Raw genomic sequence first — 111544 nt, forward strand, 5'->3', positions numbered from 1 at the left:
CCTGTACCTTCTGGCTGACGGTATGGGCGGCTATGATGGCGGCCAAATTGCCAGCAGCCTGGCAGTACAGAGTGCCGGCCGTTTCCTTGGCAGCGTACCTGCTTTTTCAGAGCAGCTGCTGAAGGAATCCTTTTATGCTGCCAACAGGGCTATCCTCAATGAAAAAAAGGATAATCCCGAGCTTCGGTCCATGGGTACGACCATGGTAGCTGCAGCAGAAGTGGGGGATAAGCTGGTTTGGGCCCATGTAGGAGACAGCCGGCTCTACCGATTTCAGCAGGGAAAGCTGGAACAGATTACCGTAGACCATTCTTTCGTTATGGAACTGGTGAACGAAGGGAAGCTGTCCCGGGCGGAAATGAGGGTTCATCCTAGAAAAAATGAGATTACCCGTGCCGTGGGCATTGAAGATGAGCTGAAAGTGGATACCGGTTCCTTTGCATTGGAAAATGGAACCTTCATCCTTCTCTGTACTGACGGCGTTTCGGGCATGGTAGAAGACAGGGATTTGGAAAGTCTGATTGCGTCCAGCCCCAGAAAGACAAAAGAAGACCTGAAAGAACTGGGCCGCCTGATCATGGAAAAAGTCTATGAAGCAGGGGCCAGAGACAATGCCTCCTTTATATTGATTCAATTTTGGAACTGAGTGGAGTAAAATATGACTGGTAAAATTCTTGATGAACGTTATGAACTGATTGAAAAAATCGGTTCAGGCGGTATGGCTGATGTGTACAAAGCCAAAGATATCCTTCTTGACAGGATTGTGGCAGTCAAAATTCTGCACAGCAGCTTTGCAGAAGACAATGATTTTATCGTGCGGTTCCGCCATGAAGCCCAGTCTGCAGGGAAGCTGTCCCATCCAAATATTGTGGGTATTTACGATGTAGGCTGCGACGGTGACGTCCATTACATCGTCATGGAATACGTGGAAGGGGAAACGCTGAAGCAGTATATCCAGAACCACCCCAATATCCCCATTGATACGGCTGTCCGCATTGCTATTGAAATCGGCTATGCCCTGGAAGAAGCTCATGCCAACGGCATTATCCACTGTGATATCAAACCGCATAACGTACTTCTCACAAGGACAGGCAAAGTGAAGGTGACGGACTTCGGTATTGCCCGCGCCATTAACTCTTCTACTGTTCTTGACAAACAGTCCATCCTGGGCTCGGTCCATTACCTTTCGCCAGAACAGGCAGCAGGAGATAAAATAACTGCCAAGACCGATATCTATTCCCTGGGTATCGTTCTTTATGAAATGCTGACACACCACCTTCCTTTTGAAGGAGAAACGGCTGTGAGCATTGCTCTCCAGCACATGCAGGGCGACATTCCGCGGCCCACTAAATACAATCCTGCCATTTCTCCCATGCTGGAGGAATGTCTTCTAACGGCACTCCAGAAAGATCCGGATAAAAGATACGATACGGTATCCGATTTTATTTCTGAACTGAAAATCGCCCAGGGATTTACGACTACCATATACAAGCCCGCCTCTCATGACTTTACAGCCATGACAAGGCCTATCCCCAAGAAAGAAGTACGGACTCACAAAGTACAGAGAGAAACAAAACTGACCAGATTCATTACAAATCTGCCGCAGAAGTACATCTGGATCGGCATGGCTGTCCTTTTCATCATCTGTTTTGCCTGGGCCTTTTTCAGCTTTGGCAATTTCTGGAGCTCTGAAAATATCACCGTTCCCAACGTGGTAGGTAAGCCGGTGGAAGTGGCTGAAACTACGCTGAAGAAACTGGATCTGAAAGTATCGGTGGATGAAATAGCCAGTGACGACGTACCGGCAGGACAGGTTATTTCTCAGACCCCTGCCGCCGGAACTAACGTAAAAGCCCGGCGTATTATCCACCTCACTGTCAGCAAAGGCGGATCTGCCATGCTGATTCCTGACCTTAAGGGACTGACCTTGGAACAGGCCAAGGAAAGGCTGGATAAAATGGGACTCACTCTGGGAGCTGTGGAAAACGGGAATGATCCCGATAAACCATCGGATGTCATCATTTCCCAGAGCCCTGAATCCGGCGCTAAAGCCACCAAGGGAACCAGAGTGAATATTGTCATTAATATGAAACAAAAGGTCCATGTACCCAATGTAGTGGGCATGACACTGGCTGATGCCAGAAATACACTGCTTTCCATGAAGCTTTCCGTTGGTACCATCAATGCTTCTGACGGTACCTCTACCGATGACAGCAACGCCATCATTATTTCCCAGGACCCGGCAGGCGGTGAATCCACCTCTTCCAATGTGGTCAATCTGACTGTTGGAAAGAAGAAATCCCAGACTAAGACCGGCACTGTGAATATCTCCATTCCTAAAGGCGGCAATGCACGGCAGGTAGAAATCTATGTCACTGATGACAGTGGGAAGCATACTGCCTATAGCGGCAAAGCGGCTCCAGGAAGCACAGTGAGCAAGGATGTTTCCGGCAGCGGAAACGTACATGTACAGGTAGTCATTGACGGCTCTGTAGTTCAGGATCGGGAGCTTTGATGATGAAGGGACTGATTCTGAAAAATCAGAATGGCTATTTTACCATATACGGCAGTGAAGGAGCCCTGTCTCTCTGCCGCTCCCGGGGCAGGCTGAAACGGCGTACCGATATCCTGGTAGGGGACTATGTGGACTTTGAAACGGGAAATAGCGGGGAGACGGTCATTACTCATGTGTATCCACGGAAAACCGTGCTCTACCGTCCTCCTTCCGCTAATATAGACCAGCTTGTACTTGTATCAGCCGTCCGTACCCCGGACTTGAATCTCTTCCTTATGGACAAGATGGTGGTGATGGCTGAAGAGGCCGGCGTTGAACCACTGATTGTGATTAATAAAGCTGATCTAGACGAAGCAGGGGCTGAAAAGGCTGTTACCTACTACAGAAAAGCCGGATATTCCGCCTTTTCCCTTTCTCTTCTTCACGATGAGGGGCTTGAAGAACTCACCAGTGCCCTCAAAGGACCAATCATAGCTTTTTCCGGACCCTCCGGAGTGGGGAAATCGACTCTTCTGAACAGGATACTTGGAAAATCCCATTTCCTTTCCGGTGAAGTGAGCCGCCATACAGGCAGGGGAAAGAATACTACCCGCCATGCGGAACTGATTCAATGGAAAGACCGGCGATTCCTTATGGATACACCGGGCTATACCTATCTTGATATTGACCGGATCGAAGGGAATCATCTTTCCTATTTATTCCGTGATTTCCGACCTTTCCTGGGGAAATGCCGATTCAATGACTGTATCCACAGCAAAGAACCGGACTGCGCTGTAAGGCAGGCGGTGGACGAAGGACTGATTCAGCAGCGGCGATATCAGTCATATCTTGAAATACTGGATGAAATAAGGAATCCAAGGAGGTAAATTATGAAAATTGCTCCCTCTATACTGGCTTCAGATTTTTCCCGTCTGGCAGATGAGCTCAAGGATATTGAAAAAGGCGGCGCTGACTACGTCCATCTGGATGTTATGGATGGCCGCTTTGTACCTAATCTTACTTTTGGCGTACCAGTCATTCAATCCTTAAGGCCCTGTACAAAACTTCCTTTTGATGTTCACCTTATGACTTATCATCCCGAAGCCTATCTGGAAGGCCTTGAGGCAGCAGGAGCTCACATGGTATCCTTCCATGTAGAAGCAGTGCCGCACCTGGACCGCATGATTCATAACATTAAAGACAGGGGAATCAAGGCCGGTATTGCTCTGAATCCGGGCACACCCCTCGCTTCCATAGAACAGGTCCTGTCTCTTCTTGATTTTGTCCTCATCATGTCCGTGAATCCCGGTTTTGGCGGGCAGAAATTCATTCCCTATACCCTTGATAAAATTGCCGCCCTTTCCGCCATGATTAAAGAAAAAGGACTTTCCCTTTCCATCGAAGTGGATGGCGGCGTGAACAGGGATAATGCACCGCTTCTCAAAAAAGCGGGCGCTCAAATTCTGGTCGCCGGTTCTTCGGTCTTTGGAAAAGAAGACAGGGCGCAGGCCATCAGGGATTTGAAAGTATAATAACCGAAAAGCGGCAGGACTTGCCGCTTTTTTAGTGGTAAGGAATACGGGAAGATTCCAAAAGGGAAATGAAATCTTGCCTTCTGTCTATAGTGACAGGCAGGAGGAAAAAGAGCGGTAAAATCCGCCATCCTTTAAAGATTGTCAAGCACTGGCCTCTTTTTAGTGTTACAATAATAGAGTAATTATTTATATTTTAACAGGAGTCATACCTATGAGTGAAATGAATCGGATTGACCATTACTTGAGCACCGACGGCATTCGTATCACTGTAGCCGATGTTACGGATGCAGCCCGCAGGGCCCAGGAAATTCATCATCTTCCTTCTCTTTCTGCGGTCATTTTGGGAAAGGTCTTAAATGCAGCCGCCATCCTGGCCATGGATTTTAAAAATCATGAAGGAGTCTCCCTGAAATGGGTGACTAATTCGCCTTTAGGGACTATCCATGCCGATGCCTACGAAGGAAGGTATGTGCGGGGATTTATCGAAAATCCCGATGACGGCACCATTCCCTACACCTCCGCTGAGGAAGCGAAATGGGTGAGCCGCAGGGGAAAACTCTTCGTTACCCGTTATTCCCTTTTGAAAATGCCCTATGTATCGGCAGTGAACCTCTCTGACGGAGATACGGCTTCCTGTGTATCTGACTATATCAATTCTTCTGACCAGACCCTGTCTCACGTAGAAATCGAAGCCCTGACAGACAAAGAGGGGAAGATCATCCGCATGGCCGGCTTTATCGCCCAGCTCATGCCGGAAGGAGATAAAAAACTTTTTGGAGAGCTCTTTGCGAAAGACCGAAAGTGGGATCTTTTTGATGAGAGTGGAAAAGAAGCGTCTCTATCCACCCTTCTCCATAAAGAAAATTATGTCCTTCTGGGAAGCGCTCCTGTTTCCTTCCGCTGCACCTGCGGAGAGGATCGGATCAAGCATTCTCTGCAGGGCCTGCCCCTGGTTGAACAGCAGGGCCTTCTGGACGATGACCATATAGAAATCGAATGCCACTATTGTGGAAAAAAATATGAAATTTCCAGAGAAACTCTTGTGAAATGGTTTAATGAAAAGGGAGGAAATGTACAATGAGCAAACTGGCTTTTATTGGCGGTACCGGCGTATATGATCCCGGCATCCTGACCGATCTTCATTCAGAAATCATCGATACACCCTATGGAAAGGCAAGCTATGAATCCGGCAGATTCGGAGATAAGGAAATCATCTTCCTGGCCCGTCATGGCGTGCATCACACGATTCCGCCTCATAAAATCAATTACAGAGCCAATATTTACGCCCTGAAAATGCTGGATGTAAAGGCCGTAGTTTCCACCACCGCCGTGGGTTCTCTGAATCCCGACTATAAGGCAGGGGAACTGGTTTTAGTCGATCAGTTCATCGACATGACAAAATCCAGGGAAGGGACTTTCTATGACGGAGAGCATTATGGCGTGGCCCATCTGGATATGACCCATCCTTACTGCGAAACTCTTCGCCAGGCCATCATCAGGGCGGCAGAAGAAGAGCATATTACTCTTCATCCCCATGGAACCTATATCTGCACCGAAGGCCCCCGTTTTGAAACACCGGCTGAAATCAAGGCTTACCGTCAATGGGGAGCTGATGTGGTGGGCATGACAAATCTGCCGGAATGTGTCCTGGCCAGAGAGGCGGAAATCTGCTATTCTACCATTTCCATGGTAACAAATTTTGCCGCCGGTATTTCTGATACCCCCCTTTCCCACAGGGAAGTGGTGGACTGCATGAACCATAACCTGGAAAGCTTCAAGAAAATCATTACCATCCTTTCCAGAACCTATGACCCTGATACGGAATGCAGCTGTCACCATGCAGCAAAAGATTTTGGAGGATTCCATCTTTTATGAGTGAAGCACTTTGGTCCCTGAAATGGGAAAAGGGAGAACTGGTACTGCTTGATCAGACAAAACTGCCAGGAAATATTTCCTATATCCACTGCAGAGAAAGCAGGGAAGTGGGAGAGGCCATTTCCCGCCTGTCTGTCCGCGGTGCTCCGGCCATCGGGGTGGCGGCGGCCTACGGCATGGTACTGGCCTTTAAGGAAATCAAAAAAGAAGGGCTTTCCGGCCCTTCTTTAAAGGATGCATTCCACAGGGCGGCCAGGGAGCTTGCTGCTGCTCGTCCTACGGCAGTGAACCTGTCCTGGGCTGTCAGGGAAATGGTTCATACCTTTGATACTCTTCCGGAAGAGGAAGCCCTGGCAGGGCTTATAGAAAGGGCAGAGGCCATTGAAAGAGAAGACAAGGCCCTCTGCAGCGCCATGGCAGACCATGGGGCAGACCTCTTTAAAGGGAGGAAAAATCTCCGCATCCTGACCCACTGCAATACAGGTGCCCTGGCCACCGCCGGCATAGGTACTGCCTTTGGTGTTATTTACCGCCTGTATGAAAGAGGGCAGATTGAAAGAGTGTATGCCGATGAAACAAGGCCCCTTCTCCAGGGAGCCCGGTTGACCGGTACGGAACTTATGGAAAATGGAATTCCTGCCACTCTGATTACTGACAGCATGGCCGGATGGGTCATGAAGGAAAAGAAAATTGATGCGGTCATCGTAGGCGCCGACCGCATTGCAGCCAATGGCGACGCAGCGAATAAAGTAGGTACCTACGGCCTTTCCGTACTCTGCGCTTACCATCATATTCCTTTTTATATTACCGCTCCTTTCTCCACCTTTGATTTCTCTATTTCCAGCGGAGACGAAATCTCCATAGAAGAGAGAAATCCGGAAGAAGTGCGGCAGATAAGGGGCATATATACGGCACCGAAAGATATGCCTGTCTTTAATCCTGCCTTTGATGTGGCGCCTCATACATTGATTACCGGCATCATCACAGAAAAAGGAGTCCTGACTCCACCCTATGATGTAACCATAAAGAACTATGAAAGGAGTTTACAATTATGAGTGATTCTATGATTCGTGATATTTCACTGTCTGACAATGGGGAACAGCGTATCCGCTGGGTAGCCAAATTCATGCCTGCCCTGAATGCACTTCGGGAAGAATTTATCAAAGATCAGACCTTTAAAGGCAAAACCATCGTCATGTCCATCCATCTGGAAGCAAAAACAGCTTACCTGGCCCTTACGCTGAATGCTGCCGGTGCCAATGTCATCTGTACAGGAAGCAATCCGCTGTCCACCCAGGATCCCATTGCAGCAGCTCTGGTGAAAAACGGAATTACTGTGTATGCATGGCATGGCTGCACCGATGATGAATATACCATGTTCCTGAACAAAGCCCTGGACCATATGCCTGATATCATTATTGATGACGGCGGAGACCTGGTACACCTTCTCCATACCACCAGAGCAGATGCCAGGAAGAACCTGATCGGCGGCTCCGAAGAAACAACCACCGGTGTATACCGCTTGAAGATTCTGGAAAAGAATCATGAACTGAAATTCCCAATGATTGCAGTTAATGATTCCTATTGCAAATACCTCTTTGATAACCGCTACGGTACTGGCCAGTCTGCATGGGACGGCATTATCCGCAGCACAAATCTTACCGTCACCGGTAAAACCGTAGTCATTGCAGGCTACGGCTGGTGCGGCAAGGGTGTTTCCATGCGCGCCAAAGGCCTGGGTGCCCATGTGATCGTTACCGAAGTGGATCCCATCAAAGCCATTGAAGCCGTTATGGACGGCTTTGAAGTGATGCCTATGGACGAAGCAGCCAAACTGGGGGACTACTTCCTCACCGTCACCGGTGATATCGACATCATCACAGAACGCCATTTCATGGAAATGAAAGACGGCGCCATCTGTGCCAATGCCGGCCACTTTGACTGCGAAGTCAGCAGAAAAGATCTGGAAAGAATCTGCACAAGGAAATTTGAAGCCCGCAAAAATATTGAAGGCTACGTCCTGCCAAACGGCAAGACCGTGTTCCTCATGGCCGAAGGCCGTCTGGTTAACCTGGCTGCCGGTGACGGACATCCGGCAGAAATCATGGACCTCTCCTTCGCTATGCAGACCCTGGCTGCCCGGTATCTCCTTCAGCACGGCAGCGAAATGGAAGCGAAGGTATACACACTGCCCCATGAACTGGATACCAAAGTAGCTTCCATCAAACTGGCTTCCATGGGCTACAAGATCGATACCCTCACTGAAGCCCAGAGAAAATACCTGGGACTTGACTGAAGGAGGCTGTCATGAAAATTCTCATTAAAAATATCGGCCTTATGCAGGACGGAAAAGTCACCGAACACAAGAATATAGCTGTAGAAGACAAATATATCAAAGAATTCCCGGAGAACCCAAAAGAAGAAGAGTACGATGAAATCATCGAAGGCCATGACATGCTGGCCATGCCGGGACTTGTGAATACCCATACCCATGTGGCCATGACCCTTTTCAGAAGCTATGCTGATGATATGGCCCTCATGGACTGGCTGCAGAATAAAATCTGGCCGGCAGAAGACCACCTGGATGACGACATCGTCTACTGGGGCAGTACACTGGCCTTTGCTGAAATGATCCGCGGCGGTACCACATCCTTCTGCGATATGTACATGTTCATGGACGCCTGTGCCAGGGCTGCTGATAAAGCGGGCATCCGTGGCAATCTGGCCAGAGGCCTTGCCGGTATCGGTCCCAATGGACAGAAAGGTATCGATGAAAACGTAGAACTCTACAAGAACTGGAACGGGGCAGGGGACGGCCGCTTCAAAGTCATGATGGGACCTCATGCTCCCTACACCTGTCCGCCTGACTATATCAGAAAAGTACGGGACGTGGCAGAAAAATACGATATGCCCATTCACATCCACCTTTCTGAGACAAAGGGGGAAGTGGAAAACTGCGAAAAGGAATACCACATGACCCCCATTGCCCTCATGGACTCCCTGGGCCTCTTTGAAAGGCCTACACTGGCTGCTCACTGTGTCCATGTAACGGATGACGACATTCGCATCATGAAAGAAAAGCATGTATGTGCAGCCCATAATCCCGCGTCCAATCTGAAACTGGCCAGCGGCATTGCTCCTGTTCCCAAAATGAGAAAAGCAGGTATTACTGTAGGTATCGGCACCGACGGCGCCTCCTCCAACAACAAGCTTGATATGTTTGCAGAAATGCGTCTCACCGCCCTTATCCACAAGGCGGCCAACTATGATCCCTTCGCCATTACCGCCAAAGAAGCAGTAGACATGGCCACCAAGGATGGCGCCAAATGCCTTGGTTATGACAATCTTGGTGAATTAAAGGAAGGCTTCCTGGCTGATATCATCCTGGTAGACAGAACCGGATTCCACTGGAAACCAAGATTTGACAGCGTCTCCCTGGCCGTTTACGCCGGTAACTCCATGGATGTGGATACCGTCATCATCAACGGCAGGCCGGTGATGGAACATAAAGAACTCCTCACCATAGATACGGAAAAAATGGATGCAGAAGTCAAAAGAGTTACCGAAAAACTCTATGCCTTCACAAAGAAATAAAAATATCCGGTATGAATAAAAAGCTGCGAATGTCGATGTACTAGAAATCGATATTCGCAGCTTTTTTGCATGAAAACAGCAGGCAAAGCAGCACAAAAACACGGATGGACATCCGTGCCGGTCAGTATTGCGGGCCTCTCAGAATCAGGCGTCAACGCTGGACTGCAGGAAGGAGATTTCCTGCAGCAGCCCTGAACTTGTCGTCCGGGAATGCGGGCTCATGCTGGATGAGATGATATCCGTGCTTTTGCTTGATTGTCATGGTTTTAACGTATTCTGCAGAATCCGTTCTGCCCTCAAGGCGCCCTGGGAGCAGGAGAGGGGAAAGCGGGAAATCTGTATACAGAGATTCATTGATTCCTCTCTGCCAAAGCTGCATTCCGGCCGGAATATTCGCGATATACAAGGCAGATAAGGAAATAGAATCCTTCCATGGAGAGCTTCCTGATTTCCCTCTCCATACATTTATATTGCATAAGCACCCTCTTTTAACAACCTCCCTTTTAAAAACATATCAATCATTGATGAGAAAGCCCCGTGCTCACCAATAGGTGGTAAGTAATAAACATAATTATGAAATTATCATTAGAATTTTGTCCATCATGTTCACATAAAGGACATTTCTCCTATTTATATAGTAGAAGGATGTAAAAGACCTGCAGCATGGAAAAAAGTTATCCATAAATCCCCGAGATGGCCATAGGAGATGTAAGTATGGAAAGCAGACGTCCATGGGTTAACCTCTTTTCATCCCTCCCTGATCAGGTAAAAAAACATCACAGGAAAATCCGAAAATCTCACCTTTTGCAGAAATGACGGGAGACTCATGTATGGCGCGCGCCGTCATACCATGTACAGCAGCGGCCGTAGACCATGCAGACACCGAACTCATTGGGCAAACAAAGACACCGGATTTCCTTGTGGTGTTTTTAATTGGGCTGTTCATCAGGAAATATGAAAAGATACCAGCCATTTCTCTTTATACGCTTATCTTTGGACTCAATAGCGAAACAGGGAGAAGGTAAGAATAAAGTCTTGATAAAAACAGGTAAGATGTAATAATATTGAGTAAAGGGAAAAATAGGAATAATAAGAAAGATTGATGGATAAATAGGTTCCGATAATTTAATGTTATCGGAACCTATTTATTTTCGTGGAACAGAACGGAATATCGTGTATTGAAAATCACGATAATATCTAATATTATTAGGAACTCTAGTAATTTTGGAGAACGAGAAAGATTATCAAGGAATCGCAAATCTTGCCTACAATGCCTACATAATTGCCTACCAAAGTCAATTTTTGACTTCGGTAATCGTGGGGATCCGCATTTCTTCGCCACTGCCATTTATTATTTGATTTGCTATCCACTATAAATCAAAAAAAGACGGCCGCCGGAAAGCACGGTAGCCGTCTTTAAATTACCATTCACAGAGTGTATACATGACGGAACCCCCTTTGACGTGGCTTCCGTCGAAATGCAAAGTGCCCTCCCATCGGCCTGCCTGATACCCGGCGGATATGTAAGGTCTATCGCCAATGTAAGTAACACCTGTCTTTATTTTATGGGCTTTCCGAAGGCTGATTTTATAGATATCCACCTTCTGCTTATCTTCATTCGGGACTATCGCCGTTCGGTCCGCCTTTGCAATCGCCGCCGATGGAAGGGACTTATCATTAGCCTTTATGGCGGTGGCCGCCCGCTCTGCGGCCTCCTTCACTGTCGGGGCCTGCACATAATAGGTAACCGCCGGCGGCATATCAGAAGAACGCTGAATTTCACGGGTTATGACCCGGCTTTCAATGGGAGTAACTTTTAACTGTTCTTCTATCTTTTTAGGGTCCTTTGCATCCTCTTGTGTTATCGTTACAGGCCTTTCCCTGCGTTCCTCTCTGTCCCAATGGATAGCAATAGTAATGGACGCAATAATAGCCACTGCAAGGACTGCAAAGGCCACGGCCTTCACAGTGTCCGCCTTCCAACTCTCATTCATCTTCATTCGCCCATTGATTTTGATAATAGAGGGCCTTCCCCCTAATATAATCACCGCCAGAACCCCATTCACGGCTGTCGGGAAGTTCCCACAAGTCCCATCTCTCACAGGTGGTATTAGGGCCGTAGCCGTCAAGTTCAGCCGCTTCGGCATGGGTCATCATATGGTCACTGTCGATGGGAAGGCCGGTGGCGTTAGAAATCGTAGCCAGCACCTGTGCAAGACATTCAACCTGCTCGCTTGTAGGCGGCTCACTCCCAAAGTCCACTGTTCCATCAGCGAATAACTGTGCATCCGGCTCGCAGCATAATGTAACGGCGATGGAACCTGTATTCCTGTGCCACGTAGCGGAAGGCGTTTCGTCCAACGGCTTTGTAAGGTGCAAGGATCCATCACTGTCAATGTTCAAGTGGTAGTCACTAAAATGCTGGCCGTAATGCCCTGCCGTCACATGCATGTAGACATTGGAATAATCCCCGCCTTTAAGCATTTCACTAAGCTCATCCAAAGAAATTTCTCTATCCATTATCTTTATGCTCCTCTCCATAACCGCCCGGACGGCTATTATATTTACTGTTAATCAATTTGTTCGCCACCTGTATGGCACCACCACCGCCGCCCGTAATACTTGCAAACGTGTCATAGTTCTGCCAGTATTGGTGCTCCATGACAAGGTAGACTGACACCGCCAGGAAGGCAATCCACCCCACAATGGCAAGCGCCCTTGTAAGGGATAATTCGTTGTTTTCATACATCAGCATTTTAATGTATTTCATTTATGATCACCTACGCTTTCGGGAGCTTTCGAAGGTCTTGAATCATTGAGGTCCCTTGGCCGTTTCCACCCAGTGCGTGATAGGTACTGTAGATTTCCTCGGCGCTGGCTTCGTCGGCGTAGGAAATCTTGTGCTCAGACTGCCCCTTCTCATGAATCCGGCGAAGTTCAATCTTGAGAAGGGCCCGTATCCCGCACTCCGTGCTTTCCCGCTTTTTCTTGCTGCCACGTTCTTTGTTTAAAAGGTAGCCGATAAAGAAGGAAAGCACGGCATAAGAGCCTTGGGAAAATAGTGACACCGCAATAGAGTAATAGTCCATTTTTCATCTCCTATGGATGGTGAATCTTGTAGCAATCATGGCCCGGCAAGGGCTGGAGAAATCATACTTCCAGCCTAGATAAATACACCATTTCAAATACTTGTTGATAGGGTCATCGTTCTTGTAACGGAAGGCATTGGAACAGGTAGAATAGTGTTCGCTTTTCCGGCGGATAGTTTTCGGGTCTGTATCCACTCCGAAAAGATAGAAAGCAAACCCGTATCCGCAGTTGCGGTAAAGCCAGAAGACACGGTTAAGGTAGTGCTTTAGCCAAAGACGTTTTGGAAACGGCTTTTTCGCTAAGACAATCTTCTTTGACCGCCCGTGTCCTATGGTCATAACGGCAGTGTCATAATAATCATCAAAGTCATAAGACAGCCACTTTTGGCAGTCATAAAGAACGTACTGGCGGTTGTCTAATGCGCTATCCCACGTCTGCCAGAGCTTTAGGAAGGCTGGTAGCTCCCCTTCATCGTCGGAAAATAACACAATGAATGGATTAGTGAGATAACAGAGTGCCATACAGATAAGCTGGCAAAAAGCAAGGATTACATATTTTAGATAAATCAAAGGAAACACCTTCTTTCTATGAGAACCAATGGAAAAACATCAATGAATGGTATTTACCCATTGAGGAAATGCCTTCCCACACGCACAAATACAAGCTTTTCAGTGACAATCTAGGCACTACGCTAGAAGACTCCAAAGGGGGCAAGTTTATGGCGGGCAGGGCTGGTGCAAATGCGCATACTGCATTCTTGTGCGGTCCAGGATTAAGCAATGAAAATCATTTGTATCCAACGGGCGGAGATGCGGCGCATATGAACATGCAACCATATAAGGTTGTTTATATCTTTCATAGGACCGCATAACCTCCATTGAGGAATTGGCTCCTCACATGCATCAAGAGAGAATGACAACATCTGATGGGAATCCTAATCCGATTGTTAACTTAGAAACCAGTGGGAATTTAAGTGGAGCAACTGTTCCTCAGCGTTTTGGATATACAAACAAGGCTACTGATACGGTAAATACAGTTAGTGTTGGCGGCGACAAACCACATAACAACATGCAACCTTATCAAACTGTTTACATCTTTAAACGGTCCTCCTAAAAATATAAACGACTTTGTAAGGCTCCATGTTGTTGTGCGGCACATTGCCGCCTTGTGGGTAGACTGTATCTTGAGTAATATGTCCAGTGTATGTTGTTCCACTAGTGTTCAACGCATGATCATAGTTAAAAACGTATTTCTGGGAATTGGCAGTGTCTACAGCCCAGCCAACATATCCACCTACATAAAAGGAGTGCACATGATTTGCTAATTCCTCAATGGATACTATTTCAGCCTATGGAATATGTACACAGTCACATATGGCGGCATGTTATTATGGGGCACATCATTGCCGAAATTCATTGATATGATATCAGTATTTTGTGCTGCGGAAGGACCGGATTGAATAGAGCCGCCCCATTCGCCCCCTCCGTGCTGCTTATACGTGAAAACACCGTTCGGACTCTTATTAAACCCACCGGCTACAATATTACTATCACCATTGAGTAACCTAAACTGTAAGTCGCCTTTTACAACAGGCAATTCCTCAATGGATAATTTGTGTTTTTCTTCACCGCCGGTAGCTCCTGCATTATAGACTGTCCCACTATCCGCCTTGCCAGCGCCAATGAGCACACGTCCTGCCGCCGTCTGTACCCATGTGGTGTCACTCATGTAAGGAAGATAAGTGGATGGATTGGCCGATTTATCTGAGTAGATGTAACTCCCCACCGGGTACTGGGCATGCATGGTGTCCGAAAGCGTTTTTGTAATTTCCGACTTTATCGTATTATGCAGAGAATTAATGGCGCTTGTGATAGCCTTGTTCATCTCGCTGACCATTGTATCCTGTGAGTCGGTATTTACCTTCCATTTGCAGGAACCATCGGCCACCGTCGTACCGTAGGCAGTCCATTTTGGCTCCGTGGTTCCGCTTGTACCTGCAGTGGTGCAGGTGGCAACGCATCCGGCAGGCAGGTTCGGGCTTCGGATGATGGCGCCGACGGTGTAGGACGTTGACGGCTGCCAAATGCCACTGGCAAGGTTCATGACTACATTGTTTTGATTTTTCATGAAGTCATACATATTGGCAAAGGTAGTTGGCTTGGACGTATCGTCCCATGTGCCGTAGCCGTCCTTGATAAAGTCCTTACATTTTTCAATGGTCATGCTTTTTCACCGTCCTTCTTTTCTTCCTTCTTTTCGGGCAAAGGCTTACTTCTCACGCATTTCGGATTCGTGCAGAGGCCTGTCTTTTCATCCATTTTGCGGTGGCACAAGAAACATCTTTCCATTTAAATCTCTCCCCTCTTGGTCGTATACTCACTGACTAAAGTCTCACGTTCGGCCTTTAGGTCATCAAGATACTCCGTATCTCCAATGGCGTTGGCTTTTGCCATCTCGGTTTCCACGTTGGAAATCTTCTGACTGTACTCACTGTCGAGAGCGGCCAGCTTCTGTTCCCGTACCTCATCTTCCGTCGGGGCAGGTCTTTCCACCAGCTGGCCAGTCTTGTAGATAAGGTCATTCTGCACGGCTTCATTCCACGCCGCCCCATCTTGCTCAATGGCTATGCCGTCGGGATAATTCTTCGCGGCAAGGGCCTTGAGTTCGTCTACGGTCTCCCCGTGGATGCCGCAGACATAGGAGGTCTCTCGCTCCCCTGTGTCTGCGTTGTAGACACTGACGTACTGCAGGGAGGTATCTGTACTGTCCATGTTAGTCTCCTTATACTAAAATAGCCCCCATAGAAGGGAGCTGATATTTATATGAAAAACCCAAATGGGTATGGTTGCATAAAGCATTTAAGCGGTTCACGGAGGAACCCGTGGGCGTTCGTAGTGACGGAAAACGGTAAGCAGAAGGTAAAGGGTTACTTCCCGACTAAGTAGGAAGCCCTTGCGTTTCAGGTCGATTGGAACAAATCGCATGACCGGCACCGCCTTTCTAAAATAACATTTAGTGAGTTGTACCTACGATGGAAACCGAAGCACGTCGAATACTTTCGTGTCACAGAATCAACAGTTAAAGGCTATGAATCAGCGTATAAGCACTGTTCAAGCCTCTATGACAGACCTGTGGAGGACATAAGGTATAAAGACTTACAGGCAGTCATTGACTCCATGCAGGGCCTATCTTATGCGTCGAAAAAGAAGGTAAGGAACCTGCTTTCTTTAACTTTCGCTTATGCACGGAAGATGGAATACACAAGCCGTGACTTTACGGGGCTTATCCACATCGGTAGAAACAGACCTGTGAATCCGCATCACGCCATTAGCAAGCGGAAAATCAATCAGCTTTGGAAACTGGTTTCTACCGTACCGGACGTTGACTTGGTGCTGATTCTCATCTACACCGGCTTGCGGAATGGAGAGCTTAGGAACCTTCTCAAGTCTGACATTAACCGCAGGCAGAAATTCCTGCGGGTCACCAAGTCCAAAACGGCCGCCGGTATCCGCATTGTCCCCATTCATCACCTCATCTGGCCATTGATTGAAAAACGCCTTGCAAGCGAAGGCCCCTATCTCGTGAACGTCCAGGGCAAGCCCTACGACTATAGCCGTTTTGCAAGGACGTTTAGGAGAGTCATGAAACTCGTCCACGGTGAGAAGCACAAGCCGCACGACACTCGCCATACCTGTGCTACCCTGCTTGACGGTGCAGAAGTGAATGAAAATGCACGGAAGATGATTCTCGGCCATGCCCGGCAGGGCGTAACCAACAGTGTGTACACCCATAAGACGCTCCGGCAGCTCCGGAAAGCCATTGAGTCCCTGTGATACTAACCTGTTACTGACTGGCAGAGGACATAGTCTGAGATATGCGGTAAAAGCGGAGAGAGTTGTGATACTGATATGCTACTCAGAAAATTGGAAAAAGTAAGGGCAAATGGCGGATAGGGTTTTACCGATATCCGATAAAATCGTATGTGGCGGGCTTGGCCGGGAATACATTTCTACAGGGTGGAGCTAGCGCAGGCCAGTCAGTCACTTTTCCAGTGGCCTTTTCCAGCGTCTTGTGTTGCACCTTTTCCCCTAGAAACGGCCCATCAGACCAGTGGCCACCGTGGCTTGCCTGGCTCTCCAACACAGGAGCCGGTTGTTGGGCCTCTACTGGCTGTCCAGTGTCCTATGTAGCCATGGGTGTGTAGACAGGGTGGATATGGTAGCGTAGGGCAAGACCAAACAGCTACCTTTACCTATCCTGTTTCCTTCCCATATGCCGTCATAGGGGCCCTTTTAGGAAGAGCCTACTCAGCCCATGAAGTGTCCCCAACAATCACCAACTTGCAAAAATCCTATATGCAATGGACAAGTAAAGGTGCCGGTGGAGCAAGCTATGGCGCCAATACCTTTTTCACAGTAATTGGCTATTAATGTCCGACGGCAAGTCAATCATTTCCTGTAGACAGGGTGGAAATCGCAACAGAGGCAATCAGACATTTCCCATCGCCTTTTCTCAAGTTTTTGGAGTGTACGCCACCCGAAACAACAATGGATGGGAATATTCCGTTATTGTCTCGTCAGTTTCAAATACAGGCTTTTATAGCGAAGCAAGGAACCAAGCTAACGATAATCCTTACGATTATTGGTGGTACTGGATAGCTTTTGGAAGAGGTTAATAGCCTACTGCAATATACAGTTTGTTTGTACCATCGCCATAGATGTATAATCCTGTTTTGTCGTGCATCGAAGAGTGATAATCCCAGTCGCCTGAGTATGCGACCGAGTTAGCGTACAGGCAGGCAGACGGGAAAGAAATCGGATAGGCGGCCCATCCTTGTGAGTAAATATATCCACCCTGTCTATACTCCAAATGCTATCCAAAGAATCGCATAGTTGTTGTTATAGCAGCTAAATCCCGTGTTCCAGTACGAATTAATGTGCAGGTTGTTCTGCGTTTTTAAATCGTTCATGGCGGTAATAAGCGGAGTAAACACCCTTGAAAAGGCAATAGGGAAAGTTACGTTTGTGCTACCATATCCACCCTGTCTACAGGCCAAAGGCAAGGAAGGAAATCCAGTGTGTGTAAGACGCACTGCCGCCATAGTTAAATCCAGTGTTCGACACGTTATAGAGGTAGTATTGGCAATAATTACCATCATTCTGCATGGCAAGACTGGCGCAGTTTGAATTGAACGAGATGGGGAAGCCTACATAGTTCCCATTATTTACACTGGCATGTCCACCCTGTATAATGAGCGGAATGGTACCGCCCAATTTCACCCACCAGCTGTTTGAGTTGGAGACGTTGCCTGCGACAACGCCAGCTTGCGATTTGATATAGTTCATGATGTCAGTGCCGTTGACCAGGAGCTTTCCGTCTGAACTTGACAGACGTAGGGAATAATCAGCATCGTCGGCGCTCTTTTCATGAAAGTCAAGGATGCTGCCTACTTCTGCTACACCATCAGAGCCGATGGCCGGGAAGTGCGTACCATCCCATGCGCTTCCTTTTACGTTTGGCGTGTATGGCAGGTGGTCCAAACCTGTGCCGCCGTGGGCCACGGGAAGGATGCCGGTAATGCCGGGTGTTACTGATTTATCAGCTTCATTGAGGTTTACCCTCTTAGTGCTTGCAAGGTCCACCTGTACGGTCTGGCCCAGCATGGCCGGGGTTACGATTTTATCCTTGTTAGTGCCTGCCGTCACCTCAGCCTGCGTGGCAAAGTCAATGGTCCTTGGGAGCATAATGTAGGCCGCAGTCCCGTCGGAGATAGTAGAGCCTACGGCTCCCCAGACAGGCTCAGCGGCGCCGCTGGTGCCTGCCGTGGTCACTCTTGCAATAGTGTTGGCGGGCATGTTCGGAGACAGTACCACCTGTCCCTTAATGTACGTCGCCCCGGGCTGCCAGAGAGCCATGGACACAAGGGAGTACATTACCGCATAGTGGTTTTTAAGATATTCCTGAAACTGCTGCTCAGTTGTGCCCTTGCTAGCATCGTTTGGATCGGGATAGTCAAGCATCCCGTCCAGTGTCTGTAGTTTTTTAACGTCTGTCATTTAACCCTCCAGTAACTCATTAACAAATCCCTGCCATGTGATGTCCACTGTCCCGGCTACCTGCTTGCCTGTGCTATCCAGCAAGGCAATGACGCAGGGCGTCTTGCTCAAGACTTTAACGGTCACAGCATCATCATCCTGCACGGCGTCGATGTGGACCGCCGTAGTCTCATAAAACGGCGTGGTAATCGGGAGCTCCATCCCCTCGGCGGGCACCGCCAAATCTTCAAAGTGTTCCTGCCGGTCCGGCACATCGACATAGGCATGGAGGCCTTTGATAATCGTCTCTTGATAAGAGTTGTTCTTTGCCTCAACCTTTATCTGGATATCGTCACCGGCCCGAACCTCTACCTTGTCAGACCACTGTTTCCAAAGGTCTGCAGTAGTATCCCATACGTTAGCGTTCTTTTTCTGAGTCGTCCAAAAGCTGGCGTCCGCCTTATTGGCAGGCCAGAAGGAGGAGTTGAGAGCCAGCCGGTAGTAAACGACTGCCGGTCCCTCAATGTCCGTGGTGAGCCAAAACTGGCCGCTTGCCGGGGCCTTAAATTGACAGTTGGCAATGTAGGATTGAAAGGAGCTATCCCACATCTTAGCGTCTTTGGTGCTCCAAAACTTTCGGCCTTTTTCATGCCACATTTTCGTGGAGTTGACGGCGTGGATGTAGCCATCAGATAAGACCGTGCCGTTGTTTTTAACATCGGCAAAGCCCGCCGCTCCAAAGTCTTTATCAAAGAGGACGTTTTCTTGGAGCAAATCCCCCATGTCGAGTAGACAATACGCAAAGTTTTTGGACTCATTGCCATTGGTGTCCACGGCCTTTATCATGACGGCGTGAGTGCCCTGCCGGATGGTCTGCGTTTCGTAAGGCTGGGTTGTAATCAACCCTTCCTGGACAGCTATGCCGGTTTCCCAGTTTAATTCCTTGCCCTGCGTGTACTTGAGGATAAATCCGGCAATGTCGTTCGGGTCGGGATAAGTGTATTTCCACCAGTACCGGCGGATAGATGAGGACATCTTTTCAACATTAAGAACCTCCACATCCGGAGGGAGGATCTGCACGGATTTTGGAATAAACGGATAGGCCTGCACATCGGCGAGCGACTGCTCCATACCTCCGAACACATTAAAGGCGGTAAATTTAAAGTAGACCGTCTTGCCAATGTAAGCATTTTTGAGTCCGGACCGCAGGAATGCCTCATCACACCTTGCAATCTGCGTACCGGTCGGATGGTACTCGGGGTCGCTGCCAAACTGGCCACGGACAAGTCCGAACAGCTTCCAGTGTCCGTTGTCCAGGAGCTCAGCCGTCTGGTAAGAGAGCGCCTCTCCGTCGATGTACATGACAGTGTCCCCGTTTTTAGCACTGGTAGCATCCACAGAAGTAAATTCACCTTGATTGAGCACCATCTCAAGTGAGGTGTCCTCAATCTCAAGTGGCGCAGCCAGAGTGCCGTAGCGTGCCCGGTAGTCAATGGTTCCAAGTTTGCGGTAGTACTCATTAGTGTCGGATACCCATACGGAGCACCCGCCCCAGTTGGGATTCTTGCCCCAGGTCCCTAACCACACCTCATTGTCCGCATCCGTCATAAGGGCAGGTGGCTGGAAAATCATGGGTGGCTCGCAGCTTCCGGGGTCCGGATTGAAATCAATCAGGGGCCTCTCATTTTCGTGGACGTTGTACTCAGCTTCACTGTACACGCCTTTAGCCCGGGAGATGGCGGTGAAGGTCAGCACGCCGTTGGTGGCCTCTGTTACGCTGTCAATCATGGCGGGCTGGTTTTCAATCCCCATAGCGGGGTCATTGAGCATGACAAGGTCGCCAGGCTCTAAACGGCAGAACGCCCAATCCAATTTAAAGGTATATTTAACCCTTTCGTATTTGTTCTTCCGGCACAGTTCTTCGGCGAGCTTTACCGCTCTGGTCTTCGTGTAGAGGTAGTGGGCAGAGACAGTAGACGCCTGCCTTACGCCGTGCTCTTTAATGTCATCGTTGTCCTGATAGTTTACGATTTCCTTTTCATAGCCATTGGACCGGTTCAGAAACTCTACAGATATGCGGTTGTATACTTCTGAAGACTCTTTGCGGGCATAGGAGATGCATACTCCACCATCCTGGGGGATGAAGTCATCCGGCCCCAAGTTGTACCGGATCGTTTTATCCGGAGTCCAGCTTCCGACAGATCTGTCTGCCCTGGGTACGATCTTCAACTTGTCGTTGGACCAGAATATATATGCATTGGTAATCGTCGCAATATCGTTAATGATATCTCTGGCTGCTTTTGCATCCGTATCGTCTGACGGTGTGGAAATCAGCATGTCAGCTTCTTTACAGTATTTTCGATAGTTGTCGATTCCATCAATCTGCAGCGAAGACAGTCCGATCTTCGACAGAATGTACAGGATGTAATCAGCAGGGTTTACGTCTACCCCGTCTCCAGTGTCCAACAGTTTTCCTTTTACTTCGAAGTTGTACTGCGGCATGCTTCCGGCATCGCCCAGGTCAATAACTCCCGCCATGTACGCCAGGCCGCTGTACGCTAAAGCCTTATTCGGATGTTTCCCGGATACATACGCCCATGGCTTCTGGTCAGAAGTTCCGGAGAACAGCGTGAGCCCCAATTCCTCATTCGGATACTGGTATATATTTTTATCTTTCCAGATCTTACCGATGCCGGATACCGGGCCTTCACAGAGGGCCAAAATTACAGCAACCGTATAGGTATAAGTAATCTGGGTAGTCTTGCTATGCCCGCCTTTCCCTGACTTCTGCGACGTTTTGTGCTCGTGTGAAGTGAAATCATCCCAGTAAATCACATTCGGCGATACACGAGTCGTTCCAAGGACTTCCGGAACGGTAGAGCCATACTGCGCTGTAGATACTTCAAAGTCAGAGATCTTATTCTCACGGATAGTAGTGTTATGAGATTTTAAAAGGCCCATATCTACCTCCTAAAACGATAGACGCCATGGAGCCGTGAACGGCCTTTTGCATCCAGGAACATGACGTCATTAATATCAGTCATGACCACACCCTGTTCTACCAGGGCATGGATGACGTGGCCATCTCCTACATATACGGCGCCATGAGAAACGCAGCGGCCATATTTGTACAGCAAAAAATCCCCCGGCTTGATGTCAGACAAGGGGACTCTATCACAATACTTTTCAACGACATTCAAAAACCACTCGGACGAGTGATGCAGGTGCCACTCATTAGAGTAGGGAGCCACTTTAATGGCCCCTTTTTCCACGTAGCCGGCATTTTCAAGGCATGCAATAAGGAGCATGCCGCAGTCAACACCTTTACCTTTCACCTTAGCCTGATTGACATGCGGAGTACCCAGCCAGGTGTAGGCCTCAGCAACAATAGGATTCATCATAACAGCACTTCCTTTAGCGGCACATAAGGCGCAATGACCGAGGCAGAGTCTTCTTCCGTACTTGATGAAACCTTTCCGCCGGAAGTAGAGAACGTACCCTGCGGGTAGAACTTGCGCCGCGGAAATTCCTGCGAAAATCCTTGCACCTGGGATTTAACGTCGAGAGTCATAACAAGACCGCCGCAGGCAGTCACCTCTGTGGTTCCACTAAACAGATCAATTACTCCGATGAGGGTACCATCCGTATCAAAAAATGCACGAGCAAGCGCCATGGTGGCACGGTCGAACGAGCCGTCATGAGCAGCCAGGAAGATAGGTTTATCACCCAGCTTATCATCTTTTGTCGCATATATAGAGATGGTCATGGAATCTACAGACAGTACATTATTTATGACGGTCTGGTCCCGGTGCAGAAGCAGCGCATTATGACTGTAGGTATTATTGTTATAGGTCACATCGTGGTCAGCATCGGTATAGTAATATTTCGTACCATCGTAAAGCGTCAGCGTGTACAGGTCACACGACAGCATCTCTTTTTTCGTGTTCAGGTATGTCGACAGTGTATCTGTTACAGTCTTCATCTGACCACCTTCAATCCGAAACTTGCCGTGAACAGGTTCTCGAATACCTGGGTAATATTAAGCGTCGTATCATTAAACACGACTCGCCACCAGTACTCATAGTCTGCCGTTACCTTGGCCGTGGATGCCGGTGCTGTCGTGAAAACGATAGCACCATTGTCCAATTTATACGTAGACTCACCCTGGGCCACACCATCCACATAGACAGTCAGCTTATCTGCGTAATACACAGGTTCCTGTTGCCCGTGCATCCATGCCACCAGCTGGTAAGAACCATCTGTGTTTTTCGGAAGGGTTACCCCTGTGCATTTATAATGCTCGGCATCTTTGTAGAAGAACGGGAGGAGGGTACCACGTACACGAGAGAAGAAGGCCAGCAACTTGTCGCTCTCTTCACTGGTGAGCTTGGGAAATTCAAGGGTAAATACCCAAGCGGGAAGCGTCTGATTAGTAAGTGCGCGGCGCTTACCGCTTGCCGAGGTCTGTTCATTGACCGCCCAGCTTTGGCCTACCTCTGAATTCCACGATACTTTCCACTGGTCAAGAGGAAACAGTATATAATCAGACAATCACCACACCCCGCTATCCGTCGTAAAATCACGCTTGCCGTTAAACACCATCTGCTTAATGGCGTTCATACCGCCACGCTTGAGGAACGTCATGAAGGAACTTGCATCCATAGCGCTTACATTCAACGTTACACTGTTGCCGGCTGAAGTTGCTGCCAGCTTGCCAACAACACCACCATCGGCAAATTTCGGAAGCGCCCCGGCGTTCATGGCATCGAGCGCAGGAATACCGATGCGGTCTACAGCATCAGCCTTAAGCACATATTCACCGCGGGAAAGCCGGGTAAGAACAGAATCAGATGTCCTTGTGCCAGGGCCAAAGACCTCACCGCCTCCGACCGCCAGGCCATTTGCATGAGATTCGATAAGACCGCCTAGGGCTTTGCCTACCGATCCACCATCCTTCAGACCAATACCATGCAGCGCAGCAAGGATTTCAGCCTGGATGACTGCTTCGATGAGCGTCTGGAGCACCTGTTTAAACACATCGCCGAGGTTCTGCCCTTCAACAATCGCCTTGGAAATTCCACTGGCAAAGTCATCAACAGCCTGGTTCATGGCATCATGAATGGAGTCCTGCCTGGTCTGAATATTTTCGAGTTGCTGTTTCTGTTCAGCATAGAGCTTATTCACCGCCGCTACATCCACAGCAATCTGGGCATTCGTTTTCCCGGTCTGGACGCCTTTGATCCGGATGTCCTCTACTACCTTGCGGCGCTGCTGTTCCAGTGCATACAGTTTCTGCTGGATGCGGGTTTCATTATTAAGCTGGGCCAGACGATCGATTTCCTTATACTGGATGTCGGCAGTCTTGCCTTCATAACCACTCTGCAGATCCGAAAGGGTTGCTGCGTTCTGCTGCTTGGCCAGGGCCTGTTTCTGCCGGATAATATCAGCTTCATTGTCTTTACCGTCAAGGATGGCCTCTTTCAGCTTATCAGCAAGCTGCAGCTCCTCTTCCCGGTACCGCAAAGTTTCCTTCAGAACGCTTTGATTGTAATCAATCTGGGCGGCTTTCATTTCAGCGTTGTATTTTTCAGTATCGGTGCCGAACTGTTTCTGCAGGGAAATCAACGTTTTCTGGGCCGTAGCCTGCAGGTCAGCCTTGATGGTGGTCAGCTTATCTTCAATAGAAAGACGTTCCTCGGCCAGCTTATTCGCCTTACGAAGGGCCTTGAGCTCTTCCTCATGCTGCTTCTTGGCGAGTTCTTCGGCAGATGGACCGGAGTGCCCACCTCCGCCACCACCGCCACCGGAGTGGCCACCTCCACCACCACCTCCTCCGCCACCAGTAGGAGCAGCCCAGGACATATCTACAGATTCATCTGCGCCCTGGTAAGCATCCATACTGTGCCCCGTGGCCATAGTGACATCAAGCGAGCTGTCTTCCATACCGCCGCTGGCAGCATATGCCTTGGCGTTGCTGTTAATTTTTGCGGCGATCGCCGCCAGTCCACGAAGGACCATACCAATCGCCGAGACGATATCCATGAGGAAATCATAGACGGGCCCAAGTGCGTTCCGCATTTCAGCACATGCGGAGTCAAAAGCGTTCCCGGCGGCACGAATAGCCGCCGCAACCACGTTAATGACGGTATCAATGGCTCGAATCAATACAGCAATAGCGTTGAGCACAAATGTGGCTACGCTGCCGAGGGCCTGAAATGCACCTGCCAGCGGCCCTTTAATAGCCGCCGTGAGGTCATTAAACAGGTCCATCAATGCGTTAAGCAAGTCAGACTGATTGAAGGCATCGGCGAAGTATTGCCCAATAGCCGACAGCACGGAGGACGCAGATGTTTCCATCCGGTTGAAGTTATCCGTGAAATTATCCGTTGCCGTTTCAGTTGCACCATCGAACTGGCCCATATAATCAGTGAGCGCCTGGATGGCATCAGCACTGTTTACGGATCCATCCTGGATGCCCTGGGCGACCTCATCTGCCGTCATCCCCATGGACTCAAAGGCTTTATTTACGTCAAGGCCCGCAGCCTGCAATTCCATAATCTGCCGTGCTGTAACCTTTCCGGTCATGGTGATGCGAGCCATCGTGCTTACGATCTGCTGGGCGAATTCTTCCCCTTTGCCCAGACCATAAGCGGCATCGGATACCGATTTAACCGTCTTCGCGGCCTGCGTTGCCGTCTGGCCCATCTTTACGAGCTGGGTCATCATCTGCGTCACGGCAGTGCGGCTAAACTGGGTCTGCTGGGTTACGATTTTAATTTGCGCAGCGAGTTGTTTTGCCGTATTCACGCTGCCAGTGAAGGCAGTCAGCCGGGTCAGCGTCTGCTGGGCACCGGCTCCCATTTTAGCCAGACCGGTAACCACACCAGCAATGGCCACACCAATACCGGCAATACCTGCGGCGGCTTTGGGCGCACTTGAAACGATTCCAGTAAACAGTCCGGATATGCCGCCGCCATTAGCCGTGGCCATATTCTTGAGGCTCGTCTGAATGTTCTGGAGCTTAGAGCCGAAGGACGTAAGACTCCCCAGGGCAGATCCTGCGGCAGGGGAAATCTTAGACAGCGCATTTTTCAGATTTTCAATAGCGGCAGAGTTATCATTTGCCGCCTTCGCACCATTAGTCAGGTCACGGATTTCCTTGTTTTTTTCTGTAGATGCAGCCCGCAGAACGTCCCTGTACTGGTTCATAGCCGTGTTCAGGGAATTGTACTGGGCCTTCTGCTCCGACGTCATGTTGGCGACGCCGCCGCACGCCTTTTCAAAGTCTTTGACTGCTGCCTGGGCTTCTTTATATTTCGTGTTGGTCTCGGCAATCGTCGTATTAAGCTGCTTCAGCTCATCCGATTTAACGACTGTCTCAAGGGTAATCTTTGCATCAGCCAACTATGTCCACCATCCTCACTTAAACAATCCACCTGTCTTTACGTATTTAACCAGTTCTTCAGAGTAGAACTTCTGAATAGCCTGGGCATTCGCCGCGAAGTAACTGCCCCGGGCGGGATATCTTGGGCCACGCTGGCCAAAACGCTTGCCCTTCACGCGAATAATGTTCCCGTGAGCGCCGGTATTGAACCATCGGGCGAAATAGTTTGCATAGATATTTGCCGTCATCCCACCGGCCTCGGCCTTGAATGACCCGCACCGGATCTCCTTGTGGCCGTTGTCATACAAGATATTCTTGCCTCCAAAGGCAGTGGCCGGATGAGTACGCAGCACGAAGTCTCGGGCCTTTAGCTGTGCTTTGTAAGCGCCTTCACGCACAAGTTCCTGCAACCCGTGGTCTGAAAAATCACGAATTTCAGCTTGCAGTTCGTCCAGGTTCATCCGATCACCGCCTTCAGATACAAGGAAAGGCCCCGAAGGGCCTTATCTCGTATCATAAAAAAATCAATTAAGTCCCATTAGCTTTGGTTACTGTGAATCCGCTCTTTACTTCGGGCTTACCTACGCCGGTAGCAGTGAGGGATTTGGTGATAACGTCCTTCGCTTCAGCCTTCTCAGTCCACTTCGTCGGGATCATCTTAATTACCGTGTAATCTTTGGTGTCCAGATCAACGAAGGCAAACATGAGCGCACCTTTTTCAGAGGTCACATCGTCATCCAGTACGAAGTTTTCGATTGCAGCCTGGGCCTCGTTATCACGCTTAAACATGACATCGCAAGTCAGTTCGCATGTCTTCCCGGTCACTGCCCCGGATGGCCAGTACCCAGTGTCCTTAGTGTTCTGGGTAGATACAGATGTGCCCCAGTTGACGGTCTGAGTGGTAATGCCGCCGAGCAGGGACCATACAGGGGCCGCTTCAGTAGCACCAGTACCATAGTTAAGATAAATGACTTTGCGTTTACCGGACACGCCAGTGTCGGAGGTAAAAGCCGGATATTTGTCTTCGGAAATAGTCACAGCCATTCTCTATTCTCCTTATTTTTGACTCAATGTGAATTGTACTTTAGTTTCGCCACTCTGCCATGTGCCAATATCACTGTAGATTGGCAGGTTGATATGGAGCGCCCCGACGGTGATTGCTACTAGGTTAAAACCGTTTTCGGCATAGATTTTCGCCAGTGCGTCCCATCCCTTACCCTTCGTTGACAGGTAGTTCAGCAGGTTTTCCAGAATTGACGAAATATTTTTGCGCCCACGGTAATTCGAGTAGATTTCAAGATTGATGGAAACTGTCCACAGGGCTGTGTCCTTGTTGTCGGAGCAGTCTGCGTCCATTTCTCCGAAAATCCCGTACTCGAATCGTTCCTGGGACTTGAAATGGTCGGTTATTTCATTCATGGGGACGGCGGAGTCGAACCATTCAACCCCTACGTCGGCGTTCTTGTTCAGAGCGCCGTACAGGGCTTTCATGGTTGCCGCAAAAGGTGTCGTATAGACCATTTACAGTACCTCCCCACTTGAATTTACTGCCGTTGCCGTAATCTGCAGGTAATACGGAACAGATTCATCAATCAGCTCGATATTGTTGATGAGAAATGTGAACCCATTGTACTGCAGTCGCCAGTTGGTGTTCAGCGGATACGTCTTCGAGATATCTCGAATAATGAAATAGCGTGTATCAGCGGTAACATAATCACCAACTGTCTGCATACGGCTTTGACTTTTTACAGTCACAAGTGCGAAAACGCTAACCGCAGGGCCGTATGAAATGTCGGAGATACCGCCCATTTCATCACGGCTAGGGTCAGACGGTTTAAGCAGTGTGACATTTGCGTTAAATCGGCCTGCGTTGCGTTTAAACATGGTCAGCCTCTATCAGGTGGAGGATTTCTTAACCATCTGGAATGCGGAGCCATAGGTGTTGAGGTCCTGGAATCTTGCAATCGCGCGAACGAGAACAGAGTTCTTAGTGAATCCTGCTTCTTCGGAGGATGCAACTTCCAGTTCCGGATAGGCAATGTGGTAAATTGCGGAGAAGTCACCTACAACAACGGCATCATTGGCGAGGCAAGCATTTTCCACAACGATGATGGGTCTGCCTTCAATCTGTTTGATGGTTTCGCCGTTTGCGTTCTGTGCGAGGTAATAACGGTCGTTCTTATCGGCTGCATTTGCCAGTTCCGCAAAAGTGTACTGGTTCATGACGATGGATGCATTAGCGCCTGCGTCCAGTGGGATGGTGTTGATAGCGTTCTTAATGGCATCAAGTCCGGCCTTGGATGCAATGGCGGTTACAGTAGCAGTAGTCGGAGTAGCACTGGTAACGGCGGCGAGGATTTCGCTATTCAGTTCACGAATGTATACGCGGTTAAACAGGTTACCGATAACGGACAGGACGTCTGCGTCTGCATCGAGCAGGAGTTCACGAGAAACAGGGATAATAGCGCCCTTGGATGCCAGTGCGAATTTCGCAGAGGTGAATGCGGCCTTGGTCTGTGTGATTTCGTTGTTTTCATCAAAATCAGTCAGCTTCACATCCTGGGAATAGTCGATAATCGGCACGGATCCGGAGCGGGTATGTACGGAAATCGGTGTTGCGATTTCACGCAGATCAGTTACCACCTTGCCATTTTCTTTAAGGTTCAGCAGTTCTTCGGGAACGAGTACGCCACCATCAGCGGCGGTTGCTCCATTCTGGCCTGCGGCGGTCGCAAGGATTTTTTTAGCTTCTACATCATCATTGAGCAGGAATTTACGCAGTGCGGCGTTAATCTGTTTACGGTCCATTTTTCCTCCAATTTCATCTTTTACAACTTTGTTCTTTGCCATTTCTTCCATAGCTTCTGCCTTGCCCTGTTCTACGAGCAGGGATTTCAGTTTTTCAGACATTTCTGCAGGGACGGATTCGCCTTTTTCTGCCATGGCTTTGATTTCGTCCTGCAGTTTTGTCATTTCTGCTTTGATTTCTTCGCTTTTAAGCATTTGTCTTTCCTTTCCAGTTCATCTAACTTTTTTGACCAATATTTCACATCGGATTCATACCGGCTGTCGTGCTTTTCCGGGCGCTTGTCCCTAAGTTTACGATAAGCCGTCAAATCATCAAATGTGGGGGCTTTTTCGCCCAACATGGAACTATAAACAGGTAACGCACAGCGCAGGATAAGAAGGTTCTCGAAACTGTCACGGCGGCGGACGTAACCGTTCACCAGTGCATTGAATTCCTTCATCGTCAGCTCGCCCAGTGTGCTGGGCGTCAACTTTAACTCGCCATACGCAACAGGTTCAATCATTGCAATCAAATCAGCGGCGGTCTTCAGTTTTTCGGAGTCGCCGCCAGAATCTCCGCCATCTCTTTTTTTGAGCCGAAAATGCCGCTTGCTACGATCGCCATGGTTACCGCCAGAATTACATTCTCCATGCCGTAGCCAGCAACCATGTCTTCCCACAATTTCTCGTAGTCCTTAGCCGGCTTGTCCCGCATTTCGGGCGTTCCGGCACGGACGCATTCCTTAAAAAGAATAAAAACGTCCTTCATGGCGAAACTGCTGTCTGCGAATTTCGCAAGCGTGGCCATCAGGCTTTTGGTCGTAAGCTGTGGTTCAGCCCGAAACATAGCGTTAAAAGTAAATTTCATGGTATATTCTTTCTCGCCTACGGTGAAACGAGAAGAATTGTTAAGTGCAGTGTCAGCCATCAGAGCGGCCTCCTTCGTTGTCTGCAGAATCGCCCAGTGTCCCCGTGCCGCCACGCTGCGTCAGCCTATTAGCGCCCGGGTCAGAGCTGGGTCTGTATTTGATACTCTTTCGAGCTTCGTTCGCCGTCAGAATGCCTGCTCCTGCGTATGCGCAAAGGACGGAGGCTTTGGACTGGGCGTCTAAGAAGTCGAAAACATCATTATTTGAATCAAAAGTGAAACCTGCGCGAATCTGCTTGATTGGGAGCAGTTTCGCTGTCAGTTCCACGGAGTACTGGTTGATAATCGGCGCAATCGTCGAATTGTAAAATTGCGTCATCTGGTTTGTGGAGAATGTCCCCATGCCAGTGCCGCCGCCGATGTTCAGCATCACCAAAGGAATGCCGAAGAATGCGGAAATCGCCTGCGTATCCATTTCCTTGAGTGTTTCATAGTAACTCTTGATATCGTTGGAAATGTTCGATGCAGACATTCCTGCAGGGAGCGGTAAAATCACGTTGTCAGCATTGGACAGCAGGTCCTTGATCTGTGACTGCAGGGCTTTCTGCTTGGTCACAGACAGGTCTGACGTATACGAAAGAACGATTGTCCCTGCAAATCCGTTACTGACGGCGGTCCGCATGGCACTTTCCACATCGGCATCGGCGCTTACTGTGTTGTACAGCACATCAATAGCCCTTCGCCCTGTGATTCCATTTGCCGAAAAAGCCTTGAAGTGCAGGATTTCTTCGGGCAGGAACACATAGAATTTAGAGGTTAAGGGGTCTTGGTACTGGTAAACGAGTTTGCGTCCATCGTTCAGGAATGCATCAAGAATCCCTGCGTCATCCCAATAAACTTTCATGTTTTCCGGGGCGAGTCGGATTAATTCCTTGAGCATTCCGTTTTCAGTGTGGATGTAGGCGAAGGCGTTACCCTCTGTCACCCGATCCCATTCCATCTGTCTCCAAAAATCATAGGCATTGATTCCGGGATAAGGCGAAACATTCAGAATCGGGTCAAAAGTGCTGTTCGCAGCATCGGCACTTGCAAGATTCCTGTCGAACACACCCCATCTGATCTGTGCGACATACTTCGACAGGAGTTCCACGCAAGTTGCAAATGCCACGTTGCCACCCGGGGCGACTCGAATAATCTTGCCCTGCCCTACCTCGAAAACGTGCGGGCGGTCCCTCGCCTTTAAGTTCCTGGAATAAACCGTGCCATTCCAGTAAGCCTTTAATTTTTCAAACATCATACCCTCCTGTTAAAGCAATGCGGCGGTCACCGGGTCGAGCTTCGCCGCTTTCTGTTCCGGTTTGATTTCCGCTTTGGGTTCTTCCTTTGGCGGTTCTTCAGCCTTGGGGAGTTCCGCCTTCGCTTCGGGTTCCGGCGGCTCTTCCTGTGGGGCCTGCGGTTCGTCCTGTTTCGGCATCAGGAACGTGGACAGATCAGCAACGGCGGCGAGCCGGTCACTGCGTTTTCTTTCCACGACGGTGATGTTGTCGAAGTACTGGGCGGCATCAGTTCCCGTCATCCATACGTCGCCGTCTTCCATCTTGCCGATGATGGATTTGTCCTTACAATGGGTTTCAATCGCCTTGTGCATGGCACCATCCATCGCCGCCATGGCGTCAATGTCATTCTGCAGTTCTTTCTTGTTTCCCGTAAAAGTTCCCCAACTGTTGTGAATCATGATGATTCCGGTCGGTTCGATTTCCACGTTATCGCATGACAGCGCAATCATAGCGGCGGCGGAGCATGCCATGACTTCCACGGTGGCATTAACCGTATGTAGGCATTTCTGAATAGCGTTGACTACGTTCAGCGCATCGGTTACAACTCCCCCGGGGGAATTAATAGTGATGTGGACGTCTTCTTTCGAGTTCTCGATAGCGTCCACGAGGTCATCAGTAAAGCAGATTAATCCGTTAAGATAGAGCTCCATGGTTCATCCTTTCTTGTACAACTGTAACTGGGTAAGCATCGCCCGGGATGCATAGTTCATTTCGTTTTCGCCGTCATAGGCGCCTTCACGGCGTTCATAGGCGGGGGGAACATACATGGTTTCCACCCACAGGTCGGCTTTTCCCGCAAAAATGGTATTAGCCTTATAGATATCGTCAAAATCGTCTACGGCGTCACGCAAATAGTCATATCCCGCTGTAATGAGGCTTGTGATGAATGTATCATCATCAGCGTATGGAATCCGCAGATAAGCCTTGACGTCATCAATGGTTATCATCTTTATTCACCCCCATCAAATCAGCCCATGCGTCTACATTCTCATCACCGGTCGGTTCACGTCGGTTAAAGTCAATGTAAGGCGCAATAAATCCCGTGAGCATGGCGTCCACAGGGTCGATTCTTATGTTGCTGTCAGCCTTCAAACTGACTTTTTCCACGGAGTAATAACCCGTAGTATTTCGTAGTAGGATGCTGTTTGTTATTGCCTTTTCCCAGATGTCTTCGTGGCCTTCCCAGTACGCCAGCTTTCCGTCTTTCATAATGGCGGACAGGGCTTCGATATATTGGGAAAGTGACTTTGGTGACTGGTTCTGCAGGATAAAGCAGTCGCAGATCTGGCTTAACCCGTCCTGTATGCCTGCAATGTTGTACGGGTCAGCGGCAATCGTGACGTAGTGCAGGTCATACTTATCACGAAGATTCGCAATGTAGGCAAGTATCTGCTGTGTGTCGATGTTCTCGCCACCAGCACCGTCACACAGGAACAATTCGGTATCGAGATAGTCTCTGTAAGAGAATCCGTCTCTTTCCACGTGACTCTGCAGCTTGTTTGCCGGCATGAAAGAAACGGTATGGACATACAGACGGTAATGGTCTACCGTCTTGCCATTCTTGACGAGCCGCCCTTTGGCGGATTCGCCAACGTAGGCCAGGAAACACACGCTGCTTAGGTCGAGCGTCTGGCTTAGATCTGCGCCGATATACCAGTCCTTATACCCTGCCTTGATAACATCCTCAAAGGAATATTTGACACCGCATGCTTTCATCTGGTCATAAGTGCAGAGGTTCCTGTCTTCGGCGCTGTACCAGACGTTACATTGCTTGGTAGCGAAGGACTGCAGTGGAAATCCCTTTTCTGCAATGGCTTCACGAGCCTTCTGGGTATATTTCTTCTTGATGTAGGACTTGACGGTGTAGCCGTTAGGTTCAAACAACAGGACGGGGTTTGCTTTTCCCCACACCTTCATGTCTTCCAGGTTCTCGGTCTTTCGTGCTTCCTCGGCGTCCGGTTCAGCGAGGAACAAAAACCGGTTATCGGACAGTGCATTTTCATAAAGCATCTTGCGGAGCGTTATCCATTTTTTATGGTTCTCTGAACCTATACCAAACTGGGCAGTGGACATCGTTACTAACAGTGAGTCCTTAAAATGGGCTTGCCCATCCTGAATGGTCTTCGTGATGATTTCATCACATAACATTTCTTCGTCAATCACGGCAATCTTGTTCGTGTAGCCATCCAGTGTTTTCTTCGCGGCGCCGCCGGTCCGGAACAGTTCAATCTTGTTCCCCGTAATTTTTGACTTTGCCCAATATGCTGTACGATTCACGTTTGAGAAAATTTCGGCGAGCTGAGGATCGTTGTCTATGAATTTACAGAACTCGTCAAAACAGATGGTGGCGTTCTTCCCTTTGCAGGATGCCAGTACGATTAGTTCGTTGCGGAAACGACTCATGTTGATGAGATAGTGCAGGACGGAAGACAGCAAAAATGACTTACCATTACGTCTGGCAATGTAAATGTTGGCAGTGTTGGTCAGATAACGTCCATCGGGATATCTTAGACCAAAAATCCCGCACAGCATGAATTTCTGTACGGGATAAAGTTCTAAAGCATGGGGCTTGCCGTCCTCATCTATATACGTCAGTAGGTTCAGGAATGCGAACATACGCCGCATGGCTTTGGCGGCAAATCTGTATTTACCACTATTGGCGAGATCGATGAACCGCTTAAAGCACTTGAATTCTGACTGGCCCAGTAAATCCATGGCGGCACGTTTCCGAAGGGCCGTGTAGTAGGAGCCGATAAACGGCGTGAGTTCTTTGGGGACTTTGATTAGTTTTAACTCATCCTCAAGCATAGCCGTCACCCATCAGTTTGTTGAAATAATTAATGCCTGCCTTGATTCTGTCCATGGCGGCCTGTCTATCCGCTTTGTACCATTTATGGATTTCCGCATGGCTTTCCACGGAGACAGTAATCAGATTATCAATATCGTAAATCTTGGACGGGTCTTCTTCCCTCTCGACAATATGGTGGATAACAACGGGGTCGCACTTTCTGACGATTCCCACTCCCATCATCCAGATATCGTAGTCCATATATTTGATACGGATGTTCTTTCTACACTTGCGCCACAGCCACGAGCCGTAGAGCTTGCGGCCTTCGTCTTCACGCTGGCGCTTCTTTGCGGAGGCTAAGGCAAATTTCTTGGAACACTTCGGGCAGCGCTTACCATCATACAGTTCATGACAGTTCAGGCAGCGCCGTAAATATCCCATTCAGAAATCTCCTTCCTTCAGTGACTCGTTAAACATCCTCGTGAATTTATTCCCCATATCTGCCGACTCATCCTTGATGGTGGCAAACTGCAGGGTCTTGTATAATTGCAGGACGATCTTGTTGATGGATTCGTAGGATTCAAGCATGGATTTCACTTCTAGAGGGTCCAGGTCTTCCATATTGCCCTGCAGATTTTCCGAAATATCGTTCGCCAGCACCTCGAATCGGCAGAATTGCATGATCAGGCTTCTATTAATTTCGGTAACCATGGGGCATTTGCCTTTTAGTGACCAGATATAGTCATTTAAGGCTTTAATGGCCTTCGTCCGCTTCGCTTTTCGTGCTGGCGTTACTTTACTTTTTTGCATAGTATCATTATTTTTCATGATAATTAATCATCCATGAGAAAAATAGAAAACCTATCCGCCGAATGCGAACGAGGGCATCGAAAATTTCCAAACATACCCCCGCTAAAAATTTTTATGACAACGCAAAAACACGAGCCTATCGACATCAGCTCGTGCTCTTGTGTGAAAACCCTGAATGAATAAGGAGGTGATGATTGTGTGCGATGCGTTTCTTCCTCAATCTCACACTATCATTTTACCACATAAAAAATTATCGTTTACTATCATTTACTATCATTTACTATAAAAAACTATTCTTCTTCTTCCCCGTTGGCAATTCTAATAATCCGAGCTACTTCTTCCTGGTAATCATCATTCAGTAGTTGGATAGCTTTCCGGTGTAACTTATAGACTGACGATACAGCACATGTCAAGGTTCCGGCTATAGCCTTCCAGCTTTCACAGTTGATATACCTGGCAATAATTATGCCCCGGAGTTTCTGGTCATCAAGCTTATCTGCAATAAATTGGACCGCACATTGCATGGTTAGTAAATTTTCCAGTGCTTTTATCCTTTCATGTTCCATCTTGTCTATCGTCTTCTCAATCCGTTCCACCGTCTGGCTCAGGTCGCCGCTTCCCCCGCCGGAAATACGGGGATTTTCATAATTCAGTGCTTTCAGTCCGCTTAAATCAGATTCATACAGCTTTATACTTTTACTGATTTCATCCGTAACGAATCGTAAATGCCGCGCATTATACAGAAATATTTCTACCCTCGTGTAGCCCCGTGTTTTCTTTTCCCTGCCCTGGCCTGGTAAATCAACAGTACTCATTTTCCCTGCTCCTTCCTTGCTCTTGCTCTGGCCTGCGCTGTCCGTCCTCCTTTGGCCCGAAGTTTGCTGATATCTTTCTCAGACCGATGGATGACAGGCGCATCCTTCTCTTTCGTTTTGCTGATACTCCGGATGACTTCCTCCAAAGTCTTTCCGGATTCTTCCTGCCAGCCGTCTTCCATAAACCGCCTTACCAGGTCGATATGTCTTTTCATGGCTTTGGACTGTAAACGCTCCCAGGCTGCTTCATGCCACTGGGAGTCCATGATTCCCTTCTTGTCGGACTCAATCCAGTAGGTCACTTTCTGGTTGGTAGTGTACGGGCCAACCCCCGGCGACGTGATGACTTCCCTTTTTCGGATTCCCTTGCACAGTTTTGTAATCATGGTCTACCTCATCCTCCATTCGTCTTCTATCAGGATTCTCATTTCCTTCATCCGTTCCTTGTACCTGTCCATATCGCAGCGGTCAACGTATCCTCCTACTACGGTTCCCCTGCCTTCACTCACTTCGCGAAGGGAGTGGATGAGTTCTTCGATGTCCTTCCAGCAGTCTTTGACGTGCTCTTTCTGCCGGAGAACGAAATCATTTTCTGCGTTGATTTCATTGATTCGATTTTCCAGGCACATCCATGCGGATGCGGCGCCGCAGGCAAAGGATACGGCTATGATTATCAGCTCATCCGTCACTTCCATTTCCTATCTTCCTTTCCTTGGGTTGATGTTCTTCCCTTTCAGAACGTCCACAGCCCACTCGACATACTGTAGCGCCTTTTCCATATCCTGGAGCTCGTGCCCTTTGAATCTGGACCGCAGGATGTACTTCAACGCATTTCCCTTACAGAATCCATACATTTCTTGAGCCGTGAAGTACATCTGCATGATTTCGATTGGTTCAATGGCGCACTGGTTATAGTGGGCCTGAGCAATGGCCATCCCGGATTTCTCTTTACGTACATTTCTGCAATCTTCTGTATTCATAGAGGTCCCTCCTTCATTCACCATTCAATTCCATCCTTTGATTTCCACTCCGGCCTCGTCCTTAAGGCATTTAGCCAACTCCTGCAGTGTTACATAACCTTCCTCGTAACACTTGTAGGTGTTCATGCACAAGTCGATGAACCTTTCTACCCTGCCGTCTTTACGCATCAATTCGCCATAATGGTCATGAATGACCATGGCCGGAATGGCAAGCATAAGATTGAAGGCAAACTTACATCCTTTAGCCGTAGCCTCCTGCTTCATCCGATCGATATCGGATTGCTTAATTGAGATCATTGGATCTTTCTTCTTGACTCCCAGTCTTCTTCTTTCCTGTCTATTCATATGTTCCCCTCACAATCTCTTTTACCGCTTCCATCAGTGCATCCTGTCCTTTCTTCTTGGACCGAAGTGACAGAAGAACTTTTTCATCTATTGTCCCTTTTGCCACGATGTGGTGGATGATAACCGGTTTGTCCTGGCCTTGCCGGTAAAGCCTTGCATTGGCCTGTTGGTATTGTTCCAGGCTCCATGTAAGCCCATACCAGACCACGATATGGCCTCCTTCCTGCATGTTAAGACCATAACCGGCACTGGCGGGATGGGCCAGAAGGACTTTGATTTCTCCCCTGTTCCAGGCGTCCAGCGTTTCTTTTCCGGACAACTCCACTGCGTCGGGAATTTCTTCCCTGATAGCTTTCACGTCATGCCGGAAGCCATAGAATACAAGGACAGGCTGCCCACCGGAACCGTCTATGATTTCTTCCAGGGCGTGAACCTTTTCCTTATGGACTATCCGGACGCTGCCATCATCGGTATAGACTGAACCGTTGGAGATCTGCAGCAGCTTGTTGGAGACCGTGGCCGCCTGCAGTGCTGTGATCTGCCCGGCATCGCCCAGGCCTACGACCTGGTCTTTAACCATCTGTCGGTACATCTTCTTCGCCTCATCGGGAAGGATAACCGGGATGACATTCACAAACTTTTTTGGAAGCGTCAGATAATCTGATGCCTTCATAGACATACAGATATCTCCTATCCGGTCCGTTATCAGCTTCTCCGCATCGCGATTGGGCTTATAGCTGTAGATGACGTACTGATTTCTTTTATCCGGCGTAAAATATTTCCGGCGGTAAGAAGTAATCGTCCTCTCCAGACGCTCTCCCATGTCAAGGATGTACAACTGGCTCCAAATGTCCATCAACGTGTTGCTGGTAGGGGTTCCGGTCAGGATGATGCGTCTTTTGAAATAAGGGAGCATTCGCTTCAATACTTTAAACCGAACAGAGGACGGGTTCTTGAAACTGCTTGACTCATCCACCACCAGCATGTCCCACTTACAGGGAAGCGTTTTGAAAAGCCAGGCTACATTCTCGCGGTTGATGACATAGATGTCCGCCTCCACACTGCAGGCCTCTTTCCGCTGCTCTGCATTGCCAAGAATGGTAGAGAACCGAAGAGAAGAAAGATGACTCCATTTCTTCGCCTCATCCTGCCATGTGGACTCCGCCACCCGCTTCGGCGCGATGATCAATACCCGGCTTACCTCAAACTGTTCATAGATAAGGCTTTCGATTGCAGTCAGTGTGATGACGGTCTTCCCAAGTCCCATATCCAGAAAGAGCCCATAGCAGGGATTTGACTCAATCACGTCGATAGCCCTCTGCTGATAGGCGTAAGGCTTGAAATCCAATTCACGCGCCTCCCCGCCTTTGAGAAATATCATACCCGGCCATCAATGCATCCACAGCAGCCATGCTGTCGAGCCAAACCACGTGACAGCGGCATCCGGTGCTTTGGATCATCCTCATCACCGCTTCCTGCAGAGGCCTCGGCTTCTTACCCGGGGCTTTTAGTTCGATGAACATGGGTACATACCCGGGTAGTAAAACAATGCGGTCAGGCACTCCATTGTTACCCGGTGATATGAGTTTAAAGCATAGCCCGCCCCGCTTCTTTGTGGAAAGGACTAAATACCGTTCAATTTGATTTTCTTCGCGGTACATTTTTGCCTCTTTTGTTAAAATTACTCAGTTACCATATCCAGTTACCTATCCAGTTACCCGACAAAAAGCAGATTTTATCGAATGAAAATAGTATTTATGGTAAAAAAGGTAACTGACTTTCTATATAATTATTAAAAACGTAGTTTTACAAGTACATGTATTAATCGCAAGTACCATATTTTTACGATTCAAAAAATTTATAGAAATTTCAGTTACCTAGTTACCTTTTTTCCATTTTCTTAGATTTTATCGTACAAAAAGTAGGTAACTAGAAAGGTAACTGGAAGGTAACACAGTTAGTTCAGTTACCTTCTAAGATAAAAGCGAATATTCGTCAAGATCATCCTTCACGAAACATCTTTGTGGGCCATAGAGCTTTAACTTAAAAAGTTTTTTCCGGTTCCACTTCCACCCAGGAATCTGGCCCATGATGCTCATCACGTTCTTACGTTCAAAGCCCATGATCCGGTCCTTGTCCTTGCCGAAGAGCTCGCACAGGATTTCAAGAGTGCATATCCGATTCCGCTCTATCAGTCTTACGGAATGCGGGATATCGCTAATTTTCTCCACGTACGTCATACCCGGCTGCAGGTCATCTCCCAGATGGCTGCTTACCCATTCACGTCTTGCCGTGATGTCGTAGTTCTTCCAGTTTTCCGGTACAGGCAGCTCCAGGAAGGCCTCAATCTGGTCCTTCATCTCAAGCCCTTCCATATGTGCTTCCTGCATCTCCAGAGCGGTCTTCTCCACGTTCTCAGGCAGGCATAGGCTCTGTTCCGACTTGTAATTAGCTTTGAAATCGGCATAGGCCTCCGCCCAGATCTGCCGGATGTCCTCATCCTTCATATCGAAGACGCTTTTATTCAAAGGAATCAGCTTGCTCTGGGCCACATCGACAGGGAGGAACCTCCTGTTTCCCGTAGTGTCTTTCAGAAACGCCTTGTCATTGGACGTTGCGACCAAAACGCACTGACGCGGAAATTCGGAGCTCCTGTGTTCATAGGGAAGACGGACCTTGTCCACCTGCCTTGAAATGAATGCCTTCATAGCGGCTGCATCCGACTTGCTGGCGGCCTGCATCTCCCCTACCTCGATGATTGTTCGTCCCTGCAGCTGTTCGATGGCGTCCTTCCCCTCGAAGGTGGTGAGGGAGTCGGAGAACCATTTACCGCCTAGCTTGCGGAGGAGGGTAGATTTACCGATTCCCTGGCCGCCGGAAAGGACGATGACATAGTCCCACTTGCACCCGGGATGGAAAATTCTCGCCACCACGGCGCGGCACAGAAGGCGCGCCAGCGCTTTGGCATACTCTGAGTCATCAGCTCCAAGGTAGTCGATAAAGATCCGCTCCACCCTTTTTACTCCGTCCCACGGCGGGAGCTGTCTGAACCAGTCCCGTACCGGATGGAACTCGTGGTCATGGGCTTCCTGGCGGAGGACGTCATCCAGAATGGCCCGGACCTGCAGATCATACCTGTTGTCCAGATAGTTTCGAAGACAGCTGTCATCTGTATCGGTCCATGCATCGCTCTCGGGTTCCGTCTTATCCCATATCATTTTTCTGGTCTTTACAAGCCTGTTGGAGAAGATATCGTAGGCAATGCAGCCTTTCAGGTTCCTGTCATTACTGAAAATAATCTGGAGGTTCCTTACGTTCTTGATGATCTTCCCGCCCTTTGTCATGGCGAGTTTCCCGATCCACGCATCTTTCTTTGATGTTTCCTTATCCTCCGCTTTCTCAGTCGGTCTATCGGTAATCAGTGAATCATCGAAATCTAAATCCTTCACCGGTTCCGGAGGCTTTGTCCTCTGCATCCTGGCCATTTCATATTTCACTGCGGAGTCTCTAAGGCATACGTTTTCAACCATTGCCTTATAAGACGGAGCCTGCGAGCCCTGCCGGCCTTTCGGGTCGGTATCCAAGCTTCCGAAAAGGTGAATCCTTACAAGATCGAAAGCATTGCAGCACATCTGTGATGTAGGGTCGGTGGCGTGGAAAGAGTATGCCAGTTTCCCATTGTTAAAGACATGGAGTCCGCCGGCGGATGAACCCTGTACGAATGTGTAACGGTCCACCCGGTTCTTAAACTGGTCATAGATTCCGGACAGATAGGTTTCTATGGCGTGCGGGATGTCATAGCACCGGCAGAAGGCGCCTACCCATCCCGGCTTATCCGTCGGATCCATCCCTCCCATGCTTCGCTGGTACTGCCTTGGGACCTCCAGCTCCGTCTTTCCCATGGGCCACTGTGTCGAGTCGCGCCAGTCGTCATATTCGGCAAGGACCGTATCCGGATTGAGGATAGGTGCGTCGTTCAAGTAGAACACCGGCTCCACATCCCTTGGATGGGACGGCCAGAACATAAGCCGTTCCGGAGCGAATGTGGTGAGGTCGAAGAACGCCATACCGATTTTATCCGCCAGTTTTCTTGCCATGGCTATGTACTCATCGGGAGTAACCTCCCTGGTGATGGGTATAACAATCCTCATCCTTGGATGGTCGTGGGTATGGCTGTGGGTACTGTGGATGCAGAATCCGCAGCCGTGGAGCACCTTGTTGATGACGTACATGTAGTCATCCGGCGCATTATCCATATCCAGGGTAATCAGTGTTTTTGCTTTGACGTGGGCCTTCTGCCTGATACCGTCCGTAAGGACGGCACCGACATAGCCGCCGATGTCCTTCAGACTCCCTTTCTTTGATTTGGGAAGATGGGCATACTGCTCAGCGGTCTCGCCGGTGCTGATGGAATTGGAAATCCTGTCTAAGAACTGTGACCATGTAGTTTCTTCGTTATGCCAGACATTGTCCAGCCTTGACCTGCCTACAGCTATACTGAAGCGGCAGTTGTTTTTTACTTCCATGGCGTATCCCTTCCATCAAGAAATTAGTCAAACATGTCATCGTCATCAATGAAATCATCAGAGAAATCAGAGTCGCTGACTTCAGATTTCGTGAATGGTTTATCATCTTTCAGTTTGCGGATTCCACGGAGCCCTACACCAATACCCTTATTGCCATGAGAGTTGTATGCGTAAAAATCAAGCACCGCCTGCACCCAGCATCCGGAATACACTTCGGACGGATCGGCCACCGGCGTACGGTCAAGGAGCACCACCTTGGGAGGGTAGTCCGGATTGGCTGAAGCATTAAGGAAAAGCATGCCTTTATAGTTTGGATCATCAGCCTTTTCTACGTCGCCGTCACGGAGCGGCATTTTTAAGGCAGCAGCGTTGGACGTCCCCCACTTCTGCCTGTTGTCCGGATCTGCCAGCATGCCCTGAAGGAGCTTGTTCAGCCTTTCGATGTTCTTTTTATCAGTCTTTGGGAAGAGCAGGGAGCATGAATACTTCGGAGCGTTTCCTTCATTGGAATAGGTTTTGAAAATGTGTGCATAAGAGAGTCTTGCTTTACCGGTTGTGAATTTCATAATGTGTTACCTCCTGTGAATTAAAGTACAGAATCATCAAAATCGTCGGAAACGAATTCCGGCCGTCTGTCGGATGCGGGAACTAAAGTCGGCTTTCCCTTTGGCTTGATAATGACATCCTTCATGAGGTCCCCGAAGCGTTTTTTGCCGCAGAGCTTTTCCAGTTCCGTGATGGTCTTCAGTGTCTGGGGCTTGTAGATGTCGTTGTAGCCGTTCAGCTTCAGCACATCCGCCGCTTTCCCTTCATCGGAAATCTTCCTGACGCTGCGCCCTTCCACCACTTTGAGCCCGGGCCATGCCTTACCGTTATCCACCGCTTTGGCCAGTGCATAATCGGAAATATCGGTAAGGTACTTCTTGATGTCGCCGGCTTTCAGAATGATTTCCGCTATTTGGTCATCGGTCAGCGTCTCCGCCGCCTTTCCGGTTACGGGATCAAGCAGGTAACGGCTGAGTACGCCGCAGGTGTCACGGCACTTGCAGAAGCGGCAGTGCGGTCCTGCCTTTCTGTGCCCATCGCCGTTCCATGCCAGAGCGGCTTTTTCTTTCACCATATAGCCCCATGAGCGGAGCTCAGGAACTGTAAGGGTATCTTTGTCCAGATTGTTCAGTCGCGGTTGTACGATAGCCATACGAACGTTTTTGAATGGGAAGATGTCTTTGAACGTCCACCAAGCACCAAGTGCGTACAGACGGAGCTGCGGATTGTCCTTCGCCAGCACTAGCACCCCTTTGCCGTACTTGAGGTCCATGATTTCAATCGTCCCGTCGGATACAATAACCGCATCACCGGTGCCGAAACCCTTCGGCACCCAGGGAGAAAAATCAAGGCGCTGCTCCACACTGATGAACGGGTGGTTCCCTTTAGCCTTCTCAGCTTCGAAAACCTCACTTACTGCATCCACATAGAAGCGGACCGCCTCACTCATTTCCCCGTCCATTTCTTCTTCCGGCTCGACACCTGTCCCCGGAAGGTATTTCTGCCGGAGGAAATACTCGCCCCAGGCGTGGGCAAGGGTTCCTTCTGCGGCGAAGATAGAAGGCTTATCCTCCATCTTTGATTCCGCCCTGGCGGACGGAGGGCATGCCATCCACCTTGCGGAAGAGGAGGCGGAGAGAATTGCATGTTTAGCCGGCATTCTTGTTCGCCTCCAGCCATTTCTTGAAATCCTCATACAGGTTTTCCGGCAGCTCGGACAGCCGCTTTACTTTATGCTCCGTGAGCCATGCACGGAGCTTCCCGCGATTCGTAGGCTTGGCGGCTACAAACTGACCGCAGATGCCCTTGAGCTCGTTGTGCTGTTCCTCGCTGACGCACTGCACCACATCCTTGGCGTACCCCATGAAGGGATTATCCTCCACTCCGGTCTTCGGGGTTTCCGGAGACTTAACATTTTCCGGTTTCGGTTCTTCCTTTGGCGCGGATGCGTGAGATGGCTCCTGCGCCATGGCCATGCCAGCTGTCTTCACTTCATCCACAGATGGCGGATTCTGGTAAGCGGCAAAAACACCGCTGCAGAGATTGAACATCTCCGCCATCACGTCCTTTGCATTCTCTCCTGTGATTTCAATTTTGATTGCCATGTTGTACCTCCTTAAATGTTGTTTACATTATTCAAAAGATTTTCAGCACTGGTAGTTCTTCCACATGTAGGCTTCCGCCTCTTCCCGGGTCTTGAACATGACTCTGACTGACTCCTTCTGCCAGTTCGGTTTTCCTACATGTTTGCCCCTGGTGAAATAGGGAACGAAGGAAACGGAGTACTGGTTCTCTTCGAAGTGCCGCCAAAGGCTTTCTGGGATTTTTCCTTCCTCTTTCTCTTCTACTGCCCAGTCCGGGATGGGGAAGTGCATGAGGAATGCCAGCCCTTTCCCTTTGTTCCAGGGAGCGGCCGTCTCCCCTTTCTTGATTCCAAATTTATTGAAAATATTCTCGGTCATTTTCTCTTCCTCCCTCCTGCTCCCCAGCGGATGGAGCAGTCCCGGTGGCAGGGACGTATCTTTCCATCCTGCCATGTGGGCCGCGCCAGGCATTCTTCTCCTGGTGTTATCTCCTTTCCGCAGAAGCAGCATATGAATGGTTTTTTGCTTTCTTTTCTCATAGGGTTCTTCTTCGTGATATAATTGAATAAAACAATTTTCTTGTTTTAGGCTCTGACGTGTACGAGACGTCGGAGCCTTTTTCTTTTACCCTAAATGCCCTTTGATAATGAGTTCTTTGACCAGGGTTATCGGGGAGTCTCCCTCTACGTTGATTGTCTGATTGCAGGGCTGGAAATAGCGGTAGATTGTAACTGAGACAAGATCCCCATCCCGGTAATTCGGTTCAAGTCGAGCCACATCTACTCCGGCCTTGACGCACATTTCATGCAGCCTATCCAGGCAGTATTCTTTCAGCTGATTCTGGTTCATGTTTCTTCACTCCTTTACAGCTCTCTTGCCGCCTTCACCCGGATAACGATTTCCTTTCCGGGCTGAAGATGGCCGGGGTCGGTGATGTGGTTATCATGCATCACCTGCCAGGTCAGGCGGCTCATGTCCTCTCTGTTGGTAGCTACCTGGCCGACGATACCCCAAAGGGTGTCTCCCTCTTCTACGGTTTTTTTGTACTCCACTAGTTGTGTCTCCGTGGCGTCGCGGTAGTAGCCATAGCCAATGGCTCCGGCGGCAAGGGCGATGCAGAGGACGGCGCCGAGGCGGGCCCATCGGATTCTTTTAATCAAAGTCCTCTTCATTTTCTTCTCCAAAAGCAGCGTCAATAATGCTGAGGGAGGTTTCGTAAGCATCTGCCTTTCCAGCAAAAAACATGTTCAATGGAAGTTTGTTCTCATCATTTACAGCTAATGCGCTCTCCAAGAGGTCTGCGAGTGCCTGCCTTACCGCGGCCAGGGCTCTTTCCCTTGCCTTTTCTTTAATGTACAAATCTGGGTAGTTATTCATTGCTTAAATCCTTCCCGGAGTCTTCGTACTCCTCTGCCAGTTGGTCCAGTGTTTCCGTTCTATACAGAAACCTTGGTCCGAATTTAATAGCCTTGACTGCCCCCCGTTCCCGGAGGGCCTGCAGGGCCTTCACAGAAATGTGGAGGTACTTTGCTGCCTCTTTTGAACTCATCAACTTCATATTAGGTCCTCCTTTTCTATGAATTTGCTAATTGGCAATTTTTTGGGTAAAAAAATAGGGCACAATGCAATCGCTCCCGGCATCGAGAGCTTTCATAGATGCCAGGATGTCTTCCTGCGAAAACTCCAGTTTATTCGACAGTTTCTGACTCAACGTGGACGGATTCATTCCAATAGCGCTTGCAAAGTTTCCTTCGGTGCCGAATTTTTCGCGGATTCTGCCGCGCAGTGTACTATAATCGAACTCCATTTCCTTCACCTCCTTTTGCCATATGGCAAATTTCTATATACCTATTATAGCCTATTTTTGCCAAAAAGCAATAGATTTTTTGATTTAAACAAAAATTATTTGCTAATTGACAAATCCCATCTTATAATATAGATAAGAAATCGAGAGAAGAGGTGCTCATTATGAACAATTTCGCTGATAAACTCAAAGAAGCTATGGAAAGAGCAGGTATCAATGCTACAGAGCTTTCTGCTAAAACTGGAATAAGCAATTCTGCGATTTCCCGGTATCTCTCTGGGAACTACATAGCTAAGCAGAAGAATCTTCTGAAGCTCTCCATGGCTTTACATGTAGATCCTACGTTTCTATTTCCGGATTCCGTCAAGGAATTGGATAATAAGGTAAACGTCTATAGAATTCCTGTCGTGGGCAAGGTAGTGGCCGGTACTCCAATAGATGCTATCGAAAACATAACCGACTATATCCGGGTTACGAATCCCTCCGCTGCAGATGGCAGTTATTATGCCCTCCATATCACGGGCGCCAGCATGGAGCCGGAAATGCGGGAAGGCGACCTGGTCATTGTACACAAGCAGGACTACTTTGACAGCGGGGACATCTGCATAGTCCTAGTTAATGGTAATGAGGCTACAGTGAAAAAAGTACAGAAGAATGAGAGCGGCATCACTCTTATCGGATTCAATCCTGTTGTCTATCCCCCTCATTTCTATAATGCCCATGAAGTTGAATCGCTTCCCGTCCGAATCATTGGCAAGGTTGAAGAAATCCGCCGGAAATACTAATTTCTCATACTAATCTAATAAAAGTCGCTTCGAGCTCCTCGAACGCACCTTTTCAACCGTTCGGCATTTCCGAACAGTTCAAAATAACCTGTCGGGATTTCCGACAGGTTGATGGAGGATGATTTTGCGGACGTCCGCAAAATGGCTATTTCTGAAACTTAGCGGCTGTTAAGTCTTGGATTTCATGGTTTTTGAAACTTACCAGGTTTCAAGTTGGTTTCAAGTATTATTTTGCCAATGCCCACAAAATGGGCTTTTATGGGGCCTTTTCGGTTGCAAGTTTGTTGCAAGCAGTTTCAAGTACCATTTTGCCGACGATGGCAAATTGGAGGATAACTTTATATTATGGCATGAACGGGAGTGAGAAAACATGGCAACTTTTGTTAAGCGGGGGAAGAAATGGTTTTATATCATCAGTTACCGCGACAGTGCCGGAAAAAGGCATAGGCATGAAGAGCCGGGAGGCGCTACAAAGGAAGAAGCCCAAAAGGCCTTTCGTGCTCATATCCGGAGAGCGGACGCCACGGGCGCTTACGTCAAACCGGAAAATATTACGGTGCATGACTTTATGGAAGAATGGCTGGAAAAGCAGGTAAATGTCAATCGCCGGCCTGCCACTTATACCCTCTACTCCCAGATCGTACATAACCATATAGATGCGGCCTTTGGAGGCAGGCTTCTCCGGAGCGTCCTTACCAGAGAGCTCCAAGACTGGCTCCTGCAGCTCAAACAGGAAGGCGCCGCGAAATCCACGGTCAAGGTTGTACTGGCAGTCTTAAAAGGGAGCCTCAGATGGGCCGTCGCCAACCGCGAGTACATCCAGGTAAATCCTGCAGACAGTGTCACCATCCCTCGATACGATGAAGCTCCTGCTTCCCCCGGGGTCTTTAGCCAGGATGAGCTGGACCAGCTCTTTGCTGCTTACCCGGAAGGCTGTAAGCTCTATATCCCCATCCGGATTGCGTATTACACAGGGATGCGCAAAGGGGAAATCCTGGCGCTCAAGTGGTCAGATATAGATCTTTTTGGCCGGTCAATCACTGTCAATAAAACGCAGTACGCAGATGCAGTGAATGCCCCAAAGACTAAGAGCAGCTATAGGCAGGTCAGCTTCGGCCAGCGCCTTATGTCAGCCCTGGTCAAGCAGAAACGCTGGCAGGAGAAGAATGTAGGAATCTGGGAGGACGACTACATCCCCTCCCCCTATGTCTGCACCCGGGAGGACGGCAGCCAGATGACTGCCAATGACATAAGAGCTTTTGAAAAATTCTGTAAGCATCACTTCGGCGGCCATTCTTTCCATACCTTTCGGCATACCCACGCTACCAGGCTTATAGCATCGGGCCAGTTTCCCCTGGAATACGTTGCTAAGCGTCTGGGCCATTCAAGTATTACAACAACAGCCAATATCTACTACTCAGTCACTAAGGAAGAGGCCCGGAAAGCAGCCGACAAAATGGAAGATATACTTTAGCTCTTTGGCATACTTTTTATCAAAGGTATGCCGATTTGGACTACTTTTGCACAAAACTTTTCCGTTTTCGAGGAAAGTTTTGATAAAAACTATTCTTTTCCGGATACTTTTTATCAAAACTTTCCTTTTGGAACAATTCATAATTAAAAGCAAAAATGGTAGGCGGTCAATTTCATTGCCTACCATTTGGCCTACATAGGGCCGATTTAGCTAGATTTTATCGGTGCTTTTTCTTAATTTAATGTTATCGGAACCTATTTTCTTCTAAAGATGGTATAATAGTAAAAAAGCAAAGATGGACACTATTTCATCAGTAAGGAGATTGTATGGACAATCATTTTTTTCTGCGGGATTTCAGCAGAAATTCGCAAAGTGAGGGCCTCTCTGACAAAAGTATGAATTCTCTTTCGGTGACAAAGGCGAATCATACGATTGACGCTTATGAATCGGACTGGAATGATTTCTGCGACTGGTGCCGGTATCATCATCAGACCTCTTATCCGGCTCAACCGGAAACCATTGTGAATTATATCAATGATTTAGCAGACTATGCCAAGGCTTCTACCATACGGCGGCGGATCAGCGCCATTTCTGAAAATTATAATGCTTCCGGGGACCATGTGGAAAACCCCTGCCGGGCCTGGATTGTGAAGGAAGCTCTCATCGGTCTTACTCGTTTGAAAGGGACTGTACAGAAAGGGAAAACTCCTATTTATTGGGAAGAAATTGAGGAAATGATTCATCGCATGGATTTAACTTCTCTTCAGGCATTGCGCGACCGGGCGGTTCTGCTTTTGGGATTTATGGGTGCTTTCCGGCGCAGCGAGCTGGCAGGCCTTGATGTGGAGGATATTAGGAAGTACCCCCAGGGCATTGTGGTTACTATCCGCCATTCCAAGACTGACCAGACCTCAGCAGGACAGCAGATTGGCATCCCCTATTTGTCTCATTCTTCCATGGATTGTATCCACGCCCTTCAGGAATGGCTGACGGCGGCCGGTATTACATCAGGTCCGCTGTTTCGCAGTTTTCTGAAAAATGGGAAGGTTTCCTCCCGTCGGCTCAGTGACAAGAGTATCAATCTGATTGTAAAAAAATATGCAGCTTCCATTGGTTTAAATCCAGAAATGTATGGTGCTCATAGTCTTCGCCATGGATTTGCTACGTATGCGGCACTTCAGGGGGTGGAAGAACGGCTCATTATGAAACAGACCCGTCATCGTTCGGTAGAAATGGTCCGGCGTTATATCAATGAGGCCGATCTGTTTACCAATAACCCCATTGATAAGATTTTTAATCAGCCAAAGTGATACACCTGTCTTGAATACACAAACAGATATTCTTTTAAATAATTTCTTTGTGAAAAGAATATTTGTTTGTATTCTTTTTATGCTTGTGGGAATAAGCAGGCTTTGATTTGATAGCGGAGGAAATAAAAACTCCTGTTTCTCTGGAACGTAATAAAAAGCAAACGTTTATTCTTTTGGTAGAGATTTTCACCGAAAGAATAAACGTTTGCTTTTTTTTAAGAAATTTATATTTTTATAAATCCACAGGAATCTTGATTTTCATCCCCGGTTCCAGCTGGCCGGGATTTGTGATGTGATTAAACTGCTCAATGTCATAAACTACCTGTCTGATATCCTTCGTATTATCTACACGACGGGCTGCTATATCCCACAATGTATCATTTTCTTCAACGGTTACCACATCATATTGAACGGAATCTCCTGATACGGAAGCATTGACGCCCCATCCGCAAAGAAGTACCAGGGCTATAAAAAGGAAAGTTATTTTTTTCATCTTACAGTCTCCTTCCTGTCATCTATATCAAACTTGTATTCTTAGGAACAGCATTTTGGAAAACTGCTATTCGTAGAACATCATTTCTGAAATTATGATAATACAAAACATAATTTCGTACAATAGAACAGGAGATTAGACTTTTTTAATGGACCAGGGATTGAATGTTCCCGGAATAAATAATTGCCTGCTCATTTATTCTATGAACTTCTGTTTGATTTTATGCAATGTTTCCTGTATAATAAATGCAGGTTACTATACTTTAAATGTACTGAAACAATAGATTGATTTTCACAGATAGTCTGGATATTTTATAGGATAGGAAGGAAATCAAAAATGGCAGCGAAAAGATTAGGTAAAAACAGGGAATTAACAAGCCGTGAAAAAAGCATCTTGGAATTTATCCGTCAGAAAATTTACGAAGATGGATTCCCCCCTACTGTCCGTGAAATCTGCACGGCAGTCAACCTTCGTTCCACTTCTACTGTTCATGGATATCTGGCTCGTCTGGAAGAGCTGGGCGTTATTAAGAGAGATCCTGCCAGCTCCAGAGCTATTGAGGTGGTAGGCGATATGTCCTGGCGCCACAAGAAGATGATTCCCATGCCTCTTGTAGGGGCAGTCCGTGCCGGGGAACCGCTGGTGGCTGATGAACATCTGGAATCGGTTTTCCCTCTGCCTGCTGAAATGGTGGGCAGTGATAACAGCTGCTTTATTCTGGTGGTCCGGGGAGACAGCATGATTAATGCGGGTATTGAAGAAGGAGACTATCTGATTGTCTCTGAACAGGATCACGCGCAGGATGGTGATATTGTAGTAGCCCTTGTAGGCAATGATGATGCCACGGTTAAACGTTTTTACAAGGAAGACGACCATATCCGTCTACAGCCGGAAAATGATGCTTATAAGCCAATCATTTCCAAAGATGTAACCATTCGTGGCAAGGTGATTGGTCTTTATCGTCATTTTTAATTCATTGCCTTTTGATTCATTCATTCCCATGCAATAAAAGAGCAGGAGCCTGTTGGTTCCTGCTCTTTTTGTATGGAAATCGTTTCTACTCAGGAAAGGGTTATTTTTCCTTCCTTCATGGAAATTTTCTTTAGCTTCAGAAGATGTCCTACTGCCCTTTTAAAGGCTGCCTTGCTGATTCCCAGAGAAGCTCTGATGAGTGCCGGATCGGACTGATCTGTAAAGGGAAGGCTTCCATTATGACGGTTCATATACTCCAAAAGAAGCTGCATATCCCCTTCTATTGACTTTTCCTTCTGGGGACGGAGGGATATGTTCACATGGCCGTCTTTACGTAGAAAAGCAACCCGTCCTGTGATTTCATCCCCCATATGAATGGGTTTATTGATTTCATCCCGGTGCAGGAAGGCAATCCACCGTTCCCGGGTAATAAGGAAAACCCCGTCATCGGTCTTGTTATAGACTGTGCCTGTAACCATATCACCCACTTTGACTCCCTTGGCAGGAAGAGCGATACTCCGAATATCTTCATTCACTTTCATGGTCACTGCCAGGCGCCCGGTTTTATCCACATACATTTTAACCCATACATACTGCCCTGTTTCCACCCTTTCTTCCATCTGGGAAAAGGGAAGAAAAATACCTCTTTCTGTGCCCACGTCAATAAATGCGCCGAAACGGGTGGTCAACATAACCGGCGCATAGCCGATACCTCCCACCGGTATCTGGGGCAGCCGCATGCTGGCTGTCAAACGATGGTGGGGATCATGATACAGAAAGACTTTTACTTTTTCCCCTTCTTTTACAGGCCTGGTCTGCTGGCTGTGATGAAGAAGAATATCATCGGAAGTGGTTCCGGTTCCTGCATCCAGAAAGGCTCCCATATCAGATATTCTTGCAACAGTCAATTCTGCCAGAGAGTTTTCCCTGAGGTGCAGGGGTCCCAGTCCGGAATCTTCATTATTCATTGTCATCGCCGGTTTCATGGTACTCCTCTACCGGCGCTTCTTTCCACAGGGTATCAAAGTCATAGCGCCGTCTTTCTTCATCTGTAAAAATATGGACAATCACATCGCCAAAATCAAGAAGGATCCAGTCACCCTCCTGATACCCTTCTCTCCGAAGAGGATGCAGACCGATTTCCCCTGCTTTTTCTTCTACTTCATCGGCAGCAGCCTGTGCCTGTTTTTTATTACGTGTAGTAGCTAGAATAAAATCGTCAGCAATACTGGTAAGTCCACGCACATTCAGTACACGGATGAGTACGCTTTTTTTGGAAGACAATGCTTTGCAAATGATTTCAATATTTGTTTCCATTGATTCAAACTCCTTTTTAATTACTGGTTATCGGCTCCTATAGTCTGTGCAATGGTCTTCTGCACTTCTACAGGATTAATAACCCATGTATCCACTTTACCGATAGTTTGTGTTTCACCCGGGAGGATGGAGAATTTAAAGCTGTCCTCCGGATAGGAGGAGAGAGTATAAGCCAGGGAAGCTGCTTCTCCATTGGTGATATTGGTTTCCTCTGCTGTCCAGGAATGATGGAAGAAAAACCAGTTATACAGTGCCCAGTGGTTCTGCATGGTATAAATCATGGTTTTCAGGAAACGTTCCTGCCGCTGGATACGGTCGATTTCCCCGTTCTTTTTGTCAATATAGCGCACATAGCCTAAAGCATTTTCACCATCCAGGTCCTGATAGCCCTGTCGGATTTGGATATCCGTTTCGCCTTCCCGGTTCTGGTGATCCATGCCTTTTTCCACATAGAGATCTACACCGCCAATTTTATCTACATAATTTTGGAAATTGGAATAATCCACAACCGCATATTTTTCAATGCGCAGGTGAAGAAGGTTTTCCACGGCGCTCTTGGTCTCTTCTGCTCCCCCTTCGGAGAAGGTAGTGCGAATCAGCTGATTTTTCTTTTCCTGGCGGGCCAGTTTCGTATTGGGCGGAATGGAAATAAAGTTCACTCCCTTATCCCTGCTGTTCCATACAGTCAAAATGATAGCATCCGCTTCATTGCCGGCCTCTTTGTCTGCACCTATGAAAAGGTAATAGGAAACAGGAGAATTCCCTGTATCTACTTTTCCAAGAAGATAGGATACCCCTTTGCCAATACCAAAAATCAGAATCACCGCTGCAGCCAGAGCCATGAGGATAAAGACAAGCAGTTTCTTAACTCTGATTTTTCCATGTCTATTCTTTTTCATTCTTTTTCTCTTTTATTTTCAGAACTAAATCATTCCGTCCTATAAAGGTTAAATCATAAATATAGGCTTTCTGGTCGAGAAGATGAGAAATGGTGGAATCATAGGCAGCAAGCAGTGCCTCGTCCAGATTGATTTCCGAAAGCTTTCTCAAGTTGTCAACGCCTGGAAAATCCCGGGATGGTTCAATATAATCAGCCAGAAAAATAATTTTTTCCAGAAGGGTCATATCAGCCCGTCCTGTAGTATGGTAATAAACAGCGCTTTGAATCTCTTTGTCGCCTATACCGTACTTTGTCTCAGCCAGAATACTTCCTGCCGGACCATGAAGGAGAGCACGGCTGGAAAGAAGGTAAGAATCGGCCTTAAGCCCTGCATCCTTCACAATATGCTGCATATCAGCCAGGGAAAGTTCCTTGGCACAGTCGTGGACCCATCCGGCCACATAGGCTTTTCTGCTGTCAGCCCCGTATTTTTCAGCCAAATGGCGGGCTGTTTCTGCAACGCCCCGGGAATGGCGAAACCGTTTGGGAGACAGAATTTTTTCTAAATCCTTTTGTATATCTTTAAGCTCCATGATCTTGTCCTTCATACAAATGATGAGATTGAATAAAAGAAATAACCCCGTCAGGAATAAAATAACGAACAGATTTATGCTGCGAAAGAAGATTTCTCAGTATGGTGGAAGAAATATCCAATTCCGGCGTAATCAGGAAATGAATCTTATCCTGACCCAGTTTTCCGAAATAGTTGACAGACTGACGCAGCTTTTCTTCATTTCCCGGTCTGCTGGCACATATGAAATGGCAGCAGGAAAGAAGCTCCCTGTTATACTTCCAGGTAGGGAGATCCGCCAGGGCATCTGTGCCGCATATGAAATAAAATTCATAGGAAGGGCCCCATTCCTCCTTCAGGATATGGACCGTATCCACCGTATAGGAGGGACCGCATCTGTCCCTTTCTACCGGAGACAGGGCAAAGTGCGGATTGTCCTTCACTGCTTCTTGAACCATATTATAACGATCGAATTTATCAATATGGTGCATATCCTTATTGGGAGTATCCCCGGATGGAATGAAAATAACCTTTTCTAGTCCAAATTCCTGCCATGCTGCTTCTGCAATCACCAGGTGACCAATATGGATGGGGTTGAAGGACCCACCAAACAAGCCTATCCGTTTAACCATGCATACAACACCACTTCCGAAAGAATGATACACACCGTAAGGAAAAGAAGCAGTTCCAGGATATGGGACAGTTCAAAACGTCCTTTGGGGTGCTTTGTATAATAATAAATCAGCCATCGAGCTTTTTCAGAAAATTTCATTGTTTATTTCATCACCAGAAGGTTATCCCTGTGAATGACCGTATCATAGGGAGGCTCTGCTCCCAGGGCCCCTTTCAGCTGCTCCGTATGGAGTCCTTTGATAAGGTCAATGTCAACTCTGCTGTAATGGGTAATGCCGCGGGCCACCTCATCACTGCCGCAGAATACAGCCACCGTATCTCCTTCTGCAAAATCCCCTTCCGTATCGAGGATTCCTACCGGAAGGAGACTGGAGCCCTTGTTTAAAATAGCAGAACGGCATCCTTCATCCACAAAGATTTTCCCCTTGACAGCAGTACCAATAATAATATCTCTCTTTTTCAGCTGGGGATGGACGTTTTCTCCCTTAAACCAGGTGCCCACATCTTCCCCATCCATAATTCGTTCCAGAACTTCCGGAAGGGTGCTTTTGGCAATCACCATATCGATGCCAGAATGGACGCAGATTTCCGCAGCCTGGATTTTTGTGTACATGCCGCCTGTTCCCTGAGAAGAACCGGCACCGCCGGCCATACGGAATATATCCCGGGAAAAGACCGGCACCTGGTGGATAAGACGGGCATTCTTATTCTTGCGGGGATCTGAATCATAAAGCCCTTCAATATCGGAAAGGATGATCAGCAGATCCGCTTCCGCTATGCTGGCCACAATAGCGGAAAGAGTATCATTGTCACCAATCTTGATTTCATCAGCCGTTACGGCATCGTTTTCATTGATAATCGGTATGGCGCCCAGTTCCAGGAGGGAAAGAAGGGTGCCATGCATGTGAAGATACCGCTTGGAATTCACGGCATCTCCTTTGGTAAAAAGCAGCTGCCCTACCACATGACCGTATTCGCAGAACAAATGCTCATAAATATTCATAAGAAGGCCCTGCCCTACAGCAGCGGACGCCTGTTTATAGGGAAGGTATGTTGGTTTTTCCTTAAAGCCCAGTTCCGGGAAACCAATGCCAATAGCACCGGAGGTGACCAGGATGACTTGGAAACCGCGGTTCTTTAAGTCGGATAACTGCCGCACCAGGTGATCCATAAAGCGGAGATTCATTTTTCCATTGTCATAGGTAAGGGAACTGGTTCCCACTTTCACAACAATCCGTTTCATGGAAGAAATGACAGAGCGGCAGCTGCTGTCAGGGGAGCTCATAATGGGATTTCTTTTCTTTCTGCTTGAAAAGCACGCAGTTCCGTCCGATAATCTGCACAATTTCGCAATCCAGCTTTTCCGCCAGCAGGGAGGCTGTGTCCCTGATATCTTCATCAGAGTTCTGGTTAATCTTAACCTTGACCAGTTCCCTGGCCAGAAGTACATCCTCTACACTCTGTACCACAGAAGAGGTCATCCCTTCCTTGCCAATCTGCACATAGGCAGGAAGGCTGACTGCTTCACTTTTCAGATACTGTTTCTGCTTACCTGTTAACATATACTCTCTCCCTTATTCTTTTTCATCGTCGGCGGAATCCCTGTTTTCCGCATAGGTAAATTCAACGCCGTAGAGGTTCACTGTATCGCCCTCTTTGATTCCTTCTTTTTTTAGAAGCTTGTCCAAGCCCATAAAACGCCAGGCCCTTTCAAAACGGCGCATGGAAAGGTAGTCCTCAAAATTGGTCATACTAACCAGTTTTTCTACCCGCTTTCCCTTGACATAGAAGGCGCCATCTTTCTGCTCAATGAGGAATTCATCTTTAGGTACTTCATAAACAATGGCTTTTTCCGGATTTTCAAAGGTAACATCAGGGACTTCCTGCAGGATTTTCCATGCAGCTTCCAGAAGGGGCTTTAAGCCTTCCCCGGTGAGTGTGCAGATGGGGAAGAAAAGATACCCCTCCCCTTCAATTTCCTTACGTAATTTCTCCAATTTTTGCGGATCATCGATCAGATCCGTCTTATTGGCAGCTACGATCTGTTTTTTCTTAACCAGCTCAGGGCTGTACAGCTCCAGTTCATTATTGATGATGTGGAAATCGCGGAGCGGATCCCTGCCTTCGCTACCGGCAGCATCCAGTACGTGGATAAGCACCTTGGTTCTTTCCACATGACGGAGAAATTCATCCCCTAAACCGGTTCCCTGGCTGGCACCTTCAATGAGCCCCGGAATATCGGCCATCACAAAGCTTCTTTCCGCATCAAGGCTCACCACACCAAGAACAGGAGACAGGGTGGTGAAATGGTAAGCGGCTACTTCCGGTCTGGCGCCGGATACTTTGCGAAGGAGACTGGATTTTCCTACCGACGGGAAACCGAGGAGACCAACGTCAGCCAGAATCTTCAGCTCCAGCCGGATATTCTTTTCTTCTCCCGGTTCTCCCTTTTCCGCATAGGTAGGAGCACGGACAGCGGAAGTGGCAAAGTGAGAATTTCCTCTGCCTCCATGGCCGCCTTTCGCGACAGTAACCTGCTGTTCGTTCTGGGTCATATCTGCCAGAAGTTCACCGGTGCGGTCATCATAAACCATGGTCCCCAGCGGAACATCCACATACACGTCTTCCCCGTTCTTTCCGAACATTTCCTTAGCGCCGCCATTGGCTCCGGCTTTGGCAGCAAATTTGCGATGGCGGCGGAAATTAATCAGCGTGTTCAGACTGCTGTCAGCACGGATAATGACGGATCCTCCTCTGCCGCCATCACCGCCGCTGGGTCCTCCGCGGGGCACATATTTTTCCCGGCGGAAGGAAACCATGCCGTCTCCACCGGCACCGGAGACAACAATTATTTTTGCTCTATCAATAAACATAAGCATACCTCACTCAAAAAATGACAGACTATTACATTGTTATTATATCATGCCGGGGAAGAATATAGAGAAAAGAAGTTTTAATCCTGCACTTCGTACTTTACGTGGAAAAAGAAAACCGCAGTCCTCCCGGAAAAGAACTGATGAAATCAGCCTTTCCGGAATCTGCGGTTTGCCTGCAGCAAGCAGGGAATCGTGAAAACGAAACTTTTGGCCCGTGGAAGGAGATTCATGACGCTGCAGCGCATAAAAATCCTTATAAAAGAAGATGGCAGGAATGAATCCGTACCTTCCTTCATACAGAAGGTTATGTTTCGTCCCTGTTCCCTTCTTTTTTCAGCACATCTACTGCTTTCTGGAAAACAGTATCAGAAGAGAGAATGAACGGGTGACCGGTCTGTTTGACAGGAATATCCGGTACGATTCCCTTCTTATCAATAATCCTCCCGGCAGCTGTCCTATATTCAGCAATGGAGATTTTCAATGCTTCCCGATCTCCATCGGGATAAACAGCCTGCACCGTTCCCTTGCCATAGCTTGTCTCCCCGATGATGATGCCTTCTTTCTTGTCTTGCACCGCACCGGCCAGAATCTCAGCAGCACTGGCGCTGTTTTTGTCTATGAGGACAGCCATGGGCATGGGGTTTTCAATTCCTTTAATGGTGAAATTTTCACTCCCCTGGTGCCGGGTATGGTAGCTGACCACTGTACCGCCTGTCAGAATCTGGTCTGCCACAGCTACTACGGAGTCAATCATTCCACCGGGGTTCATGCGCAGGTCAATAATCAGTTTTTCACAGCCCTGGTCTTTCAGAGAAGAAAGCTGCTTCTTAAACTCTTCCGGCGTGTGTCTGCTGAAAGTGAAAATATGGATATAGCCTATATGATCGTCCACCATACGGCTTAAAACCGTAGGCAGACTCACATTGGAACGGTTCACTGCAAAGTCCAGGGTTTTCTGTTCTCTTGCTATGGACAGATTCACTTCCGTTCCATTCTCCCCCCGTACCGCCTGCGCTGTACCGGTAAGTCCCAGATCATTCACGTCAGTACCATCCACAGATAGGATGATATCTCCATTCCGAATGCCTGCCTTTTCAGCGGCGCTTCCTTCGAAGACATTGAAGATACGGATAAAGCCGTCTGCATCAAGTCCCATCACTACGCCAATGCCGCCATATTCCCCGTTTGTCGTTTCCATGAAGGAATTATAGGTATCTCCGGCAAGGATGGAAGAATAGGGATCTTCCAAACTGGACAGCATGCCTTTGGACGCTCCCTGCCAGAGAGCCTCTTCATTGATGGGCCGAAAATAATTATTTTTCACGAGTCGATAATTTTGAAGGAAATGGAAGAAGCTCACCGGCTGACCATCAGTCAGCCAGTAAGCTCCGCCCAAAATGACAAATCCGCTCAAAATAACGGTACCGCATACACAGGATAGTCCTGATTTCCAATGAGTCCTAAGGAAAAGTTTCCATTGTTTACCCATTACAGATACCCCATGGGATTGACAGGAGAACCATTCACATCTACCTCAAAGTGGCAGTGAGGACCGGTGGAGTTGCCGGTGGAACCGGCATAGGCAATGACTGAACCTTTGGACACAGACTGTCCTTCTGAAACAGCCAGGGACTGGTTATGACCGTAAAGGGTAGAAATACCGCCGCCATGGTCGATGATGACCGCATTACCGTAACCGGAAATCCAGCCGGAATATACAACGACACCACTGTCTGCTGCATGGATAGGAGTTCCGTAGTCTACACCAATATCGATGCCCGCATGGAAAATCGTTGTCCCAAAAATCGGATGGGTGCGATAGCCGAAGGGCGATGTGATAGGTCCGCTGCAGGGCCAGCCCATAGCACCGGTCCCCTGAACGTAGTTATCATCACTGCCGCCGCCCCCTTCATCATCAGAGGCTGCCTGCTGCTGAGCTGCCTGACGAGCAGCTTCCGCTGCTGCCAGACGCTGCTGAATCAAATTTCTAACAGAAGCCAGCTGCGCATTCAGGTCCTGTTCCATCTGTGCAGCTGCCGCTTTATTACTCTTTGCTGCATCAAGAACTTTCTGCTGTTCTGCTTTCTTCTTGGCAATTTCCTGCCGCGTCTTTTCCGCTTCGGCCGCAAGAGCATCCAGCTGCCGTTTATCTTCTTCCAGCTGTGCCTTCTTGGCTTCAATCGCAGCTTTCTGTTTTTGAATCTCAAGAATCAGATTGTAATCGGACCGGATGACCCGCTTCAGGAGTTCTACCCGGTTGGCAAAATCGCTGAAGCTGTTGGCGCCCAGAATCACTTCCAGGTAGTTCAGCTGGCCATGCATGTAAATGGCACGAACCCGGCGGTTCAGCACATCCTGCCTTGTTTTCAGATAGGCTTCCATCTTCACGATTTCATTCTGGGTCTGTGCAATCTGTGCATTGATTTCAGCCTGTTTGGTTTGAATGCTCTGCAGTCTGGCATTGGCTGCATCCAGATCCGCCTGGATCTGTTTCAGTTTAGCACTTACATCTTCAATGACCTGCTGCCAGTTTTCCTGTTCCAGACGGGAAGAATCAATCTGCCCCTGCAGGTCCTGCACCTGGTCATCCAGATCATCGGCATAGGCAGGCATATGGATGGCCTGTCCCCCGAGAAGGATGGAAAGTGCCAGAAAAGATGCCATATATGTTGATTTCTTCATAGGCAGTTACACTTTCATATACTTACGAAGTGAAATGGTACTGCCCAGGATACCGATGATAATACCTGCTGCCAGAAGCATAATCGTCATATAACCGATGAAAGGCCAGAGGGGAATCATGGGAATAAATACGAGCCCTGCCTGGGCCATCTCCATCAGTACCACTTTATAGCCTTCCCACAGGATAAAGGCGGAAAGGCCGGAACCAATGAAACCAATAATCATGCCTTCGAAAATGAAAGGCCAGCGAATGAATCCATTGGTGGCGCCTACGTATTTCATAATCTGGATTTCACGCCGGCGGGCAAACACGGTGAGACGGATGGTATTGGAAATAATGAAGAGTTCTGCACCTGCCAGGAATACGATCAGGATAATGCCGCCAATACGGATAACCTGGGCCACCTTGTAAAGCTGTTCAATAATATCCTGTCCGTACTGCACAGAATCAACTTCCGGGTACTGCGTTACAATGCTCACTGCATTTTTCAGTGAAGCCGGTGTGGCGAAAGAGGTGGAATAGGAGGAAGGCAGCGGATTGCCGTTAATGGCATCCAGAATACCCTGCTGATCCCCCAGCCGCTGTTTGAATTCCGCCATGGCCTGGTCTTTATTGGTAAATTTGATTTCCTTTAAATCCGGCAGGGCTTTCAGTTTCTTTCCCACAGCCATAACCTGCTCAGTATTCAGCCCGTCTTTGAGATACACTGTCATTTCTACCTGGTTTTCCAGATACGTGGCCATGTGATTGATATTCAGCACGGCACAAAGGAAGACACCCAGGATAAACATGGAAAGGGTGACCGTAAGCACGGAAGCCACCGCCATAAATTTGTTTCTGAAGAGGGAATAGAAAGTCTCTTTCCAGAAGTAGCCAAGAGAACTAAACATGTAAATGGTATCCCCCTTTTTCCTGGTCTGCTATGATACGGCCGTCTTCAATATTAATAACCCGTTTATGCATGGCATTGACCAGATCTTTGTTATGGGTCACCATGATGATGGTTGTTCCCATATGATTGATTTCATTGAAAAGCTTCATGATTTCTTCAGAAGTCACTGGATCCAGATTTCCTGTAGGTTCATCGGCAATAAGAAGAATCGGCTGGTTCACCAGAGCCCTGGCAATAGCCACGCGCTGCTGCTCGCCACCGGATAGCTTGGAAGGCAGTTCCTTCGCTTTATTGCGAAGTCCTACCAGGTCCAGCACCCGGTTCACCCTTTCTTTGATTTCCCTGCCCTTGGCGCCGGTTACGCGAAGGACAAAGGCAATATTGTCAAACACTGTTTTCTCTGAGAGAAGACGGAAATCCTGAAAAACAATACCCAGGGTTCTCCGATAGTAAGGAATCTTGCTTCTCTTCAACTTGGTAATATTGATTCCATTGACAACAACCGTGCCGGACTCCGGAACCAGTTCATGAGTCAGCACCTTCACAAAAGTAGACTTACCGGCACCGCTGGGGCCTACCACAAATACAAACTCCCCCTTGTCGATATGAATGCTCATATCTTTCAGGGCAGTATGCTTAGCATCATATTGCAATGATACATGATCAAATGTAATCATCCAATCCTCACTTTCTGCTGATCAGATGCAGGGCAGAGGAAACCAGATGCTCTGCAGTGAGTCCATAAACTTCCAGTAATTCATCAGCCTTGCCGGACTGGCCAAAAGTATCTTCCGTACCTACCATATCCATGAGGCAGGGTTTTTTCAGGGCAAGAACTTCTGCCACGGCACCACCAAGTCCACCTTTCACAGTATGTTCCTCAGCCGTCACAATGGCCCCGGTTTCTTCAGCTGCTTTTACAATAGCCTCTTCATCGATAGGTTTAATGGAGCTCATATTGATAACCCGTGCGGAAATGCCCTGCTTCTCCAGAGTTTCTGCCGCTCTAAGCGCTTTGGCAGTCATAATGCCACAGGTAATAAAGGTCACATCATTGCCATCTCTCAGAGTGGTGCTCTTTCCCGGAACAAAAGGCTTGTCATCCGGCATGATATCTTCACATTTAGCACGTCCCATACGGATATACACCGGTCCTTTATAGGAAGCAGCCCATTTCACTGCCGCCTTTGTTTCTGCAGCATCGGCAGGAACGATGACAGTCATATTAGGCAGCGCCCGCATGAGGGTGATATCTTCCAGCATCTGGTGGGTTGCACCGTCTTCGCCTACTGTCAATCCGGCATGGGTAACGGCCACTTTCACGTTAAGCTTCGGGTAGCAGATGGAATTTCTGATCTGTTCATATGCTCTGCCTGCTCCGAATACGGCAAAGGTGGAAGCAAAGGGAATTTTCCCTGCTGCTGCCAGACCGGCTGCAACGCCCATCATGTTAGCTTCAGCAATCCCTGTATCAAAGAAACGATCCGGATAAGCCTTGGCAAAAACCTGGGTCTTGGTGGATGCGGATAAATCAGCGTCCAAAACAACGATATCCGGATTCTGCGCTCCCAGTTCCTTCAGAGCTTCGCCATATGCATCACGAGTTGCTTTACCCATCATTCTGCCTCCACCTGTTTAATAAATCTTGCGCATTCTTCTTCTGTAGGAGCCTTGCCATGCCAGCCCACTTTATTTTCAATTTCAGGAACACCCTTTCCTTTCACTGTCTTCATGACAATCATCGTGGGTTTTCCTTCAATGGATTTGGCTTCCTCAATCGCTTCGTGAAGCTTTTCTACATCATGGCCGTCTGTTTCAATCACATGCCATCCGAAAGCTCTGAATTTATCACCAATAGGAAGAGAAGACATGACTTCCGTAATAGGGCCGTCAATCTGGAGCCCATTGTTATCTACAAAAGCAGTCAGATGATCCAGTTTATAGTGGGCCGCATACATAGCTGCTTCCCAAACCTGGCCTTCTTCCAGTTCACCGTCGCCAAGGACTGCATACACCCGCCAGTCAGCCTTATCTATTTTGCTGGCAAGGGCCATACCGCAGGCAGCACTGATGCCCTGTCCCAAGGAACCGGTAGTCATATCGACTCCGGGAGTATGCTTCATATCCGGATGTCCCTGGAGCATATGACCGGCCTGACGAAGATGATCCAGCTCTTCTTTGGGGAAATATCCCTTTTCAGCCAGGCAGGCATACATGGCCGGAGCCGCATGGCCTTTGGAAAGGACAAGACGGTCACGGTCTGCCTTATGAGGATTGGCAGGATCCACATGCATTTCCTTGAAATAAAGAAGGGTCAGAAGGTCAGCGATGGAAAGAGAACCTCCCGTATGACCAGAATTGGCTTTTGTGATCATTTTCAAAATATCAATACGAATCTGTTTTGCTTTGTCCTTGAGAAAAGCAGTCTCTTCAGTAGAAAGATGACTCATGGGTTTTCCTCCTTATGAGTAACAAGACTTTTTAAAATCTGGACATTCTCACAGGCCCGCTCTTGAAGAGCAGCCACCTTCTCCCAGTCTTTAGCATCCAGCCCGGAAGAAAGGATTCTACAAGTATCATTATACAACTTCTCACCATCCATGTGCTGAACAGAGGTGGAAGCTTTCTGACCAATAAGGGCCAGGAAATTATCTATTTTGGGATCATAGGAAATGCCAAGAAAAGGCACATGCATGAGAGCAGAAAAAATAAGGGCATGAAGACGCATTCCCAAAAGGACATCCATATTTCCAATAATAGACATTAGTTCTTCTATGGAGAAGTCTTCATTCAGGAAATAGACTCCCTCATCGCCTTTTCCCATGGCTTCAGCCGCAGTTTCATCTTCCGGAAACTGCATGGGAATACAGATGATGACAGCATCTTTTTCTTTAGCTAGACGATGGACAGTCTTTTCAAGTTTCTCCATCCATTCTCGGGAATGATGCCAGTAACGGATAGCCAGACCAATTTTCTTTTTTTCGGGAGGTATTCCCCTTTTATCCAGTATTTTTCGCCCTATGGAAAGATCTGCCGGCGCAAGGGAAAGCACCGCATCGGCAGTGGTATAAATTTTCCGATGCACCCCAAGGCGCTGCAGAAATCCCTTGGATTCCTTATCCCGTACAGTGATACCATCCACATGGTTGAGTACATGCTTCAGGATAATACGAATCACCCGATACCGGACTGGGCCTATACCCTGGGAATAAAGGAAAACCTGTTTTCGAAACAGCACTCCAAGGGTAATAATGGAAAGGTAGTAAATCATGCTTTTCCAGCTTGTCACATCCTGCAGCAGACTGCCGCCGCCGCTGATAATCAGATCAGAGGAAAAAATGGAACGGCAGATACTGGAAATGCTGAACCTTGGTACCGTATGAACGCCAAAAGAAGCGGCGGTGGATTTGGGATCTCCGGAAATTACAGTAATATCCGGAGAGTCAAAGGTTCCCTGGAGTGCCTGCAGAATGGCAGAAAGCATGGCTTCATCACCGGCATTATTGAAGCCATAATAACCGGAAATGACGATTTTATAATTTGCCATATCTTTCTCCGAAAAACCTGGTCAGCCGGACCAGAATCATGACACCGATGAGAGCAGCAATCATGGAAAGACTGCCTGCCGCCAGTCCATCAAGCCCGCGGATAAAACTCAGAACATAGGGGCTTCTCATATGAGCAAAGGTTTCTACCATGGAGCCCTGACCAATGGTGACAGCCACAATGAGGAAATAGTGAAGAATCTGGGGCCATTTGCGATAAAGGGCAGTCATGGCCAAAAGGACGGCAGGATGGCCGAAAAGAAATTCCTTTTCTCTGGGCCTTGCATACATGACATTTTCAAGGAAACGGCGGAGCGCAATTTCAAAACCCGGCACCGGTGCCCCGTTATTGCCGCTTCTGCCGATGAATACATATCCCACCACTGCCAAAAGGCCAAGGCCCACCAGAAGGCCAAGACGAATCTGGACACTGCAGAATTTCTTTACAAAGCGGACAAAATCCTTGTCCGAAGAAACGGTCTGTCCGAAAAAAGGAAACTTCTGAATATACACAATAGAAATTAAAAGGAGCGGAAGTACAAAAGTCAGTTTCACACCGCGGAAAATCTGCATTTCCAAGAGGAAACGAATATCCCCCAGAAGCCCACTCACAAAAGCAGCGCCTGCCAGGGAAAGAAGCCCCGAAATCCAGAGAATCAGCAGGGATTCTACGAAAAGTTTACCCCAGCCGATTTCGGCAAAGGCCTTATCCTTTCTTTTAAGGCAATAGTTCAGGAAAAGACTGACTACCACCACCGGCGTGCACACGGCAGCGCCAAGAGCCAGAAGCTGAAGGACCATAAGGGAATGGAGCCCCCAGAATAATCCCTGAGTGACTGCCAGTCCAAGAATTTCAAGGACCCAAACATATCTGCCAAGAGGCGGGAAAAGAAGAAGCGCCGTCATAACCACAAGAGAAAGGGCCCCAGCCATGGCAATGCTCCGAAGAAGAGATGATGGGAAATAGGATTCCATGACAGAAGCTTTTCCTACGGTAAAGCCATGCCCTTCCAGTCGGGAAGATACATCGGCAATATAGGAAGCATTCGTCTCAGACAGAGTCATACCATTCAGCGGAAACTTGAAGGAAGGGAACAGATTCATGCGGATATTCCGTTCAATATCGGAAATATAATAGCGGGAAGCCGCTTCCTTAGGATCCAGTTTAATCAACTCATCTTTGGACATGGCATAGAGACGGACTACCTGATAGTCCGAAGAAAGGGCCATGTCAATATTCCCGGACTGCTTTTCAAAACCAAGCTGGTTCTGTGCCTCGATGAGGGCAATCGGAATGTGGCGGCGGCTGAGTTCATGAGACAGATAGTTCACATACTCTTTATACCCAAGTACTTCCTTGCCCTGGAAAATAACGGCGCTCACCCGATCAGAAGCATCCAGCTTCTTCAGGAAAAGATCTACATAATCCTTAGTCACATGGGCTTCATTCCCGGGACGCAGTACCACATAGAACCCATGAGAAGCTGCATTTTTCACAGTTTCCGCATAAATGCCCAGTTCCATCTGCATAAACTTATTGTACACCGCATTGACTTCCAGCGTTTCCACGCCGTTCACATCAAAGGAACGTACATCATCGCTGCTCATAAGAAGAGAAAGATATTCTTTCGTTTCCTTGAAATAGGCATTTCCTTCCGTATTCAGCACCGGCTGGATATAAATTTTGGAATCAGAGATTCCCTGTGCTGTGGGATTTCTGAATGCAAATTCACTGCCTCGATAAATGCGGAGGTAATCATGGTTTACCAGCTTTTCCGGTGTTTCATCATACACAGCCAGAGAAGTTACACCGCTTTTCCGGTACAGCGAAAACAGCTCATCCGCTGATTTCTTTTCAACTGATGCGCTGTCTATAATATTGTAATAATCATATACATTTTCAACAGCAGTGGCAGATGATTCCACATGGCTCCGCTGCAGAGATATCATCCCTGCAGCGACTACGCCGATGAAAATCAGGACTGCCAGCACTTTAAAGGCGCTGCTCTGTATGGCCCTCATTCTATCCATCCTTTATTTTGCTTTGGCTTTAAATTTGTTCATCTTCAGGAAACCTTCAATGAACGGGTCAATATCGCCGTCCATGACTCCCTGAATATTGCCTGTTTCTACTCCGGTGCGGTTATCCTTCACCAACGTATAAGGCTGGAATACATAGGAGCGAATCTGGCTGCCCCATTCAATAGCCTGCTGATCGCCTTCCAGCGCATTGACTTCCTGCTCATGTTTCTTCATTTCAAATTCATAGAGTTTGGCCCGAAGAAGGCGAAGACACTGTTCCTTATTCTGGAACTGGGAGCGTTCATTCTGGCAGGCTGCCACGATACCTGTAGGAATGTGAGTCATGCGGACAGCAGAACTGGTCTTGTTGATATGCTGACCGCCGGCACCGCTGGAGCGATAGTAGTCTACCCGCACATCATCCATGTTAAGATCTACTTGCACGTCATCATCGATTTCAGGCATCACATCCACAGCGGAAAAAGAGGTATGACGGCGTTTAGCCGCATCAAAAGGAGAAATACGCACCAGGCGGTGCACTCCTTTTTCTGATTTTAGGAAACCATAGGCATACTTCCCTTTCACCATGTATTCAGCACTCTTAATGCCGGCTTCATCGCCGGGAAGCATATTCAGTTCTTCCAGCGCAAACCCTTCCGCCTCTGCCCATTTCATATACATGCGGATCAGCATTTCTGTCCAGTCCTGGGCTTCTGTGCCGCCGGCACCGGCATGGAAAGTAAGGATGGCGTTATTCTCATCATATTTACCGGAAAGGAGGAGTTCAATTTCCTTTTTATCCAGGATCTCTTTCACTTCATTGAGCTCTTTGGCGATTTCCGGCTCCATGGACTGGTCATCTTCTTCAATAGCCAGATCCAGGATATCCTTCAATCCTTCCGCCCGCTCAAAAAGTTTGGTATAGGTCTCATAGGCATCCTTTGCCTCAGTTGCTTCCTGAGAAATTCTGCGGGCCTTATCCGCATCATCCCAGAAAGTAGGATCACTCATCTGAACGTCGTAACTTCTGATACGTTCCTTCAGCTGAGGTAAGTCAAAGTGAATCCCTTATTTCTTTTTCATGATTCAGCAGTTCTGTTAAAGTTTTTTTCAAATCTTCCAGCATCTGAATAATCATCTCTCTTTCGTTGTAAAAAGTATGTAATAAATCAAAACATATCAGACTCAGTCATTCGATGAATTTTCGTCCACATAGTGGGCAGTAGCCCCTTTCAGATGGTCTTCTGCTTTCGGTGCTTCGGGAGCCTGCTGCGGTTCTTCCGGATCGGTAGCAAAACGGATCTGGATATGGTAGAGATAGAGCACAATAGTTTCCATCATGGCCTGCTGCATTTCTTCAAAAATATCATAGGCTTCTACTTTGTATTCCACAATGGGGTTTCTCTGTCCATAAGAACGAAGGCCTATCCCTTCTTTCAGCATATCCATGTCATCGAGATGTTCCATCCACTTGGAATCCACCACTTTCAGCATAACTGCTTTTTCCAGTTCCCTCATCATGGAGGAGCCGATGGATTTTTCTCTGGATTCATAGGTTTCATGAGCAATAGTCTTGAGTTTGTCCTCCACCTCTTCACGGCTCATATCTTCAATTTCTTCCAGTTTGATTTCACCGGGGGCCAGGAAATATTTTTCGCTGTATTTCAGAAGCCCTGCAAAATCCCATTCTTCCGGATAGAGCTTTGGATCTGCGTAGGTCTGCATGCCCTTCTCAATAATGGTATCCACCATGCGGAGTACCTGGTCCTTCATGTTTTCGCCTTCAAGAATTCGGCGGCGCTGTTCATAAACCACCTTTCTCTGCTGATTCATGACATCATCATATTCAAGGACATATTTTCGGATATCAAAGTTTCTGGCTTCTACTCTCTTCTGTGCTTTCTGGATGGCATTGGAAACCATGCGGCTGTTAATCGGTTCATCTTCATCAAGGCCCATTTTTTCCATGAACTTCTTGATATTGTCACCGCCGAAAATACGGAGCAGATCATCTTCCAGAGACAGGAAGAACTGACTGGAACCCGGGTCCCCCTGACGGCCTGCACGGCCGCGGAGCTGGTTATCAATACGGCGGCTTTCATGGCGCTCCGTCCCGATAATAGCAAGTCCGCCGAGCGCGGCTACCCCGTCTCCCAGCTGGATATCAGTACCGCGGCCTGCCATGTTGGTAGCGATGGTCACGGCCCCTTTCTGTCCTGCCAGAGCTACGATGGCCGCTTCTTTTTCATGATATTTGGCATTCAGTACGGAATGAGGAATCTTAGCCGCATCAAGCATATGGGAAAGCTCTTCGGACTGTTCAATGGAAGTGGTACCAATCAGTATGGGCTGACCGGTGGCATGGCGGCGTTCCACTTCCTTCACTACAGCACGGTACTTGCCTCGTTTCGTTTTGAAAACCACATCCGGCAGATCTTTACGCTGAATCGGTTTATTGGTAGGAATCTGGATAACAGGGAGACCATAAATCTTAATAAATTCCTGCTCTTCTGTTTTCGCAGTACCAGTCATGCCGGCCAGCTTGTCATACATTCTGAAATAATTCTGGAAGGTAATGGTAGCCAGAGTCTGGCTTTCGCGCTGAACTTCCAGCCCTTCCTTGGCTTCGATGGCCTGATGAAGTCCGTCGGAATAGCGGCGGCCATACATGAGACGACCGGTAAATTCATCAACAATGACCACTTCACCGTCTTTAACTACATAGTCCTTATCCCGCTGCATCATGGTCTGAGCACGGAGGGCCTGAACGAAAAGATGGTTCAGCTCCAGATTTTCCGCATCATACAGATTTTCCACATGAAGCATTTTTTCCATCTTTGCAACCCCGGCTTCTGTAGGAGCCACGGTTTTCTGTTTTTCATCGATGGTGTAGTCTTCATCTTTTTTCAGATGCGGCACCAGCTTGGCCATGACGTAGTAATTATCTGTAGATTTCTGACCGGGGCCGGAAATAATCAGCGGTGTACGAGCTTCATCGATAAGAATAGAGTCTACTTCATCGATCAGGCAGTAATGAAGGGGGCGCTGCACCATCTGGTCCAGAGAGGTAACCATGTTATCGCGAAGGTAGTCAAAGCCGAATTCATTATTCGTTCCGTAGGTAATATCGGAATTATAAGCAATCTTTCTCTGCTGGAAATCCAGGTCATGGACAATAAGGCCTACGGAAAGGCCGAGGAATTTATAGACCTGTCCCATCCATTCGCTGTCGCGCTTTGCCAGGTAATCATTGACCGTAATGACGTGGACGCCTTTTCCTTCCAAGGCATTCAGGTAGACCGGAGCGGTAGCTACCAGGGTTTTACCTTCACCGGTACACATTTCAGCAATATTACCGCGGTGGAGAACAATACCGCCAATCAGCTGCACATCGAAATGGCGCATGCCCAGTACGCGACGGGACGCTTCGCGGACAACTGCAAAGGCTTCAGGAAGGATATCGTCCAGTGTTTCGCCCTTGGCCAGACGAGCCTTGAATTCATTGGTCTTATTAGCCAGGGAAGAATCACTCAACTTCTTCAGTCCATCTTCCAGGGGATTAATCTGCTGTTCTACAATCTTGCGAATCTTCTTTACTTCTTTTTCGTTGGATCCGTTAAACAGCCTGTCAAAAAACTTATCAAACATGGAAACAACTCCTTATACAATCAGTATTCCATTCCTTAAATTCCAATGCTTTACACATCTAGTTTATTTTATCAAACTAAGGCGGTATAGTCAAAAAAAGAGCGGAAAATTCCGCTCTTTTTCGTGAAATTTCAAACTTTCCTATTACCGGTCTGCATCAATGAGGCCATATTTTCCGTCATCCCGACGATAAACGACAGCCATAGCTTCGGTTTCGGAATTGAAGAACATAAAGAAGCTGTGACCCAGAAGATTCATCTGAAGAACTGCTTCCTCCGGCGACATGGGGCTGATATTGAAATGTTTTGTCTTTACAATTTCAAATTCTGTATCCGGAGCAGAGGCCGCCTCCTTCTCCATGACGAACTGATGGCTCAGGGTATTTCTTTCTTTAAACCGTTTTGCCAGACGAGTTTTATACTTATGAATCTGCCGTTCTACCTTATCAAACACCAGATCAATCGACTTGTACATATCATCGGACTTTTCGACACCCCTGAGAATAATGCCGTCAACGAAGACAGTCACCTCACAGGTTTTTGTCATATTCGAAATGCGAAGCAGGACATTAATCTTAATGGGCTTATCAAAGTATCTCTGAATCTTGCCTGTGTGTTTTTCTACATAAGAATGCAGTGCGTCAGTAATTTCCAGATTTTTTCCTCTAACAGTTAATTCCATATTGAAATCCCCCTTTCTTGAATAAGCTGAATGCTTATCCTTCTATAATTATTATACTATATTTCCACTAATAATCAATCCTTTCTGTCTATATAAATTAGATATCATTAAAAACTTTTATCAGTTTATAGAAACGATAGAAATAATTAAATATAAAAGGAGGAAAAATAAAGAATGGAATGCCTTTCTGCCATTGAAAAAAGGGTAAAGCCTATGCTTTACCCTAAATTCAGATTCAGAAACTTACGCTATATGAGCTTCAGTAAGTGATCAGCCTTCAACCTTAACGTTAGCAGCCTGAGGTCCTCTTGCACCATCAATGATTTCAAAATCAACCTTCTGGCCTTCATTCAGTGTTTTGAAGCCATCAGCCTGGATAGCGGAGAAATGAACGAATACGTCGCCGCCTTCTTCTCTTTCAATAAAGCCGTAGCCTTTTTCTGCACTGAACCACTTAACTGTACCTTTCATGGAAATTCCTCCTAAAAAAATTACTACATTGCCCTTATTGGGCATAGATTTACAATACCATAAAACATTAATTCCGTCAACCGAAATGTAAAAAAGAGTACGAAAAACGGGGCGGTTTTGGCCGTCCCGTTTTTCCATATCAATGATGAATATCTGCATAAATATACGAATATACTCTGCCCTCAGAGGACTTGGGAAAGGAAAAGCTTTGTTCTGTCTTCCTTCGTATGATTAAATACTTCATCCGGTGTCCCCTGCTCCACAATGACTCCGCCGTCAATAAAGAGGACCCGGTCCCCCACTTCACGGGCAAATCCCATTTCATGGGTAACCACTACCATGGTCATGCCTTCTTCTGCCACTTCCTTCATGACATCCAGTACTTCATGGACCATTTCCGGATCCAGTGCAGAGGTAGGTTCATCAAAAAGAAGAGCTTTCGGCTTCATGGCAAGGGCCCTGGCTATAGCCACACGCTGCTGCTGTCCACCGGAAAGCTGGGATGGCTTATAGTCTGCCTTATCTTCCAGTCCCACCTTCCGGAGCAGCGACATGCCGCGGTCATAGGCTTCCTTTTTGCTGATTTTACGCACCTTCATGGGTGCCAGCATGAGGTTCTGGATTACAGTCATATGGGGAAAAAGATTGAACCGCTGGAAAACCATGCCCACTTCTGTTCTGACTTCGTTAATGTTCTTTTCACCATTCACAGGCATGCCATCAAAAAACACATTGCCGCTGGTTGGTTTTTCAAGGCCGTTGATGCAGCGGAGCAGTGTACTTTTACCGGAGCCGGAAGGGCCGATAATAACGACCACTTCTTTTTCTTTTACTTTGATGCTGATATCTTTCAGAACCGTGAGATCTCCAAATTTCTTTCCCACGTGGTTGATTTCAATTAAGTATTTTTTGTCCGCCATAATTATCTCTTTTCCAGCCATGCTACTACACGAGAAATTGCCAGTGTCATAATCAGATACAGCACTGCCACGGTTGTCCAGATTTCAAAAGAGCCGTAGGTCTGTGCAATAATCAGTTGGCCTCTTCTTGTCAGTTCTTCAAAACCGATTACGGATACCAGAGAGGAATCCTTCAGCATAGCAATAAATTCATTGCCCAGCGGCGGGAGAATGTTGCGTACGGCCTGAGGAAGAATCACATAATACATGGTCTGCCACCAGGTCAGTCCCAAAGACCGGCCGGCTTCCATCTGACCCACATCAATGGCCTGGATGCCTGCCCTGAAAATTTCCGATACATAGGCGCCGCTGTTGATGCCGCAGGCTGCCACAGCAGCTGCAAAAGGTTCCACACGATGTCCTGTAACGATAGGAAGGGCGAAATAAATGAGAAAGATCTGTACCAGAAGAGGAGTCCCACGAATGCAGTCCGCATAAACAGCTGCTATAATCCGGAGGACTTTAATCTGGCAGATGCGGGCTATTCCCACAAAAAGGCCAATCAAAAAACCTATGGCCACGCTGACAGCTGTGATTTCTATCGTTACACCGGCCCCAACCAGCAGCATAGGTAGTGCATGTTCAATCAGTTCAAAATTCATGGAGCAACTCCTTATCCAATCTTTGTAAAACAGTATACTTTGGGATAATACCTGTATAAGTATACCTATTTAACTATCGCCCGTCAATAGAGTCCCCGATAAATGGCCGCAAAATTTCCTTTTTTGAGGTGTATCGGTTTTTTGAATCAAGAAAAAAACGGCCGGGAAGGCCGTTTGGGCTGTAGAAAAAGTCTGGATATCAGACTGCCATGATCCCGTTGTGATCAAAATCAAGGACCAAGTACCGTGATGTGATATGGGCTGCTGCAAAGCCATTCACCATGGCAATGCCTACCTTTTCAGCCCGGTCAGCCGGAGCAAAGGCAATAATGGTGGGACCGGAACCAGAAATGGTAGCGCCATAGGCTCCTGCCCTTTCCGCATTTCGAATCACATCGGAGGCTCCGGGTATAAGATTCAGCCTGTAGGGCACATGAATCACATCATCAAGCCCCAGTTTCAGATATTCCGGTTTCTGATACATGAAAGCAGCCATAAGGAAAGAAACAGCGCCAATATTGTGAACGGCATCGCTCCGTGGATAGCTGTCCGGTAAAACAGCCCTGGCTTTTTCGGTATGAAGTTCAAAGTCCGGAATGGTGACCACGGCTTTCCAATGGGAGGGAATGTCAATACGCTCAGCTGTTACATTTCCATCTTTCAGAAGGGCCATGCAGAATCCTCCCAGTATGGCAGGGGCTGCATTATCGGGATGCCCTTCCATGGCAGCGGTTATATCAAGAATTTCCTTTCTGTTAAAAGGCTCGCCCATAAGCATGTTGGCCAGAAACACGCCGGAAGCAATGGCCGCGGAAGAGGAGCCCAGGCCCCTGGCAAAGGGAATGCGATTGATAAGGTACATTTTTCCACCGGGTATGCTTTTCCCCGCCTCTCTGGCAGTTTCATCCATAGCCTTGATAATCATGTTATCAAGGCCCTCGGTAATCTGGCCGGCCCCCTCCCCTTCTGCTTCAATTTTTGTTTCTACCAGAGGAGTTCCTTCTGCCGGCACGAACTGTACCACATTATAAAGGCCAAGAGACATGCCAAGGGTATCAAAACCGCTGCCTATGTTGGCAGTCGTAGCCGGAACTCTCACGATGTATGTCTTATTTTCTGTCATCTTCCATTACCCTCACAACATTAGCTACCTGACGCATGCAGGGCAGCACCTGCAGTGCTTTTTCCACGTGGATGATATTTTCACGGGGCGTTTTTTCTGTAATAATCATAAGCTCTGCCGCATCCTCAATCCGGCTCTTCTGCACCACTTCCTTAATGCTGATGTCGTTATCGGCATAGGCAGAAGCAATCTGGGAAAGTACACCGGTCACATCGTCTACGATGAGGCGGAAATAATAGGAGTTTTCCAGTTTCAGGGAGGAGTAGAAAGGAATCCGCTTCGTTTCTGTCAGCATCATACCGGTACCGGTGGAATGATTCAGAATATGCTTGGCTGTGCTGATTACATCCCCCATCACGGCACTGGCCGTGGGGAGAGAGCCGGCCCCTTTGCCATAGAACATGACATCATCCACAATGTTTCCAGTCACATAAATTGCGTTATAGGACCCTTTGACAGAGGCCAGCGGATGGCTTCTGGGCACGAAGGCGGGATATACATTGAGGGCAATCCCATTTTCCTGACGGATGGCTACGGCCAGAAGCTTGATGGTATATCCCATTTCGCTGGCATACTGTACATCGTTCTGGGAAATCTTTTCAATACCTTCCACCAGCACATCGTCAAAAGTGACGTTGGCATGAAAGCCGATGGATGCCAGAATGGCCAGTTTCCGGGCAGCATCATAACCTGCCACGTCATTGGTGGGATCTGCTTCAGCATACCCTTTCTTCTGGGCCACCCGGAGAGCATCGCCATAGCTCACACCGCTGTCATCCATATTGGAAAGGATGAAATTGGTGGTACCATTTACAATCCCTACAATGCTTTCAATTTCATTGGCTGCCAGAGAATCATGGAGGGGCCTTAAAATAGGAATACCGCCGCCTACGCTGGCCTCACAGCTGAAGTTTACATGGTTTTCCATGGCAGTATGCATGATTTCCGGTCCAAAAAGGGCGACCAGGTCTTTGTTAGCGCTGACTACATTGATATGATGATTCAAAGCTTCAAAAATATATTCCTTGGCCGGATGGATGCCTCCCATGACCTCGATGATAATGTCAATGGATGAATCCGCTATAATGTCATCAAAGGAGGATGTCAGATGAATCCCCTGCAGAAGATCCATATCCCTGTATTTTTCCGGGTGACGAACCAGCACATGACTGATGGTGAAATGACAGCCGATGGAATCTTCCATGATTCTGCTGTTTTTTCTAATCGCTTCAGCTACACCGCTGCCTACTGTGCCAAATCCAAGGAGTGCAACATTAATATTTTTCATTTAAATTCTCCTCCTAATTTCATGGTCAACGACTGGATTCCCTTCATTTCTTTCAAGGATTCATACAAAGATTCAATATCATCGGCCGATTCTTTCGTTTTTAGAGTAATAACAGAGGAATACAGCTTCTCCGATATCTTTGTCCGGTTAACAGACAGGATTTCCTGTTTTTCTCTGGCAATACGCCGAAGTATTCTTCCGAACACTGCCATATCATCCTGCATGATTATCAATAATACTACAACCCGGTCCCCTTTGTCATCATCTGCCGATGCCACATGGTCTTTATATTTGTAATAGGCGCTGCGGCTCATATTAACTTTATGGACCGCTTCATTGATAGAAGCACAGGAACCATCCTTCAATAATTCTTTGACCCGAATGGTCTTCTTGATTGCTTCCGGCAGGATTGAAAAATCCACCAGATAAAATTGTTGTTCTTTTTTCATATAAGCCACTCCTCAGCCTGCAATAGACAGTGCCTGAATATAAAGAGAAGTGCCCGAAATCATCAGCTTCTCTGTAAATCTTGATAGGAAATAAGCTGTATCTTCTTTTCATCCAGGAGTTTACGTACTCGAATGGAAGTCAAGCTCTTTAATTCTTCTTCTCCTTCATAGCCCCAATGGAATGCTGCTTCCATGGCTTCCGTATCAGCCGATGGATGGCACATGAATTCTGTCACGCCCTCTTCAAGTCTGCCCAAAATGGAAATCATGCGGTTTTCATAAAAATGCCCGCCGTACATCATACCCCAGAAATGGTCATTGGTACGGATTCCCGCTTTTCTTAAGGCTTTTCTATGGCTTCTGGCCATCAGAGAAAGGCCGTTTTTCGAAGCAAAACGGAAAAAGCCTCCCGGTGCAGGGCTGAATCCAAAAAGGACCTTTTCATCTGGCACCCGCATACAGGGAATGTGATATTTCCTGGCCAGAGTCAATGTAATGGGAAAGAAATGGTTCCACATATGCATATGCTGGTGACCGTCTATATGGGTTACGGTCAGACCGGTGTCCAGAATCTTTCGAATCTGGGCATCCCATTCGCGGTATACATCGTCCATGGAGATACGACCTTTCATATCCCGCAGAATCAGTTCCATATAATTGCTGCAGAGACGTCCGTTTTCCCAGGTCAGGGAAGGAACTTCTTCCGGCGGCAGAACGGTTTTCAAACCGCCTACCAGAGTCAGATGGATACCGATTCCAATCCCCTTCATATCTTTCGCCAGTTTCACCGCCTCTTGGAAGGCATCTCCACCAGCCATGAGGGATGTACTTGTCAGTATGCCCGATTCAAAGCCTCTAAGGACAGCACGGTTCACTGCTTCGTGTATTCCAAAATCATCAGCATTCACAATTAATTTCTTTACCATAATAACCTCTTGGAAGAAGTGCTTTGATTGTTTCCCAAAATATGCTGTAGACCCATCAGCAGCAGAAAAGCAGTGGTATCACCACAGCAGATTATCAGAAATTGCTTTATCCTTCAATGAAATGAAACAGTATGACTGCTGCCGCAATGGAAACATTTAAGGATTCCACATGGCCAGGCAGCGGAATATACAGGTTGTCATCAGTTAGGGACAGTATGTCCTCACGAATGCCATTTCCTTCATTCCCAAAGAAGAAAACAGCCTGGCTGACAGGACCTATTTCCTTATAGGGCCTGGCATTCTGTAAGGCTGTCCCATAGAACGGAAGTCCGGAAACCTGCTTCCATTCCTTTAAGAAAGGAATGGAAGCCCCTTCATAAATTGGCAGACGAAGAATACTGCCCATGGAACTACGGACCACTTTTTCTGCATATATATCTGTACAGCCCTCAGTCAGGATGAGACCTTTCACGCCGGCGGCGGCGCAGGTACGCAGAATGGTACCCATGTTGCCGGGATCCTGCACAGAGTCAAGAACTACATAATACCCCTTCAGAGGATGAAGAAGTTCTGAAAGATCATGGTGCTGCTTTCTGCAGAGAAGAAGAATCCCCTGACCGTGCTCCGTGCCGGAAAGAAGGTGCATCATTTCCTTATCTACAGAAAGGAAAAGCCAATGAAGTCTTTCTCCCTGACTCACAAGCTCATCCACCATGTCATCAGCCAAACGGCCATCCTCGATGAAGCAGATGCAGTCCCGTACCTGCTGATTCAGCACATCGGTCGTACCGCGAAGGCCTTCCAGAAGAAAGAGTCCTTCCTTATCTCTCCATTTTCTCTGCTTCAGACGGAGAGCACATTTAATCCACCGGTTGCTCCGGCTGGTAATATGTTCCATGATGATCCTCTATATCTGATTCCAATATATCCAAAGCCTTTTTCAATACCTTTTCCACAGGAATGGTATCCATGCGGCATTCCTTTGTACCCGGATGATCGGCCATAATCACATAGCTGTCCGGATTGCCATAGGGACCGCTCCTGTCAGGCAGTGTGGGTCCAAAGAGAGCAATCAGGGGCGTATGCACTGCATTGGCAATATGAAGAGGCCCTGTATCGCTGGAGATATGAAGGGAAGCCAGTCTTTCCAAGGCAGCCAGCTGAAGCAGGTTAGTCCTGCCCATCAGATTGACCGTGCAGGGAGAAGGAGACATATCCTTGATCCGATTTCCCATATCCATTTCTCCTGCCGTGCCGGAAATGACGTTATAAATCCCACGTTCTGAGAGCGAAGAGGCCAGTTCTCCCCAATAAGACAGGGGCCACTTCTTCTGCTCTCCTCTGGTTCCCGGTACAAGAACCACATAGGGACCCACGATCCCTTCTTTCTGGAGAAGGTCCTTCACCTGAGAAAGCTCTTTTTTATAATCATGAATAGGAAATTCGATTTCAGAAACATCACAGCCCAGGTAGCGCATCACATCCAGAAGCTGCTCGATAATGTGGCCTTTTTTATGAGGTCCGGAAATAGGGCGGCTGGCAAGGAAACTTCCTTCCCGACCGTCCTGATAACCGATGCGTTCGCTGCAGCCGGAAAGGAAGGAAATGATCCCGCTCTTTGCAATCATCTGCAGGTCAATAACCAGATCAAAATGACGGGCCTTGAGATCATGGTGTACCTCCCGCAGGTAAGACAGCTGCCGTATCCGTTTCCTGTCCACCAGATAGATTTCGTCAATCCATGGCTTTCCAGGAAGAATGCCAGCAAAGGACGGATGGACCGCCCAAGTAATCCGGGATTTCGGATAGGCTTTCCTTAACACATAGAGAGAAGGCAGGGCATGAATGATATCTCCCAGAGAGCTCATTTTTATAATCAGAATATTCTTATAGTCTTTTTTCATTTTAATCCTTTATGGGAGGCAGTACTTTCCGAATGAAGGTATCCAGGTTTCCACCAGGAAATAAAAATCCCTGGATGCCTGCTCTTCGAGCCGCCTCTATATCTCGTTCGCCGTCGCCAAAAAGGAAGCATCGATTTCTGTCAAGGCCATACTTGGACAGGGCTTTCAGAATCATGCCCGGCTCCGGTTTCCTGCAGCTGCACACCTTGTCATAACGGGACACCGGTGCTCCCGGAAGATGAGGGCAGTAGAAAAATTCTGTAATCCGGCCGCCGTATTTCCCGAATTCTTCATTCATGGCCTGATGGAGGCGGACTACATCCTCTTCCCCATAATAACCCCGGGCAACTCCGCTCTGGTTGGTGACTACAAAAAGGAGCCATCCTTCCTTTGTCAGACGACCTGCCGCTTCCCTGGCCCCCTTGACCCAGCGGAGCTGATCCATGGAATGGACATAGCCGTCATCTTCATTGAGAACGCCGTCCCGGTCAAAAAAAATTGCCTTTTTATTCATTGCTTCCATTCCAGATCATCAATCAGCTGGCAAATGATATGAGCAGAAAGCATATGGATTTCCTGAATTCTGGCAGTCACATCATCAGGCACTACCAGCACTCTGTCACAGAGCGACACCATGTCCCCTCCCGTTTTACCGGTGGAGCCGATGGTAACAAGGCCCTTCTGACGGGCTGTTTTCAATGCTTCATTGACATTTCTGCTATTGCCGCTGGTAGAAATCCCCCAAAGGACATCGCCTTTGTTTCCAAGTCCTTCGACCTGCCGGGCAAATACCCGGTCGTAACTGTAATCATTAGCTACTGCTGTCAGGATGGAGGTATCCGTGGTCAGTGCAATCGAGGGAAGGGATACCCTTTCATTATGGAAACGACCCACAAATTCAGCTGCTATATGTTGGGCATCGGCAGCACTTCCGCCATTGCCGCAGATCAGGATTTTATGGCCTTCTGCCAGGGCCCTGCGGCAGATGTCCGCCATATCCAGAATCACGGGAAAAAGAGTTCTGCTTTTCTGCAGCACTTTTTCATGATCGTTAAAAATTGACTCTATGGTTTCAATGTTCATTCTTATCTTCCTTTGCCGGAGAAACAGAATCGGTCTTTTCTTTATGGTTTTTCATCAGTGTTTCCAATTCACTCATAAAACTTCCAATATCCTTGAATTCCCGATATACAGAAGCAAAACGGACATAGGCCACCTGATCCAGATTTTTTAATTCATTCATCACCAGGTTGCCGATTTCCACAGAAGAAACTTCATGCTTCAACTCATTGCGGATTTTCTTTTCTACCCTTTTTACAATTTCCTCAATCTGGGATGAAGAAATGTTTCTCTTTTCGCAGGCGCGAATCAGGCCGCTGCGAAGTTTATTGCGGTCAAAAAGCTCACGGCTGCCGTTTTTCTTAATGACGCGAATAGGAACCTGCTCCACCGTTTCATAGGTAGTAAAGCGCCGTCCACAGGCAAGGCACTGGCGCCTCCGGCGGATAGAAGCCCCGTCATCGGTATCCCGGGAATCAGTGACCTTCGTATCAGGACTGCTGCAATATGGGCATTTCATAATCGTTCTCCTTGGAAAGATGGAAACGGGAAACGGAAGAAATCACCTGCTTTAAACAATTCCTCCCCTTCCCAAATCGGAAGAAAAAGCCACACTGCAGCTGCGGTGTGGCTTTCTGTGTATCGACTGTCCCTTCGGCGGACTTTTCCTGTACCATGCACATGCATCAATCCAGCCCGGGACTGTGGAAGTAAAAACTCTGATGAAAATTTTTACTTTCTCAGAAATTCAGGAACCGCGATGCCCGGTGTCGGACGTACAGCATTGCTGAAACGGCTTCCGCCGGCGGGAGATGGAGACTTCTTCTTGTCGCCGAAACCGGTAGCAATAACAGTAATCTTCACTGTGTCATTATCAAGATCCGGGTCTACGGAAGTACCCCAGATAATATTGGCATCCGGATCAGCAGCTTCCGTAATAATCTGGGAAGCTTCATTGATTTCAAAGAGGCCCAGATCTTCATTGCCCGTAATATTGATGATGATGCCTTTGGCACCTTCAATGCTTCTTTCCAGGAGCGGACTGTTGATAGCCATAGTTGCGGCATCGCTGGCACGGTTATCGCCGGTACCGATACCAATACCCATGAGGGCATCGCCCTGGTCACTCATAATGGTTCTTACATCAGCAAAGTCCAGGTTGATAATCCCCGGTACAGTAATCAAATCGGAAATGCCCTGGATTCCCTGGCGGAGAACATCATCGGCCGTCTTGAAAGCATCTTTAATGGAGGTTTTCTTGTCAATAATGCTCATCAATTTATCATTTGGTACCACCAGAATAGCATCTACATTCTGCTTCAGTCGTTCAATGCCTTCAGCGGCATTCTTAGCTCTTACTTTTCCTTCAAAGCTGAAAGGCTTTGTGACAACGGCAATGGTCAGAGCCCCCAGTTCTCTGGCACACTGCGCTGCTACAGGAGCAGCACCGGTACCGGTACCGCCGCCCATGCCGGCGGTCACAAATACCATGTCAGCGCCGGTTAAGGCTTTTGTCAGATCCTCTCTGGATTCTTCCGCAGCCTGTTCGCCTACTTCCGGTTTCGCTCCAGCGCCAAGACCTTTGGTCAGTTTTTCACCAATCTGAATTTTTGTTTCCGCTTCAGATTTATTCAGCACCTGAAGTTCTGTATTGACAGCGATGAATTCAACGCCCTTTACTTCTTCATCAATCATACGGTTGACAGCGTTGTTTCCGCCGCCGCCTACACCGATTACTTTAATTTTAGCAATTTCAGACTGTTCCATGTTCGCTCCTCCTTTAGGATCTTCTGCGTCATGAGATTGACTCGTTTTTACATTATTCATATTAGCAGTCATCTTCTTCTCAATCATATCTTACATTGTACAATACTTTACGCAAGTTCGCTACATTTATCAATAGAATAAGAAAGATTTTTGTTTATTTTTTGAGCTTTATAAAAGGCGAGGCTAAATTGGCATCCAGATATTCCACAGAAAGGCCTCTGGCCTTGACATCGCCTACCATGTTTTCCGCCAGGCGGGCCTGACCAGCCATGTCACTGCCATTTCCCAGTTTCACTGTTATACCGTCCCTGGTATAGGCCTTGATATCCTCCGGATTTCCGATGTTGATTTCAGAAAATACCTTAAGACCTTCCGGAGACAGATGGTTCAGGAAATCCAGGGCCTGGTCTATCTCACCGCCGGCTATCGAATCGCCAAGGAGAAGATTTCCCAGTCTCTTTCCTGTAATGAGCGGAACATTGACTTTTTTGATGGACTGGGTCGAATCCATGACTACGCCATCTTTATCAAGAAAAACATAGCCGAATTCATCCTGAACAATGGCCAGGGGCACCCGATCCGTTACATTCACCTCAAGAACAAAGGGAAAGCGGCGGCCCACGTAAACAGTAGACACCCGTATATCTCTGGAAAGCCTTTTTTCCAGATCCGATGAGCTGATCTGGAGGACATTTACGGGCTGACGGATTCGCCCTTCAAAAATCACATCATCCGTAGTCAGCACTTCTGTCCCCTCAAGGTCTATATAGCCAAGAGGTATGGGAAGAAAGAAAAGAGAAAGTCCAATCACTGCAAGAACTCCCAATCCTCCTGCTGCATAGGCCTTTCCTTTGAACCGGGGCCTTTTAAGCCTCTTCCCGGAATTTTTTTTTGCCGGATGCGGAGGCGGCGGTGTCTGTTCTACCGGCACCTCTTGGGTCGACGGGGTCGTTTTTCCGCCATGCTGCTCTTTCAGAAAATCATTAAAACTTTTAAAATTATCCATAGTTATGACCTGTCAGACTTTATCAAGGCCTGCTTCCATCAATATCATTTCGCAGAGTTTCGGGAAAGAAATCCCCTGGGCTGCTGCCGCCTTTGGCACCAGACTGGTCGATGTCATGCCTGGAATGGAATTGGCCTCCAGCACAAATGGATGTCCCTCTTTGTCGGTTTTGAAATCAAAACGGACGGCACCGCTGCATTCGCAGATACGGTAGCCTTTTTCTGCAATGCGGCTCATGGAAAGGGCCAGCTCTTGCGAAATGGGAGCCGGTACGATGTAATCAGTGGCGCCCTTGGTATATTTGGAATGGTAGTCATACTGCCCGGAATGGGGGCAGATTTCAATCACAGGAAGGGCTTTGCCGTCAATGACAGACACCGTGAATTCATGACCACCCAGGTAATCTTCCGCCAGTATGCGTCCCTCCACTTTAAAGACCCGATCCACCGCAGCTTTCAGGTCTTCTTTCTTTTTTACGATTTCAATGCCGATGGTGGAACCTTCGCAGGCCGGTTTCAATACCATGGGAAATGAGAATTCCGAAAGAATACCGGAAATCACCTGCTCTTTTCCGTCCTTCAAAAAATAGGGATGGGAATGAGCCATGGGCAGACCGGCCTGTTTGAACAGATGGCTGCTCATGATTTTATCCATAGTAATGGCAGAGGAAGTGACTCCGGAACCGGTATAGGGAATCCGGGCCAGTTCCAGCACGCTCTGGATGGTACCGTCTTCACCATATTTTCCATGAAGGGCAATAAATACCACTTCTGCTCCGGCGGCTTTGAGATTTTCTACCACATGATGGGGATCATATTCCATGGGAATCACATGATAGCCGATAGATGCCAGTGCTTCCGCAATGGCGGTGCCTGTATTCCTGGAAACTTCTGCTTCCGTCGATGGGCCGCCCATAAGAACGACTACTTTGGTTTCTTTATTTATCACTTGGCATTCCCTTTTCTTTCAATAATGCAATCAGTTTTTCGCTTACACCGGTAATACTGCCGGCACCCATGGTAATCACCATATCTCCCGGACGGATAGAGTCATAAAGCGCACCGGCCACATCTTCCAGCTTATCCACATAGCGGATATCCTTATGCGGAAGCCGTGCCCTGACGGCATCCGGGATGAGATGACCATCGACACCGGGAATCTTTTCCTCACTGGCTGCATAAATATCCGTAAAGAAGAGAACATCCGCATCATCAAAGGCTTCTGCGAATTCGTCTTTCAAAAGTTTGGTCCGGGAATAGCGGTGGGGCTGGAAAGCACAGAGAATCCGGTGATTTCCCGATTCTCTGGCCGCTTTCAGCGTTGCCTTGATTTCCGTGGGATGGTGGGCATAATCATCCACAATCCAAAGGTCTTCCGTCCTCAATTTCGTTTCAAAGCGCCGTTTGACGCCATGGAAATGGGAAATGGCCGCCGCTGCTTTTTCAAAGGGAATCCCGCAGTACAGAGAAGCTGCAAGGGCCCCCAGGGAATCACGCACATTGTGGAGACCCGGCACCTGGAGACGCACGGTTCCCAGCACCTTTCCTCCCTTCACCGCTTCATAGCAGAGGAGGCGGTTTTCATATCTTGGATTCACCGCTCTAAGGTCCGCCTTTTCATTCAGACCAAAGGTGAATACCTTTTTGTGAATGGAAGGAAGAATGGCCCTGACCCCTTCACTGTCCAGGCAGAGAAATGCAGCTCCGTCATCATAAGAAATATGATTGACAAATTCAGCAAAAGCTTTTCGTATATTTTCCACACTGCCATAATGATCCAGATGGTCATCTTCGATATTGGTCACTACAGTGATGTAATTTTTAAATTTCAAAAAGGAGCCGTCGCTTTCATCGGCTTCGGCGATGACATACTCTCCTTTACCGCAGATGGAATTCCCATGGATATAATCAGCAGCGGCGCCCAGCACGATGGTCGGGTCCATGGCGGTTTCGTAAAAAATCTGTCCCAACATGCCGGAGGTGGTGGATTTCCCATGAGCACCGGCTACAGAAATCCCCTTCCCTGCCAGAAGAAGGGCAGCCAGCACATCGGAACGGTGGAAAACAGGAATCTGTTTTCTCCGTGCTTCCATCAGCTCCGGATTATCTTCAGAAATAGCGGAAGAAATGACAACGCATCCCTCCCCTTTCACATGGGATGCATCATGACCGATAAAGATGGAAGCTCCCCTCTTTCTGAAATTTTCAAGCACCGGGGAATCAGCCATGTCAGATCCTGAAACGGAATACCCTTTCTCCAAAAGGATTTCAGCAAGGGCGCGCATGCCCATGCCGCCGATACCGATAAAATGAAAATTTGTATATTCTTTTAAATTCATCTCATTTACTCCCTTTTTCAGCCAGTTCAAGAGCCAGACGGGCAATATCCCTGCCGGCATGAATTCTTCCAAGCCCGGCGGAAGCGTCTGACATGCTGTGCAGAGCAGCAGGCGTATCCTTCAGGTAGGTAATATCCTGGATCAGCTCCTTATCGGTCAGATACTTGTCCACAATCATCCTGGCTGCTCCGGCAGCCACAAAAACCCGGGCATTGAAAGTCTGGTGATCTTCTGCAGCATAGGGATAGGGAATCAGGATAGCCGGAAGGCCTCTGGCTGCCAGCTCTGCAAGGCTTACGGCGCCGGCGCGGCAGATAATCAGATCCGCTGCTGCCAGAGCCCTTGGCATATGGTACTCATATTTGATAATCCTTCCTGCTTTTCCTACCCTGCCTTCTTTATCCGCATGCACTTTCTCTATTATTTTATCATATTCCAGAGTGCCCGTAACATGGTAAAGGCAGAGATGGTCATCATTCTTAAAATAGGCATGAACACCGGCCATAGCGTTGTTAATCGACCGGGCGCCGCGGCTTCCTCCGGTGATAAGCACCATGAAGGTATCAGGTGAAATACCGAGCTCCCTTCGGGACTCCTCCCGTTTGGCTTCAATAATATCAGGACGGATAGGATTTCCTGTGTATATACATTTCTCGGGACGGGGAAAACGAACTTTCGCATCCTCATACCCCAATGCAATGGTATCTACTACATGAGAAAGGATTTTATTAGTAATCCCGGGAATCACATTCTGCTCCTGAATGAGGGTAGGAATATGGGACAGGGCGGCCGCCATCAGGATAGGACCGCACACGTATCCGCCGGTACCGATTACCACATCGGGATGAAAATGCTTCAAAATGGACCGGGCCTTGAAGAGACTGCCTGCTGTCGTCATAAGGATAGAAAGATTTTTCAGTGTAAAGGACCGTTTCAGTCCATAGGCCGGAATGGAAGCAAATTTATAGCCTTCCTTCGGAATGATTCTTGATTCCATGCCATTTGGAGTTCCTACAAAAAGAAATTCCACATCATCCAGTTTCGACAGTTCTCTGGCAATGGTAATGGCAGGGTAAATATGACCGCCTGTACCGCCGCCGGATAGTATAACTCGCTTCATGACTGCTCCCATCAGGTAAGACTTTTAACAATACGCTTGAAATCCATGCCTCGTTCTTCCATATTGTGATACATATCAAAGGAAGAGCAGGCCGGCGAGAGGATGACGATATCCCCGGCTTCCGCCAGCTGCTGCCCCTTCAGTACTGCTTCTTTCATGAAAGATACCCGGTAAATGGAAGACACGCCGGCTGCTCTGGCCGCTTTTTCAAAACGGTCAGCTGCCGCTCCCAGAAGAATCAGATGTTTTGTATGCTTTTTGACATCTTTCATGAAATCTTCCAAAGGCGTTCCCTTATCGTAGCCTCCGGCAATCAGGATGACCGGCTTGTTGAAAGCGCTCATACCCTTAATGGCAGCATCCGTATTGGTGGCTTTAGAGTCATTGTAGTATTCCACATCATGCAGTGTCCGTACATATTCAATCCGGTTAGGAAGGGACGAAAAATCCTTCATGGCAGACACGATCACATCCACCGGAACGCCCCCTTCATAAGCCAGGAAGGACGCAGCCAGCACATCTTCATAGTTCTGCATGCCCTTCAGCTTCAATTCCTTCACAGAACAGAGACGGATTTCCTTTCCCTTTCTGCGAAGGACCAGTGTATCTCCGTCAAGGAAGGCTCCTTCCTCCACTTTATGGGATGTGGAAAGAAGGCATACATGGGTGTGGGTTTCCGCCTTCTTTTTAAGGGCAGGGGTATAGGCATCATCATCATTTAACAGAAGGCAGTCGGAATTGTCCATATTTTCAAAAATCCGGGCTTTGGCTGCCACATAGGCTTCCATGGTATGATGCCGTTCCAGATGGTCCGGCGTAATATTCAAAATCACAGCAGCCCTGGGCTTGAAGGTTTTAATAAATTCCAGCTGGAAGCTGGATACTTCTGCCGCAATCACACCATCAGCAGGCACCAGTTCCGCTTCCCGGCTCAAAGAAATGCCAAGGTTTCCTGCCAGGGCGAAAGGTTTACCGCTTCTGCTCACCATACTCCCCAGAAGAGTAGTGGTGGTAGTTTTCCCGTTGGTGCCTGTAATGGCAAGGATTGGCGCCTTTGTGACGCGATAAGCCAGTTCCACTTCGCTGATAACGTCAATATGACGGTTGAAAGCTTCAGATACAATGGGATTTTCCCTTGGAATCACCGGAGAAACGACCACCGTATCCACCCCGTCCAGAAGATCGACGGACTGCGGCCCAAACCGGAAAACAGCTCCCAGCGCAGTGAGTGCCTCTTTTTCCTTTTTATCATGAATAGAATCTTTTAAATCGGAAATCAGCACCTTCACATCGTGGCGCAGAAGGACATGGGCAGCTCCCAGTCCGCTGATACCGGCGCCAAGAATCAATACACTTTTCATAATTTACCTCCCGTGGAACCGGTCTTTGGCGGAAGCATCCATGCCTCCTCAAAGATCGGCGTGAAAAACGGATTATAATGCCCGGATTGCCAAAAGAAGACTCACACAGGCAGCAATTCCTTCGAAAATCCAGAAAGCCCATACCACATGGACTTCACTCCAGCCGGACAGTTCGAAATGATGATGAAGGGGGCTCATTTTGAATACCCTTTTTCCGGTCAGCTGGAAGGAAGCCACCTGGATAATGACAGAAAGAGCCTCCAGCACAAAAATCAGGCCCAGAAAAATAAGAAGAAGCTCTGTCCTGGTCATCACGGAAATACCGGCAATCGCACCGCCCAGGGCCAGGGAACCGGTATCCCCCATGAATATTTTAGCCGGGTGGTAATTAAAGAACAGAAATCCGATACAGCTGCCGGCCAGAATGATGATGAAATATCCCAGATCATTGAAACCGGTCATATAGCAGAACATGGCATAGGCAGAGAAAGCAATGACGCAGCATCCCGAAGCCAGTCCATCAAGACCGTCAGTGAGGTTCACCGCATTGGATGCGCCCACAATAACAAGGACCACGAAGGGATAGTACAAAAGGCCGATGGAAATATCCGTATGGGTAAAAGGAATAGCTATGGAATAGGGCAGATGAAGCGTATCCACAACGCCCCAGCAGAAAAGAACGGCTAGGATAATCTGGCCAAGCATCTTCTGCTTTGCCGTAAGGCCCAGGTTTCTTTTCTTTTCCGCCTTGATAAAATCATCAAGAAAGCCAAGAAGGCCATGGCCCAGCGTAAGAAATAAAAGCCACAGGACCGAGGGGTCAATCATTTTATTGAAAATAACCACCAGCACTGCGGAAAGAAGCATGAACAGTCCGCCCATGGTAGGCGTACCGCTCTTAATCCGGTGAGACTTCGGTCCTTCTTCCCTGATGGACTGACGAGCCTTTAATTTTTTCAAAAGCGGAATGGCAAAAAATCCAAGAATCACGGTAAGCACCGCTGATTCCGCCAGATAAATCAAATAATTACTTTCCATCCTATGCTTTTTCTCCCCTCAAAACAGCAGGAATCCTTTCCATATGCATGTAATGGGAACCTTTCACAAGCACCACATCACCGGGCGCTGCCATCTTCATCAGTTTTTCCGCTGCTTCCTCACAGGTATCGCAGGTCATGACAGTCTTCATGCCTGCCTCTTCTGCGCCTTTGGCAAGGAAACGGGAAAGCGGTCCCACCGTAATCAGACCGTCAAATCCGATTTTTCCGGCTTTCACACCTGTTTCATAATGCAGTTTTTCTTCAAAACGGCCCAGTTCGCCCATGTCCCCCAGCACAAGGAAATAATGGTTCCCTGCAATCTGCTTCGCAGAGCGGAAAGCCATTTCCATGGACAGCGGGTTGGCATTATAAGAATCGTCAAGAACGGTGATGCCCCCTATGTTTACCACAGACTGCCGCTGATCGGCAGGGCGGAACTCACCGAGAGCCTTCTGGATTTTTCCCGTATCCACGCCAAGCACCCGGGCTGCAGCTGTAGCAGCCAGGGCATCATATACATTATGAATGCCGAGAAGGTGAAGTTTCACCTTGAAGGCTTCGTCAAAGCAGGTGCAGGTATAGCGGGTATCCTCTTCTTCGAAACGGACATCGCTGCCCCGTACCGTATACCGGCCGTTCATACCGTAGCGGACAATCCGACCTGCAAAGCCCTTCCCCATAACGCTGACTCGTTCGTCATCGCCATTCAGGATAGCCGTGCCATCGGCAGGAAGTGCATCGATCAGTTCTTTCTTCGCTTTGGCAATGTTATCCTGGCTCCCCAAGATACCGATATGGGATGTCCCCACATTGGTTACGACCCCCATAGTGGGAGACGCAATGGCACAGAGCTCTGCAATCTGGCCAAAGCCCCGCATGCCCATTTCCACCACGCACACCTCTGTTTCGGCAGTCATAGAAAGAAGGGTCATGGAAAGACCGATTTCATTATTGAAATTCTTCTCCGTAGCGGTCACATGGAAGCGGGTGCGGAGGATGGACGTAATCATGTCCTTGGTGGTAGTTTTTCCGTTGGAACCGGTGACTCCGATTACGGGCACCTGAAAACGCATCCGGTGAAAATGGGCCAGATCTTCCAGCCCCTTCTTTGTGTCTTTCACCAGAAAAACGGATACATGGGCATCTATATCCTTCCCGTAGGAAGCATCAGAAATCATCACTGCCGATGCCCCGGAAAGAACCGCTCGTTTCAGAAATTCATGACCGTTGAAATTTTCACCAATGAGAGCGATGAAAAGTTCGCCCCGAGAAATGGTACGGGTATCGGTACTTACCCCCTCCACAAAGGCGTCCTCTCCCTTCTGCAGAAGAGATGCACCTGTGGCCTTTTCGATTTCCTCCAGTGTAAATGATGCCATTTTATTTCTCCTTCAGTTTCAGTGCCTTTCTGGCTTCTTCCCTGTCATCAAAATGAATGGTTTTATCCTTTAAAATCTGGTAATTTTCATGTCCTTTACCGGCAATCAGCACAATGTCTCCCGGCTTGGCCAGTTCAATGGCCCGGCAGATGGCGCTCCTACGGTCCACAATGACTTCATAGGAAAGGGAGGGCTTTTCCTTCTTCACTTCCTCCACGCCGGCAGCCACTTCCTTCACAATGGAAGCGGGGTCCTCGGTGCGCGGATTGTCACTGGTTACCAGGGCAATATCGGCATTCCTGGCAGCAATGCGGCCCATAATGGGGCGCTTCATCCTGTCCCTGTCGCCGCCACAGCCGAAGACGACAATAATTCGCCCTTTTGTAATTTCCTCTGCAGTGGTCAGAATTTTTTCCAGTCCGTCCGGTGTATGGGCATAGTCCACCACCACCGTAAAAGGCTGTCCTTCATCAATCAGCTCAAAACGACCGGGCACACTCTTAAAGTCCTTCATCCCCTCCACAATGGTCTCCATGGGAACTCCTTCAGAGAGGCAGGCGCCTACTGCGCCAAGAGTATTGTAAACGTTAAAACGTCCGGCCAGTCTGGTTTCAAAATCATAATCCTTTCCCTCATAGGTCACTTTAAAGGAAGATGATTTCCCGGTGAAATGAATGTCATGGGCGTAAAGATCTGCTTCAGGATGGATCATGCTGTAGGTATGAAGAGCGCAGATATTTCTATCATCCACCCCTTCTTCCATTACGTGGGCATAGGGATCGTCCATATTGACCCAGGCAGACTTGCCTTTCTTTATCTGTCCTTTAGCTGATACCATATGGAAAAGGATAGCCTTGGCCTTTGCATAATTATCCATGGTCTTGTGGAAATCCAAATGGTCTTCGGTGAGGTTGGTGAATACAGCATCATCGAATTCACAGCCTGCCACACGGCCAAGGACCAGGGAATGGGAAGAAACTTCCATGCACACGTACTCCACTTTTTCCTCCGCCATGCGGGCCAGAATGCGGTCCAGATCGATCACATCAGGCGTCGTATTGTGGGTGGGGATTTCCTTATCACCGATGAGGGCATGAATGGTGCCGATGACACCGGTTTTATGGCCGGCATGGTGAAGGATATGTGCTGCTACATGGGTGGTGGTTGTCTTCCCGTTGGTACCGGTCAGGGCGATCATGCGCATTTTCCTTGTGGGATAATCAAAGAAAAAAGGTACCATATCTTCCATAGCCTTCCTTGTATCTTTGACATATACCGCAGTCACAGAAGACGGCACATCTATATCCCGGGAAGCCACAATGGCAGCAGCACCCTTTTCTACAGCTGCCTTGACAAAGTCATGGCCATCCACATGGGCACCGGAAAGGCAGATAAATAAACCGCCTTCCACCACCTTGCGGGAATCAGCTGTTACATCTTTAATTTCAACATCCGCAGAACCCAGCACTTTCACCACCGGGGTCATACGAATCAATTCTGATAATGTTTTCAAAATGAATCACCTCTGCATAATTTTCAACTAAGCGTCATTATTTATGATAGCTTAAATCCCCTTGAAGCACAATAGCGGCCTTAAAAAAAGGCCGCTGATTTTATAATTCTAATTCACTTTTTACGCAGACGGCGCTTTCAGAGCAGCCTGCGCCGATTCCATGACAAAATGAATCAGTAGGTCTCTTAGCAGCTACCGAACTGCCTTCTTTGCCGGAGCAGAAACTGTTTTCGCTGCCGCGCCGGCCTTTTGTACTTCCACACCGCCATACACATTACGCACGGGAAGGCGCATGCCCAGCTTTGTTTCTGCCAGTTTCTGTATGCGTACCGGCGCATTGAGCCTTGATACCTCCAGTTTCAGCACTGAATTTTCTTTTTCCAGATTCATCACTTCCGCCCGTACCTGCTGCATATGATATTCCGCCTGCACATTGACACCATTTAAAATGGTGCTTGCCAGGAAGGGCATCAGAATCATGATAATCCCCAGAATGACATTATGAAATAAACTGCGAGATGAAGATTCTTCCCTCTCCCTTTGCCGGGGAACAGCAATGTCCTGAGGCATGGAAGCCATATAATCCATCATTTGTACATTCTGCGATATCATAAAACATCTCTCCCCATGCAGGAAGCATCCTTTAAAGACCCATAATTTCAAATAACCTTATGGAATCAGCGCTTCCTTAATCATAAAATCCAAATCAGCGGAAACTATTTCCTATACTTTTTCAACCACCCTGAGCACCGCACTCCGGGCCCGCGGATTTTCCTCCACTTCCCGATCTGACGGTTTGATGGCCTTTCCCAGACTCTTCACCGTCCTGTGGTGATGGCATACACACACCGGCAGATCCGGCGGGCATATGCAGTCTCTTTCCATTTCCCGAAACGTATTTTTAATAATCCGGTCTTCCAGGGACTGGAAGGTAATTACCCCCAGCCGTCCCCCCACTTTCAGGTGGCCCACGCAGGCTTCCATTGTGTCCTTCAAGATGCCAAGCTCATTATTCACCTCTATGCGGATAGCCTGGAATGTACGCTTCGCCGGATGAGGTCCGTTTCTTCTGGCATGAGCGGGAATGGCCGCCTTAATCACACGGACCAAATCGTCTGTAGTTTCAATGGGCTTTTCATTTCTGAAATTCACGATGAATTGGGCAATCCTCCTGGCCCACCGCTCTTCCCCGTATTCCCGAATGATGCGGGTCAGGTCATCTTCATCATAGGTATTTACAATTTCATAGGCAGTCAAAGGATTGCGCTGGTCCATACGCATGTCCAGCTTCCCATTGTTCATATAGGAGAATCCCCGCTCCCCATCATCCAACTGATGAGAAGAAACACCCAGGTCGAAAATAAATCCATCCACCTTCTCTATATCCAGAGAATCGAGAATAGAAGAAATATGAGAAAAATTGTCACGCACAAAAAGATGGCGGCATCCAGTGCCTTTGAGCCTTTCGGAAGCCGCATCTATAGCCTCCTGATCCTGGTCCACTCCAATCACAAGAGCATCTTCTTCCAGCCTTTCCGACAAGGCCATGGAATGACCGCCGCCGCCCAGGGTGCAGTCTACATAAACGCCATGAGGATCGGTGAGCACAGAATCAATCATCTCATGAAGAAGTACGGTGGTATGATGGAATTCCATGAAACCCTCCCCTTATAAGTCAAAATTTAACGGCAGATCCAGAGAATCGGCTATATCTGCCATCGATTCTTCTCCGTTTTCATCAGCATCAAGAAGCACCGGATCCCAGATTTCAATGATGGAACCAGTTCCTACAATGACGGCGTCCTTTTTCAGCTGAGCAAAGGTGCGGAGATGCTGGGGAATCAGAATCCTCCCCTGCTTGTCACATTCCATTTCAGTTCCCCGTCCGATGAGATGGCGCATAATCTTTCTTACCTTGTGATTGGTAAAAGGAAGCTTCTGCAGTCTGGCAATAAGAGCATCCCATCTTTCCCTGGGGTAAATGCAGAGACAGGTATCAAGACCCGGTGCCAGCACAAAGCTGTTTCCCAGTTCCTCCCTGAATTTGGCTGGAAGAATCATACGTCCTTTGCTGTCAATAGTATGAGAATACTCATTCATGAACATATTTCTTCCACCTCCTCCACATTTACCCACATTCTACCACATACCACCACTTGCTTACAACGAAAAAAGTTTGTTTGGTATTGGAAAGGCGAAAATGAATAAGCTTAAAAAAACTCGATATTTACTAATAAAATACAGGATGCTCCATCCAAGGCATGCTCTGAAATTCTCCCATTCCCGCCAGCAGCCATCCCCCACCCAATCAAAAAATCCCCACCCGGTGGAGATGAGTGGAGAAATAAAAAAGATACCTGAAGCAGAGAATATCGGTGGCGGAAATACAAATGACTCCGCCCCGTCATTTTGACCGCAGCTAAGCGGAGTGGAGAAATCTCACGCCACCAGGGGCAAGGAAGCATGGGAGCAGGAAATTTTCAGACTGGGCGTTTCTATAAAGTACCAAGTCCTTACCGCCCATACCGGCGTCCCCGTTCAAGATGACCAGAACGGCGGAACGCTTACCGTCAGAGAGAAGCCACAGAAAAAGGGGCTGTGAAGAAATAAAAAGCATTTCTTCACAGCCCCTTTTTACAGTTTATGACACCGGGAGCACAATGTGTTTCTTTTGTAAAGCGGTCAGTTTTTCAAAAGGAAAATCTTCCAGCGCTTCCTTAAGGGACACCGGCCTCAGTTCCGGAAGTCCTCCTGCCAGATGGAGAAGAAGACCAATCAGATCTTCCGGCCTTAAGCCCCGGTTTCTCAGTTCCCTCACGGTGATGCCCTTTTGCCTTTTGGACAGGCGGATGCCCCGGGTATCTACCAGAAGGGGCAGGTGACCATACGTGGGCACCTGATATCCCAGCTTCTGGATCAGCCAGGCCTGACCGGGCGTGGAATCCAGAAGATCGTTTCCTCTGAAAACATGGGTAATCCCCATTTCTCCATCATCGATGGAAACGGCCAGCTGGTAGGCCACCAGGCCGTCAGCCCGCCGGACTACGAAATCATCGGCGCCAGCCTTAAGTGTCCTGGTGATGGTTCCATAGAATAGATCGGTGAAAGAAATGGTGCTTTCTTCCATGCGCACTCTCCAACAGGGATTTTTGGTCATGGACGCTCTCTCTTCGGGGGTCAAGTTCCGGCAGTGTCCATCATACACGGGACGTGCTTCCCCTTCATGAGGTGCGGAGAGGACCTGGTGAATGCGGCTCCGGCTGCAGTAACAGGGATAGATATGGCCCTTCTTTTCCATGGCAGAAAGGATAGAGTCATAAATATCATAGCGCCGGCTCTGTACCGCCGGTCCATAGGAGTATATCCCTTCCGGGCCCTCGTCAAAGTCAAGGCCCATCCAGGAAAGGTCTTCCAGTATGCCCTCTTCATACTCCTTACGACAGCGGTCCCGGTCAATATCTTCCATGCGGAGAATGATTTTTCCTCCTCGCTGTCTTGTCCAGAGCCAGTTGAGGAAAGCAATCCAGATATTGCCCAGATGCATGCGGCCGGTGGGACTGGGAGCGAAACGGCTACGGATATCCATCAGTCCGGCAGGGACCTCACCTTGTCGAAGAGGTCCTTATCCTTCTGAATCTTATCTTCGCTGCCCATGACGCAGATGTAGGGATCTTTCATGACACTGTCTACCAGAGGAGCCAGTCTGCGGATATCCTCCACCTGGCAGTTAATGATTTCATCACGAATCTTCATGCGGGATTCCCTGGTATTGCCGGAAAGGTAATGGACCATGGCCCTCTCGCCTTTCATGGAAGGAGTCAGCTGAATTTCATCGGCTGCCATGGTACCGATGACGTACTTGGTCATTTCACGGTCAGACAGAGTCAGATTTTCCAGGTATGCCGGCAGTTCTTCGTAGGCCCTGATGGTCTGCGCCAGGTTCGGGTCCCGGTAAGAGCAGAGAATAGCCGTGCCATCCCGGAGGAACTGGGTGAAAGCACCATAGGCGCCTCCCAGAACACGGACTTTCTTCCACAGATATTCATAGCGGAGAATCGTTTCCATCACCCTGAGCGCACCGGTATAGGCGAAGCCGTGGCTCTTGAAATTGCCGCCTTTGGCTACGTACTGTACTTTGCCGGAAGTGAGGAACGCTTCGTTTCTGCTTTCCGGCGGAAAACTGTATACATGGGGCGCTGTTTTCACCCCTACTTCCATATCATCAAGCAGAAGCGGAAGGTTTTCAAGGACTGCCTTCTTTTCCTCTTCTTCCCCTATGGTTTCAAAGAAAAGACCACTTCTTGTGAAAATCTTTCCGGAAACAGCAGCCAGTTTTTCCTGCAGTCCTTCCCTGTTCTCATCAAAATGCTTCACCAGGTCTGCCAGGAAGTAGTAGTAGGAAAGGCCGGACTGTTCGGCGAATTCCCCTCCCTTGGAAAAATAGGAGGTCAGTCTTGTCATGACCAGGGTATGGCCTCTGGAGAAAGCGCTCATATCCCATTCCGATTTTTCCTGAAGAACCAGTTCTTTCAGCCGCTTGGCATCGGTAAAGAGGGTGTGATTGATGACTTCTCCCAAAAGGTCCATGAGCTTGTCCGTCTTGGACGTCAGGGCTTTGGCCCGGATGGTAAGAGCCGGCAGATAGGAAGATGTATCATTCACCTTCCCGTAGCCGTTCAGGGCAAAGCTCATGCCGCCGGTATAGGCATTGGACAGGCGGGCCAGTTCGGTGTAGCTGTGCTTTGTGGTGGAAAGGCTTCTAAGCAGGGAAGAAAGGAGTATGGCATAGGGAATATCCGCTTCCTTCAGATTTCCCAGGGTGAAATAAAGATTCAGGTAGGTAATACCGTTCGTATGAACCTGAAAATGGAAATGGTCTACGCCGGATACGCTTTCTTTTTCCAGCACCTCTTCTTCTATGGGCCGTTTCAGGTCTTTTCTGGAAAGGAGAGGAATGGTTTTCAATGCTTCTTCTGTTTCGCCGGAGGCCTGTCTTTCCTTCAGGGCCTTGGTGGAGGCCATGATTTTTTCCAGCTGTTCGTCGGAAAGGCTGCTCTTGAAGGATGCCAGTTTTTCCGCCGTTTCCTGATTCGCCTTTTCCGTGAGTCCCTTTTCCGGCTTCATGGTAATGAGAACCTGGTGGGGATTCTTAATCACATAGCGGAGCAGCAGGTTTTCAAAATAGTTGGTTTTCAGGTTCTTCCGCAGGGTGTTCATATCATCAATGTAGCGCAGCGCATCCATGGGATTCCTGTCGTAAAGCCACATATCCATGGCACGGACGCCGTAGAAAAGTCCCTTTGGCCTTCCCTGGTAGTCATTTTCACGGGCCGTAAATTCAGTGCGGTTCAGTGCGGCTTCCAGCATGTCTTTGTCAATTCCTTTGAGGGCAATGGAACGAAGGGTACTGTCCACTACATCTGCAAAAGCGGCCTGCTTATCCACTTCCGAGCCGGTGGCTTCCACAATCCATACAGGCTGCTTGTAGCTGTCACCGTAGGAACCGGACAGGTCGCTGCCAAGGCCTGCATCCAGTACCGCCTGCTTCAGCGGAGCGCCGTCCATATCGATGAGTACATAGTTAAGAATACGGAAAGCCAGAGAGTCCATGGTGGTCATATGGTCGTTGAAAGCGGTGTAGAGCGCATGGATGGCCTTGCCTTCGGTACTTTCATTTTCCGCAATGCCGTAGGGAGCGGTGAGAGATACCCTTTTACTGAAGGGAGCCTGGGTTTTAACCATAGAATCCACATTTCTTTTATCGAAAGCAGACAGGTATTCCCTGTCCAGATAGTCCAGCGTCTTTTCAATATCCATATCGCCGTAGAGGTAAATATAGCTGTTGGATGGATGATAAAAACGGCGGTGGAATTCTGTAAATTCACGGAAAGAAAGGGTAGGAATCACTTCCGGGTCCCCGCCGGATTCCACGCCGTAGGTGGTGTTAGGAAAAAGCTTTTCCATGGCCCGGTCTTCCATAATGGCTTCCGGAGAGGAAAGAGCCCCCTTCATTTCGTTGTATACCACTCCATTGTAGGTCAGAGGCGCATCTTTGTTTTCCAGCTCGTAATGCCAGCCTTCCTGCATGAGAATCTGCGGATTTTTCAGGCAGTTGGGATAGAAAACCGCATCCAGGTACACATCCATGAGATTGTGGAAATCCACATCATTTCTGCTGGCAATGGGATACATGGTCTTATCGGGCCAGGTAATGGCATTGAGGAATGTGTTGAGGGACCCTTTGGCCAGCTCCACGAAAGGCTCCTTCAGCGGATATTTCCGGGAACCGCAGAGAGTGGAATGTTCCATGATATGGGGTGTGCCCTTGGAATTATCCGGTGTGGTGCGGAAACAGATATAAAATACTTTGTTATCATCGTCGTTGTCCAGATACATGAGACGGGCGCCGCTCTTGACGTGCTCCATCAGGTACGCATCGGAATTGACTTCTTCAATATGAGACATGGAGTTCACGCGAAATCCGTGAACCATATCGCCCATTTTCCATTTCATATAAAACCTCCAGAACGTACGAAAAAGCGCAGGCGCATACCTGTGCTTTTTCTGTTATAAAATGCAGATTATTCAGCTTTGGCAGCAGGGAAAAATTCATCATGAATCGCCTGCACTGCCTTATCCAGATCTTTTCTCAAAATAAGACAGGAAATACTGATTTCAGAGGTGCTCACAATATCAATATTCACACCGGCCCTTCCCAAGGCGCCAAACATACGGGCTGCTACGCCGGGAGTGCCGAGCATGCCGGCACCAACCACAGAAACCTTAGCCGTGTCATCATCATAAATGACCTCTTCCAGCTTTCCTTCATCCCGCATCTGCTCCAGAACCCGTTTAGCATCAGGCAGATCCGTATCTTCGATAGTGAAGATAATGTCTGTTTTATCATCATTGGAATTCCTTACGCTCTGCACAATCATATCAACGGTGATATTGTCTTCAGCCAGAGCGGAGAATACCATGTACGCCACGCCGGGAATATTTCTAAGCCCCAGCACAGCAATCCTTGCAGCATGGGCATCCTGCGCCACGCCTCTTACTGCTTCATTCTTTCCATCCATTGTGCATACCTCCCGGATAATGGTGCCTTCTTCATCGGTAAATGTAGACCGTACATGAATCGGAATATGATACTTCATGCCCAGCTCCACACTGCGAGGCTGCATAACGCCGGCCCCCAGCCTTGCCATTTCAAGCATTTCCGTATTAGTGATTTCCTTCATCTTGACGCAGCCCTTCACATGACGGGGATCAGCAGAATAAATGCCATCCACATCAGTAAAGATTTCGCACATATCCGCATGCATGGCTCCCGCCAGCGCCACTGCCGTAGCATCAGAGCCGCCGCGGCCAAGGGTAGCCACATCGCCATTGGGCATCAGACCCTGGAAACCGGCCACAATCACGATTTTGCCCTCTTCCAGTTCCCGAAGCACCCGGTCAGGTTTCACATCATCAATCGTAGCCTTTCCATAAGCGCCGCCGGCTATAATGCCTGCCTGGGGGCCGGTCAGGGAAATCGCCGGAACGCCCAGCTTTTTGAAAGTCATTGCCATCAGCGCAATGGACATCTGCTCTCCCGTAGCCAGGAGCATATCCATTTCTCTGCCGTGATTGACAGAAGAAACCTGGGATGCCAGGTCCAGAAGATCATCTGTGGTGTCCCCCATGGCGGATACCACGATCACGATCTTATCCCCCGGCTTCCGATCGCGAAGAACGCGGTTTGCAATATTCAGCATTTTTTCCGGTGTAGCCACCGAACTTCCACCGAACTTCTTAACATAAAGTGCCATTTACATCCCTCATTTACTGAGTAATCCATATATCTACAACTTAGAAAATTTTATCATGCCCGCCCATTTATGTAAAGAACATTGTTAAAAATTGGGACGTTTAAGGCCCCTTTCGGAGAGCTTGCCCTTTATCGATGGTGCCCCTGCCTGCAGGGCGGCAGAACGCGTCGAAGGGATGCCTTCCTGGTTTAACTGTCAGCCAGGGAGATAACGAAGGAAGATGGCGGGAAGCGGGACGGCTGATGTCTGACAGTTTGATAGTCTATCATCTTCTCAGAACTCGATTCCCTTCCTGGCGCGGATGCCCTTCTGGAAAGCATGCTTTACCAGAGTCATTTCCGTCACCGTGTCAGCCAGATCGATGAGTTCTTTCGGCGCATAACGGCCGGTGAGAATCATATTAAGCCTCACCGGCCGTTCCCGGATCAGCCTTGCCACCTCTTCTGTTTCCAGCATGCCGAAGTGGATGGCGTAGTTGATTTCATCAAGCACCACTAAATCCCAGGCGCCGCTCATGACTTCCTTTCTCACCATATCCCAGGCCCGGCGGGCCAATTCTTTCTTTTCCGCCAGTCTTTCCTCGTTTTCCGGATCTTTTTTATTGTGGAACACAAAACCGTCGCCCATGGGTCTGATTTCTATGCGCCCCTCTGCTTTCCCCAGCGTTTCGATAGCCTTCAGCTCCCCGTACTTCCAGGCCCCTTTGATGAACTGGAGAATCAGAACTTTCTGTCCGTCGCCCCAGGCGCGGATGGCGGTCCCAAGAGCAGCAGTGGTCTTTCCTTTGCCCGTTCCCGTATTAATAAGCACAAGTCCTTTTGTTTCCATATGTTTCCCTTTCTTGGACAGGAAATCAGATATGGAAGGAATGTTCCTTCCATATCGAATCATTACCTATTTTTATAAGCCAGACAGGAAGCCAGAAATTTATCCGCTGCCTTTGGATTTCCCTCAAAAGACAGATGGAGATAGCTGGCCAGCACATTGCCCCTGGCAAAGCCTTCCAGATGGCCTTCTTTCTGCCTCGTCCCCTTTAAGTTGTAGGCCCAGGGAAAATCATCATCGCAGGCAAGGGTGGAAAAATGGAATTCGTGGCCCTTCAGGATATCTCCTTCATCAGCTATGATACTCTTCCTCAGCGCTTTCCCGGTCACATAGCCCACCCGCTGCAGCTTTTTCTGCATTTCGCATACGCCCGGCACCAGGCCTGCCATTTCATAAGCATCGCCGTCAAATCCCTGGATTTTCCGGCAAAGATACATAAGCCCGCCGCATTCCGCATAGACAGGCATGCCGGAAGCCGCAGCCTGCCGGATGGAATCCTTCATGGACCTGTTATTTTCCAGCTCATGGAGGAACATTTCAGGGAATCCGCCGCCAAAAATGAGCCCGTCCACATCAGGAACAACGCTGTCCCTTAAAGGGCTGAAATCGATGAGCTCCGCCCCCATTTTTTCCAAGGCATGAAGACTGGCCGGATAATAGAAGGAGAAAGCTTCATCCCTGGCCACGCCAATACGGACCGGAACCTTCTTCTTTTCTTCCCTGTCTTTTTCCACGAGAAGCGAAGGTGCGCTTTTGGCAATGGACAACAGCTTCTCCGTATCCACCCAGCGGCCTGCATCTTCTCCCATATGGCGGATCAGGTCCGCCGTTTCGATTTCCGTCACCGGAGTCAGGCCCAGATGACGCTCCGGCGTCTTGAGTCCATCGTCCCGATGGTAAGCGCCAATGACAGGCATATGAATTTTCTCCATCACATCCCGCACCATGGCTTCATGACGGTCAGAGCCCAGCCGATTAAGAATCACGCCGGCTATGTGGGTATCCCTGTCATATTCCCGAAATCCCAGAGCCGTGGCAGCGATGCTGTAGCCCACGGACTTGCAGTCCAGCACAAGGATAACCGGCGCTTTGAGCCTTTTGGCAATATCAGCCGAGGAGCTGACCCCTTTGGCGCCGCCGTCATAGAGGCCCATGACCCCTTCGATAATGGAAATGTCCGCATCTCTGGAAAGATAGGAGAAATTGGACACCAGATGATCCGCCGGCGTCATCCAGGTATCCAGATTGTAGGAAGGTCTCCCAGCTGCCTTTTCATGGAAACCGGGATCAATATAGTCCGGACCCACCTTGAAAGGCTGGGCCTTCAGTCCCTTGGAGTGGAAATAAGCTAACAGTCCGGTGACAATGGTGGTTTTCCCCACTCCGCTGTTTGTCCCCGCAATCACCACCCGGGGACGGATAAGCCCTGCCATTTATTTATCTCTCTTGGCAATAATGGTACTGAGATAGTTCGGTTTGTAATCAGCAGGCAGACTGTCAATATCGCGAATCACGATTTCATCAGGAAGCCCGGCGCGGCAAACCATGACAGACCGCTTGATCATATGGTGCTTTCTCAGTTCCTCCTGCACAAAGGCAAAGCTCTTATACACCTTCATAATCACCGCATTGTCGGAAGCGGACAGAGCCTTGTCAAACTTCTCGTGATCAGCAGTAGCAGGAATAATGAGCACATTTTCCTCCCACTCCGTCACCGGAAGGCCGATGTAAGAAGCAATCCCCAGAAAAGCAGGAATGCCCGGAATCGTTTCCACCTCATAATCCGGAGAATCCTTGAATTCATTGAAAATATACATATACGTGCTGTAGAGCATAGGATCTCCCAGAGTCAGAAATACCAGATTTTTCCCTTCATCCAGCTTCTCCGCAATGATTTTCCTGTTTTCAGCCCACTGTTTTTCTACAGCCTCCATGTCCCTGCTCATCTGGAACACCATGGGAAGAATTGCAGTCTTATCAGAAATATAGGGCTTTGCAATGTTAAAAGCCACAGACCCCTCTTTCTTCTCCGTCTTTGGCGTAATAATCATATCAGCCGCCCGGATAGCCTCCACAGCCTTCACAGTCAGCAGCTTGGAATCCCCCGGTCCCACACCGATCCCATATAATTTTCCCTTATTCATATGAAATACCTCCTCATAAAATATACATAGTACTTTTATATTGTATCATCTGCGCCCAAAGGTAGCAAAAAGTTCTTATGGACACGCCCGCAGGGCGTGAGGGATTCTTAGGATTGACCGGCCTCATGGCCGGCGGGTCCGTAAGTTTGACGGCCTTTCAGGCCGAGGGTTGTGATGGCACCTTTGGAGCCGCTCTGTGGCCCAGGTTCAGAAAGTTCAAAAAGTTCGGCCTGCCTTTGGCAAGCTGCTTCAGAAGATGGCAGCGGCTGACGCCGCAGTTTTATAATGCCACCCTTCAGGCGGTAATGGGCGTCCTTAAGCTGAAAGGCCGGCTCTTATGATAAAACCTTAAAAAGCTTAAAAACCGCCCTGGCAATTGATAAAAAAACGAGCAAGCCGGGCCTGCGGCCCGTTGGAAAGTTTTTTTTATAAAAGGCGCCTTTAATAATTAATGGCGCCCACCACCACCCTTTGAACCCTTTGAATCCTCAAGTCCCAAAGGGGCTTGTACACAAGGCCCTCTTTCCATCTTCCTTATTATGCGATACAATAAAATTATCATATCATATAGAGCATTGGGCTCTCCAGGAGGTTATTACATGGCAGAAGAACAACAGAACCAGGATGTATACCACATCGATCTCATGCGCACCCTTTGGGAAAATACGTACCGGGGCACCGTTTTTAATTACAAGGACCAGTATGTTGCCACGGTCCGCCTGATTTTCAGCATTCCGCTGGACCGCAGCGAAGTACCGGAAAACGCGCCGGAAGTGAATCCGGTGATTATAGTGCTGGTAGAAGATACCGCCCTTTCCCCTCTGGAAATCGTTGACTTCGAACAGGCCATGACGCCTATTCTGGCAAAACGGCTGACCAGTGAATATTTCCAGCCCGACCGCATCATGTACTTCTATCCCAGCCCTGCAGAAGGTGCAGAAACAAAGGACAAGAAATAAGGGTATAAAAGAACGCCTCGTTCGAGGCGTTCTTTTTGTTGACGGGGCTTTGCCCCGAGGTTTCTTAAGATTCTTCAGTTTGACGGCCTTTCGGGCAGAGGATTGTGGTGGCGGCTTATGGACACGCCCCAAAGGGGCTTGTCCATAAAGCTGCCAGCCCACACAAAAAAACGCCCCGAAGGGCGTTTTTTTTCACATTATTCAGTGGAAATAAACATGGGATACAGCGGCTGTCCCCCCTGATAGGTTTCAAAGGTAACGTCAGGGTATTTCTTTTCTGCCTTGTCGATTTCTTTGAGGCAATCTTCCTCGGAAAGATCTTTTCCGGAGTAGATAGTTACGATTTCCGTATCTTCTGTAATGAGGTGGGACAGTACATCAAGGAAACATTTGGTGAAATCTTTTTCTGCAATGACTTCGTGGTTTTTCATGATGCCCATGAAATCATCCTTGTGGATCACCGTTTCACCTACGATGCTGTCTCTCACAGCCGTGGTAATCATGGCTGTGGCAATGTCTCCCATCCGTTCCTTCATGGCTGCCAGGTTTTCTTCCAGCGTGTTGTCTTCAGAGAAAGCCATGGCTGCTGCCAGCCCTTCCATGGGGTTAGTAGAGGGAACGATATGGACTTTTTCACCCATCATTTTCTGGAGCTGCTGGGCTGCCAGGATGATGTTTTTGTTATTGGGGAGAATGATGTATTTTTCATACTGCCCGTTATCCATGCCGCTACTCAGTTCCTGTACTGAGGGATTCATAGACTGACCGCCCGATACCACATCGGCGCCCAGTTTCTTAAAGAGTTCAGTCCAGCCGTCGCCGGATACGACAGTGAGAATACCCAGAGGCTTTTTAGCCATCTTCTGCTGTTTTTCCTTGTTCTTATGGAACTGGTCCACCATGTTGTCGCACTTGATGTCGTGAAGAGTACCCCAGTCTGCCGCCATATCCAGCACATGGCCCGGACGCTGGGCATGAATGTGAACCTTCACCAGGTTGTCCCCTTCTGCCACGATCATGGATTCGCCCCAGGAAGACAGTTTCTTTCTGACTTCCTTTGCCTTCACCTTGCAAGGGCTGATAATGAATTCCGTACAGTAAGGATATTCGATGGAGAAAGATTCACCTTTCGCTTCCAGACGGCTGATGACCGGTTTCACATCCACCTTGATTTCTTCCACCTTGCCGGTAAGGCCGTTCAGGCAGCCCATGAGGAAGAAAATAAGACCCTGCCCACCGGCATCGACTACGTTGGCGTCTTTCAGAATCTGCAGCTGTTCCGGCGTTTTAGCCAGCGCTTCATTACCGCAGCGGATAGAGGCTTCTAAAATTTTGCTGAAATCCGTTTCCGTGCGGATCACTTCCCTGGTTCCCTTGGCAATGCCCCTGGCTACGGAAAGAATAGTTCCTTCCACCGGTTTCGTAACAGCCCTGTAAGCATAGAGGATACCGTACTGGAAGGCCTTGCTCATCTGGCCGCAGGAAGCCGTTTTCTTTCCATGGAGCCCCCGGCTGATGCCGTGGATGATCTGGGACAGGATAACACCGGAATTTCCTCTGGCCCCCATGATGGCGCCGGCTGCCGCCTTTTCAGCCAGAATCCCCACCGGCTGTTCCGCCTTTTCTTCAGCAATCATGCTGTACATGGACTTCAGTGTATTCAGCATATTATTTCCCGTATCCCCGTCAGGTACAGGGAATACATTGAGCTGGTTGATAATTTCATATTTCTGCTGAAAAAGCTGGTACGCTCCTGTCAGCATATTTTTGAAACAAATCCCATCTATTGTATTATACATATTTATTTCCCCCATCATTTGGCACTTTCAAAGATAATTCCCGTCAGTCCCGGTCCCAGATAAGATGCCAAGACAGGTGTACCGGTAGAAAGAGTGACCTGGATATCCGGATATTCTTCCTGAATCCTTTTCTGCAGCGCCCTGCCACCTTCTTCATTTTCAATATGGACAATACCGATGCGACGGCAGGGTGAATTCTTGTGGAGATAATCGAGCATGGCGGCGGCAGCCTTCTTTTCGGTGCGCACCTTGGCAAGCACATCTACTTCATTATTGTCATTCAGGAAAATAACCGGCTTGATTTTCAAAATGCTGCCTATCAGGCCGGCAGCCTTCCCTACGCGGCCACCCCTCCGGAGATAATCCAGGGTAGGCACGGTAAAAGTAGTCCGCATCAAAGAAGCGGACTCCTGGAGACCTTTGCTTATTTCCTCAAAAGAAAGGCCCTTCTCAATCATATCCAGTCCGTCTTCCAGCACTTCCATCATACCCACAGCAGTGGTACGGGAATTAATGACGGCAATCTGCTTCCGTCCCGACTGGCGCGCCGCAAGAACGGCGCCATTATAGGTGCCGCTGACGCCGGAAGTGATGCAGATAACAATGACCGGATCCTCTTTGGGGAGAGACTCAAACAACTTAAGGAAATCACCGGTGCTGGGCTGGCTGGTAGGAACCGCCTTCTTCGTACTTTCGGAATACTCAATCACCTGTTCAATGGTGGCCTCATTTTCCGGCACATATTCCCCCTTCACCGAGATAAAAAGAGGAATCACATGAACATTATCGTGCTGCTCCAGGAAATCCTTCGGAACAGCGGCCGTACTGTCTACAACTAGCTGAATCATTGGCTAACAGTCCTTCCTGTTATTATTGTTTTTTTGCTTTTCTTTCAGCTTTTCTTTCATCAAACTCTTTCAAAAGCTGCTTGTAATCATCGTCATCATAGCCATTGGTAGCCAGCATGTATTCCTTGATCTTCTTACGCTGCAGAGCCACATTCATGGCAGACAATTCGAAAGGATCCAGCGAAATTCTGGCCAGCATTTCCCCGGTAGAAGAATAGCCCACAATGCCTTCTCCCAAAAGATCCACCAGCTTCTCGCGCTTCACCACTTCGCAGAAAGTGCGAAAGAACTTTTCCGCCTCTTTAATCATCCTGTCACGGATACGCTTGTACTCTTCCGCCTTATCCGCAGGAATCCTGAATCCATCAATTTCTACATATTTATCGGGTAAGTTAAACATAGTATCTCCTGTAATTCTATATATTTATCCACTATATTTAACTATATCGCCCTCAGCACTTTTGGTCAAGTTTTTATGTAAAATAAATGAAATATATGTATTATGAAAGTTTTCAGGATATGGGCTCTGAAGAGAAAGCTCAGAGAGAATGGTTCTTAAAATGGACCAGCCTAACGGCCGGAGAGTTCGTAAGCTTGACGGGCCCTTCGGCCCCAAGGGTGCTGGTGGCAGCTTTGCCACAGATTCAAAAAAATGGGGGCACGGCTGACGCCGCGGGTTGCGTAGAAGGGTTGTGAAGGGAAAGGTTCTTAAGATGGATGGGCCTTCGGCCCAAGGGTTCTTAAGTTTGACGGCCTTTCAGGCCGAGGGTTGTGGTATCGCCCTCTCGGTGCACAGCGAACACATTTTGAAGGAGCGCTAGCGACGCGCAAAATGTAGTGAGTCGTTTCCCCTTTAGGGGCGATGAGTATAAAGCCAGCGTTACGGGATTGGCTGTCTGTGTCATATGTGACACAATATCCAGTGCCACCTATTTTCTCGTTTCCCCTTGAGGGGAAGTCCCGCGAAGCGGGAAAGGGTGTACGGGGCAGAGCACCGATAGGGATGCTCCATCGCGGTCCTGACCGCCAATCGGCGGCCCCCCTGATCGAAGCGATGCACAGCGAACACATTAGGGGGCGATAAGACATAGAATAAGAATACCATAATCATTCTTACCACCGTCCACCCCTTCGCCACTTCGTGGCCCTCTTCCCCTAAAGGGGACGCAAGAGGCGTTACGGAATTTGCCTTTCTGTGTCATAGGGCGTAATAAGCATTCTGCTGACTGGCTCGCTGCGCTCGCCTCCCCCTATCCGGCTGCGCCGGACTTCCCCCGCAGTTCGGTCGGTCAATCGAAAGGAAGGCCCTTTTATGGGCAGGTTAAGGGCCTACTTTGACCGACTTGCACATCCTATGCAGGATGTGCACAGGGGCAGAATAAAACTAACGCATAGCGAAGAATAAAGTCCCCCCGCCGGGGGGAAGGTGGTGGCGCCAGCCACCAAAAGGGGTGCATTTCCAACGCCCGCCAGGGCGGTTGTAAAGGTTTTATTATAAAAGGGCGCCTTCTATAATTTAGAGGCGCCCCACCACAACCCTCAGCGGCATAGCCGCTGTCAAACTTAAGAACCCTCGGGGCGATAGCCCCGTCAAACTTTAGAACCCTCAAGCCCCAAAGGGGCTTGTCCATAAGGCGTGTCAACCTACGGGAATACCGGCAAGCACCGCCCAGGTCCCGCTCCCGACCGCCTATCGGCGTCTCCCCTCAGCTCCCTGATTTCAAATCTCCCAGATGGGATGTATCATTCAGGGTATAGAGCATATTCATATCCCCCGGATAGATGTTGACCTGTGAAATGCTGGCGTTGGAGAGAGCCAGGTTCCAGGATCTGGCAAGGGGGATCTGGATGAGGCCGCATATGATGGTGCGAAGCGCCGCTCCGTGGCAGACGATGGCGTAGGTTTTATTGTCCCCTCGTTTGATGATATCGCTGATGGCTTCCATGCACCGTTTCTGGCAGTCTGCAAAGGATTCCCCATGGGGGAGTTTCATGGTGCCTGCATCGTGATACATAGCTTCAATCATGCCGGGCCAGATTTTTTCGATTTCATCGTAGGTCTTTCCTTCCCAGTCTCCGAAGGAGAGTTCTTTCAGCCTTGCATCTGTTTCCAGTGGAAGGCCGTGAATTTGGGCAATGCCCTTCGCTGTATGGGCAGCCCGTTTAAGGGGGCTGGAAATGACGCCATCCAGAGAGACAGTGCGGAACCGTTCTTTTGTCTTTTCCGCCTGGGCTATCCCCTTTTCGCTTAAGGCCACATCGGTGCGGCCCTGATACCTGCCGGAACTGTTCCATACAGTCTGGCCGTGTCTTATAAGATAAAGTGTAATCATGGATGGTAAACCTCTTTCAATGCTTTAAGGAGCCGGTTGTTTTCTTCCCTTGTCCTCACAGCCAGACGGAAGAAGGAGTTGTCAAGGCCTTCGTAGTTGCCGCACTGGCGGATGAAAATGCCTTCAGGAAGAAGCTGCTTCTGTAAATCGGCGGCGTCTCTTATGGAGCCGGTCAGTTTCAGAAGGATGAAATTGACGCAGCCGGGGTAGACCGTAAGGCCTTCCAGTTCTCCCAGTTTCCCTGCGAAATATTTCCTTTCGGAGGAGCAGAAGGCACGGGACGCTTCAATGTATTCCCTGTCCCTGGCGGCGCAGGTCATGTAGAGCTGGGCCGGGCCGTTCACGTTCCAGGGGATGAGGTGGTCTTTGATTTTTTCTGTGAGGGCCGGATGGGCAAAGGAGCATCCGATGCGGAGGCCCGGCACGGCGTAGAATTTCGTGAGGGACATAATGACCACCAGATGTGAATAAGTTTTTACGAAAGAGCGGTAGGACACGTCTCCTTCCACGAAGTCGATGAAGGATTCGTCAATTACCACATAGCTTTCCCTGTCTTCTGCAAGGGCCATCACTTTTTTGAAATCCTCCATGGAAAGGAGGCAGCCGTCGGGGTTGTTTGGGTGTCCCAGGTACAAAAGGGAGCGGGGAACCATTTTTCTTTCCAGTTCCCCTAAAGGAAGGGAAAAGCCATGGTCCTGATCCAGAAGGAAGCTTTCCGTATCTGCGCCGGCAGCTTCAGCGGAGAGGCGGTATTCGGAAAAAGCTGGCGCCGGTACCAGCACTTTTTCCGGCTTAAGGAATCGAAGCAGCGTATACATGAGCTCCGTAGCCCCGTTTCCTAAAGCAATGGTATCCTTGTCCATGCCATAGGCAGCGGAAAGGGAGGCTGTCACGTCCCGGTCTTCCACATCCGGATAGCGGAGGGTCTCTATTTCCCAATAACGGAGAAGAGCCCTTCTCCCCAGGGGAGAAAGGCCGAGCGGGTTGATATTGATGCTGAAATCAAGGATTTTATTCCGTTCGGAGGGGGCTAGGGAAAAGACATCCCCTCCATGTCTAGAGCTTTTCAAAGTCATGGATATCACACTTTCTGCACTGCATGCCCTGGTTTGTAATATGTACAAGGTCCAGGAAGGAAATCCTTCCTTTCATTTCTTTATCCAGGAAATTCTTCACTGCCATGGCATCCTTTTCCATGGGAAGAATCAGTCCCAGCACGGTACCGCTGTGGGCACAGATAACCCCTTTTCCTCCCTGCTCCAGTCCCAGGTGATAGAAATCTTCCAACGGTTTCTTATAAAGGATCTTCTGGTTGGCAAAGGAGCTCATAGAAGCAGCCCTGCCGATCAGGTCCAAAGACTGGTGCCGGATTCCTTCTTTAAATAAAGAAAGAGCCTCCTTTATTTTCGTTTCATTGCTCTTCTGCAGGTCTACCAGATCATTTCTGGAATTAAACAGCATGGTATCCACTTCCCCGCCGCAATCATAAACCAGAATCTGCATGGCCGGGCAGAGGCCCATTTCCCGGATAAGGCGTCCTTCCCGGTAATCAAACTGCACTACCCCTTTAAAAAAGGTGGCGTCGCTGGGTTCAATGGAAAGGGCAATAGCTGCAATTTCCCGTTCCGACAACTTCCGACCGCAGGCAAGGGCCGCAGCCTGGCAGGCGGCACTGATATCGGCCGTGCTGGAGGCCATGCCTTTCCCTTTCAGAATATGGGATTTCAGCTTTAAGGGGACTCTTTTCTCTTCTCCCAGATAAGCCATTGTTTTCTCTACGGCTGAAAGAGCCTTGGGCGGAAGTGCTTCTCCATTTCCCTCAAACCCGGAAAAAGCATAGGAGAAGCGATCGATGGGACAGGTCACCATAAAGGAGGAGCCCTCTGCATAGCCCTGGATAAATTCACCGCAGGATCCCGGTGAGCTGACTACATATGCCATACATTCCCCCTGGTAATCAAAACATAAAGGAGCGCCAGAAAGACTTCTGTCACTTGATTTACAAATCCATAGGTATCCCCTGTTGTACCGCCGATTTTACCCACGATCCAGCGATTCAGATACAGCCCCAGCAAAAGGGCTGCGCCGGCCAGCATCACATAAAGAAATCCGAAATAAAGAGCCGGCAGCAGTGCAAATACAGAAGCAATGGCCACTGCATGCTTTGGACGATAAGCGGAAAAGGCTTTGCCCATGCCATAGGGGCGGGCATAAGGATATTCGCAAATGCTGATGACAAGGTTCAGCCGGCCCAGCGTCGGTGCCGCAATGAGAATGGGATAAAGGAGCCCGTCTATGGATCCCAGGGAGAGGGTGTAAAGGTTGATGAAAATAATGATGGACAGCATACCAAAGGAACCAATAAGACTGTCCTTCATGATTTCCAGGCACCGCTCCCGGGAGCGCCCGGAAAAGAGACCGTCCGATGAATCCATGAGCCCGTCAGCCAGGGTGCCTCCGGATATGAAAAGCTCTCCCAGGACAATCAGAAAAGCAGTCAGATAAGGCATATCCAAAGGTTTCAGCAGGAAGTAAATGAGGCACATGAAAGCGCCTATAATCCATCCGTATACAGGAAACCAGATGACGCTCTTTCCGAATTCCTCATCTTTCCAAACCGTTTCATTGGAAATGTGGATACGGGTGAGAAATTGAAGACCTACTAAAAAAGAATTCATTCAATCACCACAAGTATTTGTAAAAAAGTTCAAAAAAGAAGAGTCAGAGAAACAAAGGTTTCGCCTTGAAGATCATGGGCTTGTGCAGCTCCCATGCATCAGGGAGGCCCCTTTTCCCTGTCTTCTTCACCACACAAAGAATATGACCGCTGATTCCACTGCCACAAAGAGAATGACCGCAGCATACATCATGTAAATGGAAGTCCTGATATGCTCTGCTTTCAGCGGCCTGTCAGGATCCCCCATGTATTCGCGAAATTCCGGTTTCCCCTCATAGTAGTTGTATCCGCCCAGCTGTACATGCATGGCGCCGGCCACCGTGGCTTCCGCATATCCCCCGTTGGGAGAAGGGTGCTTCGGTGCATCCCTTAAGCCGATTTTTTCTGCATTTTTCCAATCCTGCCTCAAGAGCGCTGCAGCTGCCACAAAGAGGACAAAAGTAATACGGGCTGGAATATAGTTCAGCACATCATCCAGCCGCGCAGCAAAGCGGCCAAAGAAAAGGTAACGGTCATTTTTGTAGCCCAGCATGGAATCCATGGTGTTGCCGGCCCGGTAAAGGGCCGCGCCTACCGGTCCTAAAAGAAGGAACCAGAAAAGGGGGGAAATGACACCGTCCGTTGTATTTTCCGCAATGGTTTCCACTGTGCCCCGGGCGATTTCACTTTCATCCAGATTTTCCGTATCCCGGCCAACGATCCAGCTGAGCCGTTTCCTGGCGGATACCATGTCCCCTGCTTTCAGGAGGCCGTAGATTTCCATGCCGTCCCTGGCAAGAGCCCTGGGCGTAATGGTGAAATAAAGGACTACGGCACTGACAGCGGCATACATGAGAATGCCCGCCTTCACGGAAAGCCAGGTCAGGAATCCCACCACCAGGCCCACGGTGAGGAGCACAAGGAGGGAAGTCATCATGCCGCGGAAGAACATATTTCCATCAGATGTCTTCTTTTCGGGATAAAGCTTTCCCTCAAAGAAGGAAATCACCTTCCCTATGAGAACAACCGGATGATAATCGGATCTTGGATCTCCATAAATGGTGTCGATGACCAGGGCCGCCAGGGGGATGAGGGCATAAAATGCGGAGTAAATTAAACCGTCCAAATTATTCATTCCTCAGGATTTCATAAAAAGCGTCCATATCAAAATGGGTTCTCACCATTTTTGCCAGACGGTCAAATTCAGACTCTTTATAGGCCCGGTACTTGAACTGTACCGGCAGTTCCGGAAGGCCTTTGCGGCGGCGCAGGGCGTTAATCACAGCCCGGCGCAGATCATCATTGTCAAAGAGGCCATGGCAGTAGGTGCCGAAGACATTCCGCTTTTCATTGATGAAACCGTCCTGAAGGTCCACCTTGTCCTCACTCCGCTGCACGATATGGAAGAGGGACTGCGCCGGTTTCGTAAGGGTGGTCTCACCCATGTGGATTTCATAGCCCCGCATGCCCTTCCCGGCAAACTGCATGCCCAGGAAAGGCAGATCGTCACAGTCGAAAGTGACCTGGTAGGTATTCTTCTTCCCGTGCATAGACGTGGTGTAAGGCAGAAGGCCAAGGCCTTCTACTTCATCATTGCTGCTTTCCACATGGAGCGGGTCGCACACCTTTTCGCCCAGCATCTGGAAGCCGCCGCAGATACCGATAACGGGCACGCCCTTTTCTGCCATTTCAACGATTTCCTTCGCATATCCCTGGCGCTTCAGATAAAGCAGATCTTCTGTGGTGTTCTTGCTTCCCGGCAGAAGGATCAGGTCCGGATCGCCGATCATATCTCCCTGCTGCACGAAGCGAAGGTTCACATCGGGCTCATGATTCAAAGCATCGAAATCTGTGAAATTGGAAATTTTCGGGGTCTGCATGAC

General features: G+C 48.5%; 125 protein-coding genes (2 of these 125 cut by a window edge). 20 read left to right on the forward strand and 105 right to left on the reverse strand.

Features of this window, described 5'->3' with window-relative positions:
- From HMPREF9453_RS02720 to HMPREF9453_RS02760, 9 genes are all read left to right on the forward strand, one after another.
- Positions 1-646 carry the 3' portion of a Stp1/IreP family PP2C-type Ser/Thr phosphatase gene (locus tag HMPREF9453_RS02720; protein WP_008859035.1) on the forward strand. It extends 80 nt beyond the left edge of the window, so only the last 646 of its 726 coding nucleotides appear in the window; its start codon lies off the left edge, out of view; its stop codon occupies positions 644-646.
- A 12-nt stretch (positions 647-658) separates the two neighbouring features.
- Positions 659-2515: a Stk1 family PASTA domain-containing Ser/Thr kinase gene (gene pknB, locus HMPREF9453_RS02725; RefSeq protein ID WP_008859036.1), complete on the forward strand. Its 1857-nt coding sequence runs from the start codon at positions 659-661 to the stop codon at positions 2513-2515.
- Between the two features lie 2 nt (positions 2516-2517).
- Positions 2518-3381: a ribosome small subunit-dependent GTPase A gene (gene rsgA, locus HMPREF9453_RS02730; protein WP_050805701.1), complete on the forward strand. Its 864-nt coding sequence runs from the start codon at positions 2518-2520 to the stop codon at positions 3379-3381.
- A 3-nt stretch (positions 3382-3384) separates the two neighbouring features.
- Positions 3385-4026 carry a ribulose-phosphate 3-epimerase gene (gene rpe, locus HMPREF9453_RS02735; RefSeq protein WP_008859038.1) on the forward strand — a complete coding sequence of 214 codons (642 nt, stop codon included), beginning with the start codon at positions 3385-3387 and terminating at the stop codon, positions 4024-4026.
- Between the two features lie 214 nt (positions 4027-4240).
- Complete coding sequence (locus HMPREF9453_RS02740) at positions 4241-5110, forward strand: Hsp33 family molecular chaperone HslO (protein WP_008859039.1); 870 nt, start codon at positions 4241-4243, stop codon at positions 5108-5110.
- Entirely contained in the window at positions 5107-5904 is a 798-nt protein-coding gene (gene mtnP / locus HMPREF9453_RS02745; RefSeq protein WP_008859040.1) for an S-methyl-5'-thioadenosine phosphorylase, read from the forward strand. The genes HMPREF9453_RS02740 and mtnP overlap by 4 nt, the downstream gene beginning before the upstream one ends.
- The gene (gene mtnA, locus HMPREF9453_RS02750) at positions 5901-6959 is read left to right on the forward strand and encodes an S-methyl-5-thioribose-1-phosphate isomerase (RefSeq protein ID WP_008859041.1); all 1059 of its coding nucleotides are present in this window, start codon (positions 5901-5903) and stop codon (positions 6957-6959) included. Before mtnP ends, mtnA begins: the two co-directional genes overlap by 4 nt.
- Complete coding sequence (locus HMPREF9453_RS02755) at positions 6956-8200, forward strand: adenosylhomocysteinase (RefSeq protein ID WP_008859042.1); 1245 nt, start codon at positions 6956-6958, stop codon at positions 8198-8200. The genes mtnA and HMPREF9453_RS02755 overlap by 4 nt, the downstream gene beginning before the upstream one ends.
- An 11-nt stretch (positions 8201-8211) precedes the next feature.
- Positions 8212-9498 carry an amidohydrolase gene (locus tag HMPREF9453_RS02760; RefSeq protein WP_008859043.1) on the forward strand — a complete coding sequence of 429 codons (1287 nt, stop codon included), beginning with the start codon at positions 8212-8214 and terminating at the stop codon, positions 9496-9498.
- A 350-nt stretch (positions 9499-9848) separates the two neighbouring features.
- Here HMPREF9453_RS02760 and HMPREF9453_RS12355 read toward each other — a convergent pair whose 3' ends face one another.
- From HMPREF9453_RS12355 to HMPREF9453_RS02795, 7 genes are all read right to left on the reverse strand, one after another.
- Positions 9849-9974 carry a hypothetical protein gene (locus tag HMPREF9453_RS12355; RefSeq protein WP_262359546.1) on the reverse strand — a complete coding sequence of 42 codons (126 nt, stop codon included), beginning with the start codon at positions 9972-9974 and terminating at the stop codon, positions 9849-9851.
- Positions 9975-10234: 260 nt separating this feature from the next.
- Entirely contained in the window at positions 10235-10444 is a 210-nt protein-coding gene (locus tag HMPREF9453_RS12060; protein ID WP_187368035.1) for a hypothetical protein, read from the reverse strand.
- A gap of 475 nt (positions 10445-10919) precedes the next feature.
- Positions 10920-11492, reverse strand: coding sequence for a hypothetical protein (locus tag HMPREF9453_RS02775; RefSeq protein ID WP_148363681.1), 573 nt, complete (start codon positions 11490-11492; stop codon positions 10920-10922).
- Complete coding sequence (locus HMPREF9453_RS02780; RefSeq protein ID WP_008859047.1) at positions 11485-12018, reverse strand: peptidoglycan recognition protein family protein; 534 nt, start codon at positions 12016-12018, stop codon at positions 11485-11487. The genes HMPREF9453_RS02775 and HMPREF9453_RS02780 overlap by 8 nt, the downstream gene beginning before the upstream one ends.
- On the reverse strand, positions 12011-12268 hold the full coding sequence (locus tag HMPREF9453_RS02785; RefSeq protein WP_008859048.1) for a hypothetical protein: 258 nt from the start codon (positions 12266-12268) through the stop codon (positions 12011-12013). Before HMPREF9453_RS02785 ends, HMPREF9453_RS02780 begins: the two co-directional genes overlap by 8 nt.
- Positions 12269-12278: 10 nt before the next feature.
- Positions 12279-12587, reverse strand: a complete 309-nt coding sequence (locus HMPREF9453_RS02790; protein WP_008859049.1) for a hypothetical protein — start codon at positions 12585-12587, stop codon at positions 12279-12281.
- Between the two features lie 3 nt (positions 12588-12590).
- A complete protein-coding gene (locus tag HMPREF9453_RS02795) occupies positions 12591-13157 on the reverse strand; it encodes a DUF7338 family protein (RefSeq protein ID WP_008859050.1) in 567 nt (188 codons plus the stop codon).
- 343 nt (positions 13158-13500) lie between these two features.
- On the opposite strand from HMPREF9453_RS02795, the gene HMPREF9453_RS11875 reads away from it, so the two are divergent.
- Complete coding sequence (locus tag HMPREF9453_RS11875; RefSeq protein ID WP_148363682.1) at positions 13501-13701, forward strand: hypothetical protein; 201 nt, start codon at positions 13501-13503, stop codon at positions 13699-13701.
- Between the two features lie 225 nt (positions 13702-13926).
- Here the strand turns inward: HMPREF9453_RS11875 and HMPREF9453_RS02800 are convergent, their stop codons facing one another.
- Both HMPREF9453_RS02800 and HMPREF9453_RS02805 read right to left on the reverse strand, forming a co-directional pair.
- Positions 13927-14811 (reverse strand): phage baseplate protein, encoded by an 885-nt coding sequence (locus tag HMPREF9453_RS02800; RefSeq protein WP_008859051.1) that lies wholly within the window; start codon positions 14809-14811, stop codon positions 13927-13929.
- A 125-nt stretch (positions 14812-14936) separates the two neighbouring features.
- Positions 14937-15359: a hypothetical protein gene (locus HMPREF9453_RS02805; RefSeq protein WP_008859053.1), complete on the reverse strand. Its 423-nt coding sequence runs from the start codon at positions 15357-15359 to the stop codon at positions 14937-14939.
- Between the two features lie 480 nt (positions 15360-15839).
- Here HMPREF9453_RS02805 and HMPREF9453_RS12245 point away from each other — a divergent pair, with 480 nt between their 5' ends.
- The 3 genes from HMPREF9453_RS12245 (at position 15840) to HMPREF9453_RS12445 (ending at position 17263) form a co-directional block, all read left to right on the forward strand.
- Positions 15840-16421, forward strand: a complete 582-nt coding sequence (locus HMPREF9453_RS12245; protein ID WP_232217308.1) for a tyrosine-type recombinase/integrase — start codon at positions 15840-15842, stop codon at positions 16419-16421.
- A 363-nt stretch (positions 16422-16784) separates the two neighbouring features.
- Positions 16785-17018 (forward strand): gp53-like domain-containing protein, encoded by a 234-nt coding sequence (locus tag HMPREF9453_RS12440; protein ID WP_455737528.1) that lies wholly within the window; start codon positions 16785-16787, stop codon positions 17016-17018.
- Positions 17018-17263 carry a gp53-like domain-containing protein gene (locus tag HMPREF9453_RS12445; protein WP_455737529.1) on the forward strand — a complete coding sequence of 82 codons (246 nt, stop codon included), beginning with the start codon at positions 17018-17020 and terminating at the stop codon, positions 17261-17263. The genes HMPREF9453_RS12440 and HMPREF9453_RS12445 overlap by 1 nt, the downstream gene beginning before the upstream one ends.
- A 370-nt stretch (positions 17264-17633) precedes the next feature.
- Here the strand turns inward: HMPREF9453_RS12445 and HMPREF9453_RS02815 are convergent, their stop codons facing one another.
- The 36 genes from HMPREF9453_RS02815 to HMPREF9453_RS02990 form a co-directional block, all read right to left on the reverse strand.
- Entirely contained in the window at positions 17634-18644 is a 1011-nt protein-coding gene (locus HMPREF9453_RS02815) for a hypothetical protein (RefSeq protein ID WP_008859055.1), read from the reverse strand.
- Positions 18645-21584, reverse strand: coding sequence for a phage tail protein (locus tag HMPREF9453_RS11020; RefSeq protein WP_008859056.1), 2940 nt, complete (start codon positions 21582-21584; stop codon positions 18645-18647).
- Positions 21585-21586: 2 nt separating this feature from the next.
- Entirely contained in the window at positions 21587-22024 is a 438-nt protein-coding gene (locus HMPREF9453_RS02825; protein WP_008859057.1) for a C40 family peptidase, read from the reverse strand.
- The gene (locus HMPREF9453_RS02830; RefSeq protein WP_008859058.1) at positions 22021-22605 is read right to left on the reverse strand and encodes a baseplate hub domain-containing protein; all 585 of its coding nucleotides are present in this window, start codon (positions 22603-22605) and stop codon (positions 22021-22023) included. The genes HMPREF9453_RS02825 and HMPREF9453_RS02830 overlap by 4 nt, the downstream gene beginning before the upstream one ends.
- The gene (locus HMPREF9453_RS02835) at positions 22602-23174 is read right to left on the reverse strand and encodes a DUF2460 domain-containing protein (protein WP_008859059.1); all 573 of its coding nucleotides are present in this window, start codon (positions 23172-23174) and stop codon (positions 22602-22604) included. Before HMPREF9453_RS02835 ends, HMPREF9453_RS02830 begins: the two co-directional genes overlap by 4 nt.
- Complete coding sequence (locus HMPREF9453_RS02840; RefSeq protein WP_008859060.1) at positions 23175-26027, reverse strand: tape measure protein; 2853 nt, start codon at positions 26025-26027, stop codon at positions 23175-23177.
- Between the two features lie 15 nt (positions 26028-26042).
- Positions 26043-26468: a hypothetical protein gene (locus HMPREF9453_RS02845; protein WP_008859061.1), complete on the reverse strand. Its 426-nt coding sequence runs from the start codon at positions 26466-26468 to the stop codon at positions 26043-26045.
- A gap of 67 nt (positions 26469-26535) precedes the next feature.
- Positions 26536-27051, reverse strand: coding sequence for a phage tail tube protein (locus HMPREF9453_RS02850; protein ID WP_008859062.1), 516 nt, complete (start codon positions 27049-27051; stop codon positions 26536-26538).
- A 12-nt stretch (positions 27052-27063) separates the two neighbouring features.
- Positions 27064-27528: a hypothetical protein gene (locus HMPREF9453_RS02855; RefSeq protein WP_008859063.1), complete on the reverse strand. Its 465-nt coding sequence runs from the start codon at positions 27526-27528 to the stop codon at positions 27064-27066.
- Positions 27529-27891, reverse strand: coding sequence for a phage head completion protein (locus tag HMPREF9453_RS02860; RefSeq protein WP_008859064.1), 363 nt, complete (start codon positions 27889-27891; stop codon positions 27529-27531).
- Between the two features lie 12 nt (positions 27892-27903).
- On the reverse strand, positions 27904-29010 hold the full coding sequence (locus tag HMPREF9453_RS02865) for a phage major capsid protein (protein ID WP_008859065.1): 1107 nt from the start codon (positions 29008-29010) through the stop codon (positions 27904-27906).
- A complete protein-coding gene (locus tag HMPREF9453_RS02870) occupies positions 28977-29327 on the reverse strand; it encodes a hypothetical protein (protein WP_148363683.1) in 351 nt (116 codons plus the stop codon). The genes HMPREF9453_RS02865 and HMPREF9453_RS02870 overlap by 34 nt, the downstream gene beginning before the upstream one ends.
- Before the next feature lie 14 nt (positions 29328-29341).
- On the reverse strand, positions 29342-29722 hold the full coding sequence (locus HMPREF9453_RS02875) for a hypothetical protein (protein ID WP_008859067.1): 381 nt from the start codon (positions 29720-29722) through the stop codon (positions 29342-29344).
- Complete coding sequence (locus HMPREF9453_RS02880; protein WP_008859068.1) at positions 29715-30956, reverse strand: phage portal protein; 1242 nt, start codon at positions 30954-30956, stop codon at positions 29715-29717. Before HMPREF9453_RS02880 ends, HMPREF9453_RS02875 begins: the two co-directional genes overlap by 8 nt.
- Before the next feature lie 12 nt (positions 30957-30968).
- On the reverse strand, positions 30969-31649 hold the full coding sequence (locus HMPREF9453_RS02885; protein ID WP_008859069.1) for a Clp protease ClpP: 681 nt from the start codon (positions 31647-31649) through the stop codon (positions 30969-30971).
- Positions 31650-31652: 3 nt separating this feature from the next.
- A complete protein-coding gene (locus HMPREF9453_RS02890; protein WP_008859070.1) occupies positions 31653-31946 on the reverse strand; it encodes a head-tail connector protein in 294 nt (97 codons plus the stop codon).
- Entirely contained in the window at positions 31933-33807 is a 1875-nt protein-coding gene (locus HMPREF9453_RS02895) for a terminase TerL endonuclease subunit (RefSeq protein ID WP_008859071.1), read from the reverse strand. The genes HMPREF9453_RS02890 and HMPREF9453_RS02895 overlap by 14 nt, the downstream gene beginning before the upstream one ends.
- Positions 33800-34228 (reverse strand): hypothetical protein, encoded by a 429-nt coding sequence (locus tag HMPREF9453_RS02900; RefSeq protein WP_008859072.1) that lies wholly within the window; start codon positions 34226-34228, stop codon positions 33800-33802. The genes HMPREF9453_RS02895 and HMPREF9453_RS02900 overlap by 8 nt, the downstream gene beginning before the upstream one ends.
- Complete coding sequence (locus tag HMPREF9453_RS02905) at positions 34229-34615, reverse strand: hypothetical protein (protein WP_040379511.1); 387 nt, start codon at positions 34613-34615, stop codon at positions 34229-34231.
- Between the two features lie 272 nt (positions 34616-34887).
- Complete coding sequence (locus HMPREF9453_RS02910; protein ID WP_008859075.1) at positions 34888-35412, reverse strand: hypothetical protein; 525 nt, start codon at positions 35410-35412, stop codon at positions 34888-34890.
- Positions 35409-35798, reverse strand: coding sequence for a hypothetical protein (locus HMPREF9453_RS02915; RefSeq protein ID WP_008859076.1), 390 nt, complete (start codon positions 35796-35798; stop codon positions 35409-35411). The genes HMPREF9453_RS02910 and HMPREF9453_RS02915 overlap by 4 nt, the downstream gene beginning before the upstream one ends.
- 3 nt (positions 35799-35801) lie before the next feature.
- A complete protein-coding gene (locus HMPREF9453_RS02920; RefSeq protein ID WP_008859077.1) occupies positions 35802-36107 on the reverse strand; it encodes a hypothetical protein in 306 nt (101 codons plus the stop codon).
- 3 nt (positions 36108-36110) lie between these two features.
- Positions 36111-36392 carry a DUF3310 domain-containing protein gene (locus HMPREF9453_RS02925; RefSeq protein ID WP_008859078.1) on the reverse strand — a complete coding sequence of 94 codons (282 nt, stop codon included), beginning with the start codon at positions 36390-36392 and terminating at the stop codon, positions 36111-36113.
- 24 nt (positions 36393-36416) lie between these two features.
- Positions 36417-36689 (reverse strand): hypothetical protein, encoded by a 273-nt coding sequence (locus tag HMPREF9453_RS02930; protein ID WP_187368037.1) that lies wholly within the window; start codon positions 36687-36689, stop codon positions 36417-36419.
- Between the two features lie 40 nt (positions 36690-36729).
- The gene (locus tag HMPREF9453_RS02935) at positions 36730-38085 is read right to left on the reverse strand and encodes a DEAD/DEAH box helicase (protein WP_008859080.1); all 1356 of its coding nucleotides are present in this window, start codon (positions 38083-38085) and stop codon (positions 36730-36732) included.
- A 1-nt stretch (position 38086) separates the two neighbouring features.
- The gene (locus tag HMPREF9453_RS02940) at positions 38087-38398 is read right to left on the reverse strand and encodes a VRR-NUC domain-containing protein (protein ID WP_008859081.1); all 312 of its coding nucleotides are present in this window, start codon (positions 38396-38398) and stop codon (positions 38087-38089) included.
- A gap of 312 nt (positions 38399-38710) precedes the next feature.
- Positions 38711-41263, reverse strand: a complete 2553-nt coding sequence (locus tag HMPREF9453_RS02945; protein ID WP_008859082.1) for a virulence-associated E family protein — start codon at positions 41261-41263, stop codon at positions 38711-38713.
- Positions 41264-41286: 23 nt separating this feature from the next.
- Positions 41287-41829: a DUF2815 family protein gene (locus HMPREF9453_RS02950; RefSeq protein WP_008859083.1), complete on the reverse strand. Its 543-nt coding sequence runs from the start codon at positions 41827-41829 to the stop codon at positions 41287-41289.
- A 20-nt stretch (positions 41830-41849) separates the two neighbouring features.
- Positions 41850-42968, reverse strand: coding sequence for a DUF2800 domain-containing protein (locus HMPREF9453_RS02955; protein ID WP_008859084.1), 1119 nt, complete (start codon positions 42966-42968; stop codon positions 41850-41852).
- Positions 42958-43413, reverse strand: coding sequence for a hypothetical protein (locus tag HMPREF9453_RS02960; protein ID WP_008859085.1), 456 nt, complete (start codon positions 43411-43413; stop codon positions 42958-42960). The genes HMPREF9453_RS02955 and HMPREF9453_RS02960 overlap by 11 nt, the downstream gene beginning before the upstream one ends.
- Positions 43414-43455: 42 nt before the next feature.
- Positions 43456-43845: a hypothetical protein gene (locus tag HMPREF9453_RS02965; RefSeq protein WP_187368038.1), complete on the reverse strand. Its 390-nt coding sequence runs from the start codon at positions 43843-43845 to the stop codon at positions 43456-43458.
- Between the two features lie 171 nt (positions 43846-44016).
- A complete protein-coding gene (locus tag HMPREF9453_RS02970; RefSeq protein WP_008859087.1) occupies positions 44017-44241 on the reverse strand; it encodes a hypothetical protein in 225 nt (74 codons plus the stop codon).
- 14 nt (positions 44242-44255) lie between these two features.
- Positions 44256-44552, reverse strand: coding sequence for a LysM peptidoglycan-binding domain-containing protein (locus tag HMPREF9453_RS02975; protein ID WP_040379514.1), 297 nt, complete (start codon positions 44550-44552; stop codon positions 44256-44258).
- A complete protein-coding gene (locus HMPREF9453_RS12065; protein ID WP_008859089.1) occupies positions 44545-44769 on the reverse strand; it encodes a hypothetical protein in 225 nt (74 codons plus the stop codon). The genes HMPREF9453_RS02975 and HMPREF9453_RS12065 overlap by 8 nt, the downstream gene beginning before the upstream one ends.
- The gene (locus tag HMPREF9453_RS02985; protein WP_222859640.1) at positions 44762-44941 is read right to left on the reverse strand and encodes a helix-turn-helix domain-containing protein; all 180 of its coding nucleotides are present in this window, start codon (positions 44939-44941) and stop codon (positions 44762-44764) included. Before HMPREF9453_RS02985 ends, HMPREF9453_RS12065 begins: the two co-directional genes overlap by 8 nt.
- A 36-nt stretch (positions 44942-44977) precedes the next feature.
- Positions 44978-45199 (reverse strand): DUF739 family protein, encoded by a 222-nt coding sequence (locus tag HMPREF9453_RS02990; protein WP_008859091.1) that lies wholly within the window; start codon positions 45197-45199, stop codon positions 44978-44980.
- Positions 45200-45360: 161 nt separating this feature from the next.
- Here HMPREF9453_RS02990 and HMPREF9453_RS02995 point away from each other — a divergent pair, with 161 nt between their 5' ends.
- From HMPREF9453_RS02995 to HMPREF9453_RS03005, 3 genes are all read left to right on the forward strand, one after another.
- On the forward strand, positions 45361-45981 hold the full coding sequence (locus tag HMPREF9453_RS02995; protein ID WP_008859092.1) for a LexA family protein: 621 nt from the start codon (positions 45361-45363) through the stop codon (positions 45979-45981).
- Positions 45982-46351: 370 nt separating this feature from the next.
- Complete coding sequence (locus HMPREF9453_RS03000; protein ID WP_008859093.1) at positions 46352-47455, forward strand: tyrosine-type recombinase/integrase; 1104 nt, start codon at positions 46352-46354, stop codon at positions 47453-47455.
- Between the two features lie 326 nt (positions 47456-47781).
- Positions 47782-48765 carry a site-specific integrase gene (locus HMPREF9453_RS03005; RefSeq protein WP_008859094.1) on the forward strand — a complete coding sequence of 328 codons (984 nt, stop codon included), beginning with the start codon at positions 47782-47784 and terminating at the stop codon, positions 48763-48765.
- Positions 48766-48997: 232 nt separating this feature from the next.
- On the opposite strand, the gene HMPREF9453_RS03010 is transcribed toward HMPREF9453_RS03005, so the two are convergent.
- Positions 48998-49258 (reverse strand): LysM peptidoglycan-binding domain-containing protein, encoded by a 261-nt coding sequence (locus HMPREF9453_RS03010; RefSeq protein ID WP_008859095.1) that lies wholly within the window; start codon positions 49256-49258, stop codon positions 48998-49000.
- Between the two features lie 336 nt (positions 49259-49594).
- On the opposite strand from HMPREF9453_RS03010, the gene lexA reads away from it, so the two are divergent.
- On the forward strand, positions 49595-50230 hold the full coding sequence (lexA, locus tag HMPREF9453_RS03015; RefSeq protein WP_008859096.1) for a transcriptional repressor LexA: 636 nt from the start codon (positions 49595-49597) through the stop codon (positions 50228-50230).
- Between the two features lie 89 nt (positions 50231-50319).
- On the opposite strand, the gene HMPREF9453_RS03020 is transcribed toward lexA, so the two are convergent.
- From HMPREF9453_RS03020 to obgE, 9 genes are read right to left on the reverse strand one after another with little or no spacing between them, the layout of a single operon-like run.
- Positions 50320-51198 carry a CvfB family protein gene (locus HMPREF9453_RS03020; RefSeq protein WP_148363712.1) on the reverse strand — a complete coding sequence of 293 codons (879 nt, stop codon included), beginning with the start codon at positions 51196-51198 and terminating at the stop codon, positions 50320-50322.
- Positions 51191-51547, reverse strand: a complete 357-nt coding sequence (gene rsfS / locus HMPREF9453_RS03025; protein ID WP_008859098.1) for a ribosome silencing factor — start codon at positions 51545-51547, stop codon at positions 51191-51193. Before rsfS ends, HMPREF9453_RS03020 begins: the two co-directional genes overlap by 8 nt.
- Before the next feature lie 20 nt (positions 51548-51567).
- Entirely contained in the window at positions 51568-52446 is an 879-nt protein-coding gene (locus HMPREF9453_RS03030; RefSeq protein WP_008859099.1) for an LCP family protein, read from the reverse strand.
- Positions 52433-53020, reverse strand: a complete 588-nt coding sequence (yqeK, locus tag HMPREF9453_RS03035) for a bis(5'-nucleosyl)-tetraphosphatase (symmetrical) YqeK (RefSeq protein WP_008859100.1) — start codon at positions 53018-53020, stop codon at positions 52433-52435. Before yqeK ends, HMPREF9453_RS03030 begins: the two co-directional genes overlap by 14 nt.
- A complete protein-coding gene (gene nadD, locus HMPREF9453_RS03040) occupies positions 53010-53630 on the reverse strand; it encodes a nicotinate-nucleotide adenylyltransferase (protein ID WP_008859101.1) in 621 nt (206 codons plus the stop codon). The genes yqeK and nadD overlap by 11 nt, the downstream gene beginning before the upstream one ends.
- Positions 53615-53770, reverse strand: coding sequence for a hypothetical protein (locus tag HMPREF9453_RS11880; protein ID WP_156792543.1), 156 nt, complete (start codon positions 53768-53770; stop codon positions 53615-53617). The genes nadD and HMPREF9453_RS11880 overlap by 16 nt, the downstream gene beginning before the upstream one ends.
- A 3-nt stretch (positions 53771-53773) precedes the next feature.
- Complete coding sequence (gene proB / locus HMPREF9453_RS03045) at positions 53774-54916, reverse strand: glutamate 5-kinase (protein WP_008859102.1); 1143 nt, start codon at positions 54914-54916, stop codon at positions 53774-53776.
- Entirely contained in the window at positions 54903-55193 is a 291-nt protein-coding gene (gene yhbY, locus HMPREF9453_RS03050; protein ID WP_008859103.1) for a ribosome assembly RNA-binding protein YhbY, read from the reverse strand. The genes proB and yhbY overlap by 14 nt, the downstream gene beginning before the upstream one ends.
- Positions 55194-55205: 12 nt before the next feature.
- Positions 55206-56504, reverse strand: coding sequence for a GTPase ObgE (gene obgE, locus HMPREF9453_RS03055; protein WP_008859104.1), 1299 nt, complete (start codon positions 56502-56504; stop codon positions 55206-55208).
- Between the two features lie 104 nt (positions 56505-56608).
- On the opposite strand from obgE, the gene HMPREF9453_RS12070 reads away from it, so the two are divergent.
- The gene (locus HMPREF9453_RS12070) at positions 56609-56785 is read left to right on the forward strand and encodes a hypothetical protein (RefSeq protein WP_187368039.1); all 177 of its coding nucleotides are present in this window, start codon (positions 56609-56611) and stop codon (positions 56783-56785) included.
- 26 nt (positions 56786-56811) lie between these two features.
- Here HMPREF9453_RS12070 and HMPREF9453_RS03060 read toward each other — a convergent pair whose 3' ends face one another.
- The 35 genes from HMPREF9453_RS03060 to mraZ all read right to left on the reverse strand — a co-directional run bounded on the left by HMPREF9453_RS03060 (position 56812) and on the right by mraZ (position 92383).
- Complete coding sequence (locus tag HMPREF9453_RS03060; RefSeq protein WP_008859105.1) at positions 56812-57996, reverse strand: S41 family peptidase; 1185 nt, start codon at positions 57994-57996, stop codon at positions 56812-56814.
- The gene (locus tag HMPREF9453_RS03065) at positions 57996-59189 is read right to left on the reverse strand and encodes a murein hydrolase activator EnvC family protein (protein WP_008859106.1); all 1194 of its coding nucleotides are present in this window, start codon (positions 59187-59189) and stop codon (positions 57996-57998) included. The genes HMPREF9453_RS03060 and HMPREF9453_RS03065 overlap by 1 nt, the downstream gene beginning before the upstream one ends.
- Positions 59190-59195: 6 nt before the next feature.
- Entirely contained in the window at positions 59196-60080 is an 885-nt protein-coding gene (ftsX, locus tag HMPREF9453_RS03070) for a permease-like cell division protein FtsX (RefSeq protein WP_008859107.1), read from the reverse strand.
- A complete protein-coding gene (gene ftsE, locus HMPREF9453_RS03075; RefSeq protein WP_008859108.1) occupies positions 60073-60759 on the reverse strand; it encodes a cell division ATP-binding protein FtsE in 687 nt (228 codons plus the stop codon). The genes ftsX and ftsE overlap by 8 nt, the downstream gene beginning before the upstream one ends.
- A 7-nt stretch (positions 60760-60766) precedes the next feature.
- The gene (locus HMPREF9453_RS03080; protein WP_187368050.1) at positions 60767-61699 is read right to left on the reverse strand and encodes a transketolase family protein; all 933 of its coding nucleotides are present in this window, start codon (positions 61697-61699) and stop codon (positions 60767-60769) included.
- Positions 61699-62532, reverse strand: coding sequence for a transketolase (locus HMPREF9453_RS03085; RefSeq protein ID WP_008859110.1), 834 nt, complete (start codon positions 62530-62532; stop codon positions 61699-61701). The genes HMPREF9453_RS03080 and HMPREF9453_RS03085 overlap by 1 nt, the downstream gene beginning before the upstream one ends.
- Positions 62529-63629 carry a polysaccharide pyruvyl transferase CsaB gene (csaB, locus tag HMPREF9453_RS03090; protein WP_008859111.1) on the reverse strand — a complete coding sequence of 367 codons (1101 nt, stop codon included), beginning with the start codon at positions 63627-63629 and terminating at the stop codon, positions 62529-62531. Before csaB ends, HMPREF9453_RS03085 begins: the two co-directional genes overlap by 4 nt.
- Entirely contained in the window at positions 63616-65658 is a 2043-nt protein-coding gene (locus tag HMPREF9453_RS03095) for a DUF5693 family protein (RefSeq protein ID WP_232217310.1), read from the reverse strand. Before HMPREF9453_RS03095 ends, csaB begins: the two co-directional genes overlap by 14 nt.
- A 3-nt stretch (positions 65659-65661) precedes the next feature.
- A protein-coding gene (gene prfB / locus HMPREF9453_RS03100) for a peptide chain release factor 2 (RefSeq protein WP_337514210.1) occupies positions 65662-66775 on the reverse strand; the annotation gives its coding sequence in 2 pieces (ribosomal slippage) (positions 65662-66705 and positions 66707-66775; 1113 coding nt in all).
- Between the two features lie 59 nt (positions 66776-66834).
- Positions 66835-69297, reverse strand: a complete 2463-nt coding sequence (gene secA / locus HMPREF9453_RS03105; protein ID WP_008859114.1) for a preprotein translocase subunit SecA — start codon at positions 69295-69297, stop codon at positions 66835-66837.
- Between the two features lie 144 nt (positions 69298-69441).
- On the reverse strand, positions 69442-69978 hold the full coding sequence (hpf, locus tag HMPREF9453_RS03110) for a ribosome hibernation-promoting factor, HPF/YfiA family (protein ID WP_008859115.1): 537 nt from the start codon (positions 69976-69978) through the stop codon (positions 69442-69444).
- Positions 69979-70248: 270 nt separating this feature from the next.
- On the reverse strand, positions 70249-70449 hold the full coding sequence (locus tag HMPREF9453_RS03115; RefSeq protein ID WP_008859117.1) for a cold-shock protein: 201 nt from the start codon (positions 70447-70449) through the stop codon (positions 70249-70251).
- A 182-nt stretch (positions 70450-70631) separates the two neighbouring features.
- Positions 70632-71369 carry an amino acid ABC transporter ATP-binding protein gene (locus HMPREF9453_RS03120; RefSeq protein ID WP_008859118.1) on the reverse strand — a complete coding sequence of 246 codons (738 nt, stop codon included), beginning with the start codon at positions 71367-71369 and terminating at the stop codon, positions 70632-70634.
- Positions 71370-71371: 2 nt separating this feature from the next.
- Positions 71372-72010 carry an amino acid ABC transporter permease gene (locus HMPREF9453_RS03125; RefSeq protein WP_008859119.1) on the reverse strand — a complete coding sequence of 213 codons (639 nt, stop codon included), beginning with the start codon at positions 72008-72010 and terminating at the stop codon, positions 71372-71374.
- Between the two features lie 199 nt (positions 72011-72209).
- On the reverse strand, positions 72210-73133 hold the full coding sequence (thrB, locus tag HMPREF9453_RS03130) for a homoserine kinase (RefSeq protein ID WP_008859120.1): 924 nt from the start codon (positions 73131-73133) through the stop codon (positions 72210-72212).
- Positions 73120-74421, reverse strand: a complete 1302-nt coding sequence (locus tag HMPREF9453_RS03135) for a homoserine dehydrogenase (protein ID WP_008859121.1) — start codon at positions 74419-74421, stop codon at positions 73120-73122. The genes thrB and HMPREF9453_RS03135 overlap by 14 nt, the downstream gene beginning before the upstream one ends.
- Complete coding sequence (locus HMPREF9453_RS03140; RefSeq protein ID WP_008859122.1) at positions 74418-74870, reverse strand: hypothetical protein; 453 nt, start codon at positions 74868-74870, stop codon at positions 74418-74420. Before HMPREF9453_RS03140 ends, HMPREF9453_RS03135 begins: the two co-directional genes overlap by 4 nt.
- 62 nt (positions 74871-74932) lie before the next feature.
- Positions 74933-75796: a ChbG/HpnK family deacetylase gene (locus HMPREF9453_RS03145; RefSeq protein ID WP_008859123.1), complete on the reverse strand. Its 864-nt coding sequence runs from the start codon at positions 75794-75796 to the stop codon at positions 74933-74935.
- Between the two features lie 106 nt (positions 75797-75902).
- Positions 75903-76694 (reverse strand): TrmH family RNA methyltransferase, encoded by a 792-nt coding sequence (locus HMPREF9453_RS03150; RefSeq protein ID WP_008859124.1) that lies wholly within the window; start codon positions 76692-76694, stop codon positions 75903-75905.
- Positions 76657-77700, reverse strand: a complete 1044-nt coding sequence (locus HMPREF9453_RS03155) for a glycosyltransferase family 9 protein (protein WP_008859125.1) — start codon at positions 77698-77700, stop codon at positions 76657-76659. The genes HMPREF9453_RS03150 and HMPREF9453_RS03155 overlap by 38 nt, the downstream gene beginning before the upstream one ends.
- 1 nt (position 77701) lies before the next feature.
- Positions 77702-78214, reverse strand: a complete 513-nt coding sequence (locus HMPREF9453_RS03160; protein ID WP_008859126.1) for a D-glycero-alpha-D-manno-heptose-1,7-bisphosphate 7-phosphatase — start codon at positions 78212-78214, stop codon at positions 77702-77704.
- Entirely contained in the window at positions 78211-78783 is a 573-nt protein-coding gene (gene gmhA / locus HMPREF9453_RS03165; RefSeq protein WP_008859127.1) for a D-sedoheptulose 7-phosphate isomerase, read from the reverse strand. Before gmhA ends, HMPREF9453_RS03160 begins: the two co-directional genes overlap by 4 nt.
- Positions 78773-79279 (reverse strand): transcriptional regulator NrdR, encoded by a 507-nt coding sequence (nrdR, locus tag HMPREF9453_RS03170; RefSeq protein WP_008859128.1) that lies wholly within the window; start codon positions 79277-79279, stop codon positions 78773-78775. Before nrdR ends, gmhA begins: the two co-directional genes overlap by 11 nt.
- A gap of 212 nt (positions 79280-79491) precedes the next feature.
- Positions 79492-80526, reverse strand: a complete 1035-nt coding sequence (ftsZ, locus tag HMPREF9453_RS03175; protein WP_008859129.1) for a cell division protein FtsZ — start codon at positions 80524-80526, stop codon at positions 79492-79494.
- Between the two features lie 154 nt (positions 80527-80680).
- A complete protein-coding gene (locus HMPREF9453_RS03180; protein WP_008859130.1) occupies positions 80681-81532 on the reverse strand; it encodes a cell division protein FtsQ/DivIB in 852 nt (283 codons plus the stop codon).
- A gap of 12 nt (positions 81533-81544) precedes the next feature.
- A complete protein-coding gene (locus HMPREF9453_RS03185) occupies positions 81545-82480 on the reverse strand; it encodes a D-alanine--D-alanine ligase family protein (protein ID WP_008859131.1) in 936 nt (311 codons plus the stop codon).
- Positions 82470-83870 carry a UDP-N-acetylmuramate--L-alanine ligase gene (murC, locus tag HMPREF9453_RS03190; protein ID WP_008859132.1) on the reverse strand — a complete coding sequence of 467 codons (1401 nt, stop codon included), beginning with the start codon at positions 83868-83870 and terminating at the stop codon, positions 82470-82472. Before murC ends, HMPREF9453_RS03185 begins: the two co-directional genes overlap by 11 nt.
- Position 83871: 1 nt before the next feature.
- Positions 83872-84990 (reverse strand): undecaprenyldiphospho-muramoylpentapeptide beta-N-acetylglucosaminyltransferase, encoded by a 1119-nt coding sequence (gene murG, locus HMPREF9453_RS03195; protein ID WP_008859133.1) that lies wholly within the window; start codon positions 84988-84990, stop codon positions 83872-83874.
- 11 nt (positions 84991-85001) lie between these two features.
- Entirely contained in the window at positions 85002-86351 is a 1350-nt protein-coding gene (gene murD, locus HMPREF9453_RS03200) for a UDP-N-acetylmuramoyl-L-alanine--D-glutamate ligase (protein ID WP_008859134.1), read from the reverse strand.
- Between the two features lie 72 nt (positions 86352-86423).
- On the reverse strand, positions 86424-87389 hold the full coding sequence (mraY, locus tag HMPREF9453_RS03205) for a phospho-N-acetylmuramoyl-pentapeptide-transferase (RefSeq protein WP_008859135.1): 966 nt from the start codon (positions 87387-87389) through the stop codon (positions 86424-86426).
- 1 nt (position 87390) lies between these two features.
- Positions 87391-88770 carry a UDP-N-acetylmuramoyl-tripeptide--D-alanyl-D-alanine ligase gene (locus HMPREF9453_RS03210; RefSeq protein ID WP_008859136.1) on the reverse strand — a complete coding sequence of 460 codons (1380 nt, stop codon included), beginning with the start codon at positions 88768-88770 and terminating at the stop codon, positions 87391-87393.
- A 1-nt stretch (position 88771) separates the two neighbouring features.
- Entirely contained in the window at positions 88772-90283 is a 1512-nt protein-coding gene (locus tag HMPREF9453_RS03215; protein WP_008859137.1) for a UDP-N-acetylmuramoyl-L-alanyl-D-glutamate--2,6-diaminopimelate ligase, read from the reverse strand.
- Between the two features lie 192 nt (positions 90284-90475).
- Complete coding sequence (locus HMPREF9453_RS03220) at positions 90476-90895, reverse strand: FtsB/FtsL family cell division protein (RefSeq protein ID WP_008859138.1); 420 nt, start codon at positions 90893-90895, stop codon at positions 90476-90478.
- 111 nt (positions 90896-91006) lie between these two features.
- Positions 91007-91939 carry a 16S rRNA (cytosine(1402)-N(4))-methyltransferase RsmH gene (rsmH, locus tag HMPREF9453_RS03225; RefSeq protein ID WP_008859139.1) on the reverse strand — a complete coding sequence of 311 codons (933 nt, stop codon included), beginning with the start codon at positions 91937-91939 and terminating at the stop codon, positions 91007-91009.
- A 12-nt stretch (positions 91940-91951) separates the two neighbouring features.
- Positions 91952-92383 (reverse strand): division/cell wall cluster transcriptional repressor MraZ, encoded by a 432-nt coding sequence (gene mraZ, locus HMPREF9453_RS03230; RefSeq protein WP_232217311.1) that lies wholly within the window; start codon positions 92381-92383, stop codon positions 91952-91954.
- Here mraZ and HMPREF9453_RS11885 point away from each other — a divergent pair.
- Positions 92382-92696, forward strand: coding sequence for a hypothetical protein (locus HMPREF9453_RS11885; RefSeq protein ID WP_148363686.1), 315 nt, complete (start codon positions 92382-92384; stop codon positions 92694-92696). The two genes, mraZ and HMPREF9453_RS11885, sit on opposite strands and share 2 nt — an antisense overlap.
- Before the next feature lie 228 nt (positions 92697-92924).
- Here the strand turns inward: HMPREF9453_RS11885 and gluQRS are convergent, their stop codons facing one another.
- The 6 genes from gluQRS to cobI form a co-directional block, all read right to left on the reverse strand.
- Positions 92925-93869: a tRNA glutamyl-Q(34) synthetase GluQRS gene (gene gluQRS, locus HMPREF9453_RS03240; RefSeq protein ID WP_008859141.1), complete on the reverse strand. Its 945-nt coding sequence runs from the start codon at positions 93867-93869 to the stop codon at positions 92925-92927.
- Positions 93869-96796, reverse strand: coding sequence for an insulinase family protein (locus tag HMPREF9453_RS03245; protein WP_008859142.1), 2928 nt, complete (start codon positions 96794-96796; stop codon positions 93869-93871). The genes gluQRS and HMPREF9453_RS03245 overlap by 1 nt, the downstream gene beginning before the upstream one ends.
- A gap of 68 nt (positions 96797-96864) precedes the next feature.
- On the reverse strand, positions 96865-98097 hold the full coding sequence (locus HMPREF9453_RS03250; RefSeq protein ID WP_008859143.1) for an aspartate kinase: 1233 nt from the start codon (positions 98095-98097) through the stop codon (positions 96865-96867).
- 273 nt (positions 98098-98370) lie between these two features.
- Positions 98371-98925, reverse strand: coding sequence for a cob(I)yrinic acid a,c-diamide adenosyltransferase (cobO, locus tag HMPREF9453_RS03255; RefSeq protein ID WP_040379846.1), 555 nt, complete (start codon positions 98923-98925; stop codon positions 98371-98373).
- Positions 98926-98987: 62 nt separating this feature from the next.
- Positions 98988-100355, reverse strand: coding sequence for a cobyrinate a,c-diamide synthase (locus HMPREF9453_RS03260; RefSeq protein ID WP_008859145.1), 1368 nt, complete (start codon positions 100353-100355; stop codon positions 98988-98990).
- Positions 100356-101066: a precorrin-2 C(20)-methyltransferase gene (cobI, locus tag HMPREF9453_RS03265; protein WP_008859146.1), complete on the reverse strand. Its 711-nt coding sequence runs from the start codon at positions 101064-101066 to the stop codon at positions 100356-100358. It abuts the gene before it with no gap.
- A 599-nt stretch (positions 101067-101665) separates the two neighbouring features.
- Between cobI and HMPREF9453_RS03275 the strand changes: the two genes are divergently transcribed.
- Complete coding sequence (locus HMPREF9453_RS03275; RefSeq protein WP_008859148.1) at positions 101666-102025, forward strand: hypothetical protein; 360 nt, start codon at positions 101666-101668, stop codon at positions 102023-102025.
- A 197-nt stretch (positions 102026-102222) separates the two neighbouring features.
- Here the strand turns inward: HMPREF9453_RS03275 and HMPREF9453_RS03280 are convergent, their stop codons facing one another.
- From HMPREF9453_RS03280 to HMPREF9453_RS03325, 9 genes are all read right to left on the reverse strand, one after another.
- Positions 102223-103824 carry a DAK2 domain-containing protein gene (locus HMPREF9453_RS03280; protein WP_040379849.1) on the reverse strand — a complete coding sequence of 534 codons (1602 nt, stop codon included), beginning with the start codon at positions 103822-103824 and terminating at the stop codon, positions 102223-102225.
- Between the two features lie 14 nt (positions 103825-103838).
- Positions 103839-104672, reverse strand: a complete 834-nt coding sequence (locus HMPREF9453_RS03285) for a DegV family protein (RefSeq protein ID WP_008859150.1) — start codon at positions 104670-104672, stop codon at positions 103839-103841.
- A 22-nt stretch (positions 104673-104694) separates the two neighbouring features.
- The gene (locus HMPREF9453_RS03290; protein ID WP_008859151.1) at positions 104695-105072 is read right to left on the reverse strand and encodes a hypothetical protein; all 378 of its coding nucleotides are present in this window, start codon (positions 105070-105072) and stop codon (positions 104695-104697) included.
- 1306 nt (positions 105073-106378) lie between these two features.
- Positions 106379-107005 (reverse strand): alpha-ribazole phosphatase, encoded by a 627-nt coding sequence (gene cobC, locus HMPREF9453_RS03300; protein ID WP_008859152.1) that lies wholly within the window; start codon positions 107003-107005, stop codon positions 106379-106381.
- On the reverse strand, positions 107002-108081 hold the full coding sequence (locus HMPREF9453_RS03305; protein ID WP_008859153.1) for a pyridoxal phosphate-dependent aminotransferase: 1080 nt from the start codon (positions 108079-108081) through the stop codon (positions 107002-107004). Before HMPREF9453_RS03305 ends, cobC begins: the two co-directional genes overlap by 4 nt.
- Positions 108062-108946: a GHMP family kinase ATP-binding protein gene (locus HMPREF9453_RS03310; protein ID WP_008859154.1), complete on the reverse strand. Its 885-nt coding sequence runs from the start codon at positions 108944-108946 to the stop codon at positions 108062-108064. Before HMPREF9453_RS03310 ends, HMPREF9453_RS03305 begins: the two co-directional genes overlap by 20 nt.
- Complete coding sequence (locus HMPREF9453_RS03315) at positions 108934-109683, reverse strand: adenosylcobinamide-GDP ribazoletransferase (RefSeq protein WP_008859155.1); 750 nt, start codon at positions 109681-109683, stop codon at positions 108934-108936. Before HMPREF9453_RS03315 ends, HMPREF9453_RS03310 begins: the two co-directional genes overlap by 13 nt.
- A gap of 126 nt (positions 109684-109809) precedes the next feature.
- A complete protein-coding gene (gene cbiB / locus HMPREF9453_RS03320; RefSeq protein ID WP_008859156.1) occupies positions 109810-110787 on the reverse strand; it encodes an adenosylcobinamide-phosphate synthase CbiB in 978 nt (325 codons plus the stop codon).
- A 1-nt stretch (position 110788) separates the two neighbouring features.
- Positions 110789-111544, reverse strand: the 3' end of a protein-coding gene (locus HMPREF9453_RS03325) for a cobyric acid synthase (RefSeq protein WP_040379854.1). Its footprint extends 768 nt past the window's final position; the window shows 756 of its 1524 coding nt (coding positions 769-1524); its start codon lies off the right edge, out of view — the gene reads right to left on this strand; the stop codon is at positions 110789-110791.

The organism is Dialister succinatiphilus YIT 11850, from assembly GCF_000242435.1.
Taxonomy (GTDB): domain Bacteria; phylum Bacillota; class Negativicutes; order Veillonellales; family Dialisteraceae; genus Dialister; species Dialister succinatiphilus.

What these genes read in the sequence shown, in the direction of transcription:
- pknB (WP_008859036.1), top strand. Translation starts at nt 659, where the DNA reads ATGACTGGTAAAATTCTTGATGAACGTTATGAACTGATTGAAAAAATC.
- rsgA (WP_050805701.1), top strand. Translation starts at nt 2,518, where the DNA reads ATGAAGGGACTGATTCTGAAAAATCAGAATGGCTATTTTACCATATAC.
- rpe (WP_008859038.1), top strand. Translation starts at nt 3,385, where the DNA reads ATGAAAATTGCTCCCTCTATACTGGCTTCAGATTTTTCCCGTCTGGCA.
- HMPREF9453_RS02740 (WP_008859039.1), top strand. Translation starts at nt 4,241, where the DNA reads ATGAGTGAAATGAATCGGATTGACCATTACTTGAGCACCGACGGCATT.
- mtnP (WP_008859040.1), top strand. Translation starts at nt 5,107, where the DNA reads ATGAGCAAACTGGCTTTTATTGGCGGTACCGGCGTATATGATCCCGGC.
- mtnA (WP_008859041.1), top strand. Translation starts at nt 5,901, where the DNA reads ATGAGTGAAGCACTTTGGTCCCTGAAATGGGAAAAGGGAGAACTGGTA.
- HMPREF9453_RS02755 (WP_008859042.1), top strand. Translation starts at nt 6,956, where the DNA reads ATGAGTGATTCTATGATTCGTGATATTTCACTGTCTGACAATGGGGAA.
- HMPREF9453_RS02760 (WP_008859043.1), top strand. Translation starts at nt 8,212, where the DNA reads ATGAAAATTCTCATTAAAAATATCGGCCTTATGCAGGACGGAAAAGTC.
- HMPREF9453_RS12355 (WP_262359546.1), bottom strand. Translation starts at nt 9,974, where the DNA reads ATGCAATATAAATGTATGGAGAGGGAAATCAGGAAGCTCTCCATGGAA.
- HMPREF9453_RS12060 (WP_187368035.1), bottom strand. Translation starts at nt 10,444, where the DNA reads ATGAACAGCCCAATTAAAAACACCACAAGGAAATCCGGTGTCTTTGTT.
- HMPREF9453_RS02775 (WP_148363681.1), bottom strand. Translation starts at nt 11,492, where the DNA reads ATGAATGAGAGTTGGAAGGCGGACACTGTGAAGGCCGTGGCCTTTGCA.
- HMPREF9453_RS02780 (WP_008859047.1), bottom strand. Translation starts at nt 12,018, where the DNA reads ATGGATAGAGAAATTTCTTTGGATGAGCTTAGTGAAATGCTTAAAGGC.
- HMPREF9453_RS02785 (WP_008859048.1), bottom strand. Translation starts at nt 12,268, where the DNA reads ATGAAATACATTAAAATGCTGATGTATGAAAACAACGAATTATCCCTT.
- HMPREF9453_RS02790 (WP_008859049.1), bottom strand. Translation starts at nt 12,587, where the DNA reads ATGGACTATTACTCTATTGCGGTGTCACTATTTTCCCAAGGCTCTTAT.
- HMPREF9453_RS11875 (WP_148363682.1), top strand. Translation starts at nt 13,501, where the DNA reads ATGACAACATCTGATGGGAATCCTAATCCGATTGTTAACTTAGAAACC.
- HMPREF9453_RS02800 (WP_008859051.1), bottom strand. Translation starts at nt 14,811, where the DNA reads ATGACCATTGAAAAATGTAAGGACTTTATCAAGGACGGCTACGGCACA.
- HMPREF9453_RS02805 (WP_008859053.1), bottom strand. Translation starts at nt 15,359, where the DNA reads ATGGACAGTACAGATACCTCCCTGCAGTACGTCAGTGTCTACAACGCA.
- HMPREF9453_RS12245 (WP_232217308.1), top strand. Translation starts at nt 15,840, where the DNA reads ATGGAATACACAAGCCGTGACTTTACGGGGCTTATCCACATCGGTAGA.
- HMPREF9453_RS12445 (WP_455737529.1), top strand. Translation starts at nt 17,018, where the DNA reads ATGTCCGACGGCAAGTCAATCATTTCCTGTAGACAGGGTGGAAATCGC.
- HMPREF9453_RS02815 (WP_008859055.1), bottom strand. Translation starts at nt 18,644, where the DNA reads ATGACAGACGTTAAAAAACTACAGACACTGGACGGGATGCTTGACTAT.
- HMPREF9453_RS11020 (WP_008859056.1), bottom strand. Translation starts at nt 21,584, where the DNA reads ATGGGCCTTTTAAAATCTCATAACACTACTATCCGTGAGAATAAGATC.
- HMPREF9453_RS02825 (WP_008859057.1), bottom strand. Translation starts at nt 22,024, where the DNA reads ATGATGAATCCTATTGTTGCTGAGGCCTACACCTGGCTGGGTACTCCG.
- HMPREF9453_RS02830 (WP_008859058.1), bottom strand. Translation starts at nt 22,605, where the DNA reads ATGAAGACTGTAACAGATACACTGTCGACATACCTGAACACGAAAAAA.
- HMPREF9453_RS02845 (WP_008859061.1), bottom strand. Translation starts at nt 26,468, where the DNA reads ATGAACCTGGACGAACTGCAAGCTGAAATTCGTGATTTTTCAGACCAC.
- HMPREF9453_RS02850 (WP_008859062.1), bottom strand. Translation starts at nt 27,051, where the DNA reads ATGGCTGTGACTATTTCCGAAGACAAATATCCGGCTTTTACCTCCGAC.
- HMPREF9453_RS02855 (WP_008859063.1), bottom strand. Translation starts at nt 27,528, where the DNA reads ATGGTCTATACGACACCTTTTGCGGCAACCATGAAAGCCCTGTACGGC.
- HMPREF9453_RS02860 (WP_008859064.1), bottom strand. Translation starts at nt 27,891, where the DNA reads ATGTTTAAACGCAACGCAGGCCGATTTAACGCAAATGTCACACTGCTT.
- HMPREF9453_RS02865 (WP_008859065.1), bottom strand. Translation starts at nt 29,010, where the DNA reads ATGCTTAAAAGCGAAGAAATCAAAGCAGAAATGACAAAACTGCAGGAC.
- HMPREF9453_RS02875 (WP_008859067.1), bottom strand. Translation starts at nt 29,722, where the DNA reads ATGGCTGACACTGCACTTAACAATTCTTCTCGTTTCACCGTAGGCGAG.
- HMPREF9453_RS02880 (WP_008859068.1), bottom strand. Translation starts at nt 30,956, where the DNA reads ATGTTTGAAAAATTAAAGGCTTACTGGAATGGCACGGTTTATTCCAGG.
- HMPREF9453_RS02885 (WP_008859069.1), bottom strand. Translation starts at nt 31,649, where the DNA reads ATGGAGCTCTATCTTAACGGATTAATCTGCTTTACTGATGACCTCGTG.
- HMPREF9453_RS02890 (WP_008859070.1), bottom strand. Translation starts at nt 31,946, where the DNA reads ATGATAACCATTGATGACGTCAAGGCTTATCTGCGGATTCCATACGCT.
- HMPREF9453_RS02895 (WP_008859071.1), bottom strand. Translation starts at nt 33,807, where the DNA reads ATGCTTGAGGATGAGTTAAAACTAATCAAAGTCCCCAAAGAACTCACG.
- HMPREF9453_RS02900 (WP_008859072.1), bottom strand. Translation starts at nt 34,228, where the DNA reads ATGGGATATTTACGGCGCTGCCTGAACTGTCATGAACTGTATGATGGT.
- HMPREF9453_RS02905 (WP_040379511.1), bottom strand. Translation starts at nt 34,615, where the DNA reads ATGAAAAATAATGATACTATGCAAAAAAGTAAAGTAACGCCAGCACGA.
- HMPREF9453_RS02910 (WP_008859075.1), bottom strand. Translation starts at nt 35,412, where the DNA reads ATGAGTACTGTTGATTTACCAGGCCAGGGCAGGGAAAAGAAAACACGG.
- HMPREF9453_RS02915 (WP_008859076.1), bottom strand. Translation starts at nt 35,798, where the DNA reads ATGATTACAAAACTGTGCAAGGGAATCCGAAAAAGGGAAGTCATCACG.
- HMPREF9453_RS02920 (WP_008859077.1), bottom strand. Translation starts at nt 36,107, where the DNA reads ATGGAAGTGACGGATGAGCTGATAATCATAGCCGTATCCTTTGCCTGC.
- HMPREF9453_RS02925 (WP_008859078.1), bottom strand. Translation starts at nt 36,392, where the DNA reads ATGAATACAGAAGATTGCAGAAATGTACGTAAAGAGAAATCCGGGATG.
- HMPREF9453_RS02930 (WP_187368037.1), bottom strand. Translation starts at nt 36,689, where the DNA reads ATGATCTCAATTAAGCAATCCGATATCGATCGGATGAAGCAGGAGGCT.
- HMPREF9453_RS02940 (WP_008859081.1), bottom strand. Translation starts at nt 38,398, where the DNA reads ATGTACCGCGAAGAAAATCAAATTGAACGGTATTTAGTCCTTTCCACA.
- HMPREF9453_RS02945 (WP_008859082.1), bottom strand. Translation starts at nt 41,263, where the DNA reads ATGGAAGTAAAAAACAACTGCCGCTTCAGTATAGCTGTAGGCAGGTCA.
- HMPREF9453_RS02950 (WP_008859083.1), bottom strand. Translation starts at nt 41,829, where the DNA reads ATGAAATTCACAACCGGTAAAGCAAGACTCTCTTATGCACACATTTTC.
- HMPREF9453_RS02955 (WP_008859084.1), bottom strand. Translation starts at nt 42,968, where the DNA reads ATGCCGGCTAAACATGCAATTCTCTCCGCCTCCTCTTCCGCAAGGTGG.
- HMPREF9453_RS02960 (WP_008859085.1), bottom strand. Translation starts at nt 43,413, where the DNA reads ATGGCAATCAAAATTGAAATCACAGGAGAGAATGCAAAGGACGTGATG.
- HMPREF9453_RS02965 (WP_187368038.1), bottom strand. Translation starts at nt 43,845, where the DNA reads ATGGCAGGATGGAAAGATACGTCCCTGCCACCGGGACTGCTCCATCCG.
- HMPREF9453_RS02970 (WP_008859087.1), bottom strand. Translation starts at nt 44,241, where the DNA reads ATGAACCAGAATCAGCTGAAAGAATACTGCCTGGATAGGCTGCATGAA.
- HMPREF9453_RS12065 (WP_008859089.1), bottom strand. Translation starts at nt 44,769, where the DNA reads ATGAATAACTACCCAGATTTGTACATTAAAGAAAAGGCAAGGGAAAGA.
- HMPREF9453_RS02985 (WP_222859640.1), bottom strand. Translation starts at nt 44,941, where the DNA reads ATGAGTTCAAAAGAGGCAGCAAAGTACCTCCACATTTCTGTGAAGGCC.
- HMPREF9453_RS02990 (WP_008859091.1), bottom strand. Translation starts at nt 45,199, where the DNA reads ATGGAGTTCGATTATAGTACACTGCGCGGCAGAATCCGCGAAAAATTC.
- HMPREF9453_RS02995 (WP_008859092.1), top strand. Translation starts at nt 45,361, where the DNA reads ATGAACAATTTCGCTGATAAACTCAAAGAAGCTATGGAAAGAGCAGGT.
- HMPREF9453_RS03000 (WP_008859093.1), top strand. Translation starts at nt 46,352, where the DNA reads ATGGCAACTTTTGTTAAGCGGGGGAAGAAATGGTTTTATATCATCAGT.
- HMPREF9453_RS03005 (WP_008859094.1), top strand. Translation starts at nt 47,782, where the DNA reads ATGGACAATCATTTTTTTCTGCGGGATTTCAGCAGAAATTCGCAAAGT.
- HMPREF9453_RS03010 (WP_008859095.1), bottom strand. Translation starts at nt 49,258, where the DNA reads ATGAAAAAAATAACTTTCCTTTTTATAGCCCTGGTACTTCTTTGCGGA.
- lexA (WP_008859096.1), top strand. Translation starts at nt 49,595, where the DNA reads ATGGCAGCGAAAAGATTAGGTAAAAACAGGGAATTAACAAGCCGTGAA.
- HMPREF9453_RS03020 (WP_148363712.1), bottom strand. Translation starts at nt 51,198, where the DNA reads ATGAATAATGAAGATTCCGGACTGGGACCCCTGCACCTCAGGGAAAAC.
- rsfS (WP_008859098.1), bottom strand. Translation starts at nt 51,547, where the DNA reads ATGGAAACAAATATTGAAATCATTTGCAAAGCATTGTCTTCCAAAAAA.
- HMPREF9453_RS03030 (WP_008859099.1), bottom strand. Translation starts at nt 52,446, where the DNA reads ATGAAAAAGAATAGACATGGAAAAATCAGAGTTAAGAAACTGCTTGTC.
- yqeK (WP_008859100.1), bottom strand. Translation starts at nt 53,020, where the DNA reads ATGGAGCTTAAAGATATACAAAAGGATTTAGAAAAAATTCTGTCTCCC.
- nadD (WP_008859101.1), bottom strand. Translation starts at nt 53,630, where the DNA reads ATGGTTAAACGGATAGGCTTGTTTGGTGGGTCCTTCAACCCCATCCAT.
- HMPREF9453_RS11880 (WP_156792543.1), bottom strand. Translation starts at nt 53,770, where the DNA reads ATGAAATTTTCTGAAAAAGCTCGATGGCTGATTTATTATTATACAAAG.
- proB (WP_008859102.1), bottom strand. Translation starts at nt 54,916, where the DNA reads ATGAGCTCCCCTGACAGCAGCTGCCGCTCTGTCATTTCTTCCATGAAA.
- yhbY (WP_008859103.1), bottom strand. Translation starts at nt 55,193, where the DNA reads ATGTTAACAGGTAAGCAGAAACAGTATCTGAAAAGTGAAGCAGTCAGC.
- obgE (WP_008859104.1), bottom strand. Translation starts at nt 56,504, where the DNA reads ATGTTTATTGATAGAGCAAAAATAATTGTTGTCTCCGGTGCCGGTGGA.
- HMPREF9453_RS03060 (WP_008859105.1), bottom strand. Translation starts at nt 57,996, where the DNA reads ATGGGTAAACAATGGAAACTTTTCCTTAGGACTCATTGGAAATCAGGA.
- HMPREF9453_RS03065 (WP_008859106.1), bottom strand. Translation starts at nt 59,189, where the DNA reads ATGAAGAAATCAACATATATGGCATCTTTTCTGGCACTTTCCATCCTT.
- ftsX (WP_008859107.1), bottom strand. Translation starts at nt 60,080, where the DNA reads ATGTTTAGTTCTCTTGGCTACTTCTGGAAAGAGACTTTCTATTCCCTC.
- ftsE (WP_008859108.1), bottom strand. Translation starts at nt 60,759, where the DNA reads ATGATTACATTTGATCATGTATCATTGCAATATGATGCTAAGCATACT.
- HMPREF9453_RS03080 (WP_187368050.1), bottom strand. Translation starts at nt 61,699, where the DNA reads ATGGGTAAAGCAACTCGTGATGCATATGGCGAAGCTCTGAAGGAACTG.
- HMPREF9453_RS03085 (WP_008859110.1), bottom strand. Translation starts at nt 62,532, where the DNA reads ATGAGTCATCTTTCTACTGAAGAGACTGCTTTTCTCAAGGACAAAGCA.
- csaB (WP_008859111.1), bottom strand. Translation starts at nt 63,629, where the DNA reads ATGGCAAATTATAAAATCGTCATTTCCGGTTATTATGGCTTCAATAAT.
- HMPREF9453_RS03095 (WP_232217310.1), bottom strand. Translation starts at nt 65,658, where the DNA reads ATGGATAGAATGAGGGCCATACAGAGCAGCGCCTTTAAAGTGCTGGCA.
- secA (WP_008859114.1), bottom strand. Translation starts at nt 69,297, where the DNA reads ATGTTTGATAAGTTTTTTGACAGGCTGTTTAACGGATCCAACGAAAAA.
- hpf (WP_008859115.1), bottom strand. Translation starts at nt 69,978, where the DNA reads ATGGAATTAACTGTTAGAGGAAAAAATCTGGAAATTACTGACGCACTG.
- HMPREF9453_RS03115 (WP_008859117.1), bottom strand. Translation starts at nt 70,449, where the DNA reads ATGAAAGGTACAGTTAAGTGGTTCAGTGCAGAAAAAGGCTACGGCTTT.
- HMPREF9453_RS03120 (WP_008859118.1), bottom strand. Translation starts at nt 71,369, where the DNA reads ATGGCGGACAAAAAATACTTAATTGAAATCAACCACGTGGGAAAGAAA.
- HMPREF9453_RS03125 (WP_008859119.1), bottom strand. Translation starts at nt 72,010, where the DNA reads ATGAATTTTGAACTGATTGAACATGCACTACCTATGCTGCTGGTTGGG.
- thrB (WP_008859120.1), bottom strand. Translation starts at nt 73,133, where the DNA reads ATGACAGAAAATAAGACATACATCGTGAGAGTTCCGGCTACGACTGCC.
- HMPREF9453_RS03135 (WP_008859121.1), bottom strand. Translation starts at nt 74,421, where the DNA reads ATGAAAAATATTAATGTTGCACTCCTTGGATTTGGCACAGTAGGCAGC.
- HMPREF9453_RS03140 (WP_008859122.1), bottom strand. Translation starts at nt 74,870, where the DNA reads ATGAAAAAAGAACAACAATTTTATCTGGTGGATTTTTCAATCCTGCCG.
- HMPREF9453_RS03145 (WP_008859123.1), bottom strand. Translation starts at nt 75,796, where the DNA reads ATGGTAAAGAAATTAATTGTGAATGCTGATGATTTTGGAATACACGAA.
- HMPREF9453_RS03150 (WP_008859124.1), bottom strand. Translation starts at nt 76,694, where the DNA reads ATGGAACATATTACCAGCCGGAGCAACCGGTGGATTAAATGTGCTCTC.
- HMPREF9453_RS03155 (WP_008859125.1), bottom strand. Translation starts at nt 77,700, where the DNA reads ATGAAAAAAGACTATAAGAATATTCTGATTATAAAAATGAGCTCTCTG.
- HMPREF9453_RS03160 (WP_008859126.1), bottom strand. Translation starts at nt 78,214, where the DNA reads ATGAATAAAAAGGCAATTTTTTTTGACCGGGACGGCGTTCTCAATGAA.
- gmhA (WP_008859127.1), bottom strand. Translation starts at nt 78,783, where the DNA reads ATGAACATTGAAACCATAGAGTCAATTTTTAACGATCATGAAAAAGTG.
- nrdR (WP_008859128.1), bottom strand. Translation starts at nt 79,279, where the DNA reads ATGAAATGCCCATATTGCAGCAGTCCTGATACGAAGGTCACTGATTCC.
- ftsZ (WP_008859129.1), bottom strand. Translation starts at nt 80,526, where the DNA reads ATGGAACAGTCTGAAATTGCTAAAATTAAAGTAATCGGTGTAGGCGGC.
- HMPREF9453_RS03180 (WP_008859130.1), bottom strand. Translation starts at nt 81,532, where the DNA reads ATGGATAATTTTAAAAGTTTTAATGATTTTCTGAAAGAGCAGCATGGC.
- murC (WP_008859132.1), bottom strand. Translation starts at nt 83,870, where the DNA reads ATGAATTTAAAAGAATATACAAATTTTCATTTTATCGGTATCGGCGGC.
- murG (WP_008859133.1), bottom strand. Translation starts at nt 84,990, where the DNA reads ATGAAGCGAGTTATACTATCCGGCGGCGGTACAGGCGGTCATATTTAC.
- murD (WP_008859134.1), bottom strand. Translation starts at nt 86,351, where the DNA reads ATGAAAAGTGTATTGATTCTTGGCGCCGGTATCAGCGGACTGGGAGCT.
- mraY (WP_008859135.1), bottom strand. Translation starts at nt 87,389, where the DNA reads ATGGAAAGTAATTATTTGATTTATCTGGCGGAATCAGCGGTGCTTACC.
- HMPREF9453_RS03210 (WP_008859136.1), bottom strand. Translation starts at nt 88,770, where the DNA reads ATGGCATCATTTACACTGGAGGAAATCGAAAAGGCCACAGGTGCATCT.
- HMPREF9453_RS03220 (WP_008859138.1), bottom strand. Translation starts at nt 90,895, where the DNA reads ATGATATCGCAGAATGTACAAATGATGGATTATATGGCTTCCATGCCT.
- rsmH (WP_008859139.1), bottom strand. Translation starts at nt 91,939, where the DNA reads ATGGAATTCCATCATACCACCGTACTTCTTCATGAGATGATTGATTCT.
- HMPREF9453_RS11885 (WP_148363686.1), top strand. Translation starts at nt 92,382, where the DNA reads ATGAACATATTTCTTCCACCTCCTCCACATTTACCCACATTCTACCAC.
- mraZ (WP_232217311.1), bottom strand. Translation starts at nt 92,383, where the DNA reads ATGAATGAGTATTCTCATACTATTGACAGCAAAGGACGTATGATTCTT.
- gluQRS (WP_008859141.1), bottom strand. Translation starts at nt 93,869, where the DNA reads ATGGATATCCGTAGCCGTTTCGCTCCCAGTCCCACCGGCCGCATGCAT.
- HMPREF9453_RS03245 (WP_008859142.1), bottom strand. Translation starts at nt 96,796, where the DNA reads ATGAAATGGAAAATGGGCGATATGGTTCACGGATTTCGCGTGAACTCC.
- HMPREF9453_RS03250 (WP_008859143.1), bottom strand. Translation starts at nt 98,097, where the DNA reads ATGGCACTTTATGTTAAGAAGTTCGGTGGAAGTTCGGTGGCTACACCG.
- cobO (WP_040379846.1), bottom strand. Translation starts at nt 98,925, where the DNA reads ATGGAAACAAAAGGACTTGTGCTTATTAATACGGGAACGGGCAAAGGA.
- HMPREF9453_RS03260 (WP_008859145.1), bottom strand. Translation starts at nt 100,355, where the DNA reads ATGGCAGGGCTTATCCGTCCCCGGGTGGTGATTGCGGGGACAAACAGC.
- cobI (WP_008859146.1), bottom strand. Translation starts at nt 101,066, where the DNA reads ATGAATAAGGGAAAATTATATGGGATCGGTGTGGGACCGGGGGATTCC.
- HMPREF9453_RS03275 (WP_008859148.1), top strand. Translation starts at nt 101,666, where the DNA reads ATGGCAGAAGAACAACAGAACCAGGATGTATACCACATCGATCTCATG.
- HMPREF9453_RS03280 (WP_040379849.1), bottom strand. Translation starts at nt 103,824, where the DNA reads ATGTATAATACAATAGATGGGATTTGTTTCAAAAATATGCTGACAGGA.
- HMPREF9453_RS03285 (WP_008859150.1), bottom strand. Translation starts at nt 104,672, where the DNA reads ATGATTCAGCTAGTTGTAGACAGTACGGCCGCTGTTCCGAAGGATTTC.
- HMPREF9453_RS03290 (WP_008859151.1), bottom strand. Translation starts at nt 105,072, where the DNA reads ATGTTTAACTTACCCGATAAATATGTAGAAATTGATGGATTCAGGATT.
- cobC (WP_008859152.1), bottom strand. Translation starts at nt 107,005, where the DNA reads ATGATTACACTTTATCTTATAAGACACGGCCAGACTGTATGGAACAGT.
- HMPREF9453_RS03305 (WP_008859153.1), bottom strand. Translation starts at nt 108,081, where the DNA reads ATGACTTTGAAAAGCTCTAGACATGGAGGGGATGTCTTTTCCCTAGCC.
- HMPREF9453_RS03310 (WP_008859154.1), bottom strand. Translation starts at nt 108,946, where the DNA reads ATGGCATATGTAGTCAGCTCACCGGGATCCTGCGGTGAATTTATCCAG.
- HMPREF9453_RS03315 (WP_008859155.1), bottom strand. Translation starts at nt 109,683, where the DNA reads ATGAATTCTTTTTTAGTAGGTCTTCAATTTCTCACCCGTATCCACATT.